Genomic DNA, 114586 nt, shown 5'->3' with positions numbered 1-114586 from the left:
GCCTGTGTGCATTTTGCTGGTGCTTTTCCCAAGCTCAGGAAATGGTAATTGAGGTTCTTCAACAAGGCAATTCGTACAGTGACTCTTCCTATTACGATATTCTTCAGGTCAAAGACGACTACTGGATTTGCGGTAAATATGGCACTCTGAAAAAATATACGGCTGACGGTCAATTAACAAATATCAGTTACCCCTCAAAAAATCTGGATATCTACAAAATGGATATGCTTGACGAGGAAACGATTATTGCCAGTGGCGACAAAGGCGTTATTTACACCCATAACTTGAATAATGGAACCTGGACAAGCCGGCAGATAGCAGGATACGAAGACGCCTGTTTTTATAATCTGGCTGTAATGTCTCCCGATAAAATCTATATCAGCGGAGGCAATTCAAAAATTGCTCATTCCAAAAAAACAGTCCCTGAGGGTTTTATTCTGGAATCTATTGACGGAGGCATTACATGGAAAGAGATTTATTCCAATCCGTTCAAAATGGTCTGGTGTGTGAAGAAAAATCCGTTTGACAACCAGCTCTATGCTTTAATGTATACGCTGAATAAAACGCACCTTTTCAAGCTGGAGGAGGGCCAATGGCAAAAGCAGGAGAAAATTGGCAACAGTATTTTTCATGAAATTCAATTCACCTCAGAGAAAGACTATATCGCCACCGGTGGATGGATTGGTAAAAAAGGAAGGGTTTATTTCAATGACAAACAAGTGGTGATGAACCACTCAGGCCTCATTTGGGGAAGAACAGCAAACGCCAAATATGAGCTTTACCCGGCCTGCAACGGTCAAATCGTTCTTGGAGACCACCATGGAAACCACAAAGTTTTCGGTAAAAAGCTGCATAAAGATTTCAGTATTTATGAAGCGGTGTTTACTTCAGAAAATACGGCCATTGCCATAGGCTCGGCCCGAACTTTACTCAAGCTCACCATAAAAGAGAGCTAAATACTTCTGTATAGCCTGAGCCACTAAAGCGGTGGTATAGGCATCGGATTTAAAATACAGAGCATTTCTCACCACGGTACCGCCAGAAAAAAAGACTCCGCCGTTCCAGTGGATTCCTTTGTCATCTCTGATTTCATGGGTTAGAATAAATTCAAGAGCCTTATCAATATTTTCTTTTGGAATTTCTACTCCGGCTTCTTTGAGGTTCAACATGGCTTCCAAAGCATAAACAGTGCTTTGCAGCACATCCTTCTTGTTGACCTTCTTTCGACTAAAAAAAGATCCGTCCATGTTTTGCGAAGAAATCAGATGCATTTTAAGAATGTTGGCTTCATGAGCTAATTCCTCAAGGAAATAGGGATACACTTTTGAGATGGTGTAGTGAATATAAAAGCGATTGGGATAGTAGATTCCTGCTCGGCTCCATCTTTCCTTCCCCACTACATATTTCAATAGGTTCACCGCTCCTTCTTTCCCTAGAGATTCTTCTAATTGACCCGTCTTTGCCAGAAAATTGAGCACATTACAATTCACGACGGCATCGATATCATTGGCTCCCCAGGGAACATAGCTATCATAAGGGTGAGGGAAGCAGCTGCTAGCCGGTAAAAAAAACACCAGATTATGAGCGACCTGCCACGGGAAACTCCAATGCTTAAATTGTACCTCCGGGGCCAGCCAGGTCATATACGCATTACTTGGCCGTGGTATTTTATGGATATAATTAAACCAATGGTAATTGTTCCTGTTTCTGTCTATATACGAATCGTAAAGATTTTGCGAAGGAATTTTCCGTTTAATTGAAAAAACTTCGTTAGCATAAAATAAGGCGAGATTACCGGTTGAAGTATCGTCGGCATCGTTTGCTATATCAGCAGCATTATTGATGAAGCGTGTTTTAAGCTCAAAATTAGTAGGTCTGTGGGCCAAATAATTCTCAGGGTGTGGTTCCTTTCGACTCAATGGAATATTTGGCTCTAGTTTTTTCCAAAAGTTGAATGTAAGACTATCCCTATAGCTTAATAACTCCGGCAGGGCGAGTTCAAGCATCGGTAAGATCTCTTTCTTTGAGGAATCTTTAAGGTAAATTTCAGCCAAGGTGTTAAAAACATTGGCTTGCGTAAAGCAATTGGAGTCACGAAAAGGTATTGCCTTACCCAAGTATAGAAAACGGTTTTTCAGACCCATGGTTGAAGGCCATTCTCCTCTGAAAATACTGTCCCCTACTGTTTCTTTCTCCTGTGCATTGGCGAGCCACTCAAGCGAATCATGGATCTTATTTTCAAGCTCGATTTTATCAAACTGAGCAAAAGAAGATCTGAAAGACCCCAAAAGGAACAGAAAAAGAAAAAAATTACGCATTGATCTGGTGAAGCTGATCAGCAATTTTACGGTCGTTTGAAAGCCTTGGCACCTTATTTTGTCCACCCAGCTTACCTATGGATTTCATATAATCGATGAAAGAATTTCTTCTCAAAGAATTAACAACAAGGGGCTTCAGAATACTACCGACGATCAGGTCCTTATAGTACACGTTTAGTTTGACAAGTTTTTCATCCAGGTCTTTTGCAAAGGCTTTCATGTCATTAGGTTCGCTGGCAAACTCAATCAGCCATTCATGATAAGGTAGGCCCTCTTTTGGAGTTACCATTGGAGCCACGGTGAATTCTACAATCTCAACTTCAGGATGCAGCTCACAGGCGTACTTCATTGCTTTCTCAACTTCCTCACCAATGACATGCTCCCCAAAAGCCGAAATAAAGTGCTTAATACGACCCGAAACGATAATTCGGTAAGGATCAAGTGACACAAACTTGACTGTATCTCCTATGGAATAGCCCCAAAGACCGGCATTGCTATTGATTATCAGGGCGTAGTTTTTATTCAACTGCACATCCTCAATACTCAAACGTGTTGGATTCTCGTCAAAATATTCTTCAGCAGGAATAAACTCATAGAAAATACCATCATTCAAAAGCATTAAAAGACCCTCTGACTCGAATTTATCCTGATAGGCGATAAAACCTTCTGAGGCTGGATATAGCTCAATAGAGTCAATCTTTTTTCCGATAGACTCAAATAGCTTAGCCTTATATGGCTCAAAATTGACACCCCCATAAACAAAAAGATCAAAATCAGGGAAAACATCTTTGATCTGCTTACCGGTTCTCTGCTGAATTCTATCAAAATACATCTGTACCCATGGCGGTATTCCGCTAATCAGGCTCATTGGTTGATCAATCGTTTCATCAATGATTTTCTCCAGTTTTTGTTCCCAGTCATCAATGCAATTCGTCTCATAACTAGGCAATTGATTTGTTTTCAAATAGCCTGGTACATGATGATTTGATATTCCCGAAAGTCTACCGGTGTGCACGCCGCTTTGCATGGTCATTTCAGGGCTTCCGGATAGAAAAATGAGTTTATGATCCAAAAAACGGCTGTTTCCCGTTTCATGAATATAATTGAGCAAGGCATTTTTAGCAGAGCCAATATGATTCCCAATCGAATCTTTACTAATTGGGATATACTTTACACCTGAGGTTGTGCCCGATGTTTTAGCAAAATAAAGGGGCTTACCCGGCCAAAGGATATCATTTTTACCCTCCAAAATTTGCTCGACATAGGGTTTTATCCCTTCGTAATCATTGACCGGAACAGCGTGTTTGAAATCTTCATAGGTGTTGATATCACCAAACTTATGATCCTTCCCGTAAACCGTCTGACTCGCTTTGTGAACAATCTTTTCCCTCCAGCTGTGTTGGGTTTGCACAGCATTTTGCATCCATTTTTTTTGTTGTGATGCCGTTATGGCGGCTAAAGGTTTACTCAGAAATGATTTTATGCCCATAGGTTTTCAAAAAATTCAAACAAACTTAATCCTTAAAGCAGACAAAAAGCGAAGGTTTTGATTGAATTTAAAAAGAAAAAGCCCCGCAAACTTTCATTTGCGAGGCTTTCAATTTCTTAATGATCCTGATTATGCTTCAGCGTCTAAAACCGCTTCGGCCAAAACCAATACTTTATTATTTGAAACTTCAATCACACCACCATCTACCAATAAGGTTTCTGATTTTCCTCCTTGGTCATAGGTCAGATTTCCTTTAGCAAGAGTACTCACTAATGGAGCGTGATCTTTCAGAATCTGAAATTCACCATTTTTACCGGGAAGGGTCACTACTGAAACCTCACCGTTAAAAACGTTTTTATCTGGTGTTATAATTTCGAGAATCATAAATCTTAATATTTCAGACTATTCCGGTAAGATGAATGACTAAAAAGTCTTTTGTCTTACGTCCTGTGTCTCGTGTCTATTTTCTTTACTTATTAGCTTCAGCAAGAAGTTTCTCACCCTTGGCAACTGCATCTTCTATGGTACCTACAAGGTTAAACGCAGCTTCAGGAAGGTGATCATACTTACCATCCATGATGTCGTTAAAGCCTTTGATGGTGTCATTGATGTCAACAAGAACTCCTTTCAAACCTGTGAACTGCTCGGCCACAAAGAATGGTTGAGAAAGGAAACGCTGCACACGACGAGCACGAGATACAACCAGCTTATCTTCATCTGAAAGTTCTTCCATACCAAGAATAGCGATGATATCCTGAAGTTCTTTGTAACGCTGAAGAATGTTTTTCACACGCTGAGCAGTGTCATAATGAGCATTACCCAAAGCCTCCGCTGAAAGAATTCTTGAAGAAGAATCCAATGGATCCACCGCAGGGTAGATACCTAGCTCAGCAATCTTACGAGAAAGTACTGTGGTAGCATCCAAGTGAGCAAACGTTGTTGCCGGAGCCGGATCAGTCAAGTCATCAGCAGGTACGTAAACGGCCTGTACCGAAGTAATTGATCCGTTCTTTGTAGAAGCAATACGCTCCTGCATGGCACCCATTTCAGTTGCCAATGTCGGCTGGTAACCTACGGCTGATGGCATACGACCTAAAAGGGCTGATACTTCAGAACCCGCTTGGGTAAAACGGAAGATATTATCAATAAAGAACAAGATATCACGTCCTTTTCCTTCGCCATCACCATCACGGAAGTGCTCCGCTACAGTAAGACCAGAAAGGGCTACACGTGCACGTGCTCCCGGAGGCTCGTTCATCTGACCGAAAATAAAGGTAGCCTGAGAATCCTTCAAAGCATCTTTATCAACTTTGCTAAGATCCCATCCGCCTTCTTCCATTGATTTTTTGAACTCTTCGCCGTATTTCACGATACCAGATTCAATCATCTCACGAAGCAGGTCGTTACCTTCACGGGTACGCTCACCTACACCGGCGAATACAGAAAGACCTTCATATGCTTTTGCAATGTTGTTGATCAGCTCCTGAATCAATACTGTTTTACCAACACCTGCACCACCGAACAAACCGATTTTACCACCTTTTACATAAGGGGCAATCAGGTCAATTACTTTGATACCTGTATAAAGTACTTCTGTTGCTGTTGCAAGCTCTTCAAATTTCGGAGCGGCACGGTGAATTGACATTCCCTTGGTGTTTACTTCCCCAAGACCATCAATAGCCTCTCCAACAACGTTGAAAAGACGACCTTTAATTTCTTCACCTGTAGGCATTGTGATTGGTGATCCCAGGTGGGTAACATCCATTCCACGCTGAAGACCGTCGGTAGAGTCCATCGCAATGGCTCTAACTCTATCTTCTCCCAGGTGTTGCTGGGTTTCCATGATTACTGTCTGTCCATTTGGCTTTACCACAGAAAGGGCATCCAAAATAGCAGGAATCTGCGAGCCTTCACCTTCAAAGCTAACGTCCACAACGGGCCCAATTACCTGAGAAATTTTACCAATGTTTGCCATTTATTATAAATTTATGCTTATCAGTCTTGATTTTCGGAGTGCAAAATTAAAAAGTCCTTAAAAGAAAACAAATTAAGGCCTTTCAATTTTTGGATTTTTTTAAGACATCTTTCTCAAAAAGTAGCGAAAAATTGGAGGATTATCAGAAAGTCCCGATTCTCTTTTGTCTGGAATCAAAAAATATGAAAACAAACAGGAGTAAATAAGAGAAGGCTGTTAGCCAAAGATTCTCTTTCACCATTTCTATATGGTATGCCTCGTAAGACAGAAAAATAAGGCCAGACCAGGCCAGCGGATATTTTAAGTGAGTTAAAAATGATAGACCCATCAAAGGAATAATGTACCAGGGATGCACAGTAGTACTCATCAATAGGTGAATTGAAAGGATCAGCACAACAGCTTCCAAAAAAGATTTCGCCTGCGAAGAAATCAAGATTATTAAAAACAGATCTATCAAAGCCAGTGCGGTACCCAAATATTGAATGGTATTGAAACCTGTTAAAGCAAAGCCAATTTCTCGGAGCAAATAATACAGGCCTGCATTAAACTCAAAACTGTGAAAATAGAGATCAAGAGAATCGCCAAAATTGACAAAAAACTGAGGGCTGTAGAAGGGTATAAACAGGATTATATTCACAATCAAAACAAAAAGCGAAAAAACCAGCCCCTTTTTGAGCCCGAGTTTCCTCAGAATTAATGGCAAAAGGATTAAAGGAATGAGCTTTACTGAAACAGCCAAACCAAATAGAACTGCGGACCAACTGATACTTTTTGATTTCAGAAAAACGAAATAAGAGCTCAAAAGCAGAGATAAAACAACAACCTCAAAATGTAGGTTACCTAAACTTTCGATCAGAATAAGAGGATTGAAGGCTAACCAATAAAGGTCAATTTCGTCTTTTTTTAATAAGCTCAATATTTTGCGAAAAAAATAGAGCCCCGATAGCATTGACAACATAATAAAGAGTCGCAGCCAAAAGATATTTAACTCTTCGCTTCCTCCTGCCAAAAAGGCTGAAATCGCAAAAATGTATTGCTTGAAAGGGGGGTAAACGCTGTAATACTGAGGAGAATTGAGTTTCGGAAATAAATCAGGGTACGAACCAAGTTCAGAGGGTAAATACAGAAAAGGATTTATGCCGGAGATTGACAAGCGACCATCCCAAATAAATCGATAAACATCATCTGAAAGAAGAGGTACTTTAAAGAAAAGCGGTATTGAACAGGCCAGGAAGAAGATCCAACCCTCTTTTTTTTGAATCAGGTTCTTCCCCGGATTGAAAAGATAAATGAGAAAAACAAAGGCATAGATTGTGAACAACAGGCCAAACTGACTTCTGCTATCTGGAATACACGCATATGCCAGATAACCCGAAAAAAGCAGGAAATAGAACAATCTGGACATAAAAAAACCGCCAATTGATAATTGGCGGCCAAGTTAGGGTTAAATATAGGTTGTTCAAATGTTATTGCTGGGCCAGTTTGGCCTCGATGGTCTGCTGCGTATGAGGTACAGCTCTCAATCTCTCAGCAGGAATCAGTTTCCCAGTATCCTTACAAATACCGTAAGTGCCATTTTTGATCCTTATCAAAGCCGCCTCTAATTGCGTAGCAAATTTTGACAATCGACCAGCCGACTGATTCAAACGCTCCTTTTCACGCATATCCGCTCCATCTTCCAAGGTCTTACTTCCAACCGCCGTATTGTCGGTCCCGTTATCATCCTGACGACTTAGGGTGCGTTTTATGAATTCAATTTCACTTTTTGTGGCGTCCAGCTTCTTGAGAATAATGGCTTCAAACTCAGCAAGCTCGCTTTCGGTGTAATGATTTTTCTCTGCAACTTCTGACATAATTCTTTCGATTATTGAGCCGTGCTCTTTATTTGGCCGCAAATATAGATGTAAGAATAATGCTAACAAACCAGAAAACGAATATTCTTGACAAAGTACAACAAAACAGAATAGTTCTTTTAAATAATTATGGAACCAATAGGAGGTGTTCAATATGCGTTTTGAAGAATATTATTTCTAAAATTAATTATTTTTCCATCTTTTATTCTTCATTCATATTCTTAGATATATTAGGCTTTTTCTTAGATAAATCAATGAAGCATTCATAAAAAAAGGCCTTACGGCCTTCTTTTGAAAAATAATAAATACTTACTCTTAATTTAAGCTAATGACTTCTAAGTCAAAGGCAATAGGTGTATTAGGAGGAATGCTCCCGGAGCCTTGTGTACCGTAAGCGTATTCAGATGGTATAAGAATAGTCACCTTCTCCCCTACCCTCATTTTTGTAAGAGCATTCTCAAAACCTGTAATTAATCCTCCACTTCCCACTGTGTAATCAAAGGTTCCTTCATCAAAAACCTCCTTTCCCTTCGTAATAAAATAGCCTTTATATCTGAGATTGATATCATCGCCTGCTTCAACGTCTTTTGTTTCCGGTCGGTCAGCTGATTGGCGAACCACTCTCACTCCGATATTCGTTACCTCAGGCTCTCTAAGATTATTACTTGAAATAAACCAATCCATCAACTCAGTTTCTGAGTACATTTTAATGACTTCCATTTCAAGTTGAACCGGTTCCCATTGTCCAAGACCCGTTAGGCTTGCCGGGGGGGTACCCCCAAAAGCGTATACAGAGGGAATAAAGAAAGTCCCCTTTTCCCCTTCTCTCAGCGTATTCAATGCAATCAAAAAACCCTGAAATATGGATAAGTTATAATCAAAGAAAAGGGAATCTTCCGCCGCAACTTTGTACAATTCAGCACCTGCCAGCGTTGAAAGTTTCCAAGACACATGAACTCGGTTTAAGCCGTTCGCAGCTTCTCCCTGAGGGTTTTCCTGAGTAATTTTCCAAAAAATTCCTGTATTGAGATCCTCATCGAAATCTGTCAAATTCTTAGCATCAAGATGTGCCCGTATTTCAGCCACATTTTCTTTTTGATACTTCTCTAAATCATTCTCAACAAAACCTTTGCCGCAGGCCATAAAAAGAACCGGCAGCGATAAAAGTGCAAACTTCAAACCTTTCATATACTATTACTTTCTCCCGATTTTCTTTAATTCAATATCAAAAACTAATGGTGTGAAAGGGGCAATCGGGCCTGCTCCTCTGTCACCGTATCCTAATTGCGAAGGAATCACAAAGGTTGACTTCTGACCTACTTTCATAGTTTTCAACGCTTCATCCCATCCTTTAATTACATAACCCATTCCTACAGGAAACTGGAAAGACTCGTTTTCGTCAAAAACGTTGCCGTCCATAAACTTACCTACATAACTTACCTCTACGGTATCTCCCTGAGCTACCGTTGCTCCGGAGCCTGCTTTTTCTGTCGTATAATAGATTCCATTTTCAAGCTTAGTAGCCCCTTTTAGGTTTTCACCCACAAACTCAGCAATGACGTCTCCCTCAGCGTTTCTCTTCTCCTGCATTGATTCCTCGAACTGAGCCGCTGTTTTAATGCCTTTGAGAGAAACAAGAAACTTCAAATCTGAACCCGGAGAAACCCCCGGAGGCAATGGCTGGCCGATACGACCAAAAAGAGAGTCAGCAGAAACAAAAACGGTTGCACTATCACCCACGTGCAAGTACTGTAGAGCACTTTCGAAAGACGGCTTAAACTCCGGCTCTGGCAATGGAATCTCCAGAGGAGCCCCTTCTGCCCAGGTATCTTTAAAAACAGAGTCAACATCAGACATAATTTTCAGATCAAAGGTTACAAAGTCCCCCACCTGAGGAGATTGGTCGCCTTCACCTTTTGCGTGATATTGAATTTTACTGCCATCTTCAGCCTCAGTTACTTTAAACTGATTGCATGAAAATGCAAAAGCCGCAAGGGCTAAAATAGAAAGGGTGTTTTTTAGGTTCATTCTTTTGTTTTTAATAAATGCGTTAAATTTTATGTTGGTTGTACCAGTAATTCATCTTTTACGTCAGGCAATAAGCCCAGAAACTTTTTAACGGTTTGCTCAAGACTTTCATTTGATCTACCTCCCGCTGCATTTTTATGGCCTCCGCCCTCAAAATTATTTCTGGCAAAGTCGGCCACTGAGAAATCATCTACTGACCGAAAAGACATTTTGATAAGGTTATCTTTCTCAATAAAAATGGCCGACATTACTACTCCGGCAATGGACAAACCATAGTTCACCAGTCCTTCGGTATCTCCTTTTTTGAGGTTAAATTTTTCTTGTTCTTCAGAATTAAACACGAAATAGGCAACGCGATATTCAGGAAGATATATCAATTTTTCGCCCAAAGCGTAGCCCATGAACTTCAGGCGATCAAAACTATTTTGGTCAAAAAGTTTTCTACTGATTTTATTCGGGTTTATACCTTTATCAATCAGCTCACCGGCAATACGATGAACTTGTTTTGAAGTACTGTCAAATTTAAAAGACCCGGTGTCGGTCAAAATACCGGTGTAAATACAAGTCGCAACGTTTTGATTGATATAAGAAAGCCAATCAAGGTCTTCAATGAGACAATAAATAAGCTCACAAGTAGCAGCGGCTTTTACATTCCAATAGACAAAATCTGCAAAATCTTCAGGCTGTTGATGATGATCAATCATCACCTTTCTAGCCTCTGATCCCTTTACCGGGGTGTGCATATCTTTTAGCCTGTCAAGGGCCGAAAAGTCAAGACAAAATATTAACTCTGCCTCTTCTATTAACCGCTCAGCACGCCCCCTTTCAAGTTTATCTTCAAAATTGATGACCTCCTTTACATTGGGCATCCAGTTTAGAAAATCGGCATGATCAGTGGGGCTTATTGCGTGCACCTGATGACCCAATTGTTTCAAAACCTCGTACAGGCTTAAAATTGAGCCGAAGGCATCCCCATCCGGGTTCTGATGGGCCGTCACAACAATTCTCCTTGGAGTTTTCAGAAACTCCAGAAAATCAGCTTTTTGACCGGCACTTTCTGTAAACAATTGCTTCATATCTCGAAATCGGAGGGCAAAGGTACAAAGCATAATTCACAGTTTATACAGTGATAGAAAATACTAATCCTGCGGGTTTTTGCTCAAAAATTATAGCTTTGCATGAAACATAAGTGATTAGAACATGTCCGGAAACAGAACATTAACCATGATTAAGCCCAACGCCGTGGCGAATAATCATATTGGCGGTATTATAGCGATGATTGAAGCCGGTGGCTTTAAAGTAGTGGCCATGAAAAAAATGAAACTCAGCCCGGAACTTGCCGGAAAGTTCTATGAAGTGCACAAAGAAAGACCTTTCTACGATGAGCTTTGTGAGTTTATGTCATCAGGACCAATTATCCCGATGATTCTGGAAAAAGAAAATGCTGTGGCCGACTATCGAGAACTTATCGGCTCCACAGACCCAGCAGAGGCCGCAGAAGGCACCATCAGAAAGAAATATGCCAAATCAAAAGGTGAAAACGCCGTTCACGGATCTGACTCTGATGAGAATGCAGCCTTAGAATCAGCCTTCTTCTTCTCTGAAACTGAACGCTTCTAGTAATGGCCAGAATCATGGGCATTGATTACGGCGGTAAACGTACCGGACTGGCTGTGACCGATCCTTTACAGATTATAGCCACAGCTCTGGAGACCGTACCCACCTCCCAGCTCATGGATTACCTTAAAAAATATTGTCAAAATGAAGAGGTGGAGGCTTTTGTTATTGGCCATCCGCTAAGTTTAGATGGGTCTGACACACACGCCTCTCCACTTGTCCGTGATTTTACGGAAAAGCTAAAGAAGGAGTTTCCTGACAAAGAAATTCATTTTGTAGACGAAGCTTACACCTCAAAAATGGCGATGCGTAGCCTGATCGATAGCGGTGTTAAAAAGAAGGATCGTCGTCAAAAAGGTAGTTTGGACAAGATAGCCGCCACCATTATTCTTCAAGAGTTTATGGAAGAGCGGGGCTAATCAAACCGCGTTCATTCCTCCCTCCAGATTGAGAAGATTATCAAAACCGTATTTTTCTTTCAATAAACGAATTGCCTGCCGACTTCTCATGCCTGACTGGCAATGAATCACCACCGTGCCATCACGTCTAATTCTTGGAATATGCTCCTCAATTTCAGATAAAGGAATAAGTTCACCACCAAGATTATCCAGCTCATATTCATTAGCTTCACGAACATCAACCAATTGTACTTTTTCAGGATTGAGCTCTTTGAACTTTTCAAATGAAATCGACTCTAAAACAGAATGATCAATACCACAAAAAGCCTCGTAATCAATCAATTCGGTAACCGGAGCAAGGTCCGTATTTTTGAAAATTTTCACCTTCCTGAAATTCATCCCTAAAGCATCAATCAGCAATAGTTTTCCTGAGAGGGTTTCCCCTAAACCCGTCAAGACTTTAATCGCTTCTGTGGCCTGAAGAGAGCCGACGATTCCGGCCATCATACCCAAAACACCAGCAGTGGCACAATTCGGAGCCATTTCTTCCGATGGCGGGCTGGCAAACAAATCACGATAGGTGGGCCCACCCTGATAATTAAATACAGACACCTGACCCTCAAAGCGATAGATCGCTCCCGAAACAAAGGGTTTGTTTTTCAACACACAGGCATCATTCACAAGATATCGGGTCGGGAAATTATCGGATCCGTCGATAACCAGATCATAGTTTTCCACAATTTCCAAAGCGTTAGAACTATCAAAACGCCTGGAAAACTTCTCAATAATAATATTTCCGTTTAATGATTTGAGTCTCTTCTCGGTAAGGTCAATTTTTGACTTACCCACATTTTCTTCGGTGTAGAGAATCTGGCGTTGCAGATTACTTTCATCCACAACGTCGTTTTCCACCAAACCTATTTTCCCAACACCAGCAGCTGCCAAATACATGGACACGGGGCTTCCTAAACCACCGCAGCCGATGATTAATACAGAACTTTCCCTAAGTTTTTTTTGACCCTTCAGGCCAAACTCAGGGATTTTTATCTGCCGGTCATAACGTAATAATTCCCTCTTTGAGAAACTCATCTTTTATCAGGCCTCCATGCCCATTTCTCTTTTTAAACTCCGCAACCCCTGCTTTAATTTCCACACCATCTACAGGGTCATTGGTAATCATATTGGCACCATCCATATCCACAAAATCTACCAGTGCCGCGATATGTGCCATTGCCGAGATACCCGCACTACTTTCAGTCATACAACCCAGCATAATCTGCAAACCCAGCTCCCGGGCTTCTTGTATCATTTCAAGAGCCGGGGTAATACCTCCGCACTTACTGAGCTTGATATTAATCCCATCAAAATAGGGTGCAACTTTACGAACGTCCTCTTTAAACATGCAGGTTTCATCAGCAAACAAGGGGAGCTCTGTTACTTTTTTGATTTGACCGTTTTCCTTAATTACACCTTTGGCCAACGGTTGTTCCAAGAATTCAACTCCACCGATTTCCCTTAGCACCGGTAACATTTTTATTGCATACTCAAGACTCCAGCCACCGTTCACATCAATGCGAAAAGGCTTGCCTGATTTTTCTCTCAAAGCTTTGATCAACGACTCATCATCATCAGACCCCAGTTTGATTTTAAATACCGGAAAATCTGACCCCTCCATCACCTCAGCCATTGCCTTTGCCGAATCTATACCGATGGTATAGCTGGAAATCGGCGTCTTTGAAAGATGGACTCCCAGGTTTTCACCCAAACTCTTCCCATTTTTTTTACTCTGCCAATCGTGGTGAGCAAGATCAAGCATGCACAGGGCGAAATGATTGCCATTCATGAGTGCATTCGCTTTTTCCCAAAAAGGCTCAAAACCTTCTCCAACTAAGGGATACAGCTCCTTCCAGGCTTCCTGAATCTGACGAACAGACTGCTCCACCGAAATACCATAGTAGGGGACGTGGGCGGCCTCACCCAAGCCGGTGAATCCCTCCTTTTCTATTTGGATCAATAACGTTGATGTCTCTGTGCGATTACCATGAGCAATTCTGAAGACATTCCGGTTTTTCAATTGATAGGGGAGTAGAAAACTGCTCATATTTTCTCCATTTCAAAAAGATTGATCAACTGGCCTTCCATCACCAAGGCTACTTCCTGAATATCCAAAGTTTTGCCCAATTCTGCTTCCATTGACGTCACGGCTCTATCCTGAATGCCACAGGCTACAATATTATTAAACATGGATAGGTCAGCATTGACATTCAAAGCCAAACCGTGCATAGTCACCCATCGACTCGCCTTTACTCCCATAGCACATATTTTTCTTTCACCCAGATTTCTATCTTTATCTTCCTCTAACCAAACGCCGGTATACCCATCTACCCTTCCGGCTGAAATGCCGTAATGTGCCAACGTTTGTATCACGGCCTCCTCCAGGTATCGCATATACTTATGAATGTCTGTAAAGAAATTATCGAGATCAAGAATGGGATAAACCACCAATTGACCAGGACCGTGATAGGTAATATCACCCCCGCGATTGATTTTATAAAATCGAGCCTCTTTTTCCTTAAGGCCCTTTTCATCCAGCAAAAGGTGCTCCTGTTTACCACTTTTACCCAGTGTATAAACATGAGGATGCTGACAAAAGAGAATTTTATTGGGCGTGGGCTCGTCTTTATTCTCCTTTTTGTTCGATAGCTTGATTTGTACCGTATGGTCAAAAAGTTTTTCCTGGTAATCCCAGGCTTCCTGATAATCAATCAAACCAAGGTCCTCTATATTTACTTTCTTATTTTGCATGAAGCTTCAGACACAATCCTCCATTTTGAACAAAACGAAGAACACAACAAAAAGGTGCTATGGCCAAAAATAAGAGAAAAGTTGGTGAAAAGGGCGAACAATGGGCCGTGGACTTTCTGGTGGCTAAAGGTTACGAGATTATCGAGCGAAACTATCAGGCCAGCAGATATGAAATTGACATTATTGCCCGGCAGGGCGAATGGCTGGTTTTTGTGGAGGTAAAACTTCGCGGCGATCAGGATCATGGGCTCCCTGAAGATAATGCTGGTAAAGCCAAACAGAATTTTCTGATCAAAGGTGCTGATATTTATCTGAATCAAAATGATTGGGACGGCAAAGTGCGTTTTGACCTGATCGCGATCACGGTGAGGCCTTTTGAAATTGTTCATTTTGAGGATGCCTTTTATTGAAATTCAAAAACGGCCGTTCAACAATTATTGCTTGGGCTCACACTAAAAAAGCCGTTCTTTCGTATGCTCATTACTTAGACTAATTGAACCTCAGTATGCGTGTATTCCTTTCTTTAGCCTTAGGGCTACTTCTTTTTTCCTGTTCAGATTCAGAAACTACGACGGAAAGCAGTCCTTCAAAACCTATTCATACGCTCATCTTTATGGATAAAACCAGCAGCGTTGACGTCAGCAAACCGTTTGTAGCCCAAAAATACCAGCAATTGCTCAAGCAGGTGGTAGATGAAAATATACGGCAGGCGGGCGATCAAATTGATATCTATTTTGTGCATGAAAACACGGCGAAAGGCAAAAGCATCAGTTTGACCAGTCGAACAGAAAAAGAGAATACGCAAGGAATGAATGCCACCGATCTGGAGGCAGCTCAAACCGGTTACGAAATGACTCTTCAAAAAGAGAAGAATATATTTATCCGTCAGTGTTTGGCTCAACTGAATAAGAAAAATGGAGGAAGCTCAAACGCGGAAACAGACCTGAAAGCGGCTATTCCGATTCTTTCTGAAGCCGCAGCAGATGGCTCTGAAGTGAAGGCCTATTTTTTGAGTGATATGGTACAAAGTCAAAAAAACGGCAGGGACTTTCATAAGAACGCACCTACAAGTTCAGACCAGGCCAACCAGTGGGCTGAAGAGGATTTGAGTCAATTTGAGGAAGCCAATCTGTTGAATTGCGATATTCAGATGGTACTTCCTTTCGAACCGACCAGTTCTTCATCTGTCAATAATCCCAATATCACGGTTTACTGGCAATCACTTCTGGGGGATTTGGGAGCTGGTGTAAGCGAACTGTAAAAACCTTTTTTGAGCAAAAAGGCCAAGGCTGGTCAATGATTTTTCTATCTTTGACCAAGCCTAAAATATCCTATGCTCTATTCCCTTTTCGACTACCTGCACAGAGTTCTTGATTTTCCGGGAGCTGGTGTGTTTCGCTACATTTCATTCCGTGCCTTTGCTGCTACTATCGCATCTTTACTGATTGCGGCCATTTTCGGCAAACGCATCATTAACCTACTGAGAAACCTGCAAATTGGAGAGAGCATCAGAGACCTAGGTCTTCAGGGACAGATGCAGAAGAAGGGCACTCCAACCATGGGTGGCTTCATCATTTTGGCCTCTTTATTAATTCCTGTATTACTTTTCGCTCGACTTGATAACGTCTACATCATTCTTTTGATTATCACCACCGTTTGGACAGGAATGATTGGCTTTGCTGACGATTATATCAAGGTTTTCAAAAAAGATAAAGAAGGCCTTAAGGGACGTTTCAAAATTGTGGGGCAGGTAGGCCTTGGTCTTATCGTTGGGCTTATTCTGTACTATAATGACAATGTAGTGGTTCGTGAATATATCGGCTCGGCAGGTGAATATATGGATGTCGCCAAGCTCACGACCACCGTCCCTTTTATGAAAGGCAATGAAATTGATTATGGCATTCTTGGTAATCTATTACCTGATTCGCTGGCCTGGCTGCCTTACGTTTTTATCTGCACTTTCATTATTACTGCGGTCTCTAACGGAGCAAATATTACAGATGGTATTGACGGACTAGCCGCAGGGACTTCGGCCATTATTGTTTTGACGCTGGCGATTTTCGCTTACCTATCCGGTAATAAAATATTTGCAGAGTACCTTAATATCATGCTCATCCCGAACTCGGGAGAAATGGTAATTTTCTGTGCTGCTTTTCTGGGAGCTTGTATCGGTTTCTTATGGTACAATGCCTATCCGGCTCAGGTTTTTATGGGTGATACCGGTAGTTTGATGCTCGGTGGAGTGATAGCCACGCTATCTCTGGCTTTACGAAAAGAACTTTTGATTCCTGTTCTCTGCGGTATTTTCCTGATTGAGAATATCTCTGTGATGCTTCAGGTGGGGTATTTCAAATACCAAAAGAAAAAACGAGGGATTGAATATGCCCGCGAAAACCGTCTTTTCCTGATGTCTCCGCTACATCATCACTACCAAAAAAAAGGATATCACGAAGCCAAGATCGTTGCCCGCTTCTGGATAGTGGGCATCATTCTGGCGGTGCTTTGTTTGGTGACGTTGAAGTTGCGGTAATAGAAGTTTTTCTTCTAGCCTTACCTCTGTTTTCCAAATTTATTCCTTTTGTCAGTGTATCAGTCACGCTCTCTGACCTCGGATTAATTTTTAACGGGTATATCCTAAGGTTTAAATACAGCTGCTGCTGAGTCCGTGACCGAGACTCAGAAAAGGGAAGCATTAAAGCCAAAACCATATCAAGTCTTTTAATTCATGCCACGACCACGCTCTTCCGTGGTTAGTCGTGTCATGAAGGCGTAACCTCCACAAAAAGAGTAATTTATTTTCAAAACCCTATTGTAATTGAAAAAGGGTATTTCTATCTTTGCAGCCCCAAAATACCACCTTCATGAAGTCGCCCGTACTTCGAAGGATATGTTAAGTTGGAGAAACAGGTAGTTCCGAACCGGTTTTTGTGTTGGCTTTCAACACCTTACAACTTCAGAAAATGTGGATTCAAAGTGCTGTGAATTTTGGGATAACAGCACGGCGATGAGACCAATGTTTTTATTACAAAACGTTTAAACGTATTTAAAGTGGATACATTAAGTTACAAGACTATCTCTGCAAATAAGCAGACAGTCAACAAAGAATGGGTGGTAGTTGACGCCAAAGATCAGATTGTTGGTCGTTTGAGCAGTAAAATTGCCAGCATTTTAAGAGGCAAGCATAAGACTAATTTTACCCCTAACGTAGATTGTGGTGACAACGTTATCGTGATCAACGCTGAAAAAGTAAGATTTACGGGTAAGAAGATGAACGACAAGCAGTACGTTCGTCATACGGGTCACCCGGGTGGACAGCGTTTTGCTACACCGCGTGAATTGATGGAGAAAGACGGAAGAAGAGTCGTTGAGTATGCTGTTAAAGGTATGCTTCCGAAAACTCGTCTGGGACGTCAGCAGTTTACTAACCTTTATGTGTACGAAGGTGCCGAGCACCCACATGAGGCTCAGAGTCCTAAGTCAATCGAAATCTAATTCAGAACTTAAAAAATTTAGCATATGCAAGTTATCAATACCGTAGGTAGAAGAAAAACAGCCGTTGCACGTATTTACATGAAGCCTGGTAAAGGTCAAATTTCTGTAAACGGCCGTGAACTACAAACCTATTTCCCGACAGAAGTACTTCAGATTATCCTGAACCAACCTTTCAACCTGATTGAAAAGAATGGACAGTACGATGTAAAAGTAAATGTAAAAGGTGGTGGAATCGCCGGACAAGCAGAAGCTGTTCGTTTGGCTATCTCCCGTGCTCTTGTAGAAGCAGACGCTGATAACAGACCTGCTCTTAAGAAAGAAGGCTTCCTTACGCGTGATTCCAGAATGGTTGAGCGTAAGAAATACGGTCGTCGTAAGGCACGTAGAAGATTCCAGTTCTCTAAGCGTTAATCAATTATTTGAGTTTAGAATTCGAATGGCGGGTCCTCAGATTCGTCATTCGTTTTTCAAAAACTCTTCACAAACGATAGTCCAGCTCAGCACTTATCGTGTCCGATGTGTTGGGGCTGCAAAATCAATTTAATTACAAATTAAAAATGGCACAGTTACAGTACAAAGACTTACTTGATGCAGGTGTACACTTTGGTCACCTTACCCGTAAATGGGATCCCCGTATGGCTCCATACATTTTCATGGAGAAAAACGGCATTCACATTATTGATCTAAACAAAACACTAACTTCTCTTGAGCAGGCTCAGGCTTTCGTAAAGGGAATCGTGCGTTCTGGTAGAAAAGTAATGTTTGTTGCAACTAAGAAACAAGCTCAGGAGATTGTTTCAGAAGAAGCAAAAAGGCTAAAAATGCCATACGTTACTGAAAGATGGTTAGGTGGTATGTTGACCAACTTCTCAACCATTCGTAAGTCTTTGAAGAAATTACAGAATATCGAGCGTATGCTTGCTGACGAGAAAACAGCCAGCAATCTTGCAAAACGTGAGCGTTTAATGCTTGACAGAGATCGTATTAAGTTGGAAAGACTACTTGGTGGTGTTTCTGATATGTCAAGACTTCCGGCCGCTCTTTTTGTGATCGATATCAAGCGTGAGCACCTGGCTATTGCTGAAGCAAAAAGATTAGGTATTCCTGTAGTAGCAATGGTAGATACTAACTCAAACCCTGAGAAAGTAGATATCGCCATCCCAGCTAACGATGATGCTTACAAGTCAATCTCTTTGTTGACATTGGCCATTGGGAAAGCCGTTGAGGAAGGAATCCTTGAAAGAAAGCAAGATAAAGAGTCAGAAGCTTTACAAGAAGCTGAAGCTGCAAAAAAAGCAGTTGACGAAAAGGGTGAAGCTGCCGCTGAAAGTGCTGGTGCCGCGACTGGTAAGAGACCAAGAAAAGCAAAGCCAGTTGAGGCTGCTGAGGTAGAAGCTACAGAAGAAGCTCCGGCTGAGGAAAACGCTGATGACTCTGAAGAGTAATCAAAAGACTTTCGGGTCTTAAAATTGAGCAATTTTTGGGCTGGCCACAGAAACTGACAACTGTTTGAATCGCCAACCACTGCTCCAAATAATTAGAAAAGAGAAGTGGCCCGAGGCGTATGCTTTGGGCTACTCATTTTAACAAATAAAACACTAAGAAAATGCAAATAACAGCTGCAGACGTTAACAAACTTCGTCAGTCCACAGGGGCTGGAATGATGGACTGTAAAAAAGCCCTTGTTGAAGCCGAAGGTGATTTTGAAAAAGCAGTAGAAATCCTTAGAAAAGCAGGTCAGAAAGTCGCTGCTAAAAGAGCAGATAACGAGACCTCTGAAGGTGTAATATTAGTAGATGTTAGCGATAGTGCTAAATCTGCAAAAGTATTGGCTTTTGCCTGTGAAACTGAGCCGGTTTCTAAAGTAGAAGACTTCAATAATCTTGCAAATGCAATTCTACAGGCAGGTGTTAAGCATCATGTTAAAGATGCTGCTACTTTAGCCGCGACATCTCTTGAAGATGGCAGAACTGTTGAATCAGCTACAACTGAACTTATCGGTAAAATCGGTGAGAAGCTTGTTGTTGCTGAATACCGTCATATCGAGGGTGAGCAGGTAGTATCTTACATTCACTCTAACAACAAAGCTGCTGCTATTGTAGCCTTTGAAAATGTAGGAGGGGCTGATGTAACTGAGCTTGGAAGAGACGTTGCTATGCAAATCGTAGCGATGAAGCCTGTTGGTCTTGACAAAGACGATGTAGATCCTACAATCGTTGAAAAAGAAATTGAAATCGGTAAAGAACAAGCTCGTCAGGAAGGTAAGCCGGAGGCAATGCTTGAGAAAATTGCTTTGGGCAAGCTGAATAAGTTCTACAAAGAGAACACTTTGCTAAATCAGCAATTTGTTAAGGATCCTTCTGTAAACATTGCTCAGCTTCTTGAGAATACTCAAAAAGGTTTGAAAATCGCTTCTTTCGCTCGCATCGCGATCGGATAAGTAGATTTGAAATATTCAATTGAAAAGCCCGACCAAAAGGTCGGGCTTTCTTTTTTATAAGAAAGTTAATTAGCTCACTAAATTTATCCATTAAAGCAACTCCGTTTCGCATTTTTCGGAAGCGGAGTATACAGTATCTTCATTCTTTTTAATCTGATCCATTATATACTCAAACTCGCCATCTAAGAGTTGTTTATAACAATGGGAGGGTATTCGCTATAATAATGCCCAGAAAACATCAAAAAAGGAAAATTTTTACGATTTAGTAATACCCAAATAAAGGCCTTCCCTTCTCACTTCATTTGTATCACGACTAACCTTTCCTTCTGAAGAGTTTACAGCCCTCTCTAAACTATTTCCTCCGATTCTGGAACAAAAAAAGAGGGGCATATGCCCCTCCTAAATTTCCAAAATCACAACTTCTTATAGCGTTAGACCGTAACAGAAGTTTCTGGACATATTTTCATACACCCCACAGATAAGAATACCATCCTCATTATTGTTGACAGCGGCTTCTATTGCTTCGGTAAAATCCTTTTCAGAATCCACTCTAACACTACCAACACGGGTAATGATAAAGCCTTCACGGATATCAGTATCTCTGGCAATAGTACCAGCAGGGAAAATCTTTTCAACCTGCACACCATTTCTTACTCCAAGGCTTTCTTTCTCGCTATTTGACAAATCTTTCACTTTGACGCCCATCTTAGCCATCGCTGAATTTGCTTCCGGCTTTTTGATAATGCTCTTTCCCCCTTCACGGTTTCTAAGCGTCACATTGAACGTTTTTTCTTTTCCGTCGCGATCAACAACAACCTTTAGCTTTTCACCTGGTCTCTTACGGCCGATCATTTCTCTAAACTTAGGCTCAGATTTTGTCTCAATTCCATCAATTTCTTTAATCACATCGCCCGGCTCAATTCCCGCGGCATTGGCCGCACCGTCTTCAGTTACCACATTGACATAAATCCCCTCGCTTACCTTGGTTTTATATTCCGCAACATTTTTGCTGTTCAATTCCACCGGCTGAATACCTAGGTATCCTCTCTGAACATTTCCGAATTTTATCAGATCAGTCGTTACCTTTTTTACAATTCCCGAAGGAACGGCAAAAGCATAGCCCGCGTAAGCACCATTTGGCGAGGCAATCGCAGTATTAATTCCAATCAATTCACCACGCAAATTAACCAAAGCCCCACCGCTGTTACCAGGATTAACGGCAGCATCGGTTTGAATAAAGGACTCAATAGGTGAATCCCCCTGAACACCTTCCCTCTGTAATCTCTCCTGATAGCTACGGGCCAGAATACTGATATCACGACCAATCGCACTTACAATACCTGCAGTTACTGTGGATTCAAGATTAAAAGGATTACCTACAGCCAGTACCCACTCTCCTACTTTGACATCATCAGAATTGGCGAATGACAAGTGTGGTAAATTCTTTTCTTTGATTCGGATCACCGCCAAATCTGTTGATGGATCAACGCCCACAACCTCGGCGGTGTAGCTTCTTTTATCGTAGGTAGCAACTTCCAGCTCATCAGCACCTTCGACAACGTGATTATTTGTTACAATATAACCATCTTCTGAGATGATTACACCAGAGCCTGATGACTGTTGCTGCTGGTTTCTTGGCTGACCAAAATATTGATCATCAAAACCAAAGAAATCTTCAAAAATAGATGGAAGACGCTGCTGTCTGACTGCACGAACTGAGGTCGCTTTAATGTGAACTACTGCCGGGGCAGAAGTTCCTGCAGCGTAAGTAAAATCACCTGGAGCCGCTGATGGCAGATTTGCAAAATTTACAAGTTTGGCTGCACTGTCAGAACTCCCTACGTAAGAAGATTCATTGAGTACAACCGCCTTTTCTTCAAAACCCAACATTTTGTAAGCTGCCAAAGTAGCCACACTACTCAAGACGGCGATCAATACAATTTTCAAATTATTCTTCATTTCCATTGCCTTTTTTAATTCAGGTTTACATTTAACAAATGTATTTTTTTGTAATTGTTTAACGAAACCACTCATCCTAAAATTCACCCCGCCACCTTACACTTAACATTATTTAACACGGGGATATAGAAAAACAGCACCCTGAAAGGTGCTGTTTACTCAAAATTTAAACTAGCCCACTGTGATTAAACGTGGCTCTTTAGGTTTGGCCTCTTCTTTTTTAGGAAGTACCAGGTGTAGCACTCCGTTCTCATGAGAAGCCTCTACTTTGTCAATGTCCACCGTTTTTGGTAATCTGAAAGAGCGGGTGAAGCTATTATAGCTAAACTCTCTTCTTGTGTAGTTCTCCTTCTCTTCCGTTTCTTCGGTATTTACTTCAGAAGAAATGGTTAAAGTTTTCTCATCAACATTGATTTTGAAATCCTCCTTTTTCAAGCCAGGAGCCGCTAGCTCTATTGTGAAGCCATCAGCATCCTCTTTGACATTCACCGCTGGTACACTTAATCCGGTGCTGCGATTATCAGCAAAGAAATCCACATCGCTAAATAAAGAATCGAACAAAGATGGATAGGTAGTAGGTCTGAAAGATTTAACTAAAGTGTTCATAATGATATTTGGTTTAATATTAAAAATCGTTTTTGACTACGATCACCTTAGATCAACTCGCGTACCAAATGAATTTTTCTGCCGTTTTGTCCGACATCATGAATGTAGAAGAGCATTTTTGTGCCATATTGTCTGTTTTAATGGATGAAAATAAAAAAGCCTCTGCCATTTCTGACAGAGGCCTCATTTAATTAATTATCCTTCCTATTTCCTCGTCTTTGTATTCGCAAGAACAAACTGCCCAATTTTTATACCGGCAGCCTGGCCCTGCTCACAACCCGACCTGTAGTGAATTCCACCATACATACGACTGTAAGAACAGGCTGTAGCCGCCTCTCTGAAAGACGGAAACTCCTTGACACCATGACCATATTCATACTCTGTAGAATCTATAAATGAGATATTGTCACCCAGAAGACCTGTCAATGCCTCAGCAGAAGCTGCAGAAATTGTACTGTGACCACTGGTATATTCAGGAAAAGGCGGGGTTTGAAGAAACGGCACCCAGTCTGGATCAAAAGTTGCGTTAATCACCGTCTCGGGCCTGATCTTTTCAGTTCTGTACTTCTCATGCCAGCTACAAATAAAAGCTTCGTGAAGGGCTGTGGAAACCATTAAGTAAGCCTCGGCACTCTCCATCAAATCTTTTTCCTGATCTTTCAAGACCGTCTTTGCAATCGCCAGCCAATGACCACCCGGAGTCATTTTCTTATTGGCGAACATTACGTGGCCCTGCACATTCATCACAAAGGCGTTATCATCCCAGAACCAAGCCATACTTTCTTGTTCATCACTACGCGTTTTTGAGATATTATAAACCTCCATTAGCTCTGTCCAGAAAGGGCTACTTTTATCTAAACTATATGCCGGTGGTGGTGGTGGTGGAAATTGATTCGCAGAATCAAGCAACATTGGGCGTATAGTCATCCAATACGGCTCCATTGCGTCTCCATATTGAGGAGGAGTAGGCACCCAATAACCCGGCTCACTTTTCACCGTATACCTCAAACCTCTTGTCTGAGCATAATTATCGCCTTTGGCAAACTCCATCACATGGTTGGCCACTGCCTCCCCATACTCCATAGACCTCTCAAAAACATCACTGGGCACACCAGCTTCTTTGAAATCAGCGTAAACACCATTCTCAAAGTCATCATACTTATCGACCGTAAATGTTTGGCTTCTGGCCACAGTAAGTAAAGCTTTAATTCCGGCAAGTGGGTAGCAGTATTCCTTTCCATCCTCTGGCTGAGGAACATTGTTAAAATCTTTGAACTGACCATCAAGGCTCTGGAAGCGTTCATCAGAATGAACCATCGCCTCATAACCAGCCAAAGTGGAGTAATTATAAATTCTACTTGCCACGGGCGGTGAAAAAATATCATGAATAATTACCTCGGTAATCTTATCTACAGCATCATGATAATACATCGGGTTATTCGTGATTTTGCCGTACTCTTCCGGTGTTTTTCTGTTACATGCCACTAACACCGCAAGAAGGCCTAGCATGCCTATAATTTTTTTCATATTCAGTTAATTGCAAATGGGTTACAAAGCTAAAAAATATACTCTACTCATCTAGTATGTTTTCTTCAACTGTAGTTTCTCGTTTTTCACCGTGTAGAATATCAATGATTTCCTTGATATGATAAACGTTCCTATTGTATCTGTTACTTAATAAAATGATGACAAAATCCTCTCTTAAATCAAAAAACATGATCGTATTGTAGCCCTTCCACCAACCGGTGTGATAGACATAATCAGTCTGTTGTTTGCCGTTTAGCCAAAGCCTGAAACCATAGCCGTAATTTCTCAGACCTGGATACTCGAAACTTCTGGGCGTATAAGCTTCTCTCAATGATTCCTTACTAATAATTGATTCATCTTTGAGGGCTTTGTACCATTTGGCTAAATCACCCGTAGTAGAGAAAACTCCTTTATCACCTAAAACATTATCGTAAATATCAAAAGGGATTCTTTTCCCATTCTGATAGCCGAAAGTTCTTTGCGTTTCCAAACTATACCCAAGGTTTCTTGAGGTGAAAGATTCTTTCATGCCTAAAGGTTCGAAAATCTCTTTCTTCAAAAAATGATCAAAGTCCTGTTTTGAAACTTTTTCCACCACAGCAGCCAGAATCGCAAAATTGGTATTGTTGTAAGAGAAATAATGGTCCGGCAGATTATAAACTTTCGGAGGTGGATTTGCCTCTTCAAACCATTTCATGAGCGTTTGATTGTCCGGATAAACCTTCTCTTTTCTCGCTTTAAGGTCAAAAGTATACTCGTAGTACGGCAAACCTGAGCGGTGACTCAGAAGGCTCCTCAAAGTTACCCCTTCATATGGGAAATTCGGATAATAATCTTTGACTGTTAAATTAAGACTTAGTTTTCCCTCTTCAACAAGCTTTAATACTGCTACCGCTGTAAACGTTTTTGAAAGCGAGGCCAGCTGAAATGCAGATCCCTTGGCGTTTCTGATTGTATCCTCAAAATTGGCAAAGCCAATGGCTGTATCCAATAATGTAATGCCAGCCTGCTTTATAAGAATGTTTCCGTTAAACCCTGCTTTGACTTTCTGATCAATTGCTTCTTTTAGTTCCAGAGCTTTTTTATCTGCCTTGATGGCTACTTTAAGAGAGTCGAGCCTTCTCGCTTCTTCCTTTTCAAGGTTAACCTGGCGAATAGCCTCCTTTTCTTCAGGGCTTTTACACGACCAGATAGACAGGATTATGGAAATAAGGAAAAGAAAATACTTCAAATAGCTACTGTTTTTCCCTTGACAAATTGGTAACAAAAACACTAAGCAGGTAAATCACCAAAACCGTAAAAAGAAGGCTGCTGAAGATTTTAAGAAGCGTATTGAGAAACAAGTGAGTACCCCCTGCCTCAATGAAAAACAAGGCTAGATGATGTATAAATGTCATCGCTGCAATGTAGGCAAGATAACGCTGATGACCCAGCTGAGCCAACCGAACGTTAATCTCGTTTTCTATACCTCGCGATGGGAAGAAGCTTTTCAGAATAGATTTTCGAAGAAAACCTATAAGAGTACAGGCCGCCGCATGAACACCAGCGGTATTATAGAACAAATCTACAAATAAACCTATGGCAAAACTGATGAGAATTACCCAAAGCGTGTCTGTTTCTCCGGGCAACCAAAGAATTATAACCAGATAGATAAAGCAAAAGGCTACATCAAATAAGACAAGATTTCTGGCGAACAGTACCTGGAGCGTCAGGTAAAGGACAAAGACTAACGATGCTTTTATGATATCCTGACTACTCATTTTCTAAGGCCTCCTCTTCCAAACTTTGCTGCTCAGATGACAGCCTGTTTTGAACTACATAAACATAAGTCAAGCCTCCGAAATCAGTTGCCAGTTTAACACTAATCTCATGAAAAGCTCCATTTGTCGGAGTAATTACCTCTGACACATTACCAACAAGTATATTAGGAGGGAAAATAAGGTTTTGCGAAGAGGTAACCACGCTGTCACCTACAGCAACGGGTTTAAACTTATCCACCGTATTCATCTCAACCAAACTTCTGGACTCTCCCGGCCAAACGCATAAACCAAGGGCAGTCTCATTGTTCTCAACCAACTTCTTATTCACCACCTCAGAAGAAACTCTAAAATCACTGTGCAGAATTGAATAAACAACTGAAAAATGATCGCTACATGATTTTACCTGACCAATGACGCCTTTTGGACCAATGACGCCCATGCCCGGCTCTATTCCATCCAGAGTTCCTTTATCGATGGTTACATAATTCTTTGTTCTGGCAGTAGTACTGTTGACGACTTTAGCAATTTTAAACTCAAAGCGGTCAGCGTAAAGCGAATCTGCCTCATAGAAATAGGACGGACGGGTTTCAGAAGATTGCTGATACGCCGTCATCATCTCTCTCAAAACGGCATTTTCAGCAGCTAAACTTTGATTCTCATCTTTGAGATGAAGGTATTCTTTAGCACCGTATGATAGCTCCATGGTCCTGGAAGCCACGGCATTGCTTGAATTGAATAAGGTGACATCCCACTGGACATTATTCTTCTTAATCAGATAAAAACTGACCAATTCAAGAAACAGGAAAAGTAAAAAGTACTTGGCTCGGTTTAGCAGGCCTAGTAATTGAGACATAGGCTAAACGTTTCTAATTAGTGCACCAATACAGCCTGGAATTTCTCCAGATTTTTAAGAACCTCCCCAGTACCACGAACCACCGCTTTCAACGGATCTTCAGCCACGTGAATTGGCAGCTTGGTTTTGATCTCTAAACGCTTATCCAGTCCGTGAAGAAGGGCTCCACCACCGGTCAAATAAATACCGTTTTCGTAGATATCAGAAGAAAGTTCAGGCGGCGACATTTCAAGTGCACGCATGATAGCTTCTTCAATTTTTGAGATTGATTTATCCAAAGCATAAGCAATCTCGCTGTAAGTCACTTTGATCTCCTTAGGAATACCCGTCATCAAATCACGACCTCTGATTTCGATGTCAGCAGGAGCATCTTCGAGGTCAGGCAAGGCAGCACCTACCTGTATTTTGATGGATTCAGCAGAACGCTCACCTATCAGAAGGTTGTGTTCTCTACGCATATAATCCACGATATCTCTGGTGAACAAATCACCCGCAATTCTTACCGATGCTTCACAAACGATACCTGAAAGAGCGATTACAGCAATCTCAGTTGTACCACCTCCGATATCAACAATCATTGAACCGTTTGGCTGCTCAATATCAATACCGATACCTATTGCGGCAGCAATAGGCTCATGAACCATATACACCTCTTTAGCACCTGCATGCTCAGCAGAATCTTTTACCGCTCTCTTCTCAACCTCCGTAATACCCGAAGGGATACAAATTACCATTCGGTGCGATGGAGAAAAAAACCAGCTTCTTCCGGTATTGATCATCTTGATCATCCCTCTGATCATCAGCTCGGCAGCCGTAAAATCAGCTATCACACCATCTTTCAATGGCCTGATCGTTTTAATATTTTCATTGGTTTTTTCATGCATCTGCATGGCCTTATGACCAATAGCCAGCACTTTACCAGAAACTTTATCCAAAGCAATGATGGATGGTTCGTCTACTACGATTTTGTCGTTGTGGATAATCAGGGTATTGGCTGTACCCAAATCTATAGCGATGTCGCTTGTAAGAAAGCTGAAGATTCCTGCCATTAGAAGTGTAAGGTCTTTAAAAATGAGATAATGGCTGCAAATTTACGATTATTATTCGCAAAATTTTCTTCTAAAACTCATTTTTCTTGGCGAATAATCATTGCCCTTCTGACAATGATTTTCGGAATATTTAAAGCTCTAAATCAACCTGTTATGAGTTTGAAGCCCTCGCCATGCAGATTCAGAATTTGCAGATTGGAATCGGCTTTGAGATGTTTTCTCAATTTTGTGATGTAAACGTCCATGGAGCGGGCATTAAAATACGAATCATCACCCCAGATTAGCTTAAGTGCCAGGCTTCGGCTTACAGGTTTGTTCAGGTTTTGACAAAATAGCTTCAGCAACTCCGATTCTTTCGTTGTCAGCTTCTGACCTTCACCATTTAAGAACAATTTGTGCGATGTGGTGTCAAACTTATACTCGCCAATCTGAAACTCAGCGGGAATTGTCTCTTTCTCTTGTTTGTGAATCCGTCTGAAAATAGCCGCAATTCTCATCAGTAGCTCCTCCATGCTAAAGGGCTTTGTGATATAGTCGTCTGCCCCACTTTTAAACCCCTGAATAGTATCTTCTTTCATTGACTTGGCAGTAAGAAAGATAATGGGCACTTCAGGGTCTTTTAGTCTGATCTCTTTTGCCAGTGAAAATCCATCTTTCTTTGGCATCATGACATCCAGAATACACATATCAAAAGACCCTTTGGTCAAAAAGAAATCAAGGCCTTCGTTACCGTCAACGGCTAGTTCGACATCGTAGTTTTTAGCTTTCAGGTATTCCTGTAAAAGCATGCCAAGGTTAGGGTCGTCTTCGGTGAGTAAAATTCTGAGTTGTTTTTCCATGTAAGAGGCTTATGCGTTTTGAGGATAATTAAAGTTGAGTTCAAAAAGTGTACCTTTTCCCAGACTACTCTGAACCTCAATCGTCCCCCCGTGCAGGTTCACCATCTTTTTGACATAGCTCAGCCCCAGTCCAAAACCTTTCACATCATGGACATTTCCTGTAGAAACACGATAGAACTTTTCGAATATTCGGTTTAATTCATCTTTACTCATACCAAGGCCCCTATCTTCCACACTAATTTTCAGTCCCATCGGGGTATTTTCAGTTGCCACTCTGATTTGAGGCTTTTCGGGCGAGTACTTATTTGCATTATCAATGAGATTGTAGATAATGTTTGTCATGTGTACCTCGTCAGCATCCAGAACCGGATCTTTAGCATTCAAATCCATCACTAACTCACCTCCTTTCTGTTCTACCTGAACGCCAAGGTTTTGAACCACCTGGTCAATCACTTCATGCAGATTTACTTCCGTCAAGTTGAGCTTCACCTGTCCTTTATCAAGAAGGGCCATCTGAAGGACTTTCTCTACCTGACCAGCAAGCCTGCTATTCTCATCTTTGATAATATTGAGGTATTTGTCAGGATTTTTCTGAATGTCTTTGTCACGCATCACATCAACCGCCAAAGAGATTGTAGAAATAGGCGTTTTGAATTCGTGCGTCATATTATTGATAAAATCATTTTTGATTAGCGAAACCTTCTTCTGATTCATCATTGTATTCACCGAAGCAAAGAATATTCCCCCGATCATCAGAATCAGAAAGCCCGAAGTACCGAACACTGTCCACATATTAGACATCAGGAAATCCTCTTTTTCAGGAAAGTATAAATACAGATGCTGGTTGTGATTGACGGCGTCATTTGGAAATAATTTGACATTGTAGGCGTCGTCAATTAAAGCGGGATTATCATTGATCACATAGGACGCAAAAACCATTAAGCCTTTATCTTTTACTCCATACTCAAAGGGTATTTTAATTCCCCTATTTACCAATTCAGCCTTTAGAAGGGTGTCCAGCATTTCGGCATTCAGCCGTTCATGAATATCCCGTTGCCCCTGAAGAAAATCAGTAAATACATCTTTAACCAGAGCCGCCTTATTTTGAGTCTTCTGGAGTTCTTCACTGGTCTCATCCACCAACTCCTCTACCTCAACCCACTCGTATTCAGGCTCCTCATTTTTCTTCTTTTCCGCTCTGGCCTTTTGATCTGGCTTCTTTAACGTACCAACTGCTTTATTTGAAGTATCGGGCCGCCGGGTTCTTTGCTGAACAATACCAGAATTCGTAGAATCTGAAACTGCCCTGCCTGACGGAACTCTGGTTTCAACCAAAACAGGCGTACCATCCGCAGCCAGCACCCATTGGTAGTTATAGTTCGGTTGCTCAGCAACTCTATTCCTCTGAGGCATTAAAACCTCACCATTTGCTCTGATGGTTAGGCTAAGTTCATTGTCAATGATCGAAACGATCTCCTCAATCCCACGGTTTCGCAAGTTTAGCTCGCTTGCACGCTGGCCTAATTGCTGCCAGACCTGATTTTGCTCTTCCATCATCTTTTTGATAAACCGAAGACGATTTTCAGGAAGCAGACTTCTTTCGTCAACAAAAAAGTCATTGAAGGCTATACCCGGAGCAAAATCCTCATAACCCGGAACACCAAAGCCAGGCTGTGAAGTCATAAAAACTGAATCTGCAGACTGATGTTTAGGAGCTTCTTTTGGCTTAGAGGCAACCTCCGGAAACTGGGGCCTTGGCTGTTTCTGAGGTTTGGTATTTTCGGGTTTCTTCACCGGCACCCGTTTTTTAACTTTTTTAAGTACTTTTTGAGGTTCGGGCTTTTCACTCAATGCAGCCAGTGTCAGGTTTTCCTGTTGTTTTAACCGCTGTCTTGCCAGAAAAATAACCTCCTGTTTCTCAATTTTAGTTACCGCCTGATTCATAGCCTCCACTACCTTGCGGTCAAACTGCTCTCTCTTCACAGCTATGGCATTCTCAATCCAATACCACTGAAAAGCAATGAGAGCCAGGAGGGCCACAAGCATTAGAATGATAATGTTTCTGAAGTTCTTCATTTTCAACAAGAGAATACAACGACGAAATTACTTTATCAGCTTACATCATAACACCATTTAACACTTTTTAACCTAATTTCGAACAAAATGACAAAACAGCCATGCTCTATTTTTTCATCGTCTTTTTCAGCCTGACACTCTACTTTTTGTACTTCAAAAAGGTGGTTTTGCAGCGACCACCCTTTGGGTATCCGGAAGGAGAATATAGCTCATCCGGTAAGATAAAAATGCTTTGCCTGGGCGATAGCAACACTCATGGCAATATGAGTTACGACTGGGTGGGTCAGCTTAGAAAAGAGCTGCCTGATATTACCATATTGAATGGAGGCCGCAATGCAGACCTGACCTTCACCCTTTTAAAACGTTTAGAGGACAATCTCAAGTGCAACCCCGATTTGGTTACTTTACTCATCGGAACAAATGATGCCAATGCCCGTCTCAATAATCAAAACGAAAAAAGATACCGCGAATTGGGCAAAATTACTTCGGAAGAAATGCCCGACTTTGAAAATTTTAAAAAGAACTACATTTCAATAATTGACAAAATTCAAAATGACACGAAAGCTAAAATTGCTTTGATTTCTTTACCACTGATAACAGAAGATTTGAATCACCCCGGAAATAGTATCACTGAAGAATACAGCCGGTTTATTCAAGAGACTGCCAACCAAAAGAATTTAGACTTTCTTGATTTCAGAACCCGGCAGAAGCAGTTTTTACACGAACACTCTGAGCCCAGATGGACCTATAAGAATTATCGCCTAATGATGGATTTTGCCACCCTTCTGAGAAACGTTTTCCGGTTAGATTGGGACCAAATTTCCAGAGCAGCAGGTACCGAGACCACTCCTGATTTTATACACTTAAATGACACATCCGGGCGAGAAATAGCACGTTTAGTATCAGAATGGAGTCGAAAATATATGACTCAATAGTACTGTATTGTACCCTAATACTTGTAATATTACGCTTTTAAATACCTAGATATAAACAGATGTTGATTTCAGCCGAGTCTCACCCCAAAGACCACAATTTCAAAGAAAAAGTAATTCAATTTGGAACAGGCGTACTCTTAAGAGGCCTTTGTGACTACCTGATTGACAAAGCCAATAAGAAGGGAATGTTTCGTGGGAGTATTGTGGTGGTGAAATCAATGGGAAGCAACGTTTCCGACTTCAGCGATCAGGACAACCAATACACTTGCTGCGTCAGAGGTATTCTGAACGGAGATACCGTTAATGATAATACTATTGTTTCTTCCATCAGCAGGGTTCTTACTGCACAAAATGATTGGGAAGCTATTTTAGAGACTGCAAAAAGCCCTGAAATGCAGGTGGTCATCAGCAACACAACAGAAGTAGGTCTTCAGTACCATGCTGAAGATCCTAACAGCACAGCTGCCCCTGAATCTTATCCCGGTAAGCTTACAGCGTGGCTGAAGGCTCGTTATGAGGCGGGCTTAGGCGGAGTTGTTATTATTCCGACTGAGCTTATTGTAGATAACGGACGAGTACTAAAAGATTTAGTAATGCGTCAAATTCAGGAGCAAAAATTGGATCAGAGTTTTGCAAACTGGGTTGAAAATGAAAATGAATTCTGCAGCTCATTGGTAGACCGCATTGTGCCAGGTAAACCGGACGGCGAAGAACTAGAGCAGCTTTATAAAGAAATAGGGTACGAAGATAATTTATTGATAAAGGCGGAGGCCTATAAATTATGGGCTATTGAAGGTGGTGAAAAAGTAAGAGATATTCTGACTTTTGCGGATGCCGACAAGGGTGTGGTTATCGATAAGAATATTACGCAATACCGCGAGCTTAAATTAAGAATGCTAAATGCTCCGCATACCTTAATGTGTGCTCTATGTTATCTGGCCGGTTTTGAAACTGTTAAAGAGGCATTGAATGACGAACTAATGGAGAAATTCATTACCATCTTAATGCTGACAGAGCTTGCCCCTGCTATGCCTGGCGAAATCGACCAAAAAGTGGTGCAGCGTTATGGTCGAGACATCATTGACCGGTTCAGAAATCCTTATCTTGATCACCAGTGGCATAGTATTACTTTCCAGTATACCATGAAACTCAAAATGAGAGCCGTCCCACTTTTGATGAACTACTACGACGTATTTGGTACCGTACCGCATTACTTCTCCCGTGGGTTTGCAGCATACTTATTATTCATGAAAGCCGTCAAAGAAAAAGATGGCAAATACTACGGTGAGCTTAACGGAAATGAATATGTCATTAACGATGATCAGGCAGCCTGGTATTTTGAAAAATGGCAAAGCAGTGATGCTAAAACACTCACTCATGAAGCTCTTTCAAATGAGGATTTCTGGGAGATAGACCTGACACACCTGGAAGGCTTTGAAGATAGTGTGGCAACACACCTATCTAATATGATGAGCATTGGTGTCAAAGCCGTCGCTTCTGCTTTAAACGTATTTGCCTAACCGGCTTTATATTTTTTTGAATACAAACTCCTCAATTATCATTGAGGAGTTTTTTATGCCGTTTCTACAAATAAAAAGGTATCGGACAGATCAAAGCTTTTCGGCTTCAATTACCCGATACCCGTTTCAGTAAGGTTGAATAAATGATTAAACAAAGCTACCTCTTAGGTAGAGATATGCCCAACTCCTTTCACGCCAAATTCTGATACTTAAATGACCAAAAAAGCTAAGTTTTTGGAGGAATTGTACAATTCCAAGAGGTCAAAATCAACCCTCAAAAAAAATACAAAAAATTTCAGACTCTTTCTTGGAAGAACCAAAACAAGCCTACATCTTTGCAATCCCAAAACGAAGGGAGTTTAGCTCAGTTGGTTCAGAGCATCTGCCTTACAAGCAGAGGGTCGGGGGTTCGAATCCCTCAACTCCCACTAAAGCCTCAGAGAAATCTGAGGCTTTTTTCATTGATCGTATTTGAAAACAAGCACAGGGTCGCGGGCTGGAACGCCAGTCCCATCGAAGCCCTCAACTCCCACTAAAGCCTCAGAGAAATCTGGGGCTTTTTTCATTGATCGTATTTGAAAACAAGCACAGGGTCGCGGGCTGGAACGCCAGTCCCATCGAAGCCCTCAACTCCCACAAAAAAAGCAGAGAAATCTGAGGCTTTTTTCATTGATCTTATTTGAAAACAAGCAGAGGATCGCGGGCTGGAACGCCAGTCCGATCGAAGCGAGACGTCGTACCCCCCTCAAATCCCACAAAAAAAGCAGAGCCTCTCACGAAACCCTGCTTTTGAAAATACATAAATTCTAAAGACCTTATGCCTTGTCTATTTCAACTACCCAGTCGTTTTGTTCTACAACTGTACCTTCATTTAGCTGAACCGATGCAATCACACCAGCGAACGGTGCCGCAACAATAGATTCCATCTTCATGGCTTCAATGATGAACAGAGGTGTGTTCTTTTGAACTTCATCTCCTTTCTTCACCAGAATTCTGGAAATTCTACCTTGAAGCGGAGCCCCAATATCGCCTTCTTTGCTCACCTTCTTATTCGTAGGTTTTACAACTTTCATTGAGCGATCTCTCACGTTAATACGACGTGTCTGACCATTCAGCTCAAAGCTTACAGAACGTTTCCCTTCTTCATCAGGCTCAGACATATGCAGGTACCTAACCAAAATAGTCTTCCCTTCTTCAATCTTTATTAAGATCTCCTCATTCGGGTGCAGACCATACCAGAAGGCTTGAGAAGGAATTATGCTTACATCACCAAACTTGGCTCTGTTTTCATGGAATTCTTCGTAAACCTTATCGTATAATTTATACGCCAGGAAGTCGAGGTAACCATCACTACCAGGGAAGTCTTTTTCAAATTGCTTAAACTCAGCCTCAAGATCAATTGGCTCCATGTGAGCGTTTGGTCTTTCTGTGTATGGCTCGATATCCTTCAAAATAATCTTTTGAAGCTCTTTTGGGAATCCTCCGGGAGGCTGACCTAGGTCACCTCTAAAGAAGCCTTTTACAGACTCAGGGAAACTAATGGTATCACCTTTCTTGAAAATATCTTCTTCATTCAGGTCATTTGATGTCATGAACAGAGCCATATCACCAACTACTTTGGAAGACGGTGTAACTTTAACGATATCACCAAACATCTTATTGACTACATGATAATTATGCTTCAAATCATCAAACTTGTCTCCGAGACCTAAAGAGATAGCCTGAGACTTCAGGTTGGAGTATTGACCGCCTGGCATTTCATGCTCATAAACCTCTGCTGAACCAGATTTTAAACCAGACTCAAACGGAGCATACATAGCTCTTACATCTTCCCAGTAGTTACTATACTGGTTTAGTCTAGAAAGGTCTAGCTCACATTCTCTTTCGTGCCCTTTAAGCATGGCTGCTACAGAGTTAAAGTTTGGCTGCGAAGTCAAACCGGAAAGCCCACCAAGTGCACAGTCAATGACATCAATACCGCTATCTACAGATTTCAGATAAGTAGCCGCCTGTATAGAAGAAGTATCATGCGTATGCAAATGAACCGGCAGATCTACCGCTTTTTTCAATTCTCTTACCAGTACCTCTGCAGCATTTGGCTTAAGAAGACCAGCCATATCTTTAATGGCAATAATATGTGCACCCTCGTCTTCTAGCTGTCGAGCCATATCCAGATAATACTCTAATGTGTATTTGGTCTGGTTAGGATCCATCATATCACCTGTGTAACAGATTGCCGCCTCTGCCAGTGAGTTTGTACGCTCACGTACAGTGCGAATACTCAGCTTCATGGATTCAATCCAGTTCAGTGAGTCAAATATTCTGAAGACGTCAATACCGTTTTCGGCTGACTTTTCGATAAAGCTCTCAACCAAGTTATCTGGGTAGGCGGTATAACCAACGGCATTTGAGCCTCTCAAAAGCATCTGAAGAAGCATATTTGGCATGGCCTCTCTGAAAGACTGAAGCCTTCTCCACGGGCTTTCATAAAGGAAACGCATAGCCACATCAAAAGTAGCCCCACCCCACACTTCCATGGAGAATAATTGAGGAAAGTCTTTGGCAAAACCTTCGGCTACCGCAAGCATATCCTGAGTTCTAACTCTTGTAGCTAGCAATGACTGATGACCATCTCTGAACGTTGTATCTGTAAATAAGACTTGCTTTTGATCTTTCACCCATTGAGCAAACTTCTCAGCACCCATAGAGTCAAGACGCTGCTTGTTGCCATCAGGATACTCCTGAAACGGCTCAATTAAAGGAACCTTGGGTTGAGGATAGTCGATTTTGTCAATCTTACCTAGTGTTCTGTTTCCATTCACAATTACATCTGCAATCAGACGCATTGCTTTTGTAGATCTGTCTTTGGGCTTAAATAAGTCAAGTAGTTCTGGGTGATTCTCAATGAAAGAAACCCTCGCCTTTCCTTGTTGGAACTCAGGGTGATTTATTACATTTCTTAAGAAAGGAATGTTGGTCTTTACACCTCTAATTCTGTATTCTACCAAAGTTCTGGCCAAGCGTTGTGAAGCACCCTTAAGTGTTCTGCCACGGGCCGTCACTTTAACGATCATAGAGTCGAAGAAAGGAGATATCTTCATGCCCGGATAGGCCGAACCTTCATCTAAACGAATGCCAAAGCCAGCGGCATTTCTATAAGCGATTAAGGTACCAAAGTCTGGCTTAAATCCATTAGCAGGATCTTCGGTGGTTACTCTACATTGGATAGCGTAACCTTTCAAAGGAACTTCATCTTGGTTATGGATATAAATGCCGTTGTCTGACAGTTTATAACCCATGGCGATCAACAACTGCGAACGAACGATATCTACACCTGTAACTTCCTCAGTAATGGTATGCTCTACCTGAATTCTCGGGTTTACTTCAATGAAGTAAACATTTTCCTGCTTATCTACCAGAAACTCTACAGTACCGGCGTTAGAATAACCTACCTGTTTACCAATCTTAATGGCATAGTCATAAAGCTTCTGACGAGTTTCCTGCTTCAAACCGAAAGAAGGAGCTACCTCCACTACTTTCTGGAATCTACGCTGAACGGAGCAGTCTCTTTCATACAGGTGAATAAGGTTACCATGTGTATCACCTAAGAGCTGCACTTCCAGGTGTTTTGGCTCTACCACAAACTTCTCTAAGAAAACATCATCATTGCCAAAGGCCGTTTTGGCTTCATTCTTAGCTTCTGAAAATGCTTTCGGAAACTCTTCTTCATTATTCACGATTCTCATACCACGGCCACCACCACCGGCTACCGCTTTCACGATCATCGGGAAACCGATTTCTTTTGCTCTCTCAAGAGCAAAATCTACATCAGGAATTTCTTTTCTGTAGTCCGGAATCAAAGGCACTCCAGCTTTGGTCGCCATATTTTTTGCGGCCTTCTTATCACCCAGCTGATCCATTGCTTCAGCCGTAGGACCTACAAAGATGATTCCCTCTTCATTACATCTTCTGACCAGTTGTACGTTTTCAGAAAGGAAACCGTATCCCGGGTGAATACCATCAATGTTCTTTTGCTTGGCAAGTTTGATAATACCTTCAATATCCAGGTAAGGTTTTAAAGGATCAGTCTCTGCACCAATCTGATAAGCCTCATCAGCTTTATATCTGTGTAGTGAATATCTATCTTCAAATGTGTAAAGTGCAACAGTGGTAATACCCAGCTCTGAAGCTGCCCGCATGATACGGATGGCGATTTCACCTCTATTCGCAATTAATAATCTTTTGATCGGTTTTACGTACTCCTTCATTTTCTATCGATTTCCTTTGTCTAAAAGGTATTAACTGTATAAAATCTCACCAATTTAGCCCTGCGAGGCACCTGAATCAATTTTTGAATAAATTATCTCAAACTATTCTTTGAATAATCCAATATGCATTGGGTTAATTTCAAAGCGAATTAGCTCATTACTTTAGCGGGGTTTCCAAAGACTGTTTTTCCGGCCTCAACACTTTCAATAACTACGGAACCTGCCCCTATTCGAGCTCCTTTTCCAATAGTTACACCAGAAACAACGGTAACATTACTGCCAATAAAAGCACCTTCTTCTACCTTTACTCCACTATTGATGACCGAACCGGGTCCAATATCTACATAGTCTGCGATAGTAGCTTCGGCATCTATCACCGTTCTGGAGCCCAAAAGGCACAGATTTCCTATTGTTGCAAAAGGCCCAACAACTGAGCCAGCCCCAATAAGGTTTCCATGCCCAAGGATGGCCTCTTCAGATACCGCCGAACTCTTATGGATCGCGTTGATTGGCATCACTTTTCTCTTAGAATTCAGCATTTTAGCCAGTCGTTTACGGTCTTCCTGATTTCTTACTGCCACAAAAGATTCTGTCTTCTTCCCTATTAACTTCAAAAAACCATCATCATCTGTTTCGCCAAGAACGGTAACACCTCCAAACTCCTGCCCATGGAGTTCTTTTTTATCATCAAGAAGACCATATATCAAGACATTGTTTTCATTGAAAATATCAAGAGCAATTTTACCTAAAGTTCCTGCACCAAAAATGATAATCGGATTATCCATTACTTTTAAGACGTTTTTTAAATTGCCAGTAGCGTTCTCTGTATCGCTCATTGGCAAATGTGAATAGAATATGCAAAGCTAGGTTGATTCTGTCAGACTTTTGCCCTCCAAAAAGTGATGATTCAATTTCACGAAGTGCCTGGCTTACTTTATCATCTTCGTGAAGCTTTTCAATCTCAACAGATGACATAGAAGTATAAGGTTTATCTTCAATCCATTCCATATGACTCCGCCAAAGACTGTTGGCCTCCTGAAGAGTTTCATGATCGGCCTCCCTGCTCATAAACTTTCTGAATTTGTCTTTAAAATCACGTTGCCTTTTTCTGAATTGATACTGCCTGTACCAGCGAAAAATCTGAACTCTGAACAGCAAGGTCGTTAAAGTCAGCAAACCCACTACTCCCAAAGAAACCAGCTGCCAAACCTTCCAACCTTCATCCTCTTGAGCAAACTGATAATTTACCGAAGACTCCAGCTTTTCATTTGAAAGATTTTCCTTTGAGATCATCTCTTTCAGATAAAGCGTGTCACGATTTGAATATACGGACAGACTGTCGCCATCGCTCATTAACCACACCGGAAGCTGTAATTTTTGTTCACTCTCTACCTTGAAAAGCTTTAATGCATAAACAGTACTGTCTTTGCTTAATGTATCCGAAGTAACGGTTGGAAAAGCCTTGAAACTCACGAACTCAAAAGGTCTGAAATATGCTCCATTATTCGGAAAAAAGACTTCGACATCAGATTTATGCTCAAAAACCAAACTTACCCGAACGATGTCACCAAGACCAATACTGTCATTGAGAAAAGTCAATCTAGGCTTTTGAGCACAAGCCAGCCCGAATGCCATAGAAAAGAGATATGTCAATAGAATCTTTCTCAATTATCGGACTCTAAATAATTCAACAAGGCGTGGCACAAAATCTTCCTGTGAAGAGATTTCAAGATAACTGGCATTATACTTTTTACACAAATCTTTCAGCTCTTCCTGTTTGCGATTAAACTCCTCTTTCATGTTATTCCTGAAAGCTTTTGAAGAAGTATTCATCCATCTGATTTTACCTTGTTCTTTGTCCTCCACGGGAATTAGACCCAGCGATGGAATATTAACTTCACGCTCATCATACAAATGAATTACGACCAAATCATGATTTTTGGCCAAAGCTTTCAGGTTTTGTTCATATTCCGAATCTCTAAAGTCTGAAATCAAAATCATTACGCTTTTGCGTTTCATCATATTGAGAGCAAAACGAATAGCTTCAGCTATGTCCGTTTTTGATGATTTAGGCTCAAGTTGAAAGAGTTTAAGAATAAACTTATAGGCGAATTTTATTCCTGTTTCTGGTTTGAGATAAAGCTCCTTTTGATCAGAAAAACAGTATAAACCTACATGGCTTGATTCTTTCAAAGCCGAAAGGGCCAGTGTTCCACAGATTTCCTTGGCCCTGTCAATTTTAAGACTTCCTTTTTTCCCGACCTCTTGAGAAGCACTTACATCTAACAAGAAAAAGACTGTTTGTTCTTTCTCTTCCTTAAAGATTTTGACATATGCCCCATGTCCTTTAGCGGTAGTAATCCAGTCAATGGTACGCACATCATCCCCATACTGATAGGTTCTAAGATCTGCGAACTCCAAACCAGTGCCCTTAAAAATAGAACTGAAATTGCCATGCATTTGAGAATTCACAGCCTTTCTAATTCTGATTTCGTATTTATCCAGCCTTGAAAAGATATCCCTCACTATAGATTAAGTTTTTTTATGTAGGCTAAACGAGGCGTTTATGTACTTTTGTCTCGTAAAGGTAGTTAGCCCATATTGAATCGAAAATTCAATGGCCAATAATACCTTTCTAAAACGTGCCTTAATTTATGCATCCGTTTCATAAAGAAGATGAAATTTAAGACCTATTATTTCCTGATAACATTGCTTTTTGCCTCATGCGGTAAACCTGACGCCCCTGACAACCTTATAGATGAGAGTACAATGGTGAATATTCTGACAGAATTACAGCTGGCAGAATCAGAAGTGGGTCGTTTAAGCCTTCAAAGCTATGACTCAGCCGTAGTAGCTTTTCAATTTTCAAAAGCTGAAACACTAAAAAAATATGGTGTCGATTCACTGGCTTACATTACCAGCTACAACTATTACGGCGAGCATCCACGTGAATTTTCCTTCATTTTTCAGGACGTTGAAGCTCGCCTGAAAGAGCTGGAGGACCAGCAAAAAGGAGGCAGAATTGAAAGAAAAGAAAATGAAAGACCAACCTACGAATGAGCACAAAAGAAAATCTGGTTATCATACCAACATATAATGAGAAAGAGAACGTAGAGGCTATCATTCGTGCTGTTCTTAAATTGGCAGATCCTTTTCATATTCTTATCGTAGACGATGGTTCACCAGATGGTACCGGTACCATTGTTAAAAACCTTCAAAAGGAGTTTCCGGAACAATTGCACCTTTTGGAAAGAACCGGAAAACTTGGTTTGGGAACAGCCTATATCACTGGTTTTAAGTGGGCATTGGATCAGGATTACCAATACATTTTTGAGATGGATGCCGATTTCTCTCATGACCCAAAAGACCTTGTAAGATTATATCATACCTGCAAAATTGAAGGATATGATGTAGCCATTGGCTCAAGGTATATCACAGGTGTAAATGTGGTCAATTGGCCCATTGGTCGCGTACTGATGTCTTATTTTGCCGGAGTTTATGTTAGGATGATTACACGTATGCCGATAATGGACCCCACTGGTGGTTTTATCTGCTACACGAACCAGGTGTTAAGTACCATCAATCTTGATAAAATCACCTTTGTAGGGTACGCCTTCCAGATAGAAATGAAGTTCAATGCGTATCTGCATAAATTTAATATCAAAGAAGTGCCGATTGTCTTTACCGACAGAACTAAAGGCACTTCAAAAATGTCGACCGGTATTTTCAGAGAAGCTATTTTCGGTGTGGTCATGATGAAAGTCTGGAGCCTTTTCAGAAAATTCAGTCACCCTTCCTGATCAGGTAGATTTTACCATCAAAATTAGAAAAGCCTTTATCTCCTTTTTTGTAGAAAGAGTTGAGAATTAAAATTCCTTTCCAGCCAGTCGACCCAGATTCAAAGGTCAGCTTTTCGGTTTTCACCTCACCCGGCAATTGAAATACCTCAAGGAAATCAAAAATAAGCTCTTCGTCTTCAATTTCAATTCTTAGTTTGGTATCGCCTACCTTCATCACCTTTATTTCAACGGAATCAATTGAGCTGGTCATACTCCAGTCTTTACCGCTGGGATAAACTTCCATGACATAATCAGCATTAAAGGCTTTTTCAAGTGATTCTCTCTGACGGTAAACGTTGATGGTTCTTTGATCACCCACCTGTTCAGTAGCGGTTTTCTCCAAAGTCATCCAATCCCAAAGAAGGTCTTTTCGGTTGTATTCAATACTCTCCATAAAAGTCTTTTGATCATCTTCGGAAAGCATCGCCAGAATCACCTCTGGTCTTCTGCGACTCAGGTAATCCAATCCGCCCGAAAGTTTATCGGCGTCTTCCGTAGTAAGCTTCATCTCTGAGTTTTTGACCAACTTCCCTTCTGGAAGTAAATTGTACTTGTTTAAAACCTCGGTCATTCGGCGTTCCTGGTTTCTCTCTGCTACAGAAATGCTGCTTAAAGGACCAAAAGTAGCAATAAAGGCGACGGCAATCAGGCTCAAAGGAATCCACCAGATTTCATCTTTAGAACTGATGATAAAATACAGGGAAATACCCAGCAGCCAGCAGGCTAAAATCGCCACCAAATATCGGGGCTCGGTAACTCCATACTGGTCAATTCTAACGTAAATGGCCACCATCATGAGAACGATCAACGGCAGCAAAATCCAGTAATAAAGCTTATTAAAACGGCCCACCCATGAAGACGAATTCTTGATAGGATAAAGTAAAAGAAATGCTAAGACACCAAACACACCGCTAGCCAAAACAAGGTTACTCACCCAGCCTTTGGGAAGCTCCCATTGCAAAAGAATTTTTACTTCATAACTCAATAAAATGATTAAATAAATAGCTACCAGAGGCAATAAAACATATTGGGTGAAAAGTTTCAGACCTTTCGGATAGCTGAGTTCATTGTCGATTTCCTCAAGGTTCGGAACATTATTGGCAAAAAGTGTAGTGTTTACGTATGTACCAATAAAGACGGCTACATAACCATAAACCTTGCCATCAATATTAGCCTCAAATAATTGATCAATGGCCAGAATGGCGAGATTCAGGCCGGCTAAAAGCGTGGCCGAATAAAGTGCCGATATCAGAATGGAAAGAAAAAGCGTCTTATTAAAATTCCAGAATTTCTGCTGGTCTCGTACTTTCAAATATGGCAATACCGAAACCATTAAATGAAATATAAGAGCCAATCCTAAAAACCGAATCAGGAACGGAATATTTTCGTTATCCTCCGGATGAAACTCAGTAGTAAAAAAGTATATAACCAAAACAAAAAGACCACCAGCCAAGAGCATCCATTTATTCCACCATTTTCTTTCTGCCAAAAGCTCCAGCGAGAACATTAATGGAATACCCAAAACAAATGTGCTGATCGTTTCGATCAGACCTTCAAAAACCTGATCATCTTCCTGAGAAATAGAATAAATCAGGAGAGTAGCTAAAACGAATGCCGAAAGTAAAGCCAGCGGAAACCTACGGTGGCTATGAAGCAGTCGTCCAAATGCAGTTCTTAAGTTTTCTTTACTCAGCAGTTCCTTTATCGTTGACATTTTGGGCTTTTGCTTGGGTTTTCTAACGAAATTTAGGTGAAATAACTGAGATACCCCTTTGCCAGACTTTGAAAAATACTTCGGAAATAAAATTCTGACTAGCTTTATTTCATGAAGATTTATTGCCATCCGCAGGTCGCTGAAGTCCGGAAAATTTATGGAAACCTACTTTTTGAAAGAGGAGAAAAGACCATTGCTCTTCATCTCGAGGAAATGGTAGATTTACTTTGGACGGCTCACTTGAACAATAATAAGGCTGCCGAAACAGAGCTTTCAAACTACCTTCCTGGTTTTACGAAAGATCAGCCTATTGACCATAATAAAGTAAAATCGTGTATTGCCAACGAATATGGTTTTGATCGATGGAAAAATTTACCCCATGAGCCCTACGACCATCTTTTTGAAAATGCTGTGGACTGTCTTCTCAGCGGTGACATTGAGAAACTCAAAGAAACTATACGTCAATATCCTAAATTGATTCATCAAACTTCTCAATACGGCCATAAGGCTACTCTGCTTCACTATACGGCCAGCAATGGTGTGGAACTTTGGCGGCAGCAAGTACCAGAAAACCTGCCGGAAATTGTTCGTTTTCTTCTTGATTCGGGTGCGAATCCAAAAGCAAAGATGAAGGTTTATAGAGGCAATTTCAGAGTGTTACCGCTTCTCGAAACCTCCGCTCACCCAAGAGATTGCGGCCTTCTCGAAGAATTAAAATCGCTGTTTATTTAACTATCAAAGCCCATTTCCATAAAAAAGTAAAGTTTTATTTGCTTTTACTAAACAGTGTTCATTTACTTTGCAGTGTTAATTTTTCAAACACTGTATTCAATGGGAGTAGCCGACAGAAAAGAGCGGGAAAAAGAAGAGATGAAAGTCAAAATACTGGAAGCGGCCAAAAAGCTCTTCCTTGGAAAAGGCTTTGAGAAAACAAGTATCCGGAACATTGCCGATGCCATAGAGTATAGCCCGGGCACTATTTATCTCTATTTCAAAGACAAAAACGAGCTTCTGTTTAACCTGCACGTTGAGGCCTTTAATGGCCTTACCAGAGAACTCTCCAATATTGATCCTGAACTCAGCCCTATAGATGCTCTTGAAGTAATGGGTGAGCAGTATATCAAGTTTGCCTTTGAGAATCCTGAGTTATACGAACTCATGTTTGTGATGGAGGCCCCAATGGAGAGCCTTGAATGTAAAGAAGAAGTATGGGACGACGGCATGAAGGCCTTTGACTTGCTTCGTTTTCTGGTAGATCGCTGCCAAAAAGATGGCTACTTGGCTACCTACGAAGTCGATGACGCCAGTTTAATGATCTGGAGCTTTGTTCATGGTCTGGTGACCCTAAAATCAAGAAAAAGGCTAGATATGTTCTGCGATTCAGAAGAAGATAGCCTGACTCGCATGATGCGATCGTTCAATGTCTTTCTTAAGCAAATCAAATGTGGTAAATCCTAAGACTATGAATACCCAAAGCTTCCTCTCAATGTTTGTTTTCTTTGTTTTCATCGCTCTGGCAGTCATTCATTTGTACTGGTTTGCCGGAGGTAAATGGGCATTAAATGTTGCATTCCCTACAAAAGAAAGCGGCGAAAAGTTGATGAAGTTTGATAACAGTCTTCAAACCAAATTACCAACATTGGCAGTGGCAGTTGGACTTACATTTTTTGGATTAGTAGCACTTGAACTGGGTCATTGGTTAAACCTTTTAGAGGGTTGGGCCACCCCGGTCGGATATACAATTGCCGGTGTTTTTGCCCTTAGAGCACTCGGGGATTTTAATTATCTGGGCCTGTTTAAGAAAGTAAAGTCTACCCCTTTTGCACAAAAAGACAGCTCACTATACGTGCCACTTTGCTTATTTCTCTCCATCACATTAATCGCTTTATGTTTATGAAAAGAGTATCAGCCAGAAAAGATAAAGACTTTGTTGTTTTCCTGATCGGAATGCGAGTCAATAAATGGTGGAATATCCCTGCCATTTTACAGGCAGGTATGGCCATGCCCAGAATGCTGAAAGAGCTTCACGCAAATCCCGAGAGTGGATTTCTGGGTGCTGAAGGTTGGGGTGGCCGCACAACTATCATGGTTCAATACTGGGAATCCTTTGAAAAACTGGAAGCCTTTGCAAACGACAGGCAGAAAACTCATTACCCGGCATGGATTGAATTTTACAAAAAAGCGAAAAAAAACGACGGAGCAGTGGGCATTTGGCACGAAACCTATTTGGTAAAAGCAGGTCAGTATGAAACCGTCTACGGCAATATGCCACCTTTTGGCCTTGGCAGGTTCATTGGAACAGAAATCTCTGAAAACAAGTATCAAACCGCCAGAAAACGTATAAATCAAGATTCATGAAAAAGCTCCTGACCTTAGAAGAACTTGCTCAGTTTGCCCTAGGCATCTGGCTTTTCAGCCTGCTGGATTTCGCATGGTGGTGGTTTCCGGCACTTATCCTTCTACCTGACCTCAGCATGGTAGGCTATTTAGTAAACCCTAAAGTGGGAGCCTGGTTTTACAACTTGTTTCATCATAAGCTTTTAGCTGTATTCATCATCTTTCTGGGTTATTATCTAAAGAATGATGCTATCTCTTTGGCCGGAGCCATCCTTTTGGCTCACTCGGCCATGGACAGAATCTTTGGATATGGCCTCAAATACGAAACATCTTTTCACGACACCCATTTGGGTAAAATTGGAAACCAATAATGACAAACGGATTAGAATTTTTTAAACAGAGTATTGGCAAAGAAGCAAAAGACGGAAGTCCGTCGCCCTTTGGTCGGTGGCTCAACGGTAAATTGATAGAAGCCGAGGAAGGTTTTATCAAGGTGGAATATCTGGTTAGGCCAGAATTTGCGAACCCTGCCGGGATGATACATGGCGGAGCTTATGCTGCCATTTTTGATGAGGTGATGGGCATGACAACCTTCACTTTAAATCAACCCGAGTTTTTTGCAGCAATCAACTTGAATATTGATTTTCTAAGACCATCCCAAGTGGGCGAGACTATCACCATACAATCAGAGGTGGTAAGAGCAGGAAGAACTATGGCTCATGTAGAGGCAAAAATATTCGGTTCAGAGGGGAAATTAAGAGCAAAAGCAAGCTCAAACCTTATTAAAACGGCCTTCCCGCACTAAGAAAAAACAACAACCGCATGAAAAAGCTATTACTCATTCAAGCTCACCCTGACCCGGAGAGCTATTGTCAGGCTCTTGGGGAGTTTTACATGGACGGAATAGGTCAGAACGCCGAAGTTCAAACAATTATCATTCGTGATCTTGAGTTTAGCCCAAACCTGAAATACGGCTATCGCAAACGCACTGAACTGGAACCGGACCTGCTAGACGCATGGGAAAAAATCAAGTGGGCAGATCATATCACAATCATCCATCCACTTTGGTGGGGAGGCTTACCTGCCATGGCAAAAGGGTTTTTTGACCGACTGTTTTTGCCAGGTTTCGCTTTTCAGAAAAAAGAAAACACAATCATCTCTTGGGAAAAACTACTCAAAGGAAAAACCGGTAGAGTTATCGCTACAATGGATCAGCCCGCCTGGTATTACTGGCTTTACTATTGGGCTCCGGGCATACGGGCAGTTAAAAAACTAACCTTTGAGTTTACCGGTATAGAGCCTGTGAAAGTAACTTCTATTGGCCCCATTCGGCTGTCAAAGGATAGTTTCAGGTCCAAATGGCTCACCAAGGTCAATCAATTGGGAAAACGCGATAGCAGATGAAAAAACTATTAACACTACTCTTTCTCCCCTTTTTGGCTAATGCTCAATCCGCCATATTGGAGAATTATATTCAGGAGGGTTTGAGTTCAAACCTTGCTTTGAAGCAGCAGCGTCTTGAAATTGAGAAATCTCTCAGAGCCATTGACGAAGCAAAGTCCAACCTTTATCCGAAAATTGCCTTTGCACCGAACTACACGGTTGCCGCCGGCGGTCGTAAAATTGATTTTCCCATCGGAGATTTGCTAAATCCAGTTTACGGAACACTGAATCAGCTGACGCAAAGCAATGAGTTTCCTATCCTTGATAATCAGCAAATTCAGTTTTTGCCACATAACTTTCACGAGACTAAACTGACTTTTCAGCTCCCTCTATTTAATTCTGATATTAAATATGGTATCCAAGTCAAAACAGAACTGGCCAATTCGGAAGAAGCGAAAAGAAAGTTACTTGAATATGAGCTGAAATATCAGATTGAGGCTGCCTACTATCAATACCTTCAAAGCCTTGAGGCCATCAAAATTTATAATCAATCGGGAGATTTTTTGCAGGAATACCTTGATTTTAACAATCGACTAGTAGAAAAAGATGCTGCCCTGAAAGATGTCATTTACTCATCTGAGTATGAAATCAATAAGTTGGATGGAGAGAAAGCCACCGCCAGAAAAAACAGCAAAGTGGCTGCAGCCTATTTTAACTTTTTAATCAACAGAAAGGCCGAATCCATGATTGAAGCAGACACCCTGATGCTCATGACATCACTCTCAAAATCGTTAGCGGATCTGCAATTGAGTGCCCTTCAAAAAAGGCCGGAATTTGAACAAATCAGAACCGGTCAACAAGTCAATAATTCACTATTGCTCATGCAACAAAAAAATGCAGTACTTCCATCATTCTTTATTGGCGGCAATCTGGGTTTTCAGGGTTTTGGGTACACCTTTAAAGATCAGGGTTACGCTTTAGCCCAGATAGGGCTAAACTGGGACTTATTCCACGGAAAAGAGAAGAAACATAAGATAGAACAAACCAAAATTCAGCAACATATTCTCCAAACGAAAGAGAGTGAAATACAGCAACAGATTAAAATGCAGGTGGCTCAGGCCTGGTTTGAATTCAAAGGAGCTCAGGAGAATCTCGAGGCATCAGAAAAAGCCTTAGAAAGCACTCAAAAACTTCTAAACATGGTTGAGAAAAAATACAAAAACGACTCAGCACTTTATATCGAGGTACTCAAGGCTCAGAATGACCATCAGGTAGCCAGCCTGACGGCCTCATTAGCCAGATTTAACCTCCGCTTGAAAAAAGCAGAATTAGAAAAAGTAACCGGTCTTTAACAGACCTTAAAAGATATTCCCATGAAGAAAACGATCTACCTCCTGGCCCTTTTGACCCTTGGCTGCGGCCAAGAAGAAAAGGCTGAACAAGTGACTCAACAAGAGGAAACAACTGCAGTTACTCTCACAAAGCCCGTTCTAAAAAGCTTCTCAGATGAAATTACAGGTAGCGGAGTATTAAGCTCCAAAGCTGAGCTAAAACTTGCTTTTAAAACCGGCGGTCTGATTAAGAGAATGTATGTCAATGAAGGGCAGTATGTAAAAGCAGGTCAATTACTGGCTGAGCTTGATATGTCTGAAATAGAAGCTGGCGTAAATCAGGCAAAACTGGGCTTTGAAAAAGCTGAAAGAGATCTTGAAAAAGTCAAAGGACTTTATGAAGACGAATTGGTCACAAAGTCAAACCTTCAGGATGCTACTACGGCATATGATGTGGCCAAAGAGCAACTCTCTGCAGCCACGTATAATCAGAAACTATCCCGCATTTATGCTCCGCAAGCGGGGAAAGTCTTGATGAAAATCGCTGAGCAGGGAGAGCTTATCACGCCTTTTGCACCGGCTCTGATCTTGGGTACCGGTACTTCTTCTTTTAATGTCAATATTGGTCTTGCAGACAAGGACATTGTGAAACTCAAAACAGGAGATAAAGCAATGGTTTCATTGGATGCATACTCTGGTGCAGATTTCCCGGCCAAAATCAGTCAGATCGCCCAAACAGTGAATCCAAGTACGGGAACGTACGAAGTGGAACTCAGCCTTGACAGTCAGGGAAAAAAGCTCATTTCGGGTTTTGTGGCAAAAGCTACGATTTATCCTTCTTCTGAAAAAAGTGGCCTGTTTCTTCCCCTGGCTGCGGTCGTGGGAGCAGACGGCTCCTCGGCTTCAGTTTTTCTCCTTCAAGGAAAGCAAGTGGAGAAAAGACCTGTTAAACTCGGCGAATTGCAGGGAGAGCAAGTTCAAATTACGGCCGGTCTATCTGAGAATGATCAGGTGGTTTTACGAGGGGCCAATTTCCTCTCGGATGGTGAAACCGTAAACATAGCGAAGCCATGAAAATAGCAGAGTTTTCGGTCAAAAATTATCAGTTTACCATCATCATTTTCCTGATGATTGTAGTTCTCGGCATCAGCTCTTTGCTGAATATGCCAAAGTCTGAAGATCCCGTTCTTAAGGCCACTTTCAATACGGTTATTGTGGTCTATCCCGGAACATCACCTGAGGACATGGAGAAGCTGGTGGTAGACCCCATAGAGGAAAGACTTAACACGCTTGATGATGTCAAAAATATCTTCTCCACAGCTGCTGATGGGCTGGCTGTGATGAATGTGGAGTTTGAACATCATATTGACGATGATGAGAAGTTTGCTGAAACTTTAAGAGAGGTTAATGCCATCAAAAGCCGTTTGCCGCAGGATATATACAGCATAGACGTACAACGCTACACGCCAGAAACGGTAAATATCATTCAATGTGCAATTCTATCTGAAACTGCTCCGTATGCCGAGATGAAAGAACAGGCCGAAGAGCTGAAAGACCGACTGGAACGTGTCAAAAGCCTTAAAGTAGTGGAAACACATGCCTTCCCCAACCAACGGGTGGATATTGAGCTCAACACCGACCGGATGGCTCAGTATAAAATTCCACTCAACAGAGTTCTGGGGCTAATTCAGGCTGAAAACATGGATATTCCTGCCGGAGCCATTGAAATCGGTGATCGCAAGCTGAATGTCAAAACATCGGGTTCTTACGACTCTCTTGAAGAAATTGAAAATACGGTGGTCAGCAGCTCAGGAACTCAAATAACCTATCTGAAAGACATTGCAAGGGTGAGTTTGGGCTATGAAGAAAGCACCTATCTGGCCCGACTTAACGGCAAAAGAGCCGTTTTTGTGACGGCTGCACAAAAAAGCAACACCAATATTTTTGAGGTAAATGAAGAGATCACGCCCATAATTGAAGGCTTTGAAAGTGAATTGTCTGGTGATTTTGCTTTTGAAAAGTCGTTTGATCAGGCCGAGAGTGTATCGAACCGACTGCTCGGTCTCGCCCGTGATTTTGGCATTGCCATTCTGCTGGTTCTGATTACCCTGATTCCGCTAGGTTTCCGTGCCGCTGTGATCGTGATGGTTTCCATTCCGCTTTCTTTGGCTATCGGCCTTACCGGATTAGATGTTCTGGGTTTTGGAATCAATCAGCTTTCGGTGGTAGGTTTAGTGATTGCTCTCGGGCTTCTGGTGGATGATTCTATTGTGGTGGTAGAGAATATTGCCCGTTTTTTAAGGGAAGGATATTCCCGAAAAGAGGCGGCCGTTTTAGCTACAAAACAGATAGGCCTTGCTGTGGTGGGATGTACGGCTACCTTGATTTTTGCCTTTCTTCCACTGACCTTCTTGCCGGAGGCTTCGGGAGAATTTATTCGCAGTTTGCCTATGGCGGTGATCACAACCGTCCTTGCTTCCCTCTTTGTCTCCATTACGATAGTGCCCTTTCTGGCGAGTCTGATCATGCCCAGAGAAAGTAGCGAAGAAGGCAACGTAGTGCTGCAATACATGAAAAAAGGAATTGAGAGTTCTTACCGTAGAATATTGCATTGGTCATTACGACACCCCGTCATCACTTTACTGATTGCTGTTGCCATTTTTGCGGGCAGTCTGGGCCTCATCAAAGTCATAGGTATTAGCGTTTTTCCAAGTTCTGAGAAGCCACAATTACTGGTCAATATCAACACACCTCTGGGTACCAACCTCAGCACCACAGATGAAGTTGTTCGATTTGTGGAAGGGGTCATTGACGAGGAGCCATTGGTTAGAAACTATGCCTCCAATGTCGGAAAAGACAATCCTCGCATCTATTATAATGTTTTACCGCGTGGTGGCTCATCACCCAATTTTGCCCAGCTTTTTGTTCAGCTTAAAGAAGACACCGAAGTGCCGGCCAGAACGGTATTAATCAATGAATTGCGTCAAAAGTTTGCAGGATACCCTGGTGCTGAAATTACCGTGAAGGAATTTGAGCAAGGTCCGCCTGTAGCGGCTCCTCTGGCCATTCGGATTTACGGTGACGATATGGATGTCCTGACGAAACTAGCCAAAAAGGTGGAACAAACTTATCTGGATACTGAAGGAACAATCTATGTCAATAATGCCTCAAAACAAACAAACTCTGACCTGAGAGTACAGATCAACAAGGACAAAGCTGGGATGATGGGCATCCCGACTGCAGAAATAGACAAAGCTGTCAGAATGGCTATTTCCGGCCTCAACGCAGGATATTATCGAACCGACGACGGAGATGAACTGGAAATCAATGTAGGGGTAAAACAAAACGAAAAACCGGATTTCTCAGTTTTTGACAAAGTATTTGTGGCCGCCGCAAATGGGGCTCAGATTCCACTCAAACAGCTGGCCAAGGTCGCTTTTGAGACTTCTCCAAATGCCATCAATCACCGTGATCTGGAGCGTTATGTTTTGGTCTCTTCCTTTGTGGCGGATGGCTACCTAACGCCTTCCGTTTTTGATGAATTTACTCAAAAGCTGGAGCAGGTAGAATTTCCGGAGGGTTACAGCTACCAAATGGCTGGTGAAATAGAACGCCAGGCCGAGACTTTCGGTGGCTTGGGAAATATCATCGCCATCACCGTTTTCGGAATTCTGGCCATTCTGGTGTTGGAGTTTAAGACCTTCAAAAGTTCTTTGATTGTGCTTTCGGTGATTCCTTTGGGAATCATTGGAGCCGTGGGCATTCTTTTTCTGACGGGAAATTCTCTTTCATTTACAGCCACCGTCGGTATCATAGCCTTGGCGGGAATTGAAGTCAAAAACTCCATATTGCTGGTAGACTATACCAATTACCTCCGCAAAGAAGAGGGGCTTTCCATCGATGAAGCCATCGAAAAAGCTGGAGAAACACGATTTATTCCGATCGTTTTGACCACTTTGACAGCTATTGGTGGGTTAATCCCTCTGGTGCTAGAGCATTCCCCTTTGTATTCACCGCTGGCTCTGGTGATCATCGGTGGTTTGATCTCCTCTCTGATTTTAACCCGGATTGTAACACCGGTGATGTATAAACTTTTACCGCCAAAGGTTTAAGTCCGCCTCATCCGATGACTAACCAGAATTGTAAAAGAGTCATCGGATGAGTTTTTTCCACTAATGGAAGTACTGACCTAAGCGGTTAAGAGGTTTTAGGCGGACATTTCCCTCAATTTAGTCCTTGCCAATTTTTGGAATTCAATCAGTACTAATGAGATCGAAGCAACAAATTTGGAGACTTCAGGGAGGCCCCAAAAATCTATGCTTAAAGTGATAACAAAGGGGTTTGTATCAACACCGATTCTCCAACAGAAAGAGTATCCGAAGTTTGTACAATTACTAGTTTTATATTTGTCTTATTAATGGGATAACTGTTAGTGCGTAAATCAACGTTTTCCATAGAGCCAAGAAATATATTATCCGAAGTTAATGACCATTCGACAATTTCACCGGTAGCTACCGAAAACAGGTTTTCAATACTGTAACCCAAACTTTGACCTTCAAACAAAACTATATAATCGTGCCTTATTGGGAGGCCATATGATCTCGTAAGCCAAGACTTTTCTTGAAAAGAAATAGTAGGAGAAACTTCAATCTCAACTAAACCATGTTCTCGCAATTGATCATTTTGTACGGGATACGCTTTCTGGAGTAATACATCCTCAAACTTTAATTCTGTTTTAACAAGTCTATTATTCATTAATGAATAAAAGATTAAGAATAATAAAATAATGACACCTATAATCAATCGCATACTTTATAAATATGATTTTCGATTCCTGCCCTGAAAAGGCGTTGCCTTTGTTATGGTGATATGTGGCCTCTCTCAGATATTTGAAGTAAACTCATAAATACCAATTTCTCAAACCAAAGTTTTGGCATCTCAAAACGAAGCTTCAAGCCGCGGAGAGCAAAGTTTTAGTGCTTTGACTTATGGTAATGAGCCTTTAGCAGGTCCTCACCAAAGTCATTCTTTTTGTCCCGGAAAATGGTGTGAATGTGATCGCCTTGGCGGCTCCAGCCGGCGTTATCGTATTCTATCATGAAGTCCGGGCCATGGATGACGTAATAATGGTTGGTCTGGCGGGCATCGCCACCTACCCAGCCAAAATAGATATCGTCCAGTCCTTTATCATGTAGCAATTGCAGGTAGTGCCCGGCCCGGTCGCGTTCAAAATTCTCCAGGTATTCTTCCAGCAGGTCCATCAATTGAGCTTTTTGGGCCTCGTTTAGCTCGCTGCCTCTGATGCCCTGGTAGCTGCTGAGCATCTGTGGTCTATCCGGCGAGGTGATAATGTCTCTGGGAAATTCCATCGCGATGAGAGCTTGAGCTTTCTGAGTTTCGCTGAGCATATTAAACAGCTCCAGTCCGTAATCTTCTTCCTTACTTAGCGGCCGCATACCGGCGTATTGAGTTACCCGCACGCGGGAAGGGTCTGAACCCAGAAAGAATGGCGTGATGGCCAGCTGACCATCGGTTTGGGTAATATTGACAGAAATGTGGTGTCCTTCAAATTTCATAGCCCAGTTTTCGGAAGCCTTAGGCTCACCCCATATGCTGAGATAGTAGTTTCCATGACCCCAGTTCAGGGCCCGTATTTCTTTCATGGCTTCGTCATTCACCTCTTTACGGGTGTAGGCTATTTCGTAGACTTCGAGCAGGTAATCATCCAGGTGCATGATATTCTGGGTTTTCAGATAGCCCTGCGAGCTGAAAAGTGTGGTAAGTACATCATGAAAAGCCATTTTGCTTTCTTCCCTCAGGTCGCCATAGCGAATGCCCGGCCTGTCCTGCAAACCCACGGGGAGGTTGGTCCATTCCGTTCGCAGGGGGTTGTCAAACGAGTAATGCGTAGCATTTGTTTCATTGGCATCAAGCGTTCCAAGGAAAATCTGAAGCCGACCAGCGAGTTCATCGGTCGTTTGTCCAAAGGAGGTTAAGCAAAAAGTGAAGGAGAGAAAGAGATAGGTTAGTTTTCGATTCATAGCCAATAGTGATTGTTTGGTAATTTATCGCTTTCATTGGGTCAAACCAACACCCTGCTGAAAAGAAATCTTTTCTCAGTCTCCAAACTAAATTTGCTTTAGATCCTTCTTTCGGAGTGTAATGGGCCTTTTATTAACTCAACATCTCTTCCACCGCCCTCCTTGCCGACTGAGCAGCGGTATGAACAGAAACCCAGTCTTCACCATCGGTATATTCGCCGCCGGCAAAGTAGACTTTATTATTTATGCTTTTCCCTAGCTCTTTCACCAGTCTCCAGTCTTCGTGGTCAGAAAGGTAACCGCCTCTAATATGCGGTTCCGATTGCCAGTTTTGGCTGGTATGTTTCAGATAAAATGCTGATGCCTGACCGTTGTAGACTTCATCTAGTTCTGCCAATACATTGATCTTTAACTCTTCAGATGAAAGCTGACTTAGCATTCTTGCGGGCTCCCCCACCGCAAAAAGTCCCAGAATATGATGGTTCGAATCCTGACCCAGAGCGGCGTCATAGTAGATTTTCTGACCTGATTCTTTCGGGGAAACCGGAACGGAAAACCCATCCCCGTAAAAAGGAATTGAGAACTCAAAAAAAGCTTTGAAGCCTTCCCAAATTGTGGCGTTTTGAATAGCTTCTGATTTGTTTGCGGGCAAGGCGGGTTGAAAGAAAATCCCACCCTCCTGAAGTACTTTCAACGGTACGGAAATGATCACACGATCGGCCGAAAACAAACCTCCGGAACTGGAAACTTTTACCTCATTTCCTGAATAATCAATAGACTGAACGACCTCCTGATACCTTATTTTGTCTCTAACAGATGGAAGTAGATAGTCTTCAAAAAAGTTAAACCAAGAGTACCTGACAAATTTATAATCTGCATCATCTTCAACGAAATTCAGTCCAATTGAAACCCTGTCATCGTTCACAATTTCTCCCAAAGTCATCGTTTTGGTCTCAATCCATTCGGCACCCAAAGGGATAGGAAAATCGGCAAAGTCAGGATTGATTTTCATTCGCCCTCCAATCTCTGAAGAGGCTTCCAGGATTTCAAAATCAACCCCTAATTGACTTAATATATAGCCAGCCGAGAGTCCGCCGGCCCCCGCTCCGATGATCACTACTTTCCCATTGAAACCCGAGGCATTAACCAATGGTTTTTCGCAAGAAGAAAGAAAAGATTGAAAGGGTAAACCGATGCCTAAGACACCACAAATTTTCAAAAATGAGGCTCTGTCCATTTTTATCAACTTGGTAATTGAAGCAAGTAACGAAGTTTTCGAAGGAACTGCTATTCCAAACCTTCCAGTTGAGTTTGCCGGTTTTTCGATTCTGACCCCTTTTTTACAAATATTCGTTGCACGACCTCCTTTATTTCAAGGTTAGTCGTGCCACGAATTAAAGATTCAACCAATAGGTCAGTTTAGCCACAATAGCTCTGTTTTTCAATCCGCCTAAATTGGTATTATAATTATCAGAATACACCAGGAAGAAGTCCGAAACAGGGGCAAAACGCCATTGAAGCCTTGAATTGACATTGAGGTTGTCAAATTGAGTATTATACTGAACGAAAGTTGTCCAGAACAGTTTACGGTTAAAGGTTACTTCCACTCTCGGTCCTACTACAAAAACAGTATTTGAGCCCTCTTCAAGATCAATTTTATTATACGCCACATTAAGGGTGGTTAACATGTAGGGCTGCAGTCGATAGGTAAATGAAGTATTTAAACTCAGGATATTGCCGTTAAAATAGCCCCCAACCATTGGCCTTACCGCTGCCGTCAGTTTCTTTCTTCTATCGGTTACGTATGTTGTTTCAAGGCTATAATATTTGTAGCCAGAGCCCTCTTTGAGCACCGGCAACTCCTTATTTGATCGCAGGGCGTCAAAATCAGCAAAAAGGTAGGTGTAATTTTGATTGACTGAAACCAAAGCACTGCTGGTATTCCTGAAGTTCATGGCAAGGAACGGCCCTGCTTTAAGATCTGTACTGCCAATACCCGGTTTAAAGTATTGATCCCATGCGAAACCATAACTCCAACGAATCAATGCTCCTTCACGAGGATAGCGATTAAAGCCAAAGGTAGGATTGATATGCGTAAAGTCGCTTCTTGGTACAAAGCCAGAAACAGCATCAAAGCCAGCCCCCATAATATCATGCTGCCATTTGGCCACAAAACCTCGGGTAATATAATTTAATGTGATGCCATGAGCGTAAGCGTCGTCTTTGGGTTTGCTATCAAAGGACTGGTGATAGAAAGCCTTGCCTTGCCATTTGGTGTTAATAGAGTTCAGATTAAACTCCAGCCCCGCCACACGATTAAATACATTTTGACTCTCAGGGTCAGTACCCAATTGATTATTAACAAAAATGGCTGAGACATTTGACCGTTGAAAAACTCTCCGTTGCAAAGTTGCGACCGTATAATTAGCCGCATCAATGCCTAAATCTTCATCTCCGGCGGTCATTGTATTTAGCACCCCTACTCTCCAGTTGTCATCCAGCTTTCCGCTAAGGCGGGCACCATATAAAATTCGACTTTGAACATTTGTTCCGGTCGTAGAATCAAAAGCAATACCTACCTTTCGGGTGAAAAAAGGCGTGAATATTTGATCATTGCCGCCACTGATTCTTCCTGCCCCGGGTGGCACAAAAGGGTTAAGGTTAAAACTTCCGTAAGTGGTAAAGAGGTCGCTATTTTCCAAAAAAAACTGTCGCTGCTCCGGGAACGTCACATCAAAACGGGTGAGATTGATGATTTGCTGGTCAGCCTCTACGGTCGAGAAATCAGGATTGACCGTCAAGTCAAGATTTAGGCCACTGGTAATCCCGATTTTGGCATCACCTCCAATACCGGCACCTTTTTTTGCAGGACCACCTTCTTCCACATCTTTAGAATAGGAAGCTGTAGCATAAGGAATCAGGGAAACGTTTCTTCCGGGATTTGGAAGTGGTTTCTCAAAAGTGATTGGCAACGAATAGCCCAGGTTTGGCGGAATCTGGTTTTGGGGCTGCCGTACTAAAACAGAGGTTTCGCCCGATTGTGTATCAAAGCGATAGGCCTTAAAATTCCAGTTTTGACTCCCCTTTTTATATCTCAATGTAGAAAGCGGGATCACCAGTTCACAGCTCCAGTAGTTTTCACCGATAAATGCTTCACCGGCCCATTTATTATCCCAGAAACGATTGAAAAAGCTATTATCTACCGCTCCGTTAGAAAGAAGAGCCTCCCTACGTACGCCCATAGGATTGGTACCGAACAAAAAGGCATTGGTGTTATCCTGAAAGGTATCAAAAATGAAAGTGACGTTATCACTTCCCCCTGCTCTGAAATCTCTTTGTAAAGTAGGCACAATGAACTGGTCATTCTCTGACCTCATTATCGCTCCCACGTAGATGTTTTTATCATCAAAACTTAGAAAAATCTCAGTCTGGTAGGTAGCCGGCAAAGAGTCTGATGGGAAAAGCTGAGTAAACTTTTGCATGGCCTTTGCTGCCACCCAACGGGGTTCACTAAGTTTTCCGTCCAGTTTAACCGGGCCGTCGTCATACTTTACCTGATAGACGTCATCTTGAGCCTTGGCAATTGACGATAATAATAAGAATGCAGCAAAAAGGTATTTTGAGGTCAAAGTATTCTGAAACAATAGTTTATGTTAGGGATTACAAAGATGTTAAATTCAAAAAACTCATCCTTATACTTTTAAATCGAAAAGAGGACTTATTCTACTTCCAAGGTAGGTTTAAAGGCGAATCGGCCAAATAAGAAGATTCATCACTGGGGATCTTCATTATACACTATGTTCCTGAAGTCCGTTTTTTTTGTAGACAAAATGAATAGATTTGCTGATAATCATATTTTAGACTGAATGGGTACAATCAGAAAAGAAGTCAATGAGGTTCTGGAAATAAAGTTTCAGCGGAAGCGAGGCATCAGCTTTGTGGTCAATATCTCATTGTCTATCCTGATTTTCCTAAATACTGTAGCCATTATACTACACACAGTTCCTTCAATTAGTGATAAATACAACAAATTCTTCCTCGACTTTGAAGTGTTTTCCGTGGCTATTTTTACAGTCGAATATCTTTTGCGGGTATGGTCCTGTGTTGAGCAACCGGAGTATCGTCATTGGTTCTTCGGCCGTGTTAAATTCGTTTTTTCAGCTTGGGGAATCATCGACTTTCTGGCTATTTTCCCTTTTTTCTATTCGTATTTTGCCACCGACCTTGGTTTTGTAAGAATCCTCCGTATCCTAAGAATTTTCAGGCTTTTCAGGGTAAGTCGGTATTTCCATGCCTTACGGGTGATACAAAATGTGGTTAAGGCTAAAAAAGAAGAGCTTCTGTTAAGTATGTCATTCATTGTTTTTCTTCTATTAATTCTCTCCAGCCTTGTTTTCTATATTGAGCATGACGCCCAGCCAGAGGCCTTTTCCAGCATTCCGGACTCACTTTGGTGGGGCGTAAATGCAATGACCACGGTAGGCTATGGAGATATGCACCCCATTACCCCCTTAGGTAAAGTTCTTGGTGGCCTCATGGCAATTCTGGGAGTTTCCATTTTCGCTCTGCCAACAGGTATCATGGCCTCCGGGTTTGCCGAGCAAATTCGAGGAAGACGTACCAACCAGGGTAAGGTTGTTTGTCCGCATTGTGGCGAAACCTATTATTTGGCTGAAAGACACAAAGCTCATCACTGAGCCAGCAACTCCGCCATCTTTTCCTGATACAGATCAAAACGGGCGAGTCCACGGTGGGTTCCACCCTCTAAAGTTGTCAAAACCTTTTCTTTCGGTTTTTTAAGTTTTTGAACAAGTTTCAAACTAGCCTCATACGGAATTAGCGGATCTTCTGTTCCATGAAAAATATGAACTTTGCAATAGACTTCTTCAATCCAATTATCTGTTCTGAACGGGTGCTTTACAAGCAAGTCGTAAGGGAATATCGGAACGTGCATTTGACCTACATCTGCAATGTGAAAATAGGGGGATTCCAGCAAAAGCAGTTTCGGTCTGTGCCGTGATGCCAGATAGGTCGCGATGCCCGTACCCAGTGACCTTCCATAAAGAATAATGGAATCTTCAGGATATTTTTTGACCATTGTCCTATAAATCAACTCCGCGTCGCTTAGTAGTTTCTCTTCACTGGGAACTCCCCTTGTCTTACCAAAGCCCCGATAATCATAGAAGAGCACATCATAACCATGACGGGTAAACTGATCAGCAGACCTACCCCACCGTGCTATATTCCGGCGGTTTCCGTGATTGTTGATGACAAGTCCTTTCGATGGGCCTTCCGATGGAAAAAATAGTGTGCTAATCCGGGTACCATCCTCCGCTTCAATAAAGCCTTCTTCAAATGGTTGGTCAAAGTGAAACTCAAAACCCTCAGGCAACGGAGCAGGCCTGAAAATCAGAAAGTCCTGGCTGAAGTATAGGCCGCCCAGTAACATTGTGTAGGTCACCAAGAAGCCTATTAGCAGCTTTTTCATGGTGTAAATTAAGTAAAACCCTGGGAAGTTTAATCTCGGGTTATTTTGAGCAATTGCTTACATAGTCCTCATAAAGCTTTTCGTATACCGAGCAATCATACGCTTCATACCTTCTTTCATCCAATCCACTTTGAATAAAAGGACAAGATTTAAAATATTTGGAGATAGACTCTCTTGGGAAAACGGTTCCGATAACGAAAAAATCATCTTCATTCTCCATTTTTAGTCTGCACTCATTATTCATTGGGTAAAACTCCCTATACAATCCAATTTCGCCATTGCCTTTTACCTCCTCCAACAGGGCATATCTCGAAGTCACCAAATAAGGAATTTTCTTAACCCAGTATTTCTTTCCCTCAGAAGTGACAAAGTATTCAATCCTGCTGAGCTTTATTTTCTCTTCATTACCAAGTCCATTGTCTATGTACACAGTACTATTTTCGTTACTAATAGACATAATACCACCCAATAAACCTACCTCTTCTTCATAGTTGGGAGCTAAATCAATCTCCGGAGGGTTATCGTTCACTATTTTTATTTCCCCCTTGAGTTTATCTCCTCTGTAATTAATAAGCTCGCCTTGAAAACTTACAGAATTAAAGAACTCGTCACTTTTCATCTCTTCCGACAATTCCGGTTCTATTTGGAATGGGCTAATTTTTTCAGTCTCAATTCTTTCCTTAACGCATTCGTTAATGTCTTTAAGAATCGCATAAGAGTTATTATATGCTACCTGTACACCAAGAATGGATTTATCAATTTCTTTAAGTTGAGGTAAAATTTCTTCCGCTGCCGATATGTCATTACTCAGAATATAAGATATAAACAGATTTTGAGCAGCTGCACATCGCACATTATTCTGAGCATCTTCATCTTTTGGGTTATTGTAATTAAGGTATGACAACCAAAGCTTCTGTGCTGGCTCTAAAAGTTTTACTTTCTCTTCATGGCTTTTACCATTAGTTTCTTTAAAAACGTTTTCCCATTCATTAAACTCGTTCAATGGTGATTTTTTGCTAAGCTTTCGAAGGTTTACTGTATATGCTTCCAAACTTGGAGCAAGTAAATACAACGCTCTGAAATCAGAGATCATATTGTTAAAATGATAGCTCAGTATTTTGCCGATCAGAGACCTAAAAGAGTCACTTTTGGTAGCATAATAGGTGTTTGAGGCGGGCGTTGTGTATCGCTTGTAAATTAACTTACCGGATATATTTCTTACTTCAAGATAGGCTGAAAGCCCAACCTTTAAAACGGGAAGGCCACCCTCCACTTCCCGATAAATAAATTTTGCCCTATCGACAACGTACTTAATATGAAACCCCTTCAGGTTCGGACTATTCTCCAAGCCAGAAACTTTGAGGCTATTCACAAAAGCAATAGAATCAAAAGAGGTTCTTGCCAACTCAATAACCTCTTTAAAACCCTCACAAAGCTCAACTTCTACCTTAAAAGAAGAGTAATCAGTATAGTCATTTATTACAGGTAAAACGGGGTTATCAAGACTATGCTGAATGAATGTTCTCTTCTGAGAAAACGCACAGTAGACAAATAAAAAATTCAGCAGAAATAGTATGACTGGGTTTTTCATATACTAGCCCCCTATCCTGTAAAAAACCGATGCTCGAAAAGGAATATCGTACTTACGAAGACTATTCATTATCTCTCCAAAGAAAGGAAATTCTTCTTCTAAAGTGAATGGCTCTCCCGATTGTCTCAGCTTGGCTTTGCTAAAGACCCAATAACCAAAGCCAGCCTCAAGGTCATACCCAAATTGATCGAACATCAACCCTTTTCTCCCAAACATTAGACCGGCTCCAAACCTATGCTCTTTTACAGGGTCTGAGAAATCCACATTGGTCATCCGATATCTTAAATATGGAGAAAGTTTCCAACCATCGATTGTTTCATCCGGGCTGAAATAATAATTAGCCTTTAAAACTCCATTATAACCGAAACGTTTATAGCCGGTATCCCCAAGATAATTTCCTTCATCGTCATAGACACTGGCCTGACCCCATTTTTTAAAAATTAAACCATTTATTAACTCGAGACTAAATTTATCATAGCCTGCTTCAAGAGAAATTTCTGGTTTTCTATTTGCTAAAGAGAGAATGTTAAGCTTAGTGTCAAGTTGTGCATTTGCCGTGAAGCTTAGAATTAGAAGGCATGATGAAATCAGTGTGGTTTTTTTCATTTGCGTGTATTAGTGGGTCATTTTTTGTGCAAATATATTTCAAAGTTCCGAACCACAAAATAAAAAGTCTACCTCCTTCGTTTCTTCCCTCTAGCCTTGTGTTTGGAGCTTCTCTGATCACGAGGAAGATTTTTGGCCTTTTTCTCGTGAAAGGCACCCTTGAAATCAGGATTCTCTTTTTTGCGTTGATTATCGATTTCTCGAAGCATCGTTTGTTGCTCCTCAAACGGTGTTTCGGGAACGCTTACACCTTCAGGAATTGCTTCTCTTGGAATTTCAGAACGAATGATTTTCTCAATTTTAGCGATGTGATATTCCTCTGCAGGCGTCATGAAAGTAATCGCTTTGCCCTCAAGGTTTGCACGGCCTGTTCGACCGATACGATGCACATAATCCTCATAAATGACAGGCACATCGAAGTTAATCACATGGCTGACTTCCTGTATGTCTATGCCTCGGGCAGCCACATCTGTTGAAACTAAAATTCTCACCTCGCCTTCACGAAAAGCATTCATGGAGTTCATCCGTGTGTTCTGGCCTTTATTGGCATGAATGACCCTAACTTCATGTTCCTTCATGCCTTTACGCTGCAAAAACTTGTAGACATTATCGGCAACGGCTTTTGTCCGACAAAAAACAATACCTCTGACTATTTCCTCAGAAGCACCCAAAAGATGCTCCACCAAATTAATCTTAGTTCTGAAATTAGGTGTTTCATAAAGAACCTGTTCCACGGTTTCCGCGGTGGTTGCCTGTGGGGTGACCTCCACTTTCACAGGGGCTTCCAAAAACTCCTCGGAGAGTCTTTCAACCTTCGGAGGAAAGGTGGCCGAGAATAAAAGATTTTTTCGTTTGCGTGGAATCACCTCCAAAATTTTCCGGATCTGAGGCATAAAGCCCATATCCATCATTTTATCGGCCTCATCCATCACTAAAAACTGAATCGATTTAGTCACAATTTCGCCTTTGAGGTAAAGGTCTATGAACCGACCCGGAGTGGCTACTAAAATATCAAGGCCTGATTGCAAAGCTTCAATCTGAGCTTTGGTGCCTGTACCCCCATAAATGGCCCGGTGTCGTAAGTCTGTATATTTTGCAAGCTCAGTAATAGCCTCATCTATCTGAACAGAAAGCTCCCGTGTTGGTGCCAGTATAAGACATCTTATATGCTGCCCCTGGGCGTATTTGACCTTCATCAGAATGGGCAGCAAGAAGGCCGCTGTTTTACCCGTTCCTGTTTGAGCAATGCCTAGGACATCATGACCGTGGGTTATAACAGGAATCGCCTCCTTTTGAATGGGAGAAGGGATGGTATACCCCAAATCAGCTACGGCATTCAGCAACTGTTTATTCAGGTCAAATTGTTCAAATGTATCAGACACTCTTCTTAATTTTTTTGTTTTTCTCAACTGTGATTTCAGAACCTTCAGCCAGCATTACAGAAACGGGTTCACTATTGGACAAAAAAGACCACTCAGCACCATAAACAAGTCCAAAATCAACAGCAATGTTATAATCATTCACTTCATAGACATTCCAACGTGGATGAGTTACTTCATATTCAACCGTTTGACCTTCCGATGCTTTTGCATACCCCCAGTAATGTTCAGTTATAAATTCCGTTTCAGACCCACTAGCTATGTTCACTAAATCCGTTGAGCCTGAAACACAAAACTTATTCCATTTTGAATCTTTTTGCCATTCATAACAAACTGAAAGGTTTTCCTTATCCCTGGACCACATATGCTTCATTTTCGAGGTCTCATAGTTCTCTTTATAAATTGCATTTGCGACAAAGGTTAAGGCCGGCTTTGGAACTATTTCTTTCACAAAAACTACTCCCCTTTTCCAGGAAACGCCATCCCAACGTTTTACATAAAACCGCAAGTTTACTTCTTCAAAATGGACATGAAATGGAATCTTAACTCCAAGTAACTTTGTGTTTACAAACACAAACCCTACAAGACTTACGAAGCATTTGCCTTCCCAAAAGTCAAGTTCAGTTCCGAAAGGCAGATATTTGGCTAACATTTCAGGTTCAACCTGATAATTTGCAATTGCCAATTTTCTCCACTCTGCTTTCAAAAAACTCATGGGACAACAATTTCAAAATGATAATCAAATTCTTTTTTGAAGCCCCAGCCCATCGTTGACCAAAATTTAACTCTCTCAGGCTTTTTATTTCCACTCAATTCCTGCACAAAACGATTGAAATCATCATTACTAACCACTCTTTCAGAAACCATAATTCCTCCTTGAAGAATAGGTGGTGGAATACGGAAACTTTCTTCCGTACCATCTCTGTAAGTTACTAAACATCTCAGATAAGGTGGTTGAAAAAGGAGGCGGGCAATTTTTCCAGGAATAGAATATTCAATATTGGCATGGAGGTATAAATCTCCTGCCTCCGGTATCTCAATCTGAGTGTCCCAAAGCCCAGTTTGAGGTGTCATTTTCTGATACTCAATTACTCCGCTTTTTTGTTTTTCAAAAAGGAAATACGTTTCCTCCGGCATGTCAACGGTATCAGTCAATGAATAGTTTTCCCGCAAGGCCAGATAGGCCCCCTTGTCCATCCAGATGGAATTTTGTTCGCGGTAGTCATGAACATTTGCCAAAACATAATCAGGTGCCGAGGCCGATGTATATTTCTTTTCATTGACCTCCGCCAGCCAATCGCTGTTTGCCTGATAGGTTTGGATAATTGGTCTCGGGTTATAATTCAACTTATTGAGAAACACATATGAGATTTCCCAAGGCATAATATCTACTGATTGTTCATTGATTTTGGCACGAATATGAGCTGGCAAAAGTCTGATTTCATTTAACTTTTCCCCTTTGAAATTATTCTCATAATCATAGGTAAATAGCCTTTTGAAGTAGTTTACCGGATTCTTTTGAGTAAACGTTTTGAAAAGTTCCAATGTGTTTTGTGACTCTTTCACCTCCTGAGCTACGGCATCCGGAAAGAAAAACAGAAAATAGTTTTTGGCCGAGTATTGCGTGTAACTCAATCGAATGAACTGCGTGGCAATTAACTGAATGATCAAAACCGTAACCAGAAGCTTTCCGGAACCTTTGAAACGATCAGCAAAAAGAAAAATCAAGACCGCCAGCACGGGCAGAAAGAGAAAAAAACCAAAGACATTATAATGAGCCACTGCGGTATGAGCCTGCTTGAAACAAAGAAACCAGGCCATAGCCACTACTAGGTATAAGTAAATAGTATCTCTAACCCAGGCGAGGTTTTTCACAAGATGTATAAGAACCAATAAGACGATTAAGCCCTCAAAACCCAGAAGAAGAAAAAGCTCCTTATTGGTCATAATATTAACAGCCTGCCCGTCCTGATAAGCATCTATAATTTTCAGACTGGCTCCAAGGTAATCGGGTAGAGAAACATTCAATAAACCTGCAAAAGCATAAGTTAGCACAAGAAGAAAAACAAGAACAATTAATCCCGTTCTCCATGTTATTCGTTTACTTAATGCAAAATAGATCAAGCTTCCCGTAAAAACGGTGTAGGCGATAAGGCTCAGGTTGACTTTAATGTAGAAAATTAAAACGGCCAGTATCACAGCTACCAAAAGACCAACTGTATTTCTTGTCTGATGCACATAGAGCAACCAGAAAAGCATAAGATAAAAAAGCGTGAAAGTAATATCAGCAAAAAAGCCCCAGGGCAGAAAAATAACGACAGAAACAATGGCCGACCTCCACCATTCACCTCCCAGTTTGTCAAAGCTTAGTTTGATAATAAAAAGATAATTCGCCAACACAAAAAGGTGAAAAAGGAACATCAGCCATGGGCTTATTCCTTCGGGCAATAAAAGGGTATTTAGATACCCGAGCGGGCCGTAATTAAAGATAAAGTCCTTCCCGAAAGTAAAACCTTGGTTAATAGCCATTACCAATGACTCCGTCCATGAAGGATCAATACCCACAGAAGCATAGATATAAGGCGATCCGGTGGAAAAGTACAACAGGCTAAAAAAGATAAAGAAAAGGTTTTGCTGGGCTTTTGAAGACATGCGATTCGGCATTTAGCACAAAATAAAATAAATAAACCCTGACATCCACGATATCAGGGTTTAAAGCTCATAAGCGAAAAATGTATTACAAATGTATCACCTCATCATAAGCAGCCGCGGCCGCTTCCATGATGGCTTCAGACATGGTAGGGTGAGGGTGAACACTCTTCACGATTTCCATACCGGTGGTTTCCAGTTTACGGGCCACTACGGCTTCAGCTATCATTTCAGTTACATTAGTACCAATCATATGACAGCCTAACCACTCGCCGTATTTGGCGTCGAAGATTACTTTCACAAAACCTTCTTTGGCTCCGGCAGCCGAAGCTTTACCAGAGGCTGAGAATGGGAATTTACCCACTTTGATTTCGTAACCTTTTTCTTTGGCCTGCTCTTCCGTCAAACCAACAGAAGCAATTTCAGGTGTACAGTACGTACAACCCGGGATATTGCCATAATTCAGAGGCTGCGGGTGGTGACCGGCAATTTTTTCAGTACAGATAATCGCCTCAGCGGTAGCCACGTGAGCCAGTGCCTGACCAGGAACTACATCACCAATGGCATAATAACCCGGCATATTAGTTTCGTAGAAATCATTGACAAGGATTTTACCTTTGTCGGTAGCGATACCCACGTCTTCCAGACCGATGTTTTCAATATTTGAAGCAATACCAGCAGCAGAAAGTACCACATCGGTTTCAATCACCTGCTCTTTGCCATCCTTGTTTCCTTTGATAGTAGACTTACAGATTTTACCTTTGGTATCCACACTCTGGACAGCAGCATTCGTGATGATTTCAATACCCATTTTCTTGTACTGCTTCTCTAATTCTTTTGAGACATCAGCATCCTCCACAGGTACTATTCTCGGCATGTATTCTACGATGGTTACCTTAGTGCCCATACTGGCATACACGTAAGCAAACTCAACACCGATAGCTCCTGAACCAATCACAAGCATTGATTCCGGCTGCTTTTCAAGACTCATCGCTTTGCGGTATTCAATCACTTTTTCACCATCAATAGGCACGTTAGGTAATTCACGAGCACGAGCTCCTGTAGCAATAATGATGTGCTTTCCTTCCACCATTGTAGCTTTACCGTCATCGCCGGTCACTTCCACTTTTTTGCCAGGCTTCACTTTCCCATAGCCTTTGATGACATCAATTTTATTTTTCTTCATCAAAAACTCAATGCCTTTGCTCATTCCATTGGCCACGCCTCTTGAACGTTTTATGATGGCATCAAAATCAGCTGAAGATTTCCCAACGGTGATTCCATAGTCGGCAGCGTGCTGGATATATTGAAAAACCTGAGCAGACTTCAAAAGTGCTTTGGTAGGAATACATCCCCAGTTAAGGCAAATGCCACCAAGGTTTTCTTTTTCAATAATAGCCACCTTCATTCCCAATTGAGAAGCTCTGATGGCGGCCGGGTATCCTCCAGGGCCACTTCCAAGTACTACTACGTCGTATTGTGCCATATAAGTGTTTATATTTTATTCTTAAATGATGCCGCAAAAATAAGCAAAAATCGAAGAGAATGGCAGTTTAAGAGCAAACACTCAAAATCAAAGACGAAACTCAGGGTTTGGTTGAAGGTTTTCCATGGAAGAATCCTTATTATTGACCATTGTAAGAAACCCTAGGAAATGAAAAAACTGGCTTTACTCAGCTTTGCTATTATACTGTTGCAATGCTCATCAAAAAAGGAAACCGACTACTCTAAATGGACGAATTACGGGGGAACCAAAGATGCCTCGCGGTATTCTTCTCTTCAACAAATTACTCCGGAAAACGTCAATCAGCTTCAGGTAGCATGGGAATATCACTCGGGTGATGCTACTGAAAGGTCTCAAATACAGTGTCAACCCATTATCATTGATAGCATCCTATACGCTACCACACCCAAACTAAATCTGGTAGCTCTTCATGTGGAAACGGGCAAGGAAATCTGGCGGTTTGACCCTTTTGATGTTCTGGGAGGTGAAAATTCCTGGGCGGGCACTAATCGTGGGGTTACATATTTCAAAGAAGGAGACATGCAGCGAATCCTTTTCTGTGCCGGCAGCTACCTGATGTCTGTAGATGCTCTAACTGGAAAACCAGACCTCAACTTTGGGGATCAGGGAAAAGTAGATCTACAAGTTGGTCTTTCGGAAGATCCAGAGGATCAATTTCTAGTAGTTTCAAACACTCCGGGCATCATTTTCAAAGACAAAATTATTGTAGGCATGCGGGTTTCAGAGGGGTTAGACGCTGCCCCTGGTTATGTCAGAGCCTATAATGTCAAAACCGGGAAAGAAGACTGGGTTTTTCATACTATTCCTAAAAAGGGCGAGTTTGGATACGAAACCTGGGATGAACAATACATTGAGAAAATTGGCGGAGCCAATAACTGGAGCGGAGTTTCTCTGGACGAGGAAAGGGCCATTGTTTATGTGCCTACGGGGTCTGCTACCTATGATTTTTGGGGTGGTTTCAGGAAAGGAGACAATCTTTTTGCCAACAGCCTGCTCGCCCTGAATGCTGATACAGGAGAGCGAATCTGGCACTATCAAATTGTTCATCATGATGTATGGGATCGCGATATCCCGTCAACGCCAAATCTGGTGACGCTTCAAAAGAACGGTAAGAAAATTGATGCCGTGGCACAAATCACCAAGCACGGTTATGTCTTTGTCTTTGACCGTGAAACGGGTGACCCTGTATTTCCGATTGAGGAAAAACCGATACCCGCCGGCATGATGGATGGTGATTTTATTTCTGCCACCCAGCCGACACCTATGCTGCCTGTACCATTGATGCGTCAGAACATTACTGAAAAAGACCTGCTTAACATTACCCCTGATCTAGAGGCCGAGGTCAAAGAAATGATTAAAGGAGTTGAATACGGTGATATGTGGTTGGCTCCAAGTGAAAAGCGACCATTCTTACTATTTCCCGGGTTTGATGGGGGTGGCGAATGGGGTGGTGCGGCCGTGGACCCAGAAAGCAATATTTTGTATGTGAATGCCAGCCATATGCCCTGGAAAATAGAAATGATCGAAAATCCGGCGGCTAAGCTTAAGAAGGGAGAAATAAGCGGAGAGAGTATTTATGCCAATAACTGTGCAAACTGCCACGGTGGCGACCGCACCGGAAACCCGCCAACTTTCCCAAGTCTATTGGGTCTTGCGGAAAAATATGACTCAAAAGCAGTTCATTCATTACTCAAAAGTGGTAAAGGCGGTATGCCATCATTTGCTCACCTCCCTCAAAATGAAAGAGATGCATTGGTTGCCTTTTTGCTTGAAAAACCCTTAAGTGAAGGCGATAAAAAAGAACTCTCCGGAGGAAAAGAAAGGTTAACTACTCCTTACCTGATGAATGGCTATCAGCGATTTATCACCAAAGATGGCTATCCTGGTATTAACCCACCTTGGGGAACTTTAAGTGCCATTAATCTTAATACCGGAGAAATGGTTTGGGAAAGCGTTTTGGGTGAATTCCCTGAACTCACAGCTAAAGGTATTCCATTAACAGGCCGGGAGAGCTATGGAGGACCAGTAGTTACCAAGGGAGGTTTGATTTTCATTGCCGCTACGGAAGACGAGATGTTTAGGGCTTTTGATAAAAAGACGGGTAAAATGCTTTGGCAAACGAAACTACCTGCCGGAGGTCATGCTACACCGGCCGTATATGAATGGAAGGGCAAACAATATATTGTGATTGCTTGTGGTGGAGGAAAAGGAGATAAGAGTGGGGATAGTTATGTTGCGTTTGCGTTGCCTTAGTCCTCTTTCAAAAACCGTTTTAGGCCCATTCTACTTAACATCTTTTTTGTGAAGCCCCAAAAGAAATTAAACTGACCAAAACACCAACCTACCAATGGTAGCGTAAACTGATAGATAGGGAAAATGAGGATGATTCTCAGGAATAGGTACAGAACGTAAGGTTCTGTGGTTTCCGGGCTCAGGCCCAAAAAATGAGTTACAGGCTTGGCTACCCAGGCAGCAAATGAGCCATTAATAGCAAAAACAACAAAAATAGCTACAAGTTGCCAGTTTGAGGTGATCCCCCAGCGTTCCTTCAGTTTTTCCATATCGGCTGCAAAAGTACCTTGCTTCTATCAATTATGATAAAAGTGCCACCAGTTTTTCCAGTTCACAAGTATCTGTTTCACTGAAATCACCTAAAGCATCACTGTCTACATCTAAAACCGCAATGATTTCCTTTTCGGCATTAAATACCGGAACTACCACTTCAGATTTTGAAGTAGAAGAACATGCAATATGCCCGGGAAAAGTTTCGACATCTGGTACCAAAACGGTTTGCCCAGTGGTATAGCAATGCCCGCAAACGCCCCGACTAAAGTCTATTCTGGTACAGGCAATGGGCCCCTGAAACGGTCCAAGAACTAACACGCCGTCTTTTACCAAATAAAAGCCTACCCAGAAGAAGTCAAAGGCTTCTTTAAGGGCGGCGGCCATGTTGGCCATATTGGCTATTAAGTCTGTTTCAGCTGAAATAAGAGCTTTTATCTGAGGGAATATTTCCTGATAAATGCTTTCTCGTGAGGCTTGTTTATTGAAGTATAAGGTCTCTGCCATTGTTTACTTTACGGTCCACTGCTTTTTTATGGCCTCCATGAGTTCTCCATGGTAATTGGCCGCTACGGGCACAAATATACCCTCTGAAACCTGTACCTGGTGCCTCTCTATTTTTTTGACCTTGTGCAGGTTCACCACATTTGATTTATGTACACGCATAAAATGACTGGCTGGCAGCGTTTTAACCAGCTCTGTCATAGTCATACGTGTTACGGTTTTTTTGTCTTCTTCATGAAAAGTGAGGTAATTCCCTTCAGACTGAACAAAAAGCAGGTTTTCCAGATCTACACGTACTAAGTCATAACTGTCTTTGACAAACAAATACCTATCTGGCTCCGTCTCCGGTAATTGTTCTTTGGCCTTTTGACAAGCTTTCAAAAAGCGGGCAAAATCAAATGGTTTCACCAGATAGTCAATGGCGTTCAGGTTAAAGGCGTCTGCCCCGTATTGCGAGTAAGCCGTGGTAAAAATTATTCCCGTGTTTTCTGGTAAAAGTTGGCTTAAATCCAGGCCTGTCATATCGGGCATATTGATATCTAAAAAGACAAGCTGCACCTTTTCTGTTTTCAGAATCTCCAGGGCTTCTTTACCACTAACAAAAGTCTCTTTCAGGTCTATAAAATCTACTTTGCCTGCATGTGATTTAATCACCTCCAGAGCCATAGGTTCATCATCTATTGCAATAGCGTTTATCATAAGTCCATCTGAAGTTTTACATTATACACTCCATTCTCAGCATTTACGGACAGCAGATGCCTGTCTGGGTAATGCAATTGAAGTCTTTTACGCGTGTTTTCTAATCCTGTACCAGTACCTTTTTCAAGGTCGTTTGTAGAATGTATGCTGTTTGACAGGTCAAAGTTCAGTTGATTATTTTCAATGTGAAGTTTGAGGTCAATAAAGCTCTTTTCGTTCATGCTTATGCCGTACTTGAAGGCATTTTCAATGAAAGGAATCAATATCAAAGGAGCAATCTTAGTCTCTTCCCTTTGGTCAAAATATACTTCAGATTTGATAGATATGTTTGGCCTGTCTGGTATACGCATTTGCTGCAGATGCAGGTAATCGTTCAGAAACTGAAGCTCTTTTTCCATAGGAGAGCGACTGGTCTTGGTTTCCTCTACCACATGCCTCATAATTCTACTTAGATTTTCTATCCCGGCTGCGGTTTTAGGGCTGTCTTCTACTATGGCCTGACCGTACAGGTTATTCAGCACATTGAAGAGAAAATGAGGGTTTATCTGGGCCTTTAGAGCATTTAATTCAGCCTTGGTTTTCTGATAGCTCAGGTCTCGCAGTTGCCTGTGGCTTTGATTGACATATTTCAGTATTGAAGTCAAAACCATGATACCTATCAATAGAACTGCCGCCCAAAAATGAACCTGAAAGGCCCTGATTTCTTTTGGCAACGTCACTTTAATGCCCAATGTTAAAAAGACAAAAAATAAAACAATGACCAGCAAATAACTAAGCTTCCCTACGGTTCCGCCTCCTACAAAAAGCTCTTTGAAAATATAGGCATAGTGTAGTTTTGACAAAACAATACTCAGGGAAATTAAGCCCAGAAAGCCGAGCCAGTTTTTGATTAGTATGGTTATAAATGAAACCAGAAAAAAGCCAATTCGATACCCGTTTTGAGAGGCATTTTCGGGTAAGGCTTTTACAGGCGGGCCAGCTGAAAATTTCTCTAAAGAAGTTAAAAAAGCACCGGAACTATATATCTGCTGATAAAAACAGAACAATAATAGAGCTGTAATTACAGACAAGATGAGCATCCAGTGCTTTTTGAGATATGTAAAGGTTTTATTCAATCCTTCTTTTTATTTCTGTATTGATTTAATATCAAGCCGATTCCGGATAGGAAGAAAATTAGGGACAGATAGTAGCTATTTCCTTGCCCGAATTTATAGCCTATAAAAGTGGCAATGATAAAAAGAGAAGCCAACAGGATAATCCCAAGCCAGCTGCCGGAAGAGGTTTTGATCTCGGGCTTGTTTGAGAAAAGTACTTCCCCGTTTCTCATGATTTCTGAGGCAATCCCCGTGAACATGTTCATTGAGATTTTGACATCATAATTAACCTGCTCACCGGCCTCATTGACCTTAAAACTATGATGACCGCCACAAAAGCTTCTGATAGAAGAGACCTCTTCCCCATTGTAAAAAATACTCTCTTTGCCGGTGTAGTCATTATCGAATTCAAGTCTGGCGTTTTTGTTAATGTTAAAAGTGAAGTATTTCATGTTTGTATTTGTTTTTGATTCTGGCTCAAAACTAGGCCAGCGTCATTCCAACTTAAAATACATGTGACTTACACCTTCTCTTCTGTGATGATCTGTTGATTCTTTGTGATTTTAATATTCAATTAGTTCAGTCTTTTGTTTCCACTGTATCTGCTTCAGCTGACCTACCTGCCTCATCAAAAACAGAAGAAGCAACACAGAAACCAACATGACTCCGAAATAGGCAACGTCATTTCCAAGAATCACATAGCGGTAATTATTCTCAGCCATCACATTAAAGTCAATAAACTGCAGCAGTAATAAGTCAATAAGAAAATAGACCAAAGTACCCAGAATGACTATCTCAAAACTGCCGGTTCGATAGTAGAAAAACGTTAGAATACCTATCAATATAAACATGGCCAGTACGGTCTTTGGCTCAAAATTTATCAACGATATAAGGCAGGTAGTACCTAGGGCCACGCCCAATGAATAATTCTTAAATAAACCATGACCTATAATCCCAATCTGCAAGAAAATGAGCCCCATACTCGGTAAATGATCAAAAGATAATCTAGCTGTGCAAACTCATGAAGCAGCTCCATATCAAGAAGACCCAGTGGAACTTCTTCAACAATAGACGAAATATATCTTATGATTATGCCCACGGTAATGCCGTAAAGCAGGTTTGTACTTTTCAATCCATTAAAGCGGGGCAGTTCCCATTTATTAATGAACAAACCTACTGCTGAGATGACGATAACACCCACCAGCGTAACCACGGCCATGGTTAGCGTCATATCAACTTTATTTTCTTCGGCCATCATATAACCCGCTACTATTCCAGATATAAAATACACTACCAGTAGCAGTAAAAAAAGTAACCAGGCCTTGGCAATAGTCATGCCTTCGGGTTTGATGATCGGGGCTTTCCCTTCCACGTTAAAGTCATTTAATTACAACCTTTAAAGATGGGGATTCAAGAAAACAAAGGCAATAAAATGTGAAAAAGTCCCGACATCATGTGATTTGAATAACAGGAAGATCAAAAGGTGGGTAATTTGTCTATTTTTGCACAGCACTGAAACTATTTTTCCGGAATGATCTCCATCGTTATCCCGATTTTCAACGAAGAAGAAAATCTCAATAATCTTTACACCAGACTTACCGCTGCCGCTCCCAGCTGGCAGGAAGATTACGAAATTGTATTGGTAGATGATGGTTCTGCAGATGATTCTTTACAAATCATGACTGATTTTGCGGAGAAAGATACTCATGTTCGGGTAGTGAAACTTTCAAGGAATTTCGGGCATCAGCCTGCTATTTCTGCGGGTATACAAGAAGCTAAGGGTGACGCCGTGGTGATTATGGATGGCGATCTGCAAGATCCCCCTGAGGAACTACACCGTTTTCTGGAAAAGTGGCGAGAAGGTTATCATGTGGTGTATGCCGTGCGAACCAAACGCAAAGAAGGCTTTTTCAAAAAATTGGCCTACAGACTTTTTTACAGACTTCTGGCTGCCATTTCAGAAATTGATATTCCGCTAGATTCAGGCGATTTCTGTGTCATGGACCGCAAGGTGGTCAATGCCATTGTGAAAGAAATGCCTGAGCAGATTCGTTTTGTCCGTGGTTTAAGAGCCTATGCAGGCTTTAAACAAATAGGTGTGGAATATGAACGTGCAGAGCGGGCCGCAGGCGAGGTGAAATATACCTTCAAAAAGCTCATGGGCCTTGCCATGGATGGACTTTTTGGCTTCTCCAATGTGCCACTTCGTTTGGCCACATACTTTGGTTTTATGATTGCCATTCCCTCCTTCATCGTCGGTATTTTCTTTATTCTGCATCGTTTGATTGGTTTTAAAGTACTCGGCCATACACCCGTTGAAATTCCAGGAACCACCACCCTTACCGTGGGAATGTATTTTCTGGGAGGGGTCACGCTCATCATTCTTGGAATACTGGGCGAGTACATCGGCCGCATCTATATTGAGGTAAAAAGAAGGCCTTTCTTCGTCATTGATGAGGTGATTGAGAAGGGTGATAAATCGTAAATCGCCAATCAAAAATCCTAAATCGTTTTGCTTCGTGTACCCTCAGAAATAGCCGATGATCATTTTGAATCCCTCAAGATTCAGGAGCTGACTTTTGTGGCTTATCGAAGCGATGTATACCCTTCAAAAAACGAGGTTTTCTTTGAAGAAAATGCGGTTATCTATGTGATAGAGGGCGAAAAGAAATTCACCGGAACTTCAGAGACTATTACGGTTAAGAAAGGTGATGTGTTTTTTGTGAGAAGGGGTTATTACCTCATGTCAGAGTCCATAGACGAGTCGTACAAAAGTTTGGTTTTTTTCTTTGACGAAAACCTGATCAAAGACTTTGTCAATCAGCACCTGGAGCTTTTTCCCGAGGAAAAAATGGCAGAGAAAGAGCTTCCAACCTTGTTGATTCTCCCAACTGATGAGAAATTCGGCAAATTCGCGGAATCCGTACTCCCCTACTTCAGGTCAAAGACCAAATACCTGCATCATTTTCTCAAACTCAAATTACAGGAGTTGCTTCTTCACTTGCTGGAGTACGATAATGGCGATTTCCTGAAAGCTCTTTTGCATGAAATCTACCGTGGCGAAAAAGCCGACCTCGATTACCTGATGCAAAACTACTACCTGAAGCCGCTCACTCTAAATGAACTCGCCAGACTCTCTGGTCGTAGCCTCTCCGCCTTTAAACGTGAGTTTCAGGAAAAATTCGACAGCTCACCCGCCAGCTGGATCAGAGAAAAACGACTCAAACACGCCGCTTTTTTGTTAAAAAACAGTCCAAAGCATGTCAATGAAATCGCCGAAGAGGTAGGCTTTGAAAGTGTTTCGCACTTTATCAAAGCGTTTAAGGGGCGGTTTGGGAAGACGCCTTCCAAATACTAAAAATAGTATTAACCACCATTACCAAAAGTAATAAGGTAGCCATCAGGATCCAGGATATCAAAGTCTGTCATTTTGTAATCCCGGGTTTCCGGTGCATTCAGGATTTTCACTCCTTCGCTCAGGCATTTTTCATATATCTCCTGAACGTTATAAACGAAAATATAAAGGGAGCAGTGTTCAGATGATGGAGGATTGAAACTATCGGGTGTGCTCAGGTGAATGTTCACGCCTCCTTTTTTCAAGACCGCATAACTCACGGGCTCACCCCAATCAAATGTCTTGCTGAAACCTAATTTTTGAGTGTAAAACACTATGGACTCCTGAATATTTTTAACAGGAAAAATGGTAGCTGAATGTGAGAAATTATCTTTCATAAGTAAATCCTAATTTGACTATGAATTATTGGAATTCCAAGATCAATGGCTCTTCATACCTCTTTATGAAAACCACTTTTCTTCAAAGGGAATAACAATTACCATAGGCAGAAACTTTGCTTTTGGAATGTTCCACTTTGGTCAAGGTGATTAGCGGCCTCAGCAAATATTTAGAATTTATCTTTCAGATTCCGTGAAGTCACATTCAAAACCTCGCCATACAAAAGTTCTTAATTTGTTAAGCTAAACAATGCTCTTAGCAAGCCAGAATTCTAAATCTACTACACCCATGTTAAAAGCTTCATAAGGCGGACTCTGCTTTAGAAAAAACTCCAGCGATACCCAAAATGCCCATTTTGAGAATAGTCAAAATGGGCATTTTACATTTTTCAAGTTTAGTCTTCATTGAAGGACTAATCCCGGATAATTAAAGATTCAACTGTCTAATTTGATTCAAACGTCGCCGACCATGTTCCGGACTGATTCGAACTATCTGACCAGTTTCCTGAGTAACCACTACCATCACATCCGAAAGTTCCGGTAGCAGTTGCCGTGTAAGAACTAGCCGTGTAATGAAGTGTAAAGGAATAGTTTCCTGCTTCATCAATGGTTCCGTCTACGGTCCACTGTTGTCCTGTAGTTATGCTTTGTCCTGTGCCTGAGAATACTCCGTTCTCAGATTCCGTTATAAGCCCTTCATGCACATAATTGGAGCCGTTAATGGTATAAGTGATGATGTAGGTACCGAGTTGCCCAAACTGAACCACATCACCATGGGCTAAATGAGCTTTTAGGGAATTAGAGCTAACCTGAATCAAATGCCCATTATGGCACAAGGTTGTTTTTCCTGATTTACCAGCTCTCAGGTTCTTGGTTATAGTGCTGCCGGGCTGAGAAACGACTGCTTCAATTGAATTTTCTTTCTGACAACCGAATGCAATCAAAAGAAGAAGTAAGGGTAAGATAGTTTTCATGTTTTTAATCTTTAGGGTTATATTAACTTGATTTTAAGCCTATTAAATTTACATAATTCTTTGAATTTCAATGCTGTCTACAGCAATTTCTTTTCGAGAAAAACTTGTAAAAAGTCCATCCTAGTAGTCCGCTACCAGCTCATCAATGTATACAGCCCTGGCAGTTAACCAGTCCTTCATATTTTCTTTTTCTGTTTCAAAATCAGAACTGCCCCGCCCCCACTTTTTGAAATCTTCTCTTCGTGATTCCTTGATTTCATCAGCATATTTATCTACAAAAGATAGAAGCTTGTTGAAGTCCTGCTGCCTAAAGGTCTGCCACTTTTCTTTAAACAGTGATTTTACAGCCGGGTCGGCTGCAATTCTGCCAAAAAACGTGGTTCCCACCGCCTGCCAGTTCCAGAAAAGCGGTCGGTTTGGATTGAGATAGTGCACCTGACTTTGTTCATATGAAAAAGCCCAGTCGAAATCCCAAATAGGGCCAATGTGAAACTTCCCCTCCGCTGTTTTATACAAATAAGTGCTTTTGGGGTGGTTTATTTCTTCATTGCAGGTAAGTGTGTAAACCAGCAGGTAATTGGCCATAGCCTCTGCATCAAAATATTTCAGGTAATCATTGCCGGGGAAATCGGCCGCAAACACCCGCTTTTCAAGTTGATCGAATTCATTGGAAATTTTGTCGATCTGTGCTTGAGAGGTGATTTCTGGATGTTTGATCTGAACCGGTAGCTTGTAATGGCTGCTGAAGAAATAGTCGTCATCCGGCTCTATTATTGTATCCAGCGAAAGTAACAGGCCGTCATCGCCTACATTGACACGGTTCTCTTTCACTTCTATTTGCTCAGTAAGCGTATAGCTGCCCAGAAACTCATTGTTCAGCCAAAGATTTACCGGCTTCATGTGGTTTGTGTAGGGCATTTTCAGCAGTTGGCCTATCCCCATGGCTACGGCGTTTTGTAGCAGCGAAGGATCCAGATAATTTGCCAGCAGAACCCATCTTTTCTCTGGTTTGAGTCCTAGCAGACCGGCCTTTTCTTTCAGTTTGATTTTAAACGGTTTTTTCGGGAACGACCAGGTGGTATTTCCTCGCCCTCTTATTTCAATGTCAGCCGAAAAGCTTTCTCCGTTTTCTACGCTCAGTGTGGCATTCAGATAAGTGTCTTTTGAAGTAACCGCCTGCTTGTTTTCAGTTATTATTCTGAGGGTGGGGACAGTACTTTCTGCAACAGGCGGATCAGTGTTTTTTTGACAGCTCCACAGTAAAAACAGCAATAAAATATAGGATACTCTCTTCAGCTTATTTTGATTTTTCAGGCCTGAAAGTAAGAATTTGAGTTTACTATCTGAACTACCCTCTGGAGTAAATTAATGAATAGATTTACTTTCACCCCACCTCAATATCCGCAAATACCGGAAAATGATCAGAGCCTTCTTTTAAGGCTTTTTTCAATTCATCTGAAAGATTTGAACGATGCGGTTCGTCGTAAGGGTTTAGCACCGTGCCCTCACTGATTTGAATGCCGTTACTCACCAGAATATGATCAATCAGCACTGTAAACCAGTTTTTTGTGATGGTATCGGTAAATGAACTGGAACTGGGCGACCAACCGTACTTACCAAGTTTTGGTTTACCCAAAGCACTTTTGACAATCAGGTCGGGTTCGTAAACAGAGCCAAGTAAAATCTCAATGGCACTCTTGCCGAAACGACCTTCATAAAAATCGCTGCCCATGCCGTCGTTGATATCTCCCGTGACAATCACCTGATCTCCCTCCTGAAGCCACTTATCCATTCGCTGGCGAATGTGCATGCACTCGGCATAGAGTTTCCGGCGGTTTAGCATGGAGAGTTGCTCATATCGGGCATAATCCACATGATCAAAAATGCCTTTTGACTTGGCATGAGCCACGATCATTTTGAACAATTTCGCCTGATTATCTTTTCGCTTAATCATGGCTTCCAGTGGAGGCCTGAAATGATAATATTGCTCCTGAATGCTTTGTTCCAGTGTATCTACCAGAAAGGGTTCATCAAAACTACTTTTGCTCTCAGGGCTGTGGTTGACAATCAATTTATCGGCATCGTAAATTATACACAATTCCTGTTGTCCCCTAGAGGTAAAACCCTCCATGGTTTTATAATTGCGATGATCAAGACCAAACGTTTGCATCCAAAGATCCATCTGGCCGGAGGCCGTTTTGGTACCATTTGCGAGTGTATCCGGGCCTTCTACCACAGCCAGAATATCAAAATTTAACTCTTTCAAAACAATCGCCAACCTAACACTTTTCATGGTCAGCCTTTCGTCGTTATTCCAGGAAGATTCTGCCTTGGCTGGGTCAGGCGGCGTATTAACAGGAATGCCATTGACAAAGACATTCTTCATCCATTCCATATTGTATTCAGCCACACGTATTTTCATGATATTTTCGGTTTTTTACCAAAAGTACCTTTCTCAGCACTGCCAAAACAGGGTATAAATACGGATTCTATTTTCTGGCCTTAGCCTTGCCAATCAACCTCCTCCAACGAAAAAATTTCATGGACACTGGTTTTAAAAACCTCCGCCATTTTTAAAGCAAGAATAGTGGAAGGCACAAAGCGGCCCTTTTCAATTGAATTAATGGTTTGACGAGAAACACCAACTTTTTCAGCAAGGTCAGCCTGAGTAAGGTCTTTTTTTGCCCTTTCTACCTTAATGCTATTTTTCATCTACTCCCTGAATTTCAAAAAGTGAAAAATAGCGAACGCCAAAATCAAAGCAAGCGTGAGATACTCAAAAGCGGAGTGTGAATACCATGAGTCTGTCTCAATACTATAACCGGTTCGGTTAACAGAAAAATCTAAAAGAACGAAGATTAGACCCGCAATAGGAATGGCCAAAGCCAGGGCTTTGAATTTCAAAAGAACCACTCTTTCGTCATTCTGTTTTTCTTTTGAGAAATAGATAAAAACCATTGAAAAGGCGGCAGGAGTGCAAAAGGCCGTCAAGTCAAAAATACCAAAACTGGTAAAGCGATAAATCAAAATACCCACGGATAAAACCAATAGGGTCAGGCCAAAATATCTGAAATAATGAGGGTAATGAAATACATAATTTCTCATAATTGTCTTTTTTAAATGACTAAAAATAAATTATACTTTACATAAAGACAAGTTAAAAAGACTTTATTTTTTCATCAAAACCCCATCTTGCAGTGCAATTATGATATCAAACTTGTCGATTTCAAGACAGAAGGCTATATCATCAGTGATGTCCAGATTTTTTAATCGCTGCAAATGCGAGGCTCTTTGCATATAACCCAGAAGGTCGTCTTTGGCCACTTCATAGCCGGCTATCGCCAGATGCGTGGAATCCCCTATTATTTCAAAACCGGTGGCAAGAGCCAGAGCCCCTCCAAAAAGCACGTCTTCAAGACCTGGCCTTCCCTTCCATCCAGCAGCTAAGACTACAACATCTTTCTTTTGCTTTTGAAGGTAATTCGCGGTTGCGGTCAGGTTTCCAAAAGAAGCTGCCATTATTTCATCCGCAGCTAAAGATTTATTGACGGCCAAGGTTCCGTTTGTGGTAGTCATAGCCACTTTTTTGCCTTTGGCCAATTCGCTCATATAGCTGAACGGAGAGTTATCGAGGTCAAAACCTTCAATTTTTTGAGCGTGGCGTTCGCCACCGGCAAGCCAGCCTTGCTTCTGCAGCTCACGGCAATCGTCTACTTCTATTAGAGGTTTAATGGCTTTTACGCCTGTCGCCAAGCCAGCTACGATGCAACTTGTTGCTCTGAAAACATCCGTCACGACTACGATTTTCCCTGCTAATTCATGCTGCTGAATGAGCTCATGGGTAAGGCAAACTTCAATGGTATTCATGCCGCAAAGGTAAAGGAAGTAAACAGACTAATACAAGACAGTAATCACCTCCGCAAAACAGGCCGGCTTCTCCTGTCCTTTGATTTCAATCGTCGCATCCACAATCATTTTCAAACCCCCGTTTCTGACCTCAGAAACATGCTTTAAAAGAGCCTTTGCTCTGATTTGGCTACCGCTGGGTACGGGATTGACAAACCGAACTTTCTCCGTTCCATAATTTATACCCATCGCCGAGAATGGGGCCTGATAAACCTGACTCATAAGTTTTGGAATCAATGAAAGCGTCAGATAACCGTGAGCAATGGTTCCTTTGAAAGGGGATGATTTTGCTTTCTCTGTGTCAATATGAATCCATTGATGGTCGGCCGTTGCCTCGGCAAAAAGATCAATCATTTGCTGAGTCACTTCCACCCAGTTGCTCACGCCAATTTCTTTGCCAATAAAAGCTTTGACAGCCTCTTTTGAAGAAAAGAGCAAAGGTTGTTTCGAACTTTTCTCAATTGCAGAAACAGGCACTATTTCCGCTTCCTCTTTCGTCACCGGAATCACTACTGCCTTCCCTATCACTTTTCTATCCATTAAATCCTGTAGGGCTTGTGCTCCGTCGTCCAGCGGATATACTTTTGAGATATGAGCTTTAATTTTCCCCTCTGTGTAAAGCCGGCCTAATTCTTTGAGATTGGCTTTTGACCTCTCCGGTTCTTCTTTTGAAAAACGACTCCAGAAAACTCCGGTAATTGAGGCTCCTTTGAGTAAAGGAATATTGAGCGGTATTTGTGGAATTTCGTCATTGGCAAAGCCAACGACAAGATACCTTCCTCCCCACCCTAATGTCCGCATCGCAAGATTAGTATATTTTCCACCTACCGGGTCAAAAACGACATCAACGCCTTTGCCGTCAGTAAGTTCTTTGACTTTTGTTTTTAGCTCTTCTTTCTCATAATTGATCAGCTCGTCTGCCCCTTTTGCACGGCACGCTTCCAGTTTTTCATCGGATGATGCCGCGGCAATAACTATGGCTCCCATTATTTTCCCAAGCTCCACAGCCGCCAGACCAACACCTCCGGCAGCACCCAGAACTAGTAAGGTTTCTCCTTTTTTAAGAAACCCTCGGTCTTTTAAAGCATGAAAAGACGTGCCGTAATTATAAGAGGTAGCTGCGGCATTAATGAAGTCCATTCCGGAAATGATTGGTGAAACCATAGCTTCATCAACAATCAGCTTTTCAGCAAAACCGCCCCATTTGCAAAGCGTAAAAACCGAGTCTCCAACTTTAAATTTTTTGACTTGCTCACCCACCGCTTCAATCAGCCCTGAGACCTCCCCACCGGGAGAAAAGGGAAGCTCGGGCCTAAACTGGTACAGGTTTTGAATGATCAGGGTATCAGGGAAGTTTAAGCCGCAGGCTTTGACCGAAATGAGCACCTCATTTGCAGCGATTTGGGGCAAAGTCACCTCTTTTAGGCTAAGATTTTCCGGCTTTCCAAAAGACTCACAAACAAGGGCTTTCATAAAGAATTGGTCGATTTTATGAATGGAAAGATAGCCAATAAGACAATAATGCAGGCAGAAATTACTTATTTGAAAAAATGAAACGCATTTCTAAATATCCTTTCTTATGGTTCGTTTTGCTATGTGGAACGATATCTTTCTGTGCTGATGCACAAGAGATTAAGGTGATACGTTTCGCTGAGCTGGAGAAATTGATAAGTGAAAGCGAATCAAAGGTGACTATAGTTAATTTTTGGGCTACTTGGTGTAAACCTTGCCTAGAAGAAATACCATCTTTTAAAACCATTTCAAAAAAATATCGTCTAAAGGATGTGAACCTTCTTTTGGTGAGTTTAGATTTTGCCAAAGATGTTGAGCGGGTTAAGGCATTTGCTACTCGAAAAGATATCAGTAATCATGTAGTTTTGCTGAACGAACCCGATTATAACAGCTGGATTGACAAAATTGACCCGAAATGGTCCGGAGCTTTGCCAGCAACGGTGCTTTTGACCCAAACCGGAAAGGAGTTTTACGAGAAAAAGTTTGAGGGTGACGAACTCGAAAAAAGAGTGGGAACCTTATTGAATAATTAAATTGAGAATCAAATTTCATTGATCATGAATAAGAAAAATCTTACAATTCTAGGCCTAACGCTGGCAGTCGCCATGGTGGGCACCTTCTTTTTCAAAGGTGCTAAGGCTAAAAGTATTTTCCCGGTTGAAAATAAGACCATAGCCTTGAACCCAACAGTAGAAGACGGCTATGAAGTGGGCGACGAAGCCACAGATTTCAGCCTGAAAAATATTGATGGCAAAATGGTTTCCTTGGCTGATTTTAGTGCTGCCAAAGGTTTTATTGTGGTATTTACCTGTAACCATTGTCCTTTCTCAAAGGCTTATGAGGACAGAATCGTGGCTTTGGATGCCAAATATTCATCAAAGGGTTATCCAGTCATTGCGATTAACCCGAATGACCCAGCAGCTTATGAAGAAGACTCTTTTGAGAACATGAAGAAAAGAGCTGCAGAAAAGGGCTTTACATACCCTTATCTTTTGGATGAAAAAGGCATTGGTCAGCAATATGGTGCGGCCCGTACTCCTCATGTTTTTGTCTTGAAAAAAGAAGGTGGCAAAAATATCGTGAAATACATTGGAGCCATTGATGACTCCGCTCAGGATCCCGCCGGGGTAAGCAAGAAATACGTGGAATCCGCGGTGGATAATCTACTTCAGGACAAGCCGGTGGTAACGAAAACCACTAAAGCGATCGGTTGCTCTATTCGCTGGAGAAGTGACTCCTGATCATTGAAAATTATTGATTTTACTAGAGCCGCACTTAGGTGCGGCTCTTCTTTTTTAGTCCGACCGCATTCCCTAGTTTTGATCAAAATTTATCATATGGTTATTCCTTCCCCTCCCAATCTTTTTTCGCCTGAACGCATGAATCAGCTGATGGCTTTTGACCGGCTGCTCACCATCATGGACGACCTCCGTGAAAAATGTCCCTGGGATAAAAAACAAACCTTGGAAAGCCTTCGCCACCTGACTATAGAGGAGACTTACGAGCTTTCTGACGCTATTCTGGAAGGAGATATGCAGGAGATCAAAAAAGAGCTGGGAGATATCATGCTGCACATGGTTTTCTACTCAAAAATTGGTTCAGAAACAGGTGATTTTGATGTGTCTGAGGTGCTGCATGCGATTTCTGAAAAGCTGATTGCCCGACATCCGCATATTTATGGCGACACCAAGGTTGAAAACGACCAAGACGTAAAAGAAAACTGGGAGAAACTGAAGCTCAAAGAGAAAGGAAACAAGAGTGTATTGGGCGGCGTGCCCAATAGTTTACCAGCACTAGTCAAAGCCATGCGTATTCAGGAAAAAGCTCGTGGTGTGGGTTTCGACTGGGAAGAAAAACAGCGGGTTTGGGGCAAAGTTGAAGAGGAAATGCAGGAGTTTAAAGAGCATTTCAATGCCGAAACGGCAGAAACCATTGACGCCGAAAAAGCCGAGGCCGAGTTTGGTGATTTACTATTCTCACTGGTCAATTACGCCCGTTTCATTGACCTCAACCCTGAAACAGCACTGGAACGTACCAACAAGAAATTCATCAAACGCTTTCAATACCTGGAATCAAAAGCCAAAGACCTCAATAAAAACCTCGCAGACATGACCCTCGCCGAAATGGATGTTTTCTGGGAAGAGGCAAAGGGGATGTGAAGGACAAAAAATTTATAAAATGAATTCAATAAAGAAAAACACCCAACTCGTTTTTCTTACGAGTCTGACATTACTCATTCTCAATGACTTTTACTTTAAGCAAACCTTTCACAATACGATTACAGGAAAACTTTCAGATTTCGCCGGACTATTAATTTTTCCATGGTTCTGGAGTTTGTTTTTCAAACAAAGTAGGAGGCTTATTTATGTTGGAACAGCAGCTCTTTTTGTCCTTTGGAAGTCCGAGCTTTCAACAACGTCTATCAGTACCATAAATGAATTCTTGGGAACAAGCTTCAACCGAGTTGTGGATTTGACTGATTTACTAGCCTTGTCAGTCTTACCTTTTTCATATAAACTCTCAGAGAAATCCGGAAATCAAATAAACAAGTACAGTTTTCAATTCAAATATCTGATATCTGGATTATCCATATTTTCGTTTTTGGCGACCTCCCAACCCGAATTTGACGTTAGCCCCAACTGGGAGTTTGAAGAGTCTTATATCCTTCCTTTTAATAAAGAGGAGCTGTTAACAAAACACATGCGTTATAAATATGGAGGAACCCCCCCCGCATCAATTCTTGCACAATCTGAATTTGACATGGAGTACGAAGGAGGGACATATAGGTTTTTGTTTCGGTCATCCGTTATTGAAATTGATAGTTCAAACTCCTGGTTGACCCTTAAAGAATTGAAATCTTATTCAATTGGTGGTCAGGGTAAAAGAGATGAGCTTCAAAAAGCTACTTTTTTACAGCTTTTTGAAAAAGAGGTTATTGATTATTTGAGAGTTCATGACTCTAATCTATCCGCAGTAAGCTTCTCACCCTAAATCAATGATATATGGTACCGCTTTAAATAGTCCGAAATCGTTAACACCTGGCCATCCGACGCTCCATACGTCTCATGCGGGTTCGGTTTTTACCGTCCACTCGGGAAGCCACAGCCCAAAGAGCAGCTGGAAGCCAACCGATAATGGTAATTTGAAGAATTAAACAGAGAATACCACTCAATATTTTACCTCTCAGAAAAAAGGATAACCAGGGTACTAAAACGGCAATAAGTAACATAGCTTTTTCAAAAGTTTGAACTAAATTACCTATTGCCGAAGGTCTTGTAAACTAAATTTTGATGAGCGGTTAAAAACCTACCAACTAGTTTTTAACAAGTAGTTGAGCCTGTCCACCGGACTCTGTGAGTTGAAAACTACAGTTTCACCTCACAGCCTCCATTAGCTCCAGACTTGAGAACGGCCTCTACTACACGAATGTCTCTCAAACCTTCCTCGCCCGGAGCGATGTACGGCTTATTATTCAAAATCGCTAAGGCATCATCATCTAGCTGAAGGGGCTGCTGACGGTCCACAGGAGTATAGATTTCTGTACCATCTGACATACTTCCCCGGTTTCCGCCGTAGCCGGTTTGAGGCTCCATTTTAAGCCAGCCTTTTTCGTAATTGACCTGAAGGTAATTCATATTGACCCCAAAGCTTGAGTGACAAGTGGCCATTGCTCCGCTTGGGAACTCCAGAATATACATAGCCGTCTCTTCCACCTCATGGTAGATATCTGGTCGTGTAGTCATGGTATGAGCTTTCACAGTGATCGGCTCCTCTCCTGTGGCCAAACGAGCACCCTGAATAGCATAAACACCCATATCGCCCATTACACCCCCACCCATGGCTTTGCTTTGTTTCCAGTGGGTTGTACGACCTTCAAAATAACCAGCTGCCGAATTGACCATCCTCACCTTTCCAAACCTCTGCTCTTTGACAACCTTTTGATAGGCCTGAATGTTGGGATCATGCTGACATCGGTAGCCAATCGCCAAGCTTACTTTGTTTTTATTGCAGGCATCTATCATAGCCTGGCAGTCGGTAACAGAAGGAGCCATTGGTTTTTCACACCAGATATGTTTGCCGGTTTCGGCTCCTCTAACCGTATATTCACGGTGCATGGAAGGCGGCAAAACCACATAAATCACATCAATATCAGGATTATTCGCTATCGATTCATAGCTGTCATAGTTATAGATATTCTTATCCGCGATACCATATTTCTCTTGCCAGGTGGGGACTTTTTCCGGTGAGCCGGTGACTATACCTTTGAGCTCACAATGCTTCGTTTTTTGAAGAGCCGGGGCCAGTAAATCAGTGCTGTAGTAGCCCAAACCTACTAAGGCTATACCCAGTTTATCCTTCTTTGGTCGGGTAGCTGCCAATAAAACATTGGGAGAAAATGCCGCGGCTGTAGCAGCTATGGCCGAATTTTTGACGAAATTTCTACGGTTAATGTCCATGGGTTGATTTTGTTTTTTGATTCTAAAGTACAATGTAATCGGTTGCATTTCAATTGTCAAAGAACTTAAATAATGTCAAATCAGGAATTTTGAAGATCAAGATGCATATTGGTCGCATGTCAGAAAAGAAATTGAAAATTATAGGCAGGCATGAAAAAGCCTGTCTCCCCGAGATTGGTTTGCAAGGCATTGTTGTAAAGACAGATACGGGTGCTTACACCTCTAGTTTGCATTGTAAAAGAGCTGTACCGAAAGACAATAGATTAATTTGTGAATTTCTTAATCCACATGATGATGAAGATTCGGTGAAAAAAGTGACATTTGCGGCCTTCAAAAAAAGAAAGGTCAAAAGCTCAAACGGGCAAATGGAGGAGCGGTACTCAGTTCAAACCAAAATAAAACTGGGCCATGAAATTTACCCCATAGAAGTTACGCTGACAGACCGCCATGAGATGAAATACCCTATGCTGCTGGGACGTAAGTTTTTGAACAAAAAGTTTGTGGTTGACGTATCTCAAAAAAATAGTTTAACAAAAAATTAAGGGGGCAAGCCCTTTTGGAAGATAACATATCAATGAAAATTGCAATTCTATCAAGAAACCCATCACTTTACTCAACAGCCAGACTTAAAGAAGCCGGAGAGAAAAGAGGCCATGAAATGCTGGTCATAAACCCTCTCAAATGTGACCTTGTCATTGAGAAAAAAAAGCCTCAGATATTTTATAACGGTCACTTATTGGAAGGCATTGACGCCATTATTCCACGTATTGGAGCATCCGTAACTTTTTACGGAACGGCTGTGGTACGTCAGTTTGAGATGATGAAAACCTTTACCACTGTTGAGTCTCAGGCGTTGGTTCGTTCCCGTGATAAACTGAGAAGCCTTCAGGTATTGGCCAGAGCGGGGCTGGGTTTACCCAAGACAGTGTTTACCAATTATTCCAAGGACACTGAAGCACTCATTAAAAAAGTAGGAGGAGCCCCTTGTATCATTAAACTTTTAGAGGGTACTCAAGGTGTTGGAGTCATTCTGGCCGAGACAAAAAGTGCCGCCACCTCTGTTCTTGACGCCTTTCAGGGTTTGCAAGCCCGTGTGATTGTTCAGGAGTTTATCAAAGAGGCCAATGGCTCAGATATCAGGGCGTTTGTGGTCGATGGCGTGGTCGTAGGTGCAATGAAACGTCAAGGCAAAGAAGGCGAATTCAGATCTAATCTTCACCGGGGTGGCACAGCCGAAATTGTGGAGCTTAGCGAAGAAGAAGAGAATGCAGCTCTCAAAGCGGCCAGAGTTTTAGGACTCGGTGTTGCCGGGGTAGATATGCTTCGGTCAAATAACGGCCCAAAAATTATGGAAGTTAATTCTTCACCAGGTCTGGAGGGGATTGAAAAAGCAACCGAAAAAGACATTGCCAAGGCCATTATCCGCTACATCGAAAGACATGTAGACTAACCTTTGTTAATGAATTGATTCAGCAGAGGGCCGGTTTCGCAATTTATTCTGTATCGAATTAAATCAAGATGAATTTTACCGTTTAATAGCCCATCTGATAACAGAGGCGAAAAAATTAAATCAACTGTTCTTTCTGATTTCTTTACACTAATTGCTGAAAAACATAGAGCATTTCTGTGGCTATTTGCCGACAGCGTAAATCATACATTTCTGTTTCCTGCGGTGTATCATCAAATTCCTTAGGGTCTTCATACCTAACGGGGAAACGTGCATCCGCTTCCGGAATAAAAGGACAGTTTTCGTCGGCATGCGAGCAAGTCATTACCGCAGCATAGGGTTCTTTTCCATTTGCATCATCATCAAACTTCTTTGAAAAACAGACTAACGGTTGAGCTTCTTGTGAAAAGAACACTTGGTATTTCGGATTATCTCCCCCAGGATTTTGAACTTCAAACCCGGCAGTTTCAATGGCTTTCACAGCTCTGGGATTGAATGCTGTAGCCTCGGTTCCACCAGAAAGTGTTTCAATACCCTCAATGCCCTGATAAGCTGCGGCTGTGGCTGCCCATATCATGGTTAAATGACTCCTGCGACTGTTGTGGGTACATATGAAATTGAGTCGAACCTTTTGACTTTCAGCCCTCTTTTCCTGAATGTAATTTCGCAACTCCAACAAAACAGGTATTCTGGTTTCAGGAATTTCATTGACATCCAGACCTTTAATATAGTTTTCAAGCTTTGGCAGCAATTTCATATTACGTTGTATTCTTTCCCGCAAAAATCTACGAAATTGAGAGGATTTCAAAGCAGGTTGATTGAATTGAAACTACCGAATTCATAAATTATGATTTGACCTAATTTAATAACATGATCGTCAACAGGGAATAAGCTCAACAGCTACTTTACTTTTGCGGCAAAATCAGCGAACAAATTGACCAAAGGAATTTATATAGCCACCACAGAAGATCATAGCGGGAAATCGCTTCTTTCGCTCGGTCTTATGCATACATTGCTGGGTAAAATGCCCAAAGTAGCGTTCTTTAGGCCCATTGTCCATAATACTGAGGACGACCACCATACTCAGATCATGAAAAGCCAGTTTGATCTGCCATATAAAATACATGAACTAACAGGTCTCAGCCGGAAAACTCTGGTAGAAATGCTCAATCAGGATAAACTGGGAGAGGTGATTGACACCATGATTGCCAAATACAAATGGCTGGAAGACCAATCGGATTTTGTTTTGGTAGAAGGTACTGATTTCGCTGGTGAGGGTAGTTTGGTGGAACTTGATCTTAATGTGCTCATTGCCAAAAACCTTGGACTGCCCGTGGTACTCATTGGCAATGGCAAAGATAAATCAGCAAAAGATCTGAAATCCGCCATGCAAATGGCCTATAAATCTTACGAGAAACAAGAAGTGCCTGTGCTGGCGGTAATCAGCAATAAAGTCAAACCCGAGAATCTTTACGATACGCAAAAGGCGATTCAGAAATTTTTACCGCCTGAGGCGGAATCTTTTGTTGTTCCTCAAAACGAGAGTCTTTCAAAGCCCACTATGCGGGAAATTGTGGAGGTACTGCAGGCCAAAATTCTCTTTGGTCATGACTACCTTGAAAACAAGGTCGGCTCGTTTGGCGTGGGTGCCATGCAATTGCGGAATTACCTGATTCAGATCAAAGAAGACAACATGGTGATTACGCCTGGCGATCGTGCCGATTTGATTTTGGGAGCCCTTCAGGCAAACATCTCTAAAAATTATCCGAAAATGGCGGGTATCGTTTTGACCGGCGGACTAATTCCAGAAGAACCCATCATCAAACTCATTGAAGGCTTAAAAATCAACCTACCGATTGTTTCGGTGGAAGACGGAACCTTCCAAGTAGCAAATAAAGTGGGTGATGTGAAAGCCAATATTTATGCCTACAGTGAAGACAAAATCAGAACGAGCATTGAGCTTTTTGAGGAATATGTACCCATCACGGGCCTGATTGAGAAATTTACCCATTTTGAAAATAAGCTCCTGACACCTCGCATGTTTCAGTATAACATGGTAAAGCGGGCTCAGGCTTCCAGAAAGCATATTGTTTTGCCGGAGGGCAATGATGAACGTATCTTGAGAGCTACAGCCCTTCTTGTCAATAAAGACCTCGTTGATATTACTTTGCTCGGGAATCCTGATAAAATCAAGTCAAAAACTTTAGCCTTAGGGCTTGATTTAAACTTTGACAAAGTCAATATCATTGACCCGCTACATTCGGAGCTTTTTGAGGATTTTGTGGAAACCATTTACACTTTGCGAAAGCATAAAAAAATCAATCTGGATATCGCCCGGGACCTCATGTCTGACGTCTCTTATTTCGGCACCATGATGATTTATAAAGGACTTGCTGACGGGATGGTCTCCGGGGCCGTGCATACAACGCAGCATACCATCAGGCCTGCTTTGCAATTCATCAAGACGAAACCTGGCTCAAAAGTCGTTTCTTCGATATTTTTTATGTGTCTTGAAGATAGAGTATCTGTTTTTGGCGATTGTGCGATCAATCCAAATCCTACCGCAGAGGAGTTAGCTGAAATTGCGATTTCTTCGGCAGATAGTGCTCAGGCTTTCGGGATAGAACCTAAAGTGGCTATGCTCTCCTACTCTTCAGGCAGTTCAGGAAAAGGTGAAGATGTAGACCGCGTTCGCGAAGCAACAGCTCTTGTCAAAGCCAAACGACCAGACCTGAAAGTGGAGGGCCCTATTCAATATGATGCCGCTGTAGACCCCGCTGTGGGCCGCAGTAAAATGCCGGATTCAGAGGTGGCAGGTCAAGCCAGTGTGCTTATTTTCCCAGATTTAAATACCGGAAATAATACCTATAAAGCTGTTCAACGGGAAACCGGAGCTTTGGCGATCGGGCCAATGCTTCAGGGACTGAATAAACCCGTGAACGATCTAAGCCGAGGGTGCACTGTCGATGATATTTTCAATACCGTAATTATTACCGCCATTCAGGCTCAGGGAATCTGATATGCAAAAAATACTCGTTTTAAATAGCGGTAGCTCTTCCATGAAATTTCAATTGTTGGCAATGCCTTCTGAAAAGGTTATCGCCTCCGGAATGGTGGACAGGATTGGTCAAGAAGATGCATTGATAAAGCTGAAAGGTGAAAGCGGTCAATTGACAGAAAAAGGGGATTTTAAAAACCATCAGATTGCGTTGAACAAAGTAGCCCAATGGCTAACCGAAGGCGTATTGAACAGTCCTGAGGAAATTGCGGCTATAGGCCATCGTGTGGTCCATGGCGGTAGCCATTTTAAAGAACCTACTCTGATTAGAGGAGCTGTAAAAAGTAAGATCAAGGAATTGTTTGGCCTGGCTCCTCTTCATAATCCGGCCAACCTGGAAGGTATAGAAGTGGCTGAAAAAGTGTTTCCAACAGCTATTCAAGTAGCGGTTTTTGACACTGCCTTTCATCAAAGTATTCCTGAGAAAGCCTATCGTTATGCCATTCAGAAAAAAATGGCTGATGAGGAGGGAATCCGACTCTATGGCTTTCATGGCACCAGCCATCAATATGTGAGTCGGCAAGCAACGGATCATTTGAAAAACCCTGCCGCTAAAATGGTCATTCTTCATCTGGGAAACGGCTGTAGTGCCACCGCTGTTTATAACGGCCAAAGCGTTGATCATTCTCTCGGTTTCGGGCCCCTATCTGGTCTGGTCATGGGTTCTCGCAGCGGCGATATCGACCCTTCGGTGTTATTGTATTTATTGAAAAAAGGCTACTCCGAAAAAGAGCTTTCTGATTTACTGAACAGGCAAAGTGGTATGTTAGGCCTAACGGGCGAATCTGATTTGAGAGAAATCATTCGGAAAAACGAGGCCGGAGATCAGGAATGTAAACTGGCCCTTGAACTCAACACCTATCGAATCAAAAAATATATCGGAGCCTACGCCGCGGCATTGAATGGACTTGATGCTCTCGTTTTTACCGCCGGTATTGGTGAGAATTCAGCCCTGATCAGAGAGCTGGTCTGCCGTGAAATGGAGTTTCTGGGAATTGCGATTGACCCCTCAAAAAATGAAAAAGGTGAGATAGAAATACAAGCTGATGAATCCAAAGTGAAAGTTTTGGTGATTCCGACGAATGAAGAGCTGGAAATTGCCCGGCAAACGTACCAACTAATTTAAACGCCGACCACAGTGCTTCGTCTTTCAAAAAGGACATTATCCTGCCAGCGGCCGTCTCCATAACCGATTTTCTCTTTATAGCCTATTTGCCGAAAACCACATTTCAAATGCAATTTGATGCTCACTGTATTCTGCGGAAAAATGGAAGATTGAATGGACCAGATGCCATTTGCTTCGCTGGAAGTGATGAGTGCCTCCAACAACATTTGACCAAGACCCCTGCTCCGGGCTTCTTTGGCCAGATAAATACTAAGCTCTGCCACGCCACAATACACCGGCCGTTTTGAGACCGCACTCAGCGTAGACCAACCCAAAACATCTTCCCCTTCAATGATAGCGAGCCGTGAATGTTTCAGGTACTTATCATTCCATGTTTGAAAATCGGGAACCTGAGTTTCAAAAGTAGCCATGCCCGTAGAAATACCCTGCTCATAAATGCGGGAAATCTGCGGAAACATGGCTTCTTTTATAGGTACTATTTGCATTAGCAGCAACCTCCTCCTGGTGTGCATCCATTCGCTGCCGGGTGAGCACCAAGACTACTAAGTTTCACCACCTTTTTCTCCGGAATTCCGCACTTATCTTTAGCCAGACAGTCCGTTTGCTTTGAAGTAAGAAGGAAAGTTTCACCATCAAAATCAAGACCGAATTTCATGATAGAATCCCCTTGGTATTCAACCTCAATTTCCAGATCACCCATACCCAACGTCTTCTCTGAGAGCTCAATAATTTTCACCAGTTTCTCAGGATGTAATCTGTGATTATAATCGTTGGCACTCCATAATTGAAAATTGACTACTTTTTCGTGGCGAACGGTGCCTCCACAATCGATAAAATGTTTGGTAACCTCTCCTACTTCGGTCACGTGAAAATGCTCTTCTACCAGGCTGCCATCCGGCAATTGAAAGGCGATGGTTTTTAGCTGGGCGAGGTGATTTTTAATTTCTGATAACTTCATTTCTCTATGGTTTAAATTCAGTTTGTTTTATTGCAATATTGCGATGTATAGGTGTAAATTTTTTTAACAACATTTTCCTGAAAACGAATCAAAAAAGCCACCTAAAAGGCTCTTTATCTCGTCCCATTTTGAGGGGTTTATACAATAACTAATACTTGCTCCTTCAATATTCCCCTGAATGATACCGAGGTCTTTCAGCTCTCTGAGGTGTTGGCTTATGGTAGCCTGAGCCAAACCCAATTCCTGAACAAGGTCGCTATTAATACAGGCGTTACTTGAAATCAAATGCTCCAGAATAGCAATCCGGGCTGGATGAGCCAGTCCTTTAGCCAGCTTAGCCAGTTCATTTTGCCTTTCGGTAAAGAGATTTGTTTTTGTTACTCCCATAATTACATTGCAATATTACGATAATTGGTTTTTAATTACAAAATCTCTTTACTATTTCATCAAACAGCAACTCGATTTTCTACTTCAAAACCAAATCCACCAAAAAACCGACCAGCAAGAGCACGATTAAAAAGCTCATATATCCCAGCAGATAGGCAAAAAAAGCTTTGAGGTAGTTTGCAAACTTACTCTCATAAAATTGACCGATGGCCCATGTGGCATACAGGAAAAACAGATAGGCACCAATCGAAGTTAAAGGCCAGGAAGTAAAGCTCTCCAAAACACCGAAAACACCAAGGAGAATCATTCCCACACCTACCACATAACAGAGCAAAATGATGATTTCAAAAAAGTTGAACTCGTATTTTCTAAAGAACAATTTGAGCCAAAAGGCAATGAAAACAGACATCAAAATATTCGCATAGCCGTAATGACTCTGCACCCATGTCAATATCTTCTTCACCGATCCATCAGGTAAACTTCCATAAGTCACGTAACCATCTTCGAAATGGAAAGTGCTATTTAAAATGCTGTAAACCAGCGAAGTTAGAATAATAAAAATGATCGGCTTTACAAGTCGGTTTCTGGTCTCTAAAATAAACTCTCTAACGCTTTTGCCAGGTCTTATGAAGAGCTCCTTAAGAGTGTAGAAGATACCTTTATCCAGATGAAGTACGTGCTCAATTTCATGAATAATATAATGAGCGTCTATTCTTTTCAATTTGGCAGGTGCTCCACATTCAGCACAAAAGTTTCCGGAAAGATCTGCTCCGCAGTTTTTACAGTTCATAATTAAAAAAGGCTCTGTCTAAATAGTGTTGAAAGATTGACCGCCGAAGATAAAGAATTCTTCCGTGCCTGTGGCAATGGCCATTAACGACTCTTAACGTATTCCGAAATCTTAACCAACGGAGACTATTTGGCCCATTAAAACTCCATACAGAGCAGATTTATCTCTTATCTTGCAGCCCCAAATCAGAATTGAATGAAGCATTTTATCAATCCGGCGGACGTTCCGAATGTTCAGGAACTTATAGAAGAAGGACTTACTCAGAAGGCTAATCCGTTAGCCAGCCGAAACCTCGGCAAAGACAAAACTCTGGTCCTGTTATTTTTCAATTCCTCGCTACGGACACGATTGAGCACGCAAAAAGCAGCCATGAACCTTGGCATGAACGTGATGGTGATGAACGTGGGCTCTGATGGCTGGCAGCTGGAGTTTCAAGACGGAGCCGTAATGAATGGCGGAAAAGCGGAACATATCAAAGAGGCCGCCGCTGTTGTAGGTCAATATGCTGATATCATCGGTGTACGTTCCTTTCCGGGTCTTGAAGACCGGGAAGCAGATTATGCAGAGCTGGTGATTGAGAGCTTCAGACAATTAGCAGGAGTGCCTATCATCAATCTGGAATCGGCCACTCGTCACCCATGCCAGTCTCTCGCTGATTTAATTACCATAGAGGAGTTGAAAACAAAGGCTCGTCCAAAAGTGGTTTTAACATGGGCTCCACATTTAAGAGCCTTACCACAGGCCGTAGGAAACTCCTTTGCCGAGTGGTTAAACCTTACAGACTATGATTTCGTCATAACCAACCCTGAGGGTTATGATTTGGCCCCAGAGTACCGAGGGGGTGCCAAAGTCACTCATAATCAAGAGGAAGCCTTTGAGGGAGCAGATTTCATTTATGCCAAAAACTGGAGCAGTTATGAGCAATATGGTCAAATTTTACCCGGAAACGAGGATTGGATTGTCTCGGCTGAAAAAATGAAACTAACAGATAATGCCAAGTTTATGCATTGTCTTCCTGTGCGTCGTGGCGTAATTGTTGAAGATGCCGTGATTGACTCCCCCAACTCGGTTGTGATTCAACAGGCTGGTAACCGTGTTTGGTCGGTACAGGCTGCCATGAAGAAGATTTTGGAAGCAATGTAATCATACACCAGCGGGTTTAAACCCGCTGGTGTATGATTTTATCAAGTCTTTGGCTCTTGCTTTTGTGTAAAACTTGCAGAGCATCGAAATATACAGAAAGGGTGGTTTTCAATCCACTCGAAATGCCTACTACACCCTCCTTACCTCATACACATCTTTCCGTCTGTCTCTAAGGTTTTTAACGGCTCCGAACTGGTGAAGTTCGCGAAGTAAATCAAGATCGACATCGGCAATCAGTATCATTTCCGTATTCGGTGTGGCTTCCGCTTTGATACCCGTGGTTGGGAAAGAGAAATCACAAGGCGTAAACACGGTAGACTGAGCAAACTGAATGTCCATATTATGCACGTTTGGCAGGTTTCCTACACTTCCGGCAATGGCCACATAACACTCGTTTTCGATAGCCCGAGCCTGTGAACAATGCCTTACTCTCGAGTATCCATTTTGAGTATCTGTCAGGAATGGCACAAAAAGGATTTCCATACCGTCTTCGGCCATCAATCGACTGAGTTCAGGGAATTCTGAATCATAGCAAATCAAAACGCCTATTTTTCCGCAATCGGTGTCAAAAGTTTTTACCTGATTTCCTCCCTGCATACCCCAGACTTTGGCTTCGTCAGGAGTTACATGAATTTTCTCATATCGCTCTACCGTACCATCTCTTCGACATAAATACCCAACATTATACAAGCGGTCTTCCTTGATTTCGGGCATACTGCCGGTAATGATATTGATATTGTACGAGATACTCAGTTCTGAGAATTTCTGCACAATTTCCTCCGTATGTTTGGCCAACTCTCTGATGGCATCAGCCTCTTTGAGATGATTGTTTTCCGCCATCAACGGGGCATTGAAAAACTCCGGAAAGAGAGCAAAATCTGATCGGTAACCTGAGACTGCATCAATGAAATACTCGGCCTGTTCCATCAATTCTTTAAGGTTTCGATATGGCCTCATTTGCCATTGCACCAGGCCTAGTCTGACTACCCTTTTCTTGGTCGCCGCCTTAGCAAGAGGCTTTTCATAGTAAATATTATCCCATTCCAGCAGAACCGCGTACTCGCCGGATTCGGTATCGCCGCTGAGGTAGCCTTTGATTATTTTTGAAGGGTGAAAATCATTGGACATCTGAAAATTCAAAACAGGGTCGTGAATTTCCTTTCGTTTCACTTTCTCAATGTACTCTTTCGGAGATACCTCACCGGCATATTTATGAAAATTGGGAATACGCCCACCAAAGGCAATTCCTTCCAGATTCAATTTTTCACACAACTCTTTCCGGTAATCATAAAGCCTTCGGCCTAATCGAAGCCCCCTATATTCTTTTTTGATAAAAACATCAATGCCATACAGCATATCACCTTTCGGATCATGAGTGTCAAAAGTATAATTTCCTGTTACTTGCTGGTAGGTGTGTTGGTCATCAAATTTGTCATAATCCACGATAATTGACAGGGCACAGCCCGCCAGTTTGTTATTAATTTTTATGACCACCTGCCCTTCAGGAAACTTCTCAATCAGTTTATTGATATGATGCTCTTTCCAATACGAATTTGGCATGGACTCATACGCCTCAATCATGATACTTTTCAACTCCTCGTAATCCTCCGGCTTCAGGTATTTTAACTCAATATTCTCAATCTCAGGTGCCTGCATTATAAAATTGTTTTTTCGTTGAAAACTACGTGATTTCCAGATTATGGTATTATTTTTTCAAATATTTTTCAAAAAAATAGCCCTATTTTTCTCTTCACAAAACCTTCTCCGATGAGACACCCTTTTCCTGTTTTCTTTCTTTTGATATCTTTTTTCTCTGAAGCCCAGATTCAACCAGATCAAGTCACCATAGCCCGTGATGAGTGGGGCGTACCCCATATTTTTGCTAAAACCGACCCGGAGGTAGCATATGGGCTTGCATGGGCTCATTCTGAAGACGATTTTAAAACTATTCAGCAAACTGCTTTGGCAGGTAAAGGGATGCTGGGCCGGCACTTAGGGAAAGGCGGTGCCCCTATTGATTACGTGGTTGGCCTTCTAAAAACCAAAGAAACAGCTGAGGAAAAACTCCATACCCTCTCTCCTGAATTTAAAGCATTAGCCCAAGGCTATATTGATGGTTTAAACGCCTATGCAAAAACTCATCCTGAAGAGGTTTTGGTCAAAAACAGCTTTCCACTCGCCATGAATGACTACTTGTCATCTATTCTTTTGTCCTTGTCTGTGATCTCCGGAGCCGATGATGTTTTGTCTTCAATTCTCAATGGAACAATTGATAAAAGCACGGCTCCGAAAGGCTCCAACGCCTTTGCTATAGCTCCATGGAAAACCGAAGATGGATCGGCCTTTCTCAATATCAACTCCCATCAACCGTTGGAAGGGCCAGTGGCCTGGTACGAGGCACATTTGCACAGCGAAAATGGTTGGAACATGCTCGGCGGGCTATTCCCGGGAGGGTGTGTTATTTTTCATGGTACCAATGAAAATTTGGGCTGGGCACATACGGTTAACCATCAGGACAAAATTGATGTTTATAAACTGGAAACCAAAGGCCGTAAATATCGCTTTGACGGTGAATGGAAAAACCTTGAAAAGAAACGTATCAAACTCAACGTAAAACTCGGTTTTCTGACGCTTCCCATTGGTAAAAGAGCTTACTGGAGTGTTTATGGACCTACCTTGAAAACCAATAACGGCTTTTATTCCATCCGTATGGGAGCCAATCAGGATGTCAGGGGCATCGAGCAATGGTACCGGATGAATAAAGCGAGTAATTTCACAGAGTTTTATAAAGCCATGGAAATGGTAGCTATCCCTGGTTTCAATACTGTTTATGCCGATAAAAATGACACTATTTTTTATGTCTCAAATGGTAAAATCCCAATTCGTAAAGAAGGTTATGACTGGCAAGGTCTTTTGCCGGGAAATACCTCTGAAACCTTGTGGACAGACTACCACCCTTTGAAAGATTTGCCTCAATACCTAAACCCAAAATCGGGCTATTTATTCAATACCAATAATACTGTTTTTCATGCTTCCGGAGCTGAGGACAATCTTGACCCGAAAAGCATAGACCCCACCATGGGTTACCCTCTCAAAGATAATAATCGAAGTACGCGGTTTGTGGAGCTCATTGAACAATACAAAAAACTGAATTATGAGGATTTTAAACGCATCAAGTACGATGCTCAGTATCCATCAAAGTTTCATTTTCCTGTATACATCAATGCATTGGAAAGTATGAGTCCGGCAGATTATCCTGAGATTCAAAACGAACTGGAAATGATTCAAAAATGGGACAGAAAAGCAGAGGTTAGTAGTCAAGAGGCCACCTTTTTTGCCTATTTCCTTTATGCCATAAATGAGCGTTTTGAGAAAAATGACATCTTAACAAAAGGTCAAATCGCTGAGGTTTTCAAAAGTGTTAAAACTCAAATGATTGCCGATTTCGGAAGTACTCAAGTACAGCTTGGTGATGTCCAAAAGTTGGTCAGAGGAAGTAAAGAATTTCCTCTTTGGGGACTCCCGGATGTTTTACGAGCCATGTACACCACTCCATACGAAAATGGAAAGAGAAAAGGCATCGCCGGAGAATCCTACATTCAGCTGGTTCGATATAAAAAAGGGGAGCTGCCTAAAATAGAATCTGTCATAAACTACGGAGCCTCGAACCACCCGGAGAGCCTTCATTACGCCGATCAGGCCCCGCTGTTCATTGACCTCAAATTAAAACCGATGACTCTTGACAAGGCAACCGTTCTGGAAACCGCTGAAAGGGTTTATTCACCTCGGTAAAACAAAAAAGCGGAAGGTTTCCTCTCCGCTTCCATTATGTTTTTTAAAGTCTTTGATTAGCCAATCAGCAAGCTCTCTCTACGTCTCATTTTACCCGCCGGTATACCGAACATCATCTTAAATCTACGGCAGAAATAGGCGGTGTCTTTATAACCAACTTCAGAACCGATGGCTCGAATGCTCTTCTTGGTAGTTCTGAGTAAAGTAACCGCAGCCTCCATACGCTGATATTCAATATAATCCTGAGGATTGATGCCTGTAAGCATTTTGAAATATTGACCTACATAATCTTCAGAAACATTTGCAACGTTTGCCAGTTGTTTGTTAGAAAGATCGCCTTCAAGATTGTCTTTTATGTAAGCGAAAATATCAATCAAACGAGGGTCTTTGAAATACGTACTGTTTGTAGCCAACTGCTCCACAAACATCTCATTACGAAGAATAAAACGAATAATCTCGATAACGATCTCTTCAGTCTTATTCATGATCACCCTACCGCGACCAGCTTCATCAGTGAAATCCTCAATCAGGATATCTTTTACCAACTGAGCCAGTTTCGTGTTCTTCTTAATAAAGAACGGTGGTATATCTAAAGATGTAAAAAAGTTAACCGAGTCAAACACCTTCGCTTCAAAAGCAACGAGTCCGAAAGAGTTTCTTACTTTTCCAATCTCTTCAGGAATGGTCATGGAGTCAAAATAATGCTCGCGACGAGTCATGAACTCTTCGTAGGTTATTTCTTTAGGCTCTCCGCTACCGTAGGTAATCGTTGAAGATTTACCACCCGGGATAAACAGCATATCACCCGGCTCCACTTTCTCATCTATACCCTCGAGTTTCACATCGCCATCATAAAGAATGACCAACGTATTCTCAACGTCATAAACGTTTTTGATTCTGATAGGCTGAAGAATATTGATATGCCTTGCTTTGGCAAACTTTACACTCAGCGACTCGATGATTTTGTTATACTCCTTCATGTGCTTTCTTTATATCGAGGCTGCAATTGTTTTCTATCTCAAAAGATTCAATTATCATTTATAAGACACCCCTTGTACAAAACTAATAATAATTATTTAAGGATCAAACGACAAGCCGGACAGAAATGTTCGTTTATTCATACAAAACATGCTCAGAAGTGCCCCTTTTCTTAAAAAAATATAAGTTTTGCACCATTTTGTTTCCCAAAAAATATTTTATCATTTAGTAAAAAACCTAGAAAACACACTGTTTATAACAAAAAAGACCCCATGCGGGGTCTAAATTTTGTCCAATAAATTGTATAACTATTTTAATATTTCGCGGGCAATAACGAGTCGCTGAATTTCCGAGGTTCCTTCATAAATCTCTGTGATTTTGGCATCTCGCATCATCCGCTCCACATGGTATTCCTTCACGTAGCCATAACCACCATGAACCTGCACGGCTTGTGTGGTTACCCACATGGCTACTTCAGAAGCATAGACTTTTGCCATGGCCGCAGATTCCACGTAAGATCTTCCCTCGTCTTTATCCAAGGCGGCTTTATAAATTAAAAATCTGGCAGCTTCAATTCTTGTTCGCATATCAGCCAGTTTAAATTGTATGGCCTGATGCTGGCTAATCGACTTACCGAATGCCCTCCTTTCCCTGGAATATTGCACTGCTCTTTCGTAAGCCCCGGAAGCAATGCCCAAAGCTTGGGCTGCAATACCTATTCTACCACCATTGAGCGTACTCATGGCAAATTTAAAACCCATGCCATCATCCCCTATTCGGTTTTCTTTAGGTACTTTCACATCAGAAAACATGAGCGAATGCGTATCTGAGGAGCGAATCCCCATTTTGTCTTCTTTTTTACCAACCACAAAACCCTCTGTGCCTTTCTCAATAATGAGGCAGTTAATCCCCCGATGCCCTTTTTCAGTATCAGTTTGTGCTATTACGAGAGCAATATCCGCACTACCGCCGTTGGTAATCCAGTTTTTGGTACCGTTCACCAAATAATAATCTCCTTTGTCAATAGCTGTTGTTTTTTGAGAAGTGGCATCTGAACCAGCCTCCGGTTCTGAAAGACAAAAGCAGCCTAATTTTTCGCCAGAGGCCAGAGCGGGAATGTACTTCTGTTTCTGTTCATCTGAACCATAATGTTCAAGCCCCCATAGCACCAGCGAATTATTTACAGACATAATCACCGCTGCTGACGCATCTACTTTGGCAATTTCTTCCATGGCCAGCACATAGCTGATGGTATCCATACCGCCGCCGCCATAATTCTCTGAGGCCATCATACCCAGAAAACCCAGCTCACCCATCATTTTCACCTGTTTCTCTGGAAATTTGGAAAGTGTATCACGTTCAATGGCATCGTGCAGAAGCTCCTTTTCGGCAAAATCGCGGGCAGCTTCCTGTACGGCCAGATGCTCTTCGGTAAGATTAAAGTCCATGATTGAAGTTTGTTAATGTTATTTCAAATCTAGGAAAACGAAAAATGGTATGCAAGCATACCATTTTAACAAATCTCAACCTTTCTAGCAAGATTTGACCTAAACTCCAGCCTTCACGAAGGGCGTTTTCACCACCTCCGCTTTGAGTTTTTTATTTCTTACCTCCACGTAGATTTCGGTTCCGGCTTTTGCAAACTCTTTTTTGACATAGCCCAAAGCAATTCCCTTTTTCAATGAAGGAGACATACTTCCTGAGGTGATTTCACCAATTTTCTCACCCTCTGCATCACAGATAACATAATGTGAACGCGGGATTCCGCGGTCAATAAGCTCAATACCAACCAACCTATTTTGAAGTCCGGCGGCCTTCTCTGCTTTTAAATCTTCACTGTTGGTAAATTCCTTCGAGAATTTTGTCACCCAACCTAAACCAGCCTCCAATGGAGAGGTTTGATCAGTAATATCATTGCCGTACAGACAATAACCCATTTCTAAGCGAAGGGTATCTCTAGCTCCCAGCCCAATAGGTTTGATCTCAAACTCAGCTCCGGCTTCCATAATTTTATTCCAAACCTCCTCTGCCGTTTCTTTGGGAACATATAGCTCAAAACCACCAGCCCCAGTGTAACCAGTAGCCGAAAGAATCACATTCGGTACATCAGCAAAAGTGCCTTTCGTGAAGGTGTAGTACTCTACATTATCGAGGGGAATGTGCGTTAGCTTTTGTAAGGTCGCATTGGCCTTTGGTCCCTGAACAGCAAAAAGACAAAGGTCATCTGACCAATCCACCATTTCTACTTTTCCAGTATTATATTTCTGAATGTGATTCCAGTCTTTCTCAATATTAGAGGCGTTCACCACCAACATGTATTCATCTTCATCAATTCTGTAAACCAGCAGGTCATCCACTACCCCACCGCTTTCATTAGGAAGGTAGCTGTATTGAGCTTTTCCGTTATAAAGAACGGAGGCGTCATTGGCCGAAACCCGCTGAATCAGATCCAAAGCTCCCTCGCCTTTGAGGTAAAACTCACCCATATGACTGACGTCAAAAATTCCAACACCTTCTCTGACGGTCATGTGCTCTTCCAGATCAGAAGAGTAACGTACAGGCATATTAAAACCGGCAAATGGGATCATTTTAGCCCCAAGAGCCTCATGAACATGTTTTAATGGAACTTCTCTTACTTCAGTCATATTTTCAAAATTTGAGGCAAAGGTATTGCTTTCTTGGAGTGAACAGAAAGCTCAGTCGCACTTAATCACTTTGCCGTTTTCAAGATAGATGGTTTTGTTGATTGCTGTCGGAATTTCCTCCGGATTATGGGTAACATAAATGAGCGTTTTATTCAGTGAGGTAACCAGTTCATTGATCAGATTTCTGAAATACACCATGTGCTGATAATCCAGATTTTGACAGGGCTCATCAAGTAGTAAAATCGGTGGGTTTTTAATCAAAGCCCTGGCCAGTAAAACCAGCCGCTGCTCTCCGGTAGACAGATGGCTAAGTAGACGATCGCTCAAATGAGACAAATCAAAAAACTTCAAAAGCCCTGCCGCCTTCGTTTCCTCCTCCGGTTTTAATTTTCGGTAGAGACCAATGCTATCAAAAAGGCCGCTGGCCACCACTTTAAGAACTGTGCTATTTTTGGGAAAAAACAAATGCAGCTCTGGCGAGACAAAACCTATTTTCTTCTTGATATCCCAAATGCTCTCACCAGTTCCTCTTTTTTTGTCAAAGAGAACAATATCGTTTTGGTAAGCTTTGGGGTTGTCCGCGGTGAGCAGACTCAAAAGCGTGGTTTTGCCCGAACCATTGGGGCCCATCAACGCCCAGCACTCTCCGTTTTTAACCACCCAGTTCACCCCATCCAAGGCCTTTTTCTCTCCATATTTAACCAGTCCGTTTTTAATGCTAAAAGCAACTTCAAAATCTTCCTCAGTTTCCGGAAAAAGAGAGGGCAGCTGATCATGATCTATATTCAATGATCTTTCCTCTTGCTGTAAATCACCAAAAGGGGGGGTTAAAGTTTGAGCCAAGCGGCCATCTTTTAAAATCAGAATAGACTCGATAGAATCAGGCAGGTCATTAGCACCCGCTACCAAAAGTATGCTGACATCTAGCTTATTGATAATCTCTTTCAATAGCTCTTTACTCGCTGTATCCAGTCCGGTAAAGGGGTTGTCCAGCAAAAGTAATTTTGGTTTTTGCAGGAGTGCCCAGGCAATAAGTGACCTCCTCGTTTCGCCATTTGAGAGACTGGTGATTTTGCGTTGCAAAAGATGGCTGACGTTCATCAGTTCAGCTATTTCATCAACCCAATCTGGCTCGTACTGAAGAGAAGGCAGTTCAACCGACTTTTCATCCACCGTTCCCACTGGTTTAGCTTGATTTTGTAAAACTTCCCAAAGAGTTGGGCCTATTTCACTGTCGTAAGCAGAATAACGCTGTTGATAGTATTGATAGGCGGCACCAACCATTCTGTTAAAACTATAATCTCGAGGTACCAACAAAATTTCAGAATAATGCGGCTTTTCAATTTTCCCCTGAAAAGGAAAGATTTTACCAGCAATAGCATCCAGAAGAGTGCTCTTTCCGGAGCCGTTTTCTCCGGCTATGGCAATTTTAAAGGGGAATTCTATTTGAAAATCAAGTTCAGATAAAATGAGCTGATCTCCCTTTTTTATTGATACTTTGTGAAACTGAATCATGGTCAAAAATAGACCTTTGAATTTTCGAATTCAAAAAATCGTTGTAGCTACATGAATTCTTTACATGATCTCAAAAATTTGAGCGACACGCTGCCAAGAAGGGCCGCGAAAATGCCTGTTTTATTTGTGGGCCACGGCTCGCCAATGAATGCTATTGAAGACAATGAATTTAGCCTTCATTGGGAGAAAATGGGTAAAACTTTGCCGGAACCTTCAGCCGTTTTGGTTATTTCTGCCCACTGGTTGAGTAAGGGCACCAAGGTAACAGCCATGGAAAACCCAAAAACCATTCATGATTTTGGTGGATTTCCGAAAGAACTTTTTGAGGTGGAATATCCAGCCCCCGGCTTGCCTTCTCTTGCTCTGGAAACAAAAAACTTGATACAAAGTACTGAAGTGGAACTTGACCATGACTGGGGGCTTGATCATGGCACCTGGTCCGTGGTACGACGAATGTTCCCGGAGGCCAAAATCCCTGTGCTTCAACTCAGCATTGACTACCCAAGAACCGGGCAATATCACTATGATCTTGGTAAAGAACTTGCCGCCTTACGTGAAAAAGGCGTTTTGATAATCGGGAGTGGAAACATGATTCATAACTTACGCATGGTATACTGGGAAAAACTCAATGAGCCTAATTTCGGCTATGACTGGGCTCATGAGCTTAACAAAACCTTGAAGTCAAAAATTGAAAGTAAATCGCACAATGATTTGATCAATTATCATTCTTTAGGTGAAGCCGCAAAGTTGGCTATTCCAACTCCGGACCACTATTTCCCGTTACTATATACCTTGGGTTTGCAAAGCAACTCAGACGATATTGAATTTTTTAATGATAAGCTGGTAGCGGGTTCATTGAACATGACTTCAATTAAAATTGGATAAAAGAATGCCTTAAATACATTGAGGCCCTAACATAAAACAGAAAAAAACATGAAAAGATCAGCAACAGCAGTTTGGAAAGGAACAGGAAAAGACGGCAGTGGAACTCTGGGAACCCAAAGCGGAGCCCTAAAAGAGGTGCCCTATACCTTTAGAATGCGTTTCGAAGATGAGCCGGGCACGAACCCCGAAGAGCTTATTGCAGCCGCACATGTAGGCTGTTTTAATATGAAATTAAGCTTTGTACTTCAGGAGGCCGGCCTTGAGGCTACCGAACTGAATACAACCTGTAAAATTAATATGGAAGACGGAACATTGACCACATCTGAGCTTAGCCTGGATGCCGTGGTGCCCAACGTAAGCGATGAAGATTTCGGTAAAATGGTAGACGATGCCAAAGAAAACTGCCCGATTTCAAAAGTACTCAACCTCAAAACTTCGGTTGAATACACTCTAAAAAATAACTGATTTTACGGTTTGTTTTTATTGAGTCTGACTCAATAAAATATACGAAATACCGTTATATTAGGGCAAAAATTGGTACAAAACCACGTGATTAAAAGCACCTTATCGGTTTTTTTCGCTCTAAGCTTTATCGGCGTTTCGGCTCAGCAGGTTATTCTGAAGTCAGAGAGTACTCCTATGGGAGGGTCTATGAATACGGTTACCCCTGAGGTAGCCAAACCTGCAGAAAACACACTGAAACCCTTTGAACCCAAGCAATTCGAAAGCTTGGGCCAAGGGGTTATAGAGCTAGATCATGATGTGGTTTATGTAGGTAAAGCGGCCCCAAGTGGTGTCAACATTTATCACCTTCCCCTTTTTGGTGGATATCACAAATCTATTCAGCAGATTGAAGACGATGAGGCCTTTTTGGCCGATTGTGATAAAAACTTTGATACCCGTGAAAAAGGAAGTCTTTTCTTCTCCGATATGGGGTGGCAGTACCTATCTGAAGGTAGCAAAGAAATGGCGACCTATCGTTTCAATCTTGCTCATCTTCTGAATCAGAAGAATATCGACGTTTATTGGGGACTGGGTGTTATCGAATATCAGCAGGGTCATTATGAAGAGGCCATAAAGTTGATGACTCAGGGGATTGAAACTGACGAGAAGTTTAACGTAACATTGATGGTAGACCTAGCCACAGTTCACATCAAGTGTTTCACCGAAAACCAGCATCCTTCAGACCTGAAGAGAGCTTTTAAAATCCTGGACGATGCCAAACTGCTGGCACCAAACTTTGCCAACACTTATATGCAACTCGCCTTGGCTAACCTTGTCAATGGCGAAATTGACCAAGCCTGGCTTCAATTTCACAAAGGCTACAAAATTGACCCTAACGCCGTGGACACCCAGATCTTAACTCAATTATTGAATCAAAAGCCTGATCCTCAAGGGGTTTTTGAGTAGGGTTTATCGGATTTGCTTATACAAGCTTTGATTTCTGAAAACTACATATCTATCTGATAGTACGAAATCACTACCAACATCTGGATAGTTTTGTTTTTTATTGAATCCTGGTCCTTTTTGAGTTAGCGTCAATCCCTCAAATGAGTACAAACCTATGGCATAGCTGGTGTTCGGGTAAAAAAGAACGTAGTTGTGAACAGAATATACTGGTTCATCTGACAAGGCAATGTTTCCAACCAAATCGAATGAATAACTGGCAGAGAATCCATCGTTGTCATCACTAGCGTTTCGTATTGTTTGTTGAAGGTTTATAAAATTTTGACCGAAATTAATCTCTCCATCAAATGATCCGGCAATTGTAAATACGTGCGAGTGTTCATTTGCAACACTTAAGTCAAAAACTCTAACATTTCCAGATCCCCCTAAAACTTTGGCTGTATTCCATTGAGAGGACTGCAAGAGGTCATAAATTAAAAGATCAGAGCCTCCACCGGAAGAGGCATAATATACCTGAGGTCCAACATTTATTTGTCCCTCAAAACTAACCGCCAATAAAATTCTGAAATTGAGACCACCTCTATCAGAACCGCTATCATCTAAAGCATACTGAAAATAATTACTCAAAACATTTGAAAATATCGGTGTCAGAGATTGAGTGACTCCTGTTTTAGATATTTTTTGAAAATGGACGCCACCCCTACTTGAATTGTAAGTATTAACTGCTGAAAAAGCATCGGAATAGATCGTTTCATAGAAGCTTCCTACGACGTAAATATTGAATTCATAATCAAAAAACACTTTTCTAAAGTCTAAGTAGTTATTGCCTAGATTTTTAACCCAAAGCCAACTCTTTGATTGCAGATCATACAAGGCCACCACAGCTTTAGCCAAACCATCGGTTGAAGTCAAAACATTTGTACTTCCAAAAGAAATATCCTCAAAAACCCGAAGAGCTATTGCCATCGTATCTCCTTTGACGTCAATTGAATTAATACCAGCAGCAGATCCCAAATACATTGTTTCATACCATAACCATTCTTCATTAACGAAATCGAATTCCCCAATAATAAAGTTATTCGGAGAAGAGCTAATCTGTATTTCACCCAAATTGACAACACCCTCATTCTCAATTGTACAGATAATCGTGGAATCCGTTCTGGAACGAATGTTTGTAAATCTTCCTCCTGTATTAATCTCTTTAAATGACGGTGAACTGAGATCTGAGCCCTCGGTTAAATATTTCCAATTAACTCCATCAAATACTCTCACCTGACTAAAGGTTTCGTCAAAATAAACCTCCCCTTTTTTCGGGTCAGGAATCGCCATTATCTCTTCATAACTCTTCGTTTCAAACCCATTTGCTTTATTCGGAGTAATACCGTCTGGCTCAATTAAAATGTTCTGCCCAAAACTCAGGAGAACAGAAAATAGAAAAGGAAGAATCAATGCTTTTTTCATAATACAGTTTGTTATTTTTTGACGAAACTATACCGTAGAGCACATACTATAAGCACTTTATGTCATCAACCTGCTCATTAATTTACTTTACGGCTTACCAAACCGCAGAGTAAATTTTTTCAACTTTTTTTAGGCAGTCCACCCTTTGTCCACCCCTTAAATTTCATGGTGTGAGTCTCCGGCAGCTACCTTCGAACTGTCGAAACAAAAGCAATTGCAATGAAGACAAGACTACTCATCACCGCCCTGCTCATCTCCCTTCTGGGAGTGTCAGAAGCTCAGGCCCAACGCTGGCGACCGTTCGTTGGAGTTGGTATTAGTCCGCTTCATTTTTCGGCTCAGAACGACTTCAGCCCCAAGTGGACTCCATACATGCTTCAGGCCTCATTGAGAAAAAGAAAAAATAGCCTCCACCTCAACTTCCATAATGGTGGCCGGTACCAAAAAGAAGAATTCAGTTTTACTCACACCATTTACGAGCTTGCCTACACGTTTCATCCGATGGGCAAAATATCTGACGGCCGGTTAAGTCCTTATGTTGGGGTAGCCGCCAATTACCTTCAAACCCGCTTTACCACTCAAGGCTACCCTGGCATTACGGCCTACGGTCTCAAAATTGAAAAGGACAACAGCTTCGGCGGATCCCTTCTGGCTGGTGTGGAGTACCCGCTCGGAAATATTTTGGCAGGCCTGCAGGCCCGTTATAACAAAAACTCCAAAGCTCAATTTATCGCCGGGGGCTTCAGCCCCCAGAACCTGATTACCGACCGTTTCAGCGTGATGATTACTGCAGCTATTCCTCTTAACATCAAAACAAAATATGCCCAAAACGCATGTCCTGAATTTTAACCTTCATAGCCATGAAAAAACTTCTACTCGTTTTCGCCCTGTTCGTTTTTGTCAGCTCTTGTAAAGACCGCGATTTTCAACCCATTGATATTTTCGAAGAAGAAGAAAAACCGCCGGTTGATGAAGATGGCAATATCATTGCCGACAGTACTATCCTCAATGTTGGCGTAACCTGTAACGGCGTCAACCTTTTCGCCTACCGCGACCGGGTCCAGGAAATCTCAAACGGGTATCAGATTAAAGGCACTCTTTTTACTCAAACTAATCTGGGTCTTACGCCATTAACCAGTGGCGACTTCACCGTCACCAAGGGCAATAACGGCGATCTCGTAAAAATGGAGGGCTTTGGCTCTACGCTCGTTCCTGAAGTCGGAGATTTTTCCGGTGTGATGAGCTACTCAGATATTTTCGGGGCAAATCTGAGTTACGGAAACGGTGTGGAGTTCAGACGTTTTGATGGCGAGCTTCCGCTTCAGGATGAGTCCTGCTATTTCCGGTTTAACCTTGACCCGGCCGCTGATTTCTTACCGGGCAAAGTAGGTGGCCCGATGATGATCGGGAATACCCTAGTCAACTTTAAAGACCTTTACCTAAACGCTGATGCACCTGCAATTTTGGTGAAAGGCGATATGTATTTCTTTGACAAAAACTCAAAGCCAGAGGCCATTAAGGATGGAGCCAGCAAATTCACCAAGTTTAAAGCAAAGGCCGGAAAGCTTAGTCCGAAATACTCCATTTCAAATGTCTCAATTGGCTTAGCTGCAAAACCTCATTTCCCGTTCAGACCGGCTAAATTCAGCGACCAACTGGAGGAGATTGTTGGAGGCACCAACTTTGAGACTTTTGATGGCAGCATTTATTTGAAGGGCACTGTTCCGCTAAAAAAATATCCGATTGACGTTACCGGTGAGTTTTTTTATGATAACTCTTACGCCGGCTATCGTCTTCCAGACCTTTTTGAGAACGGACTTGATAACACGGCCTATCGTCTTGGCGTCAACGGAAAAGTAGAGTTCGGGCATTTCCTGCTCGATATGCTTCCGCTAGACCTTAGAGTTGAGCTTGGCAATGCGACTCTTCAACAGCAAATGGCCTTAACGGGCGAATCATTCATCCGTTTTGCCGGCGAGTATGACAGTGCCCGCCTTTACGACGAACTTCTTGGGCCGGAAATCGCGAAGGTTTTGCCAACAACCACTTACTCCGGAAAAATGTACGTCAATATCGGCACCGAGCTTTCTGAGTGGGAGCTGTACATGGAAAACCAAATGGAAATCAATATCCCGGGCGTGGGCCGTCAGCCATTTCAACAAGCCATTTTGCATTTCAATAATGAAGGAATCTATGTTTCAGGGCTGGCCACGCTACCTTACGGGGTTGGTCAGATCAAACTTACCGGTGAGTTAAACAAAGACGGTTCTTTCGCTTTAAAAGGAATGGCAAATGCTGGCGTTGACTTTGGCAAAGGCATTAAACTGGGTTCTGCTTTAAATGTGGAAGTTTCTAACAGAGGCGTCTTCTTAAACGGAATGCTTCAGCTACCTGGCGGAATCAGCGATTTTACCGTTGAAGGTGAATTGAGTGCCGACAGACTGATGCTGAAAGGTACCCAAAGAACAAACATTAACTTCGGAAACGGAGAAGCTCTTCAAACCGACCTTAGCCTGGAGGCCAATACTGATATAGGTGTTTTTCTACATGGATATATGAAAACTCCGCTACAAGTGGCATTGGTAGAAGTTAACGGTGAAATCTCTGCAAGAGGCCTTGCTTTGAGAGGTTTAATTGCCGGTCGACTTGATTTTGGTGTAACCAAACTATCCACCGATCTCAGCCTGAACGCCACCACCTGGGGCGGGGCCGCACTTAGTGGAGCTATTGATCTGCCACTCGTCATCATCGGCGGAAACATCAAAGTTACCGGCTATATCTACGGACCAACCTCCTTTGGCCTGAACGGAGAGACAGGAGCCTTTATTGACCTAGGCGTGGCCTCAGCAAATGCGAATGTGGAGCTTGGTTTCTCTCAAAGCAGCGTTACTATCGGAGCCGAAGCAGAGTTCTGTGTGGCAGATGACACGGCCGTAGAGGTATGTGCTGGCGTAGGCCTTAGCTTTAAACCAAACTGGGCTACAGGTGCTCTGAACATTTGTGCTGAGCTGCCGGTGGTGGGCGAAACGTGTATATGATTTTTTTAAAACGGGGAGACCGAAGACTTAAGGCAAAAGACCGGCTCTTTAGAGAATAAATCGGTTTAAGTTGACACAAAAAAGAAGTCTTAGGTCTTACATCTTTTTTAAACATGAAAAAACTAAGTTACATACTCGCTCTAATTATCCTCTCGGCTTGTGAGAAAAAGCCCTTGCCGGAGGGAATTGACTTCAAAGAGGAGATGCGGGATTTTGTTATTGGCATAAGCCTATGGGCAAAATCTAAGCAGCCAAACTTTGCGGTAGTACCTCAAAATGGAATTGAATTACTAACCATCAATGGTGAGGAAAATCAGCCGCTTCATGAGCGGTATGTCAATGCCATTGACGCCCAGGCTCTGGAAGACCTCTTCTTTGGCTATCGCAAAGACAATCAGGCGAGCCCCGAAGATGAGATTGACTATAAACTAACTTACCTGGATGCCCTTAGAGCCGCAGGTAAGCAGGTTTTGGTGACCGACTATTGCTGGTCCACTGGAAATATTGAGCAGTCAAACCAAAAAAACGCTCAACATAATTTTGTCTCCTTTCCGGCACCGGAGAGAGAGCTGAACGCAATTCCTGAGGCTAAACCTCAAAATGAAAACAGCGGCGATATCAATTCTTTGGCTCAGGCCAAAAACTTTCTTTATCTGATTAATCCCGGAGGTTTTGAGAGTCCTGAGAAAATGATTTCAGACCTGTCAAAGACCAATTATGATGTGCTCATCCTCGACCTCTTTGGCCAAAATAATGTGGAGCTCACAAAAGAATGGATTGACCAATTGAAAGTCAAAGCCAATGGCGGCAAACGTTTTTTGCTTTGTTATATGTCTATTGGCGAAGCCGAAGATTACCGCTATTACTGGCAGGCAGACTGGTCAAAAAACCCGAAGAGCTGGATAGAGCGTGAGAATCCCGATTGGAAAGGAAATTATAAAGTCAGATACTGGGAGACCGAATGGCAAAACATCATTTATGGAACCGCTGACTCCTACCTACAGAAAATTATGGATGTCGGTTTTGACGGGGTTTACCTCGATATCATAGACGCGTTCGAATACTTTGAAAAGTGACAAAAAAAAAGCTCTGGAAGCACAGGTTAAGGCCATTCAGCGACGAAGTAAAATGCTGAAACAGGCAGAGAATGAGCTTTCGGAACTGGAAAAAAGATTCGAAACCTATTTTAAGCAAACAGGAGCCAAGCTCAACCAAGCCATCCAAAATCAAGGAAATCAAGGAGCATAAAAAAACGAGAAAAGAGGCTGTGAAAAGCGTCTATTCTCGTTGTATTTAAAATTGAAAGAAGTTTCTGATAAACCCCTGCACGGGTTTAAGAATTTTGACTGGCTATAAAGAAGCCAAGTTTCTTATAGTCTTCTTCTGTTTTGAGCTTATTTTTTGAGTTTTTAAAATATGCCTTACCGTTAATTCCCATTCCGGCCATAACCTCTCTTGCCTCCTTTTTTGAGTTGATGTCATAAATAGAATCGCCGTCCCAGAAAAGAAATTGGTTTTTCTTGTCAATGGTGGCCTCTTTAGTACCGGTATCAAGAGCTGCAACGTAAGTAGGCGGAGTTACTTTCAATGCTTTTGACATTAAAACGGCCTTTTCATTCTTGAAAATCAAAAGTTTCACCATTCCTTTCACGTCCTTAATTCCAAACTCTTCAGGATGAATAAACTGAGCAATTTCGTTTTTATCTTCTTCCACCAAAAGATTCACCACCCGTCTCATTTCCATGATTTTGATCTCTTTAGGAGTGTTGAATTCAATTCGGTTATTCCAGATATCCATTCTCACTTCTTTTGAAGCAAGGCTGTCTAAAATCAATTCACCTGTATCTACAGAGCGACCCATGTAGTATACCTTACCCGGGTGAAAATCCTGATCCCAATAATAGTCGAGATTCTCTTCTTCAGGGATAGAGAAAAGGCTTCCCACAGTTTTATCATCTGTGATGGCAATTGTTCCTGTTTGTACAGATCCGTTATTATACCAGGTGTTTGGGAGCACCCTTTGAGCGTTTGCAAAAGTTGCGGTAAGTAAAAAACTCAGCGTTACGGCTGATTTAAGAATAGACAATTTCATTTAAATTTAATTTGTTTATGAAGACCACTAAAATGCGAATTTGCTTAAGATTGTTCAACAAATTGCACCTTTTTAGGCGGAAAATCTCGGTTTCGTCATATTTCGACGACGAAAACTAAATAATTGAAGCTAAAGTACTGAACATGAATTTCTAACTTCTTTTAGTAACGCTTTACACGCTGAGCTTATTTCATCTCAAAATTCCTCTCAGCTTGAGCTCCTGTAGTAACATAATGGTCTTACCATCCTTGATTTCACCCGTTTTTATCATATCAAAAGCGGTAGAAAAAAGCAGCTCTAAAACCTCAATATTCTCCTGCTCTTCTTCATGACCTCCTCCATCACTTACTTTCATTTTGGGCTCATACGGGGCAATAAAAAAGTAGAGAATCTCCGTCACTGAGCCCGGGGACATATAGGCTTCGAACACCTTTTCCACTTTTCCAATGCGGTATCCGGTTTCCTCTTCTGTTTCCTTCCGAATACACTCTTCGGGGTTTAGATCTTCCAAAAGGCCCGCACAGGCTTCTATCAGCATTCCGTCTTCATTCCCATTCACGTAGGTAGGTAAACGGAATTGACGGGTCAAAACCACCGTTTGCTTTTCCTGATTGTATAACAAAATAACGGCACCGTTTCCACGGTCATAAGCTTCCCGACTTTGCCTTTGCCAGCCGTCTTTGGTAAGAAGGTCAAAAGTATACTTCCGAAGTATGTACCAGTTATCTGAAAGC

At 41.9% G+C, this 114586-nt stretch carries 113 protein-coding genes and 1 tRNA gene (2 of these 114 only partly in view); 47 read left to right on the top strand and 67 right to left on the bottom strand.

Annotated features, from left to right (window positions below):
- Nucleotides 1-956 carry the 3' portion of a WD40/YVTN/BNR-like repeat-containing protein gene (locus tag AFM12_RS07910; protein ID WP_157687326.1) on the top strand. The gene continues 31 nt to the left of window position 1, outside the view, so only the last 956 of its 987 coding nucleotides appear in the window; its start codon lies beyond the left edge, outside the window; it ends in the stop codon at nt 954-956.
- On the opposite strand, the gene AFM12_RS07905 is transcribed toward AFM12_RS07910, so the two are convergent.
- From AFM12_RS07905 to AFM12_RS07865, 9 genes are all read right to left on the bottom strand, one after another.
- A complete protein-coding gene (locus AFM12_RS07905; RefSeq protein ID WP_055146321.1) occupies nt 927-2318 on the bottom strand; it encodes a prenyltransferase/squalene oxidase repeat-containing protein in 1392 nt (463 codons plus the stop codon). The two genes, AFM12_RS07910 and AFM12_RS07905, sit on opposite strands and share 30 nt — an antisense overlap.
- Nucleotides 2311-3807 carry a GH3 auxin-responsive promoter family protein gene (locus AFM12_RS07900; RefSeq protein WP_055146318.1) on the bottom strand — a complete coding sequence of 499 codons (1497 nt, stop codon included), beginning with the start codon at nt 3805-3807 and terminating at the stop codon, nt 2311-2313. Before AFM12_RS07900 ends, AFM12_RS07905 begins: the two co-directional genes overlap by 8 nt.
- A 129-nt stretch (nt 3808-3936) precedes the next feature.
- The gene (gene atpC, locus AFM12_RS07895) at nt 3937-4191 is read right to left on the bottom strand and encodes an ATP synthase F1 subunit epsilon (RefSeq protein WP_055146315.1); all 255 of its coding nucleotides are present in this window, start codon (nt 4189-4191) and stop codon (nt 3937-3939) included.
- 85 nt (nt 4192-4276) lie between these two features.
- Complete coding sequence (gene atpD, locus AFM12_RS07890; RefSeq protein ID WP_055146312.1) at nt 4277-5782, bottom strand: F0F1 ATP synthase subunit beta; 1506 nt, start codon at nt 5780-5782, stop codon at nt 4277-4279.
- Between the two features lie 142 nt (nt 5783-5924).
- Complete coding sequence (locus tag AFM12_RS07885) at nt 5925-7187, bottom strand: MptA/MptB family glycosyltransferase (protein WP_055146309.1); 1263 nt, start codon at nt 7185-7187, stop codon at nt 5925-5927.
- A gap of 61 nt (nt 7188-7248) precedes the next feature.
- Nucleotides 7249-7635 carry a TraR/DksA family transcriptional regulator gene (locus tag AFM12_RS07880; RefSeq protein ID WP_055147821.1) on the bottom strand — a complete coding sequence of 129 codons (387 nt, stop codon included), beginning with the start codon at nt 7633-7635 and terminating at the stop codon, nt 7249-7251.
- Between the two features lie 315 nt (nt 7636-7950).
- Nucleotides 7951-8823, bottom strand: coding sequence for an FKBP-type peptidyl-prolyl cis-trans isomerase (locus AFM12_RS07875; protein WP_055146306.1), 873 nt, complete (start codon nt 8821-8823; stop codon nt 7951-7953).
- A gap of 6 nt (nt 8824-8829) precedes the next feature.
- Entirely contained in the window at nt 8830-9663 is an 834-nt protein-coding gene (locus AFM12_RS07870; RefSeq protein ID WP_055146303.1) for an FKBP-type peptidyl-prolyl cis-trans isomerase, read from the bottom strand.
- 29 nt (nt 9664-9692) lie between these two features.
- Entirely contained in the window at nt 9693-10739 is a 1047-nt protein-coding gene (locus AFM12_RS07865) for a DHH family phosphoesterase (protein ID WP_055146300.1), read from the bottom strand.
- Between the two features lie 124 nt (nt 10740-10863).
- Between AFM12_RS07865 and AFM12_RS07860 the strand changes: the two genes are divergently transcribed.
- Together AFM12_RS07860 and ruvX are read left to right on the top strand one after the other, a co-directional pair.
- Nucleotides 10864-11283, top strand: coding sequence for a nucleoside-diphosphate kinase (locus AFM12_RS07860; RefSeq protein WP_055146297.1), 420 nt, complete (start codon nt 10864-10866; stop codon nt 11281-11283).
- Nucleotides 11284-11285: 2 nt separating this feature from the next.
- Nucleotides 11286-11699 carry a Holliday junction resolvase RuvX gene (gene ruvX / locus AFM12_RS07855; RefSeq protein ID WP_055146294.1) on the top strand — a complete coding sequence of 138 codons (414 nt, stop codon included), beginning with the start codon at nt 11286-11288 and terminating at the stop codon, nt 11697-11699.
- Here ruvX and moeB read toward each other — a convergent pair whose 3' ends face one another.
- Genes moeB through lipB form a run of 3 tightly spaced genes read right to left on the bottom strand, consistent with a single transcriptional unit; the run spans nt 11700 to nt 14483 of the window.
- Complete coding sequence (gene moeB, locus AFM12_RS07850; RefSeq protein WP_055146291.1) at nt 11700-12767, bottom strand: molybdopterin-synthase adenylyltransferase MoeB; 1068 nt, start codon at nt 12765-12767, stop codon at nt 11700-11702.
- Complete coding sequence (locus tag AFM12_RS07845) at nt 12733-13779, bottom strand: dipeptide epimerase (protein ID WP_055146288.1); 1047 nt, start codon at nt 13777-13779, stop codon at nt 12733-12735. Before AFM12_RS07845 ends, moeB begins: the two co-directional genes overlap by 35 nt.
- The gene (gene lipB, locus AFM12_RS07840; protein WP_055146286.1) at nt 13776-14483 is read right to left on the bottom strand and encodes a lipoyl(octanoyl) transferase LipB; all 708 of its coding nucleotides are present in this window, start codon (nt 14481-14483) and stop codon (nt 13776-13778) included. Before lipB ends, AFM12_RS07845 begins: the two co-directional genes overlap by 4 nt.
- A gap of 59 nt (nt 14484-14542) precedes the next feature.
- On the opposite strand from lipB, the gene AFM12_RS07835 reads away from it, so the two are divergent.
- The 7 genes from AFM12_RS07835 (at nt 14543) to tsf (ending at nt 20415) form a co-directional block, all read left to right on the top strand.
- Nucleotides 14543-14893, top strand: a complete 351-nt coding sequence (locus tag AFM12_RS07835) for a YraN family protein (RefSeq protein WP_055146283.1) — start codon at nt 14543-14545, stop codon at nt 14891-14893.
- A 95-nt stretch (nt 14894-14988) separates the two neighbouring features.
- Entirely contained in the window at nt 14989-15744 is a 756-nt protein-coding gene (locus tag AFM12_RS07830; RefSeq protein WP_055146280.1) for a hypothetical protein, read from the top strand.
- A gap of 72 nt (nt 15745-15816) precedes the next feature.
- Nucleotides 15817-17013 carry a phospho-N-acetylmuramoyl-pentapeptide-transferase gene (mraY, locus tag AFM12_RS07825; RefSeq protein ID WP_055146278.1) on the top strand — a complete coding sequence of 399 codons (1197 nt, stop codon included), beginning with the start codon at nt 15817-15819 and terminating at the stop codon, nt 17011-17013.
- Nucleotides 17014-17531: 518 nt separating this feature from the next.
- Nucleotides 17532-17975 (top strand): 50S ribosomal protein L13, encoded by a 444-nt coding sequence (gene rplM, locus AFM12_RS07820; protein WP_055146275.1) that lies wholly within the window; start codon nt 17532-17534, stop codon nt 17973-17975.
- Nucleotides 17976-17999: 24 nt separating this feature from the next.
- Nucleotides 18000-18386, top strand: coding sequence for a 30S ribosomal protein S9 (gene rpsI, locus AFM12_RS07815; protein ID WP_055146272.1), 387 nt, complete (start codon nt 18000-18002; stop codon nt 18384-18386).
- 146 nt (nt 18387-18532) lie between these two features.
- Nucleotides 18533-19420, top strand: coding sequence for a 30S ribosomal protein S2 (rpsB, locus tag AFM12_RS07810; protein WP_055147820.1), 888 nt, complete (start codon nt 18533-18535; stop codon nt 19418-19420).
- 161 nt (nt 19421-19581) lie between these two features.
- Nucleotides 19582-20415 carry a translation elongation factor Ts gene (gene tsf / locus AFM12_RS07805; RefSeq protein WP_055146269.1) on the top strand — a complete coding sequence of 278 codons (834 nt, stop codon included), beginning with the start codon at nt 19582-19584 and terminating at the stop codon, nt 20413-20415.
- 423 nt (nt 20416-20838) lie between these two features.
- Here the strand turns inward: tsf and AFM12_RS07800 are convergent, their stop codons facing one another.
- Both AFM12_RS07800 and AFM12_RS07795 read right to left on the bottom strand, forming a co-directional pair.
- The gene (locus tag AFM12_RS07800) at nt 20839-22374 is read right to left on the bottom strand and encodes a trypsin-like peptidase domain-containing protein (protein ID WP_055147817.1); all 1536 of its coding nucleotides are present in this window, start codon (nt 22372-22374) and stop codon (nt 20839-20841) included.
- Between the two features lie 171 nt (nt 22375-22545).
- Complete coding sequence (locus AFM12_RS07795) at nt 22546-22980, bottom strand: Hsp20/alpha crystallin family protein (RefSeq protein WP_055146266.1); 435 nt, start codon at nt 22978-22980, stop codon at nt 22546-22548.
- A gap of 68 nt (nt 22981-23048) precedes the next feature.
- On the opposite strand from AFM12_RS07795, the gene AFM12_RS19980 reads away from it, so the two are divergent.
- Entirely contained in the window at nt 23049-23171 is a 123-nt protein-coding gene (locus AFM12_RS19980; RefSeq protein ID WP_262489873.1) for a hypothetical protein, read from the top strand.
- A 13-nt stretch (nt 23172-23184) separates the two neighbouring features.
- Here AFM12_RS19980 and AFM12_RS07790 read toward each other — a convergent pair whose 3' ends face one another.
- From AFM12_RS07790 to AFM12_RS07760, 7 genes are all read right to left on the bottom strand, one after another.
- Complete coding sequence (locus AFM12_RS07790; RefSeq protein ID WP_055146263.1) at nt 23185-24507, bottom strand: vanadium-dependent haloperoxidase; 1323 nt, start codon at nt 24505-24507, stop codon at nt 23185-23187.
- 43 nt (nt 24508-24550) lie between these two features.
- Nucleotides 24551-25738 carry a serine hydrolase domain-containing protein gene (locus tag AFM12_RS07785; protein WP_055146260.1) on the bottom strand — a complete coding sequence of 396 codons (1188 nt, stop codon included), beginning with the start codon at nt 25736-25738 and terminating at the stop codon, nt 24551-24553.
- Between the two features lie 4 nt (nt 25739-25742).
- Nucleotides 25743-26267, bottom strand: a complete 525-nt coding sequence (locus tag AFM12_RS07780) for a hypothetical protein (protein WP_055146257.1) — start codon at nt 26265-26267, stop codon at nt 25743-25745.
- Nucleotides 26260-27120, bottom strand: a complete 861-nt coding sequence (gene mreC / locus AFM12_RS07775; RefSeq protein WP_055146254.1) for a rod shape-determining protein MreC — start codon at nt 27118-27120, stop codon at nt 26260-26262. Before mreC ends, AFM12_RS07780 begins: the two co-directional genes overlap by 8 nt.
- A 17-nt stretch (nt 27121-27137) precedes the next feature.
- The gene (locus tag AFM12_RS07770) at nt 27138-28169 is read right to left on the bottom strand and encodes a rod shape-determining protein (protein ID WP_055146252.1); all 1032 of its coding nucleotides are present in this window, start codon (nt 28167-28169) and stop codon (nt 27138-27140) included.
- Between the two features lie 143 nt (nt 28170-28312).
- On the bottom strand, nt 28313-29008 hold the full coding sequence (locus AFM12_RS07765) for a response regulator transcription factor (RefSeq protein WP_055146249.1): 696 nt from the start codon (nt 29006-29008) through the stop codon (nt 28313-28315).
- Between the two features lie 9 nt (nt 29009-29017).
- Nucleotides 29018-31084 carry a sensor histidine kinase gene (locus AFM12_RS07760; protein ID WP_055146246.1) on the bottom strand — a complete coding sequence of 689 codons (2067 nt, stop codon included), beginning with the start codon at nt 31082-31084 and terminating at the stop codon, nt 29018-29020.
- Nucleotides 31085-31185: 101 nt separating this feature from the next.
- On the opposite strand from AFM12_RS07760, the gene AFM12_RS07755 reads away from it, so the two are divergent.
- The 3 genes from AFM12_RS07755 (at nt 31186) to AFM12_RS07745 (ending at nt 33967) form a co-directional block, all read left to right on the top strand.
- Nucleotides 31186-32019: an SGNH/GDSL hydrolase family protein gene (locus AFM12_RS07755; protein ID WP_055146243.1), complete on the top strand. Its 834-nt coding sequence runs from the start codon at nt 31186-31188 to the stop codon at nt 32017-32019.
- 59 nt (nt 32020-32078) lie between these two features.
- Nucleotides 32079-33539 carry a tagaturonate reductase gene (locus AFM12_RS07750; RefSeq protein ID WP_055146241.1) on the top strand — a complete coding sequence of 487 codons (1461 nt, stop codon included), beginning with the start codon at nt 32079-32081 and terminating at the stop codon, nt 33537-33539.
- Nucleotides 33540-33892: 353 nt separating this feature from the next.
- A tRNA-Val gene (locus AFM12_RS07745) sits at nt 33893-33967 on the top strand.
- A 387-nt stretch (nt 33968-34354) separates the two neighbouring features.
- On the opposite strand, the gene AFM12_RS07740 is transcribed toward AFM12_RS07745, so the two are convergent.
- The 4 genes from AFM12_RS07740 to AFM12_RS07725 form a co-directional block, all read right to left on the bottom strand.
- Nucleotides 34355-37807: a pyruvate carboxylase gene (locus tag AFM12_RS07740; RefSeq protein WP_055146238.1), complete on the bottom strand. Its 3453-nt coding sequence runs from the start codon at nt 37805-37807 to the stop codon at nt 34355-34357.
- Nucleotides 37808-37956: 149 nt separating this feature from the next.
- Entirely contained in the window at nt 37957-38592 is a 636-nt protein-coding gene (locus AFM12_RS07735; protein ID WP_055146235.1) for an acetyltransferase, read from the bottom strand.
- Nucleotides 38585-39442: a hypothetical protein gene (locus AFM12_RS07730; protein WP_055146232.1), complete on the bottom strand. Its 858-nt coding sequence runs from the start codon at nt 39440-39442 to the stop codon at nt 38585-38587. The genes AFM12_RS07735 and AFM12_RS07730 overlap by 8 nt, the downstream gene beginning before the upstream one ends.
- Nucleotides 39443-39475: 33 nt before the next feature.
- On the bottom strand, nt 39476-40333 hold the full coding sequence (locus AFM12_RS07725) for a DUF58 domain-containing protein (RefSeq protein WP_055146230.1): 858 nt from the start codon (nt 40331-40333) through the stop codon (nt 39476-39478).
- 150 nt (nt 40334-40483) lie between these two features.
- Between AFM12_RS07725 and AFM12_RS07720 the strand changes: the two genes are divergently transcribed.
- A complete protein-coding gene (locus tag AFM12_RS07720; protein ID WP_055146227.1) occupies nt 40484-40867 on the top strand; it encodes a DUF4296 domain-containing protein in 384 nt (127 codons plus the stop codon).
- Entirely contained in the window at nt 40864-41607 is a 744-nt protein-coding gene (locus tag AFM12_RS07715) for a polyprenol monophosphomannose synthase (protein ID WP_055146224.1), read from the top strand. The genes AFM12_RS07720 and AFM12_RS07715 overlap by 4 nt, the downstream gene beginning before the upstream one ends.
- On the opposite strand, the gene AFM12_RS07710 is transcribed toward AFM12_RS07715, so the two are convergent.
- Nucleotides 41591-43360 carry a DUF4153 domain-containing protein gene (locus tag AFM12_RS07710; RefSeq protein ID WP_055146221.1) on the bottom strand — a complete coding sequence of 590 codons (1770 nt, stop codon included), beginning with the start codon at nt 43358-43360 and terminating at the stop codon, nt 41591-41593. The two genes, AFM12_RS07715 and AFM12_RS07710, sit on opposite strands and share 17 nt — an antisense overlap.
- 111 nt (nt 43361-43471) lie before the next feature.
- Between AFM12_RS07710 and AFM12_RS07705 the strand changes: the two genes are divergently transcribed.
- From AFM12_RS07705 to AFM12_RS07660, 10 genes are all read left to right on the top strand, one after another.
- The gene (locus AFM12_RS07705; RefSeq protein ID WP_055146218.1) at nt 43472-44092 is read left to right on the top strand and encodes a hypothetical protein; all 621 of its coding nucleotides are present in this window, start codon (nt 43472-43474) and stop codon (nt 44090-44092) included.
- Between the two features lie 99 nt (nt 44093-44191).
- The gene (locus AFM12_RS07700) at nt 44192-44818 is read left to right on the top strand and encodes a TetR/AcrR family transcriptional regulator (RefSeq protein ID WP_055146215.1); all 627 of its coding nucleotides are present in this window, start codon (nt 44192-44194) and stop codon (nt 44816-44818) included.
- A 4-nt stretch (nt 44819-44822) separates the two neighbouring features.
- A complete protein-coding gene (locus tag AFM12_RS07695) occupies nt 44823-45257 on the top strand; it encodes a DUF3995 domain-containing protein (protein ID WP_055146212.1) in 435 nt (144 codons plus the stop codon).
- A complete protein-coding gene (locus AFM12_RS07690; protein ID WP_055147814.1) occupies nt 45254-45718 on the top strand; it encodes a DUF4188 domain-containing protein in 465 nt (154 codons plus the stop codon). The genes AFM12_RS07695 and AFM12_RS07690 overlap by 4 nt, the downstream gene beginning before the upstream one ends.
- On the top strand, nt 45715-46068 hold the full coding sequence (locus AFM12_RS07685) for a DUF4260 domain-containing protein (protein WP_055146209.1): 354 nt from the start codon (nt 45715-45717) through the stop codon (nt 46066-46068). The genes AFM12_RS07690 and AFM12_RS07685 overlap by 4 nt, the downstream gene beginning before the upstream one ends.
- Nucleotides 46068-46502: a PaaI family thioesterase gene (locus AFM12_RS07680; protein ID WP_055146206.1), complete on the top strand. Its 435-nt coding sequence runs from the start codon at nt 46068-46070 to the stop codon at nt 46500-46502. Before AFM12_RS07685 ends, AFM12_RS07680 begins: the two co-directional genes overlap by 1 nt.
- Nucleotides 46503-46519: 17 nt before the next feature.
- Nucleotides 46520-47101 carry an NAD(P)H-dependent oxidoreductase gene (locus AFM12_RS07675; protein ID WP_055146203.1) on the top strand — a complete coding sequence of 194 codons (582 nt, stop codon included), beginning with the start codon at nt 46520-46522 and terminating at the stop codon, nt 47099-47101.
- Nucleotides 47098-48432, top strand: coding sequence for a TolC family protein (locus AFM12_RS07670; protein ID WP_055146200.1), 1335 nt, complete (start codon nt 47098-47100; stop codon nt 48430-48432). The genes AFM12_RS07675 and AFM12_RS07670 overlap by 4 nt, the downstream gene beginning before the upstream one ends.
- Before the next feature lie 21 nt (nt 48433-48453).
- Nucleotides 48454-49485, top strand: coding sequence for an efflux RND transporter periplasmic adaptor subunit (locus tag AFM12_RS07665; RefSeq protein WP_055146197.1), 1032 nt, complete (start codon nt 48454-48456; stop codon nt 49483-49485).
- Nucleotides 49482-52523: an efflux RND transporter permease subunit gene (locus tag AFM12_RS07660; RefSeq protein ID WP_055146195.1), complete on the top strand. Its 3042-nt coding sequence runs from the start codon at nt 49482-49484 to the stop codon at nt 52521-52523. Before AFM12_RS07665 ends, AFM12_RS07660 begins: the two co-directional genes overlap by 4 nt.
- Nucleotides 52524-52731: 208 nt before the next feature.
- Here AFM12_RS07660 and AFM12_RS07655 read toward each other — a convergent pair whose 3' ends face one another.
- The 4 genes from AFM12_RS07655 to AFM12_RS07635 form a co-directional block, all read right to left on the bottom strand.
- A complete protein-coding gene (locus tag AFM12_RS07655; protein ID WP_055146191.1) occupies nt 52732-53220 on the bottom strand; it encodes a hypothetical protein in 489 nt (162 codons plus the stop codon).
- 164 nt (nt 53221-53384) lie between these two features.
- Entirely contained in the window at nt 53385-54452 is a 1068-nt protein-coding gene (locus AFM12_RS07650; RefSeq protein WP_055146188.1) for a DUF3500 domain-containing protein, read from the bottom strand.
- 133 nt (nt 54453-54585) lie between these two features.
- Entirely contained in the window at nt 54586-55689 is a 1104-nt protein-coding gene (locus AFM12_RS07645; protein WP_082391238.1) for a flavin monoamine oxidase family protein, read from the bottom strand.
- Nucleotides 55690-55846: 157 nt separating this feature from the next.
- A complete protein-coding gene (locus AFM12_RS07635; protein ID WP_229308472.1) occupies nt 55847-58096 on the bottom strand; it encodes a DUF5916 domain-containing protein in 2250 nt (749 codons plus the stop codon).
- A 222-nt stretch (nt 58097-58318) separates the two neighbouring features.
- Between AFM12_RS07635 and AFM12_RS07630 the strand changes: the two genes are divergently transcribed.
- On the top strand, nt 58319-59149 hold the full coding sequence (locus tag AFM12_RS07630; RefSeq protein WP_055146178.1) for an ion transporter: 831 nt from the start codon (nt 58319-58321) through the stop codon (nt 59147-59149).
- Here the strand turns inward: AFM12_RS07630 and AFM12_RS07625 are convergent.
- From AFM12_RS07625 to lpdA, 7 genes are all read right to left on the bottom strand, one after another.
- Nucleotides 59143-59940 (bottom strand): alpha/beta hydrolase, encoded by a 798-nt coding sequence (locus AFM12_RS07625; RefSeq protein ID WP_055146175.1) that lies wholly within the window; start codon nt 59938-59940, stop codon nt 59143-59145. The genes AFM12_RS07630 and AFM12_RS07625 overlap by 7 nt on opposite strands.
- 40 nt (nt 59941-59980) lie before the next feature.
- Nucleotides 59981-61531, bottom strand: a complete 1551-nt coding sequence (locus AFM12_RS07620; RefSeq protein WP_055146172.1) for a hypothetical protein — start codon at nt 61529-61531, stop codon at nt 59981-59983.
- 3 nt (nt 61532-61534) lie between these two features.
- Entirely contained in the window at nt 61535-62137 is a 603-nt protein-coding gene (locus AFM12_RS07615) for a DUF3575 domain-containing protein (RefSeq protein ID WP_055146169.1), read from the bottom strand.
- A gap of 68 nt (nt 62138-62205) precedes the next feature.
- Nucleotides 62206-63519, bottom strand: coding sequence for a DEAD/DEAH box helicase (locus AFM12_RS07610; RefSeq protein ID WP_055147808.1), 1314 nt, complete (start codon nt 63517-63519; stop codon nt 62206-62208).
- The gene (locus AFM12_RS07605; RefSeq protein WP_055146166.1) at nt 63512-64231 is read right to left on the bottom strand and encodes a YqjF family protein; all 720 of its coding nucleotides are present in this window, start codon (nt 64229-64231) and stop codon (nt 63512-63514) included. The genes AFM12_RS07610 and AFM12_RS07605 overlap by 8 nt, the downstream gene beginning before the upstream one ends.
- Nucleotides 64228-66168, bottom strand: a complete 1941-nt coding sequence (locus tag AFM12_RS07600) for a hypothetical protein (RefSeq protein WP_055146163.1) — start codon at nt 66166-66168, stop codon at nt 64228-64230. Before AFM12_RS07600 ends, AFM12_RS07605 begins: the two co-directional genes overlap by 4 nt.
- An 85-nt stretch (nt 66169-66253) precedes the next feature.
- Entirely contained in the window at nt 66254-67651 is a 1398-nt protein-coding gene (gene lpdA / locus AFM12_RS07595) for a dihydrolipoyl dehydrogenase (RefSeq protein ID WP_055146160.1), read from the bottom strand.
- Nucleotides 67652-67819: 168 nt separating this feature from the next.
- On the opposite strand from lpdA, the gene AFM12_RS07590 reads away from it, so the two are divergent.
- Entirely contained in the window at nt 67820-69943 is a 2124-nt protein-coding gene (locus AFM12_RS07590; RefSeq protein WP_055146157.1) for an outer membrane protein assembly factor BamB family protein, read from the top strand.
- Here AFM12_RS07590 and AFM12_RS07585 read toward each other — a convergent pair.
- The 7 genes from AFM12_RS07585 to AFM12_RS07555 form a co-directional block, all read right to left on the bottom strand.
- On the bottom strand, nt 69940-70251 hold the full coding sequence (locus tag AFM12_RS07585; RefSeq protein ID WP_055146153.1) for a DUF6787 family protein: 312 nt from the start codon (nt 70249-70251) through the stop codon (nt 69940-69942). The two genes, AFM12_RS07590 and AFM12_RS07585, sit on opposite strands and share 4 nt — an antisense overlap.
- A gap of 31 nt (nt 70252-70282) precedes the next feature.
- Nucleotides 70283-70759, bottom strand: coding sequence for a free L-methionine (R)-S-oxide reductase MsrC (gene msrC, locus AFM12_RS07580; protein ID WP_055146150.1), 477 nt, complete (start codon nt 70757-70759; stop codon nt 70283-70285).
- A gap of 3 nt (nt 70760-70762) precedes the next feature.
- Nucleotides 70763-71455 carry a LytR/AlgR family response regulator transcription factor gene (locus AFM12_RS07575; RefSeq protein WP_055146147.1) on the bottom strand — a complete coding sequence of 231 codons (693 nt, stop codon included), beginning with the start codon at nt 71453-71455 and terminating at the stop codon, nt 70763-70765.
- Complete coding sequence (locus tag AFM12_RS07570; RefSeq protein WP_131458250.1) at nt 71452-72570, bottom strand: sensor histidine kinase; 1119 nt, start codon at nt 72568-72570, stop codon at nt 71452-71454. Before AFM12_RS07570 ends, AFM12_RS07575 begins: the two co-directional genes overlap by 4 nt.
- Entirely contained in the window at nt 72567-73001 is a 435-nt protein-coding gene (locus tag AFM12_RS07565; protein ID WP_055146141.1) for a hypothetical protein, read from the bottom strand. The genes AFM12_RS07570 and AFM12_RS07565 overlap by 4 nt, the downstream gene beginning before the upstream one ends.
- Nucleotides 73002-73112: 111 nt before the next feature.
- Nucleotides 73113-73400 carry a hypothetical protein gene (locus tag AFM12_RS07560; RefSeq protein WP_131458248.1) on the bottom strand — a complete coding sequence of 96 codons (288 nt, stop codon included), beginning with the start codon at nt 73398-73400 and terminating at the stop codon, nt 73113-73115.
- A 95-nt stretch (nt 73401-73495) separates the two neighbouring features.
- Nucleotides 73496-73921, bottom strand: a complete 426-nt coding sequence (locus AFM12_RS07555; protein ID WP_055146135.1) for a hypothetical protein — start codon at nt 73919-73921, stop codon at nt 73496-73498.
- 159 nt (nt 73922-74080) lie between these two features.
- Between AFM12_RS07555 and AFM12_RS07550 the strand changes: the two genes are divergently transcribed.
- A complete protein-coding gene (locus tag AFM12_RS07550; RefSeq protein ID WP_055146132.1) occupies nt 74081-75034 on the top strand; it encodes a glycosyltransferase family 2 protein in 954 nt (317 codons plus the stop codon).
- Nucleotides 75035-75061: 27 nt separating this feature from the next.
- A complete protein-coding gene (locus AFM12_RS07545) occupies nt 75062-75907 on the top strand; it encodes an AraC family transcriptional regulator (RefSeq protein ID WP_055146129.1) in 846 nt (281 codons plus the stop codon).
- A gap of 8 nt (nt 75908-75915) precedes the next feature.
- Here the strand turns inward: AFM12_RS07545 and AFM12_RS07540 are convergent, their stop codons facing one another.
- From AFM12_RS07540 to AFM12_RS07505, 8 genes are all read right to left on the bottom strand, one after another.
- A complete protein-coding gene (locus AFM12_RS07540; protein ID WP_055146126.1) occupies nt 75916-76281 on the bottom strand; it encodes a DUF8817 family protein in 366 nt (121 codons plus the stop codon).
- A 443-nt stretch (nt 76282-76724) separates the two neighbouring features.
- The gene (locus tag AFM12_RS07535) at nt 76725-77255 is read right to left on the bottom strand and encodes a hypothetical protein (protein WP_055146123.1); all 531 of its coding nucleotides are present in this window, start codon (nt 77253-77255) and stop codon (nt 76725-76727) included.
- A 120-nt stretch (nt 77256-77375) separates the two neighbouring features.
- Entirely contained in the window at nt 77376-78527 is a 1152-nt protein-coding gene (locus AFM12_RS07530) for a CotH kinase family protein (protein ID WP_055146120.1), read from the bottom strand.
- 112 nt (nt 78528-78639) lie between these two features.
- Entirely contained in the window at nt 78640-79677 is a 1038-nt protein-coding gene (locus AFM12_RS07525) for an endonuclease/exonuclease/phosphatase family protein (RefSeq protein WP_055146117.1), read from the bottom strand.
- Between the two features lie 80 nt (nt 79678-79757).
- A complete protein-coding gene (locus AFM12_RS07520) occupies nt 79758-79967 on the bottom strand; it encodes a helix-turn-helix transcriptional regulator (protein ID WP_055146114.1) in 210 nt (69 codons plus the stop codon).
- Nucleotides 79968-80360 carry a hypothetical protein gene (locus AFM12_RS07515; RefSeq protein WP_055146111.1) on the bottom strand — a complete coding sequence of 131 codons (393 nt, stop codon included), beginning with the start codon at nt 80358-80360 and terminating at the stop codon, nt 79968-79970.
- 63 nt (nt 80361-80423) lie between these two features.
- Complete coding sequence (locus tag AFM12_RS07510; protein ID WP_055146108.1) at nt 80424-81122, bottom strand: 2-phosphosulfolactate phosphatase; 699 nt, start codon at nt 81120-81122, stop codon at nt 80424-80426.
- Between the two features lie 27 nt (nt 81123-81149).
- Nucleotides 81150-82634, bottom strand: coding sequence for a zinc-binding dehydrogenase (locus AFM12_RS07505; RefSeq protein ID WP_055146105.1), 1485 nt, complete (start codon nt 82632-82634; stop codon nt 81150-81152).
- A gap of 77 nt (nt 82635-82711) precedes the next feature.
- On the opposite strand from AFM12_RS07505, the gene AFM12_RS07500 reads away from it, so the two are divergent.
- The 4 genes from AFM12_RS07500 to AFM12_RS07485 all read left to right on the top strand — a co-directional run bounded on the left by AFM12_RS07500 (nt 82712) and on the right by AFM12_RS07485 (nt 85664).
- Nucleotides 82712-83206, top strand: coding sequence for a TlpA family protein disulfide reductase (locus AFM12_RS07500; RefSeq protein ID WP_055146102.1), 495 nt, complete (start codon nt 82712-82714; stop codon nt 83204-83206).
- 24 nt (nt 83207-83230) lie between these two features.
- A complete protein-coding gene (locus AFM12_RS07495; RefSeq protein ID WP_082391236.1) occupies nt 83231-83914 on the top strand; it encodes a thioredoxin family protein in 684 nt (227 codons plus the stop codon).
- A gap of 138 nt (nt 83915-84052) precedes the next feature.
- Entirely contained in the window at nt 84053-84832 is a 780-nt protein-coding gene (mazG, locus tag AFM12_RS07490; RefSeq protein ID WP_229308471.1) for a nucleoside triphosphate pyrophosphohydrolase, read from the top strand.
- Between the two features lie 19 nt (nt 84833-84851).
- Nucleotides 84852-85664: a hypothetical protein gene (locus AFM12_RS07485; protein ID WP_055146099.1), complete on the top strand. Its 813-nt coding sequence runs from the start codon at nt 84852-84854 to the stop codon at nt 85662-85664.
- A 40-nt stretch (nt 85665-85704) separates the two neighbouring features.
- On the opposite strand, the gene AFM12_RS07480 is transcribed toward AFM12_RS07485, so the two are convergent.
- The gene (locus AFM12_RS07480; RefSeq protein ID WP_055146096.1) at nt 85705-85902 is read right to left on the bottom strand and encodes a YqaE/Pmp3 family membrane protein; all 198 of its coding nucleotides are present in this window, start codon (nt 85900-85902) and stop codon (nt 85705-85707) included.
- Between the two features lie 136 nt (nt 85903-86038).
- Entirely contained in the window at nt 86039-87130 is a 1092-nt protein-coding gene (locus AFM12_RS07475; protein ID WP_055147800.1) for a Gfo/Idh/MocA family protein, read from the bottom strand.
- Between the two features lie 53 nt (nt 87131-87183).
- On the opposite strand from AFM12_RS07475, the gene AFM12_RS07470 reads away from it, so the two are divergent.
- Entirely contained in the window at nt 87184-87672 is a 489-nt protein-coding gene (locus AFM12_RS07470; RefSeq protein WP_216598500.1) for an ATP-dependent zinc protease family protein, read from the top strand.
- 32 nt (nt 87673-87704) lie between these two features.
- On the top strand, nt 87705-88580 hold the full coding sequence (rimK, locus tag AFM12_RS07465) for a 30S ribosomal protein S6--L-glutamate ligase (protein ID WP_055146090.1): 876 nt from the start codon (nt 87705-87707) through the stop codon (nt 88578-88580).
- 142 nt (nt 88581-88722) lie between these two features.
- Here the strand turns inward: rimK and AFM12_RS07460 are convergent, their stop codons facing one another.
- Entirely contained in the window at nt 88723-89334 is a 612-nt protein-coding gene (locus tag AFM12_RS07460) for an arsenate-mycothiol transferase ArsC (protein WP_055146087.1), read from the bottom strand.
- 177 nt (nt 89335-89511) lie between these two features.
- Between AFM12_RS07460 and pta the strand changes: the two genes are divergently transcribed.
- On the top strand, nt 89512-91596 hold the full coding sequence (gene pta / locus AFM12_RS07455; RefSeq protein WP_055146084.1) for a phosphate acetyltransferase: 2085 nt from the start codon (nt 89512-89514) through the stop codon (nt 91594-91596).
- Nucleotide 91597: 1 nt separating this feature from the next.
- The gene (locus AFM12_RS07450) at nt 91598-92761 is read left to right on the top strand and encodes an acetate/propionate family kinase (protein WP_055146082.1); all 1164 of its coding nucleotides are present in this window, start codon (nt 91598-91600) and stop codon (nt 92759-92761) included.
- Here AFM12_RS07450 and AFM12_RS07445 read toward each other — a convergent pair.
- The 4 genes from AFM12_RS07445 to AFM12_RS07430 form a co-directional block, all read right to left on the bottom strand.
- Nucleotides 92758-93246 (bottom strand): GNAT family N-acetyltransferase, encoded by a 489-nt coding sequence (locus AFM12_RS07445; RefSeq protein ID WP_055146079.1) that lies wholly within the window; start codon nt 93244-93246, stop codon nt 92758-92760. The two genes, AFM12_RS07450 and AFM12_RS07445, sit on opposite strands and share 4 nt — an antisense overlap.
- Nucleotides 93246-93719 (bottom strand): DUF6428 family protein, encoded by a 474-nt coding sequence (locus tag AFM12_RS07440; protein WP_055146076.1) that lies wholly within the window; start codon nt 93717-93719, stop codon nt 93246-93248. Before AFM12_RS07440 ends, AFM12_RS07445 begins: the two co-directional genes overlap by 1 nt.
- Before the next feature lie 63 nt (nt 93720-93782).
- Complete coding sequence (locus AFM12_RS07435) at nt 93783-94106, bottom strand: ArsR/SmtB family transcription factor (protein WP_055146073.1); 324 nt, start codon at nt 94104-94106, stop codon at nt 93783-93785.
- A gap of 79 nt (nt 94107-94185) precedes the next feature.
- Complete coding sequence (locus tag AFM12_RS07430; protein ID WP_055146071.1) at nt 94186-94896, bottom strand: DUF3667 domain-containing protein; 711 nt, start codon at nt 94894-94896, stop codon at nt 94186-94188.
- Nucleotides 94897-95091: 195 nt separating this feature from the next.
- Here AFM12_RS07430 and AFM12_RS07425 point away from each other — a divergent pair, with 195 nt between their 5' ends.
- Complete coding sequence (locus tag AFM12_RS07425; protein ID WP_055146068.1) at nt 95092-96039, top strand: N-acetylornithine carbamoyltransferase; 948 nt, start codon at nt 95092-95094, stop codon at nt 96037-96039.
- 129 nt (nt 96040-96168) lie between these two features.
- Here the strand turns inward: AFM12_RS07425 and AFM12_RS07420 are convergent, their stop codons facing one another.
- Nucleotides 96169-97695, bottom strand: coding sequence for a carbon-nitrogen hydrolase family protein (locus tag AFM12_RS07420; RefSeq protein WP_055146065.1), 1527 nt, complete (start codon nt 97693-97695; stop codon nt 96169-96171).
- A 111-nt stretch (nt 97696-97806) separates the two neighbouring features.
- On the opposite strand from AFM12_RS07420, the gene AFM12_RS07415 reads away from it, so the two are divergent.
- Complete coding sequence (locus AFM12_RS07415; protein WP_055146062.1) at nt 97807-99831, top strand: penicillin acylase family protein; 2025 nt, start codon at nt 97807-97809, stop codon at nt 99829-99831.
- Between the two features lie 56 nt (nt 99832-99887).
- On the opposite strand, the gene AFM12_RS07410 is transcribed toward AFM12_RS07415, so the two are convergent.
- The 4 genes from AFM12_RS07410 to AFM12_RS07395 all read right to left on the bottom strand — a co-directional run bounded on the left by AFM12_RS07410 (nt 99888) and on the right by AFM12_RS07395 (nt 104969).
- The gene (locus AFM12_RS07410; RefSeq protein WP_055146060.1) at nt 99888-100811 is read right to left on the bottom strand and encodes a helix-turn-helix domain-containing protein; all 924 of its coding nucleotides are present in this window, start codon (nt 100809-100811) and stop codon (nt 99888-99890) included.
- A 306-nt stretch (nt 100812-101117) separates the two neighbouring features.
- Nucleotides 101118-102257, bottom strand: a complete 1140-nt coding sequence (locus AFM12_RS07405) for an acyl-CoA dehydrogenase (protein WP_055146058.1) — start codon at nt 102255-102257, stop codon at nt 101118-101120.
- 99 nt (nt 102258-102356) lie between these two features.
- Nucleotides 102357-103454 carry a glycine cleavage system aminomethyltransferase GcvT gene (gene gcvT / locus AFM12_RS07400; RefSeq protein ID WP_055146055.1) on the bottom strand — a complete coding sequence of 366 codons (1098 nt, stop codon included), beginning with the start codon at nt 103452-103454 and terminating at the stop codon, nt 102357-102359.
- 51 nt (nt 103455-103505) lie between these two features.
- Nucleotides 103506-104969 (bottom strand): ATP-binding cassette domain-containing protein, encoded by a 1464-nt coding sequence (locus tag AFM12_RS07395; protein ID WP_055146052.1) that lies wholly within the window; start codon nt 104967-104969, stop codon nt 103506-103508.
- 51 nt (nt 104970-105020) lie between these two features.
- Here AFM12_RS07395 and ygiD point away from each other — a divergent pair, with 51 nt between their 5' ends.
- The 3 genes from ygiD (at nt 105021) to AFM12_RS07380 (ending at nt 107264) form a co-directional block, all read left to right on the top strand.
- Nucleotides 105021-105854 (top strand): 4,5-DOPA-extradiol-dioxygenase, encoded by an 834-nt coding sequence (gene ygiD, locus AFM12_RS07390; RefSeq protein ID WP_055146046.1) that lies wholly within the window; start codon nt 105021-105023, stop codon nt 105852-105854.
- Nucleotides 105855-105902: 48 nt separating this feature from the next.
- Nucleotides 105903-106319: an OsmC family protein gene (locus tag AFM12_RS07385; protein ID WP_055146042.1), complete on the top strand. Its 417-nt coding sequence runs from the start codon at nt 105903-105905 to the stop codon at nt 106317-106319.
- A gap of 84 nt (nt 106320-106403) precedes the next feature.
- Entirely contained in the window at nt 106404-107264 is an 861-nt protein-coding gene (locus tag AFM12_RS07380; RefSeq protein WP_055146039.1) for a tetratricopeptide repeat protein, read from the top strand.
- A 3-nt stretch (nt 107265-107267) separates the two neighbouring features.
- On the opposite strand, the gene AFM12_RS07375 is transcribed toward AFM12_RS07380, so the two are convergent.
- Nucleotides 107268-108722, bottom strand: coding sequence for a hypothetical protein (locus AFM12_RS07375; protein ID WP_055146036.1), 1455 nt, complete (start codon nt 108720-108722; stop codon nt 107268-107270).
- 219 nt (nt 108723-108941) lie between these two features.
- On the opposite strand from AFM12_RS07375, the gene AFM12_RS07370 reads away from it, so the two are divergent.
- The 4 genes from AFM12_RS07370 to AFM12_RS07355 all read left to right on the top strand — a co-directional run bounded on the left by AFM12_RS07370 (nt 108942) and on the right by AFM12_RS07355 (nt 113008).
- Nucleotides 108942-109571: a hypothetical protein gene (locus AFM12_RS07370; protein ID WP_055146033.1), complete on the top strand. Its 630-nt coding sequence runs from the start codon at nt 108942-108944 to the stop codon at nt 109569-109571.
- A gap of 11 nt (nt 109572-109582) precedes the next feature.
- Nucleotides 109583-111760 (top strand): hypothetical protein, encoded by a 2178-nt coding sequence (locus AFM12_RS07365; RefSeq protein WP_055146030.1) that lies wholly within the window; start codon nt 109583-109585, stop codon nt 111758-111760.
- A 113-nt stretch (nt 111761-111873) separates the two neighbouring features.
- Nucleotides 111874-112836: an endo alpha-1,4 polygalactosaminidase gene (locus tag AFM12_RS07360; RefSeq protein ID WP_082391235.1), complete on the top strand. Its 963-nt coding sequence runs from the start codon at nt 111874-111876 to the stop codon at nt 112834-112836.
- Nucleotides 112826-113008: a hypothetical protein gene (locus AFM12_RS07355; RefSeq protein ID WP_055146027.1), complete on the top strand. Its 183-nt coding sequence runs from the start codon at nt 112826-112828 to the stop codon at nt 113006-113008. Before AFM12_RS07360 ends, AFM12_RS07355 begins: the two co-directional genes overlap by 11 nt.
- Before the next feature lie 85 nt (nt 113009-113093).
- On the opposite strand, the gene AFM12_RS07350 is transcribed toward AFM12_RS07355, so the two are convergent.
- Both AFM12_RS07350 and nudK read right to left on the bottom strand, forming a co-directional pair.
- Nucleotides 113094-113852, bottom strand: a complete 759-nt coding sequence (locus tag AFM12_RS07350; RefSeq protein WP_055146024.1) for a hypothetical protein — start codon at nt 113850-113852, stop codon at nt 113094-113096.
- 190 nt (nt 113853-114042) lie between these two features.
- On the bottom strand, nt 114043-114586 hold the 3' portion of the coding sequence (gene nudK, locus AFM12_RS07345; protein WP_055146021.1) for a GDP-mannose pyrophosphatase NudK. It continues 32 nt past the right edge of the window; the window shows 544 of its 576 coding nt (coding positions 33-576); its start codon lies beyond the right edge, outside the window; it ends in the stop codon at nt 114043-114045.

This window comes from Jiulongibacter sediminis, assembly GCF_001306455.1.
In the GTDB taxonomy this organism is placed as follows: Bacteria; Bacteroidota; Bacteroidia; order Cytophagales; family Spirosomataceae; genus Jiulongibacter; species Jiulongibacter sediminis.
This window is presented reverse-complemented; position numbering and strand designations above follow the sequence as displayed.

What these genes read in the sequence shown, in the direction of transcription:
- AFM12_RS07880 (WP_055147821.1), bottom strand. Translation starts at nt 7,635, where the DNA reads ATGTCAGAAGTTGCAGAGAAAAATCATTACACCGAAAGCGAGCTTGCT.
- AFM12_RS07425 (WP_055146068.1), top strand. Translation starts at nt 95,092, where the DNA reads ATGAAGCATTTTATCAATCCGGCGGACGTTCCGAATGTTCAGGAACTT.
- AFM12_RS07750 (WP_055146241.1), top strand. Translation starts at nt 32,079, where the DNA reads ATGTTGATTTCAGCCGAGTCTCACCCCAAAGACCACAATTTCAAAGAA.
- AFM12_RS07900 (WP_055146318.1), bottom strand. Translation starts at nt 3,807, where the DNA reads ATGGGCATAAAATCATTTCTGAGTAAACCTTTAGCCGCCATAACGGCA.
- mazG (WP_229308471.1), top strand. Translation starts at nt 84,053, where the DNA reads ATGAATCAGCTGATGGCTTTTGACCGGCTGCTCACCATCATGGACGAC.
- AFM12_RS07845 (WP_055146288.1), bottom strand. Translation starts at nt 13,779, where the DNA reads ATGAGCAGTTTTCTACTCCCCTATCAATTGAAAAACCGGAATGTCTTC.
- AFM12_RS07565 (WP_055146141.1), bottom strand. Translation starts at nt 73,001, where the DNA reads ATGAAATACTTCACTTTTAACATTAACAAAAACGCCAGACTTGAATTC.
- AFM12_RS07780 (WP_055146257.1), bottom strand. Translation starts at nt 26,267, where the DNA reads ATGAGTAGTCAGGATATCATAAAAGCATCGTTAGTCTTTGTCCTTTAC.
- AFM12_RS07405 (WP_055146058.1), bottom strand. Translation starts at nt 102,257, where the DNA reads ATGGACTTTAATCTTACCGAAGAGCATCTGGCCGTACAGGAAGCTGCC.
- AFM12_RS07630 (WP_055146178.1), top strand. Translation starts at nt 58,319, where the DNA reads ATGGGTACAATCAGAAAAGAAGTCAATGAGGTTCTGGAAATAAAGTTT.
- AFM12_RS07835 (WP_055146283.1), top strand. Translation starts at nt 14,543, where the DNA reads ATGGCCAAAAATAAGAGAAAAGTTGGTGAAAAGGGCGAACAATGGGCC.
- rpsB (WP_055147820.1), top strand. Translation starts at nt 18,533, where the DNA reads ATGGCACAGTTACAGTACAAAGACTTACTTGATGCAGGTGTACACTTT.
- AFM12_RS07650 (WP_055146188.1), bottom strand. Translation starts at nt 54,452, where the DNA reads ATGAATCGAAAACTAACCTATCTCTTTCTCTCCTTCACTTTTTGCTTA.
- mraY (WP_055146278.1), top strand. Translation starts at nt 15,817, where the DNA reads ATGCTCTATTCCCTTTTCGACTACCTGCACAGAGTTCTTGATTTTCCG.
- AFM12_RS07420 (WP_055146065.1), bottom strand. Translation starts at nt 97,695, where the DNA reads ATGCAGGCACCTGAGATTGAGAATATTGAGTTAAAATACCTGAAGCCG.
- AFM12_RS07865 (WP_055146300.1), bottom strand. Translation starts at nt 10,739, where the DNA reads ATGAAGCAATTGTTTACAGAAAGTGCCGGTCAAAAAGCTGATTTTCTG.
- AFM12_RS07645 (WP_082391238.1), bottom strand. Translation starts at nt 55,689, where the DNA reads ATGGACAGAGCCTCATTTTTGAAAATTTGTGGTGTCTTAGGCATCGGT.
- AFM12_RS07620 (WP_055146172.1), bottom strand. Translation starts at nt 61,531, where the DNA reads ATGAAAAACCCAGTCATACTATTTCTGCTGAATTTTTTATTTGTCTAC.
- AFM12_RS07770 (WP_055146252.1), bottom strand. Translation starts at nt 28,169, where the DNA reads ATGGCAGGAATCTTCAGCTTTCTTACAAGCGACATCGCTATAGATTTG.
- AFM12_RS07485 (WP_055146099.1), top strand. Translation starts at nt 84,852, where the DNA reads ATGAATTCAATAAAGAAAAACACCCAACTCGTTTTTCTTACGAGTCTG.
- AFM12_RS07600 (WP_055146163.1), bottom strand. Translation starts at nt 66,168, where the DNA reads ATGTCTTCAAAAGCCCAGCAAAACCTTTTCTTTATCTTTTTTAGCCTG.
- AFM12_RS07475 (WP_055147800.1), bottom strand. Translation starts at nt 87,130, where the DNA reads ATGGACATTAACCGTAGAAATTTCGTCAAAAATTCGGCCATAGCTGCT.
- atpD (WP_055146312.1), bottom strand. Translation starts at nt 5,782, where the DNA reads ATGGCAAACATTGGTAAAATTTCTCAGGTAATTGGGCCCGTTGTGGAC.
- AFM12_RS07715 (WP_055146224.1), top strand. Translation starts at nt 40,864, where the DNA reads ATGAGCACAAAAGAAAATCTGGTTATCATACCAACATATAATGAGAAA.
- AFM12_RS07415 (WP_055146062.1), top strand. Translation starts at nt 97,807, where the DNA reads ATGAGACACCCTTTTCCTGTTTTCTTTCTTTTGATATCTTTTTTCTCT.
- AFM12_RS07525 (WP_055146117.1), bottom strand. Translation starts at nt 79,677, where the DNA reads ATGAAAATACGTGTGGCTGAATACAATATGGAATGGATGAAGAATGTC.
- AFM12_RS07790 (WP_055146263.1), bottom strand. Translation starts at nt 24,507, where the DNA reads ATGAAAAAAATTATAGGCATGCTAGGCCTTCTTGCGGTGTTAGTGGCA.
- AFM12_RS07795 (WP_055146266.1), bottom strand. Translation starts at nt 22,980, where the DNA reads ATGAACACTTTAGTTAAATCTTTCAGACCTACTACCTATCCATCTTTG.
- AFM12_RS07685 (WP_055146209.1), top strand. Translation starts at nt 45,715, where the DNA reads ATGAAAAAGCTCCTGACCTTAGAAGAACTTGCTCAGTTTGCCCTAGGC.
- rimK (WP_055146090.1), top strand. Translation starts at nt 87,705, where the DNA reads ATGAAAATTGCAATTCTATCAAGAAACCCATCACTTTACTCAACAGCC.
- AFM12_RS07660 (WP_055146195.1), top strand. Translation starts at nt 49,482, where the DNA reads ATGAAAATAGCAGAGTTTTCGGTCAAAAATTATCAGTTTACCATCATC.
- moeB (WP_055146291.1), bottom strand. Translation starts at nt 12,767, where the DNA reads ATGAGTTTCTCAAAGAGGGAATTATTACGTTATGACCGGCAGATAAAA.
- AFM12_RS07625 (WP_055146175.1), bottom strand. Translation starts at nt 59,940, where the DNA reads ATGAAAAAGCTGCTAATAGGCTTCTTGGTGACCTACACAATGTTACTG.
- AFM12_RS07480 (WP_055146096.1), bottom strand. Translation starts at nt 85,902, where the DNA reads ATGTTACTTATTGCCGTTTTAGTACCCTGGTTATCCTTTTTTCTGAGA.
- AFM12_RS07385 (WP_055146042.1), top strand. Translation starts at nt 105,903, where the DNA reads ATGAAAAGATCAGCAACAGCAGTTTGGAAAGGAACAGGAAAAGACGGC.
- tsf (WP_055146269.1), top strand. Translation starts at nt 19,582, where the DNA reads ATGCAAATAACAGCTGCAGACGTTAACAAACTTCGTCAGTCCACAGGG.
- AFM12_RS07510 (WP_055146108.1), bottom strand. Translation starts at nt 81,122, where the DNA reads ATGAATACCATTGAAGTTTGCCTTACCCATGAGCTCATTCAGCAGCAT.
- lpdA (WP_055146160.1), bottom strand. Translation starts at nt 67,651, where the DNA reads ATGGCACAATACGACGTAGTAGTACTTGGAAGTGGCCCTGGAGGATAC.
- AFM12_RS07435 (WP_055146073.1), bottom strand. Translation starts at nt 94,106, where the DNA reads ATGGGAGTAACAAAAACAAATCTCTTTACCGAAAGGCAAAATGAACTG.
- atpC (WP_055146315.1), bottom strand. Translation starts at nt 4,191, where the DNA reads ATGATTCTCGAAATTATAACACCAGATAAAAACGTTTTTAACGGTGAG.
- AFM12_RS07460 (WP_055146087.1), bottom strand. Translation starts at nt 89,334, where the DNA reads ATGAAATTGCTGCCAAAGCTTGAAAACTATATTAAAGGTCTGGATGTC.
- AFM12_RS07870 (WP_055146303.1), bottom strand. Translation starts at nt 9,663, where the DNA reads ATGAACCTAAAAAACACCCTTTCTATTTTAGCCCTTGCGGCTTTTGCA.
- AFM12_RS07515 (WP_055146111.1), bottom strand. Translation starts at nt 80,360, where the DNA reads ATGAGAAATTATGTATTTCATTACCCTCATTATTTCAGATATTTTGGC.
- AFM12_RS07365 (WP_055146030.1), top strand. Translation starts at nt 109,583, where the DNA reads ATGAAAAAACTTCTACTCGTTTTCGCCCTGTTCGTTTTTGTCAGCTCT.
- AFM12_RS07690 (WP_055147814.1), top strand. Translation starts at nt 45,254, where the DNA reads ATGAAAAGAGTATCAGCCAGAAAAGATAAAGACTTTGTTGTTTTCCTG.
- AFM12_RS07520 (WP_055146114.1), bottom strand. Translation starts at nt 79,967, where the DNA reads ATGAAAAATAGCATTAAGGTAGAAAGGGCAAAAAAAGACCTTACTCAG.
- AFM12_RS07360 (WP_082391235.1), top strand. Translation starts at nt 111,874, where the DNA reads ATGAAAAAACTAAGTTACATACTCGCTCTAATTATCCTCTCGGCTTGT.
- AFM12_RS07505 (WP_055146105.1), bottom strand. Translation starts at nt 82,634, where the DNA reads ATGAAAGCCCTTGTTTGTGAGTCTTTTGGAAAGCCGGAAAATCTTAGC.
- AFM12_RS07535 (WP_055146123.1), bottom strand. Translation starts at nt 77,255, where the DNA reads ATGAAAACTATCTTACCCTTACTTCTTCTTTTGATTGCATTCGGTTGT.
- AFM12_RS07875 (WP_055146306.1), bottom strand. Translation starts at nt 8,823, where the DNA reads ATGAAAGGTTTGAAGTTTGCACTTTTATCGCTGCCGGTTCTTTTTATG.
- AFM12_RS07445 (WP_055146079.1), bottom strand. Translation starts at nt 93,246, where the DNA reads ATGCAAATAGTACCTATAAAAGAAGCCATGTTTCCGCAGATTTCCCGC.
- AFM12_RS07765 (WP_055146249.1), bottom strand. Translation starts at nt 29,008, where the DNA reads ATGGAAAAACAACTCAGAATTTTACTCACCGAAGACGACCCTAACCTT.
- AFM12_RS07665 (WP_055146197.1), top strand. Translation starts at nt 48,454, where the DNA reads ATGAAGAAAACGATCTACCTCCTGGCCCTTTTGACCCTTGGCTGCGGC.
- AFM12_RS07905 (WP_055146321.1), bottom strand. Translation starts at nt 2,318, where the DNA reads ATGCGTAATTTTTTTCTTTTTCTGTTCCTTTTGGGGTCTTTCAGATCT.
- AFM12_RS07760 (WP_055146246.1), bottom strand. Translation starts at nt 31,084, where the DNA reads ATGAAGAACTTCAGAAACATTATCATTCTAATGCTTGTGGCCCTCCTG.
- AFM12_RS07885 (WP_055146309.1), bottom strand. Translation starts at nt 7,187, where the DNA reads ATGTCCAGATTGTTCTATTTCCTGCTTTTTTCGGGTTATCTGGCATAT.
- AFM12_RS07655 (WP_055146191.1), bottom strand. Translation starts at nt 53,220, where the DNA reads ATGCGATTGATTATAGGTGTCATTATTTTATTATTCTTAATCTTTTAT.
- AFM12_RS07830 (WP_055146280.1), top strand. Translation starts at nt 14,989, where the DNA reads ATGCGTGTATTCCTTTCTTTAGCCTTAGGGCTACTTCTTTTTTCCTGT.
- AFM12_RS07410 (WP_055146060.1), bottom strand. Translation starts at nt 100,811, where the DNA reads ATGAAGGAGTATAACAAAATCATCGAGTCGCTGAGTGTAAAGTTTGCC.
- AFM12_RS07575 (WP_055146147.1), bottom strand. Translation starts at nt 71,455, where the DNA reads ATGATAAACGCTATTGCAATAGATGATGAACCTATGGCTCTGGAGGTG.
- ruvX (WP_055146294.1), top strand. Translation starts at nt 11,286, where the DNA reads ATGGCCAGAATCATGGGCATTGATTACGGCGGTAAACGTACCGGACTG.
- AFM12_RS07755 (WP_055146243.1), top strand. Translation starts at nt 31,186, where the DNA reads ATGCTCTATTTTTTCATCGTCTTTTTCAGCCTGACACTCTACTTTTTG.
- gcvT (WP_055146055.1), bottom strand. Translation starts at nt 103,454, where the DNA reads ATGACTGAAGTAAGAGAAGTTCCATTAAAACATGTTCATGAGGCTCTT.
- AFM12_RS07430 (WP_055146071.1), bottom strand. Translation starts at nt 94,896, where the DNA reads ATGAACTGTAAAAACTGCGGAGCAGATCTTTCCGGAAACTTTTGTGCT.
- AFM12_RS07670 (WP_055146200.1), top strand. Translation starts at nt 47,098, where the DNA reads ATGAAAAAACTATTAACACTACTCTTTCTCCCCTTTTTGGCTAATGCT.
- AFM12_RS19980 (WP_262489873.1), top strand. Translation starts at nt 23,049, where the DNA reads ATGAATTTTTCTGCCGTTTTGTCCGACATCATGAATGTAGAAGAGCAT.
- AFM12_RS07615 (WP_055146169.1), bottom strand. Translation starts at nt 62,137, where the DNA reads ATGAAAAAAACCACACTGATTTCATCATGCCTTCTAATTCTAAGCTTC.
- AFM12_RS07605 (WP_055146166.1), bottom strand. Translation starts at nt 64,231, where the DNA reads ATGAGTTTTTTGAAAGCAGAGTGGAGAAAATTGGCAATTGCAAATTAT.
- AFM12_RS07500 (WP_055146102.1), top strand. Translation starts at nt 82,712, where the DNA reads ATGAAACGCATTTCTAAATATCCTTTCTTATGGTTCGTTTTGCTATGT.
- AFM12_RS07800 (WP_055147817.1), bottom strand. Translation starts at nt 22,374, where the DNA reads ATGAAGAATAATTTGAAAATTGTATTGATCGCCGTCTTGAGTAGTGTG.
- AFM12_RS07350 (WP_055146024.1), bottom strand. Translation starts at nt 113,852, where the DNA reads ATGAAATTGTCTATTCTTAAATCAGCCGTAACGCTGAGTTTTTTACTT.
- AFM12_RS07370 (WP_055146033.1), top strand. Translation starts at nt 108,942, where the DNA reads ATGAAGACAAGACTACTCATCACCGCCCTGCTCATCTCCCTTCTGGGA.
- AFM12_RS07705 (WP_055146218.1), top strand. Translation starts at nt 43,472, where the DNA reads ATGAAGATTTATTGCCATCCGCAGGTCGCTGAAGTCCGGAAAATTTAT.
- AFM12_RS07590 (WP_055146157.1), top strand. Translation starts at nt 67,820, where the DNA reads ATGAAAAAACTGGCTTTACTCAGCTTTGCTATTATACTGTTGCAATGC.
- AFM12_RS07710 (WP_055146221.1), bottom strand. Translation starts at nt 43,360, where the DNA reads ATGTCAACGATAAAGGAACTGCTGAGTAAAGAAAACTTAAGAACTGCA.
- AFM12_RS07540 (WP_055146126.1), bottom strand. Translation starts at nt 76,281, where the DNA reads ATGAAAGATAATTTCTCACATTCAGCTACCATTTTTCCTGTTAAAAAT.
- AFM12_RS07395 (WP_055146052.1), bottom strand. Translation starts at nt 104,969, where the DNA reads ATGATTCAGTTTCACAAAGTATCAATAAAAAAGGGAGATCAGCTCATT.
- AFM12_RS07695 (WP_055146212.1), top strand. Translation starts at nt 44,823, where the DNA reads ATGAATACCCAAAGCTTCCTCTCAATGTTTGTTTTCTTTGTTTTCATC.
- AFM12_RS07735 (WP_055146235.1), bottom strand. Translation starts at nt 38,592, where the DNA reads ATGGATAATCCGATTATCATTTTTGGTGCAGGAACTTTAGGTAAAATT.
- AFM12_RS07450 (WP_055146082.1), top strand. Translation starts at nt 91,598, where the DNA reads ATGCAAAAAATACTCGTTTTAAATAGCGGTAGCTCTTCCATGAAATTT.
- AFM12_RS07720 (WP_055146227.1), top strand. Translation starts at nt 40,484, where the DNA reads ATGAAATTTAAGACCTATTATTTCCTGATAACATTGCTTTTTGCCTCA.
- msrC (WP_055146150.1), bottom strand. Translation starts at nt 70,759, where the DNA reads ATGGCAGAGACCTTATACTTCAATAAACAAGCCTCACGAGAAAGCATT.
- mreC (WP_055146254.1), bottom strand. Translation starts at nt 27,120, where the DNA reads ATGTCTCAATTACTAGGCCTGCTAAACCGAGCCAAGTACTTTTTACTT.
- AFM12_RS07700 (WP_055146215.1), top strand. Translation starts at nt 44,192, where the DNA reads ATGGGAGTAGCCGACAGAAAAGAGCGGGAAAAAGAAGAGATGAAAGTC.
- AFM12_RS07585 (WP_055146153.1), bottom strand. Translation starts at nt 70,251, where the DNA reads ATGGAAAAACTGAAGGAACGCTGGGGGATCACCTCAAACTGGCAACTT.
- AFM12_RS07375 (WP_055146036.1), bottom strand. Translation starts at nt 108,722, where the DNA reads ATGAAAAAAGCATTGATTCTTCCTTTTCTATTTTCTGTTCTCCTGAGT.
- AFM12_RS07680 (WP_055146206.1), top strand. Translation starts at nt 46,068, where the DNA reads ATGACAAACGGATTAGAATTTTTTAAACAGAGTATTGGCAAAGAAGCA.
- ygiD (WP_055146046.1), top strand. Translation starts at nt 105,021, where the DNA reads ATGAATTCTTTACATGATCTCAAAAATTTGAGCGACACGCTGCCAAGA.
- AFM12_RS07860 (WP_055146297.1), top strand. Translation starts at nt 10,864, where the DNA reads ATGTCCGGAAACAGAACATTAACCATGATTAAGCCCAACGCCGTGGCG.
- AFM12_RS07440 (WP_055146076.1), bottom strand. Translation starts at nt 93,719, where the DNA reads ATGAAGTTATCAGAAATTAAAAATCACCTCGCCCAGCTAAAAACCATC.
- AFM12_RS07740 (WP_055146238.1), bottom strand. Translation starts at nt 37,807, where the DNA reads ATGAAGGAGTACGTAAAACCGATCAAAAGATTATTAATTGCGAATAGA.
- rpsI (WP_055146272.1), top strand. Translation starts at nt 18,000, where the DNA reads ATGCAAGTTATCAATACCGTAGGTAGAAGAAAAACAGCCGTTGCACGT.
- AFM12_RS07675 (WP_055146203.1), top strand. Translation starts at nt 46,520, where the DNA reads ATGAAAAAGCTATTACTCATTCAAGCTCACCCTGACCCGGAGAGCTAT.
- AFM12_RS07495 (WP_082391236.1), top strand. Translation starts at nt 83,231, where the DNA reads ATGAATAAGAAAAATCTTACAATTCTAGGCCTAACGCTGGCAGTCGCC.
- AFM12_RS07550 (WP_055146132.1), top strand. Translation starts at nt 74,081, where the DNA reads ATGATCTCCATCGTTATCCCGATTTTCAACGAAGAAGAAAATCTCAAT.
- AFM12_RS07560 (WP_131458248.1), bottom strand. Translation starts at nt 73,400, where the DNA reads ATGTTTATATTGATAGGTATTCTAACGTTTTTCTACTATCGAACCGGC.
- lipB (WP_055146286.1), bottom strand. Translation starts at nt 14,483, where the DNA reads ATGCAAAATAAGAAAGTAAATATAGAGGACCTTGGTTTGATTGATTAT.
- AFM12_RS07730 (WP_055146232.1), bottom strand. Translation starts at nt 39,442, where the DNA reads ATGGCATTCGGGCTGGCTTGTGCTCAAAAGCCTAGATTGACTTTTCTC.